The organism is Streptomyces fuscichromogenes (assembly GCF_014645815.1).
Classification (GTDB): domain Bacteria; phylum Actinomycetota; class Actinomycetes; order Streptomycetales; family Streptomycetaceae; genus Streptomyces; species Streptomyces fuscichromogenes.
On sequence record NZ_BMML01000009.1, the window covers coordinates 113,551 to 227,130 of the forward strand.

Annotated in this window: 101 protein-coding genes (2 of these 101 cut by a window edge); 50 read left to right on the forward strand and 51 right to left on the reverse strand. The window is 72.0% G+C overall.

Going from position 1 to position 113,580, the window contains the following annotated elements; all coding sequences use genetic code 11:
* Positions 1-95 carry the start of a thiolase C-terminal domain-containing protein gene (locus IEZ11_RS20965; protein WP_189264349.1) on the reverse strand. Its footprint begins 1,075 nt before the window's first position, so the window shows 95 of its 1,170 coding nt (coding positions 1-95); the start codon lies at positions 93-95; the stop codon falls past the left edge of the window.
* 98 nt (positions 96-193) lie between these two features.
* Between IEZ11_RS20965 and IEZ11_RS20970 the strand changes: the two genes are divergently transcribed.
* Positions 194-1,381 carry an acyl-CoA dehydrogenase family protein gene (locus tag IEZ11_RS20970; RefSeq protein ID WP_189264350.1) on the forward strand — a complete coding sequence of 396 codons (1,188 nt, stop codon included), beginning with the start codon at positions 194-196 and terminating at the stop codon, positions 1,379-1,381.
* A complete protein-coding gene (locus IEZ11_RS20975) occupies positions 1,378-1,842 on the forward strand; it encodes a nitroreductase family deazaflavin-dependent oxidoreductase (RefSeq protein ID WP_189264351.1) in 465 nt (154 codons plus the stop codon). Before IEZ11_RS20970 ends, IEZ11_RS20975 begins: the two co-directional genes overlap by 4 nt.
* A 155-nt stretch (positions 1,843-1,997) precedes the next feature.
* On the opposite strand, the gene IEZ11_RS20980 is transcribed toward IEZ11_RS20975, so the two are convergent.
* Positions 1,998-2,600 carry a LysE family translocator gene (locus IEZ11_RS20980; RefSeq protein WP_189264352.1) on the reverse strand — a complete coding sequence of 201 codons (603 nt, stop codon included), beginning with the start codon at positions 2,598-2,600 and terminating at the stop codon, positions 1,998-2,000.
* 82 nt (positions 2,601-2,682) lie between these two features.
* On the opposite strand from IEZ11_RS20980, the gene IEZ11_RS20985 reads away from it, so the two are divergent.
* Positions 2,683-3,135 carry an Lrp/AsnC family transcriptional regulator gene (locus IEZ11_RS20985; RefSeq protein ID WP_189264353.1) on the forward strand — a complete coding sequence of 151 codons (453 nt, stop codon included), beginning with the start codon at positions 2,683-2,685 and terminating at the stop codon, positions 3,133-3,135.
* Positions 3,136-3,199: 64 nt separating this feature from the next.
* Here the strand turns inward: IEZ11_RS20985 and IEZ11_RS20990 are convergent, their stop codons facing one another.
* Positions 3,200-3,835: a TetR/AcrR family transcriptional regulator gene (locus IEZ11_RS20990; RefSeq protein WP_189264585.1), complete on the reverse strand. Its 636-nt coding sequence runs from the start codon at positions 3,833-3,835 to the stop codon at positions 3,200-3,202.
* A gap of 180 nt (positions 3,836-4,015) precedes the next feature.
* On the opposite strand from IEZ11_RS20990, the gene kbpA reads away from it, so the two are divergent.
* Positions 4,016-4,738, forward strand: a complete 723-nt coding sequence (gene kbpA, locus IEZ11_RS20995; RefSeq protein ID WP_189264354.1) for an AfsK-binding protein KbpA — start codon at positions 4,016-4,018, stop codon at positions 4,736-4,738.
* 178 nt (positions 4,739-4,916) lie between these two features.
* Complete coding sequence (locus tag IEZ11_RS21000; protein ID WP_189264355.1) at positions 4,917-7,259, forward strand: serine/threonine-protein kinase; 2,343 nt, start codon at positions 4,917-4,919, stop codon at positions 7,257-7,259.
* A gap of 208 nt (positions 7,260-7,467) precedes the next feature.
* Here the strand turns inward: IEZ11_RS21000 and IEZ11_RS21005 are convergent, their stop codons facing one another.
* The 3 genes from IEZ11_RS21005 to IEZ11_RS21015 are packed head-to-tail and all read right to left on the reverse strand — an operon-like array spanning position 7,468 to position 9,816.
* Complete coding sequence (locus tag IEZ11_RS21005) at positions 7,468-8,241, reverse strand: enoyl-CoA hydratase/isomerase family protein (protein WP_189264356.1); 774 nt, start codon at positions 8,239-8,241, stop codon at positions 7,468-7,470.
* Positions 8,238-8,651, reverse strand: coding sequence for a Zn-ribbon domain-containing OB-fold protein (locus tag IEZ11_RS21010; RefSeq protein WP_189264357.1), 414 nt, complete (start codon positions 8,649-8,651; stop codon positions 8,238-8,240). Before IEZ11_RS21010 ends, IEZ11_RS21005 begins: the two co-directional genes overlap by 4 nt.
* A 1-nt stretch (position 8,652) precedes the next feature.
* Complete coding sequence (locus IEZ11_RS21015) at positions 8,653-9,816, reverse strand: lipid-transfer protein (RefSeq protein ID WP_189264358.1); 1,164 nt, start codon at positions 9,814-9,816, stop codon at positions 8,653-8,655.
* Between the two features lie 96 nt (positions 9,817-9,912).
* On the opposite strand from IEZ11_RS21015, the gene IEZ11_RS21020 reads away from it, so the two are divergent.
* Positions 9,913-11,505, forward strand: a complete 1,593-nt coding sequence (locus tag IEZ11_RS21020) for a FadD3 family acyl-CoA ligase (protein WP_229713239.1) — start codon at positions 9,913-9,915, stop codon at positions 11,503-11,505.
* Positions 11,506-11,590: 85 nt separating this feature from the next.
* Here IEZ11_RS21020 and IEZ11_RS21025 read toward each other — a convergent pair whose 3' ends face one another.
* The 3 genes from IEZ11_RS21025 to IEZ11_RS21035 all read right to left on the reverse strand — a co-directional run bounded on the left by IEZ11_RS21025 (position 11,591) and on the right by IEZ11_RS21035 (position 16,324).
* Positions 11,591-11,788, reverse strand: coding sequence for a hypothetical protein (locus IEZ11_RS21025; RefSeq protein ID WP_189264360.1), 198 nt, complete (start codon positions 11,786-11,788; stop codon positions 11,591-11,593).
* A gap of 226 nt (positions 11,789-12,014) precedes the next feature.
* Positions 12,015-14,966 carry an SARP-family global regulator AfsR gene (gene afsR, locus IEZ11_RS21030; RefSeq protein ID WP_189264361.1) on the reverse strand — a complete coding sequence of 984 codons (2,952 nt, stop codon included), beginning with the start codon at positions 14,964-14,966 and terminating at the stop codon, positions 12,015-12,017.
* A gap of 113 nt (positions 14,967-15,079) precedes the next feature.
* Positions 15,080-16,324, reverse strand: a complete 1,245-nt coding sequence (locus tag IEZ11_RS21035) for a wax ester/triacylglycerol synthase domain-containing protein (RefSeq protein WP_189264362.1) — start codon at positions 16,322-16,324, stop codon at positions 15,080-15,082.
* Positions 16,325-16,819: 495 nt separating this feature from the next.
* On the opposite strand from IEZ11_RS21035, the gene IEZ11_RS21040 reads away from it, so the two are divergent.
* From IEZ11_RS21040 to IEZ11_RS21085, 10 genes are all read left to right on the forward strand, one after another.
* On the forward strand, positions 16,820-18,034 hold the full coding sequence (locus IEZ11_RS21040; protein ID WP_229713240.1) for a macrolide family glycosyltransferase: 1,215 nt from the start codon (positions 16,820-16,822) through the stop codon (positions 18,032-18,034).
* Positions 18,031-18,531: an acyl-CoA thioesterase gene (locus IEZ11_RS21045; protein WP_189264364.1), complete on the forward strand. Its 501-nt coding sequence runs from the start codon at positions 18,031-18,033 to the stop codon at positions 18,529-18,531. Before IEZ11_RS21040 ends, IEZ11_RS21045 begins: the two co-directional genes overlap by 4 nt.
* Positions 18,532-18,586: 55 nt before the next feature.
* Positions 18,587-19,843 carry an amidohydrolase family protein gene (locus IEZ11_RS21050; protein ID WP_189264365.1) on the forward strand — a complete coding sequence of 419 codons (1,257 nt, stop codon included), beginning with the start codon at positions 18,587-18,589 and terminating at the stop codon, positions 19,841-19,843.
* Positions 19,844-19,974: 131 nt separating this feature from the next.
* On the forward strand, positions 19,975-21,444 hold the full coding sequence (locus tag IEZ11_RS21055) for an FG-GAP-like repeat-containing protein (protein WP_189264366.1): 1,470 nt from the start codon (positions 19,975-19,977) through the stop codon (positions 21,442-21,444).
* A 175-nt stretch (positions 21,445-21,619) separates the two neighbouring features.
* Complete coding sequence (locus IEZ11_RS21060) at positions 21,620-22,525, forward strand: LLM class F420-dependent oxidoreductase (protein WP_189264586.1); 906 nt, start codon at positions 21,620-21,622, stop codon at positions 22,523-22,525.
* Between the two features lie 8 nt (positions 22,526-22,533).
* A complete protein-coding gene (locus tag IEZ11_RS21065; protein ID WP_189264367.1) occupies positions 22,534-23,304 on the forward strand; it encodes an SDR family NAD(P)-dependent oxidoreductase in 771 nt (256 codons plus the stop codon).
* Positions 23,305-23,401: 97 nt separating this feature from the next.
* Positions 23,402-24,520: an LLM class flavin-dependent oxidoreductase gene (locus IEZ11_RS21070; protein WP_189264368.1), complete on the forward strand. Its 1,119-nt coding sequence runs from the start codon at positions 23,402-23,404 to the stop codon at positions 24,518-24,520.
* Between the two features lie 95 nt (positions 24,521-24,615).
* Entirely contained in the window at positions 24,616-26,346 is a 1,731-nt protein-coding gene (locus IEZ11_RS21075) for an N-acyl-D-amino-acid deacylase family protein (RefSeq protein WP_189264369.1), read from the forward strand.
* Entirely contained in the window at positions 26,343-27,803 is a 1,461-nt protein-coding gene (locus tag IEZ11_RS21080; protein ID WP_189264370.1) for an aldehyde dehydrogenase family protein, read from the forward strand. The genes IEZ11_RS21075 and IEZ11_RS21080 overlap by 4 nt, the downstream gene beginning before the upstream one ends.
* Before the next feature lie 199 nt (positions 27,804-28,002).
* On the forward strand, positions 28,003-28,548 hold the full coding sequence (locus IEZ11_RS21085) for a DUF3455 domain-containing protein (RefSeq protein WP_189264371.1): 546 nt from the start codon (positions 28,003-28,005) through the stop codon (positions 28,546-28,548).
* Positions 28,549-28,618: 70 nt separating this feature from the next.
* Here the strand turns inward: IEZ11_RS21085 and IEZ11_RS21090 are convergent, their stop codons facing one another.
* Positions 28,619-29,527: an SDR family oxidoreductase gene (locus tag IEZ11_RS21090; RefSeq protein ID WP_189264372.1), complete on the reverse strand. Its 909-nt coding sequence runs from the start codon at positions 29,525-29,527 to the stop codon at positions 28,619-28,621.
* Between the two features lie 130 nt (positions 29,528-29,657).
* On the opposite strand from IEZ11_RS21090, the gene IEZ11_RS21095 reads away from it, so the two are divergent.
* On the forward strand, positions 29,658-30,221 hold the full coding sequence (locus IEZ11_RS21095; RefSeq protein ID WP_189264373.1) for a TetR/AcrR family transcriptional regulator: 564 nt from the start codon (positions 29,658-29,660) through the stop codon (positions 30,219-30,221).
* On the opposite strand, the gene IEZ11_RS21100 is transcribed toward IEZ11_RS21095, so the two are convergent.
* Entirely contained in the window at positions 30,218-30,604 is a 387-nt protein-coding gene (locus IEZ11_RS21100; RefSeq protein ID WP_189264374.1) for a nitroreductase family deazaflavin-dependent oxidoreductase, read from the reverse strand. The genes IEZ11_RS21095 and IEZ11_RS21100 overlap by 4 nt on opposite strands.
* An 88-nt stretch (positions 30,605-30,692) precedes the next feature.
* Between IEZ11_RS21100 and IEZ11_RS21105 the strand changes: the two genes are divergently transcribed.
* The gene (locus IEZ11_RS21105) at positions 30,693-31,541 is read left to right on the forward strand and encodes an endonuclease/exonuclease/phosphatase family protein (RefSeq protein ID WP_229713241.1); all 849 of its coding nucleotides are present in this window, start codon (positions 30,693-30,695) and stop codon (positions 31,539-31,541) included.
* Here the strand turns inward: IEZ11_RS21105 and IEZ11_RS21110 are convergent.
* The gene (locus IEZ11_RS21110) at positions 31,524-31,706 is read right to left on the reverse strand and encodes a DUF397 domain-containing protein (RefSeq protein ID WP_189264376.1); all 183 of its coding nucleotides are present in this window, start codon (positions 31,704-31,706) and stop codon (positions 31,524-31,526) included. The two genes, IEZ11_RS21105 and IEZ11_RS21110, sit on opposite strands and share 18 nt — an antisense overlap.
* Before the next feature lie 10 nt (positions 31,707-31,716).
* Entirely contained in the window at positions 31,717-32,571 is an 855-nt protein-coding gene (locus tag IEZ11_RS21115; protein WP_189264377.1) for a Scr1 family TA system antitoxin-like transcriptional regulator, read from the reverse strand.
* A 201-nt stretch (positions 32,572-32,772) separates the two neighbouring features.
* Between IEZ11_RS21115 and IEZ11_RS21120 the strand changes: the two genes are divergently transcribed.
* Genes IEZ11_RS21120 through IEZ11_RS21135 form a run of 4 tightly spaced genes read left to right on the forward strand, consistent with a single transcriptional unit; the run spans position 32,773 to position 34,165 of the window.
* Positions 32,773-33,198 (forward strand): ATP-binding protein, encoded by a 426-nt coding sequence (locus IEZ11_RS21120; RefSeq protein WP_189264378.1) that lies wholly within the window; start codon positions 32,773-32,775, stop codon positions 33,196-33,198.
* A 50-nt stretch (positions 33,199-33,248) separates the two neighbouring features.
* Positions 33,249-33,524 (forward strand): hypothetical protein, encoded by a 276-nt coding sequence (locus IEZ11_RS21125; protein ID WP_189264379.1) that lies wholly within the window; start codon positions 33,249-33,251, stop codon positions 33,522-33,524.
* The gene (locus tag IEZ11_RS21130) at positions 33,521-33,802 is read left to right on the forward strand and encodes a hypothetical protein (protein ID WP_189264380.1); all 282 of its coding nucleotides are present in this window, start codon (positions 33,521-33,523) and stop codon (positions 33,800-33,802) included. Before IEZ11_RS21125 ends, IEZ11_RS21130 begins: the two co-directional genes overlap by 4 nt.
* 39 nt (positions 33,803-33,841) lie before the next feature.
* Positions 33,842-34,165 carry a hypothetical protein gene (locus tag IEZ11_RS21135; RefSeq protein ID WP_189264381.1) on the forward strand — a complete coding sequence of 108 codons (324 nt, stop codon included), beginning with the start codon at positions 33,842-33,844 and terminating at the stop codon, positions 34,163-34,165.
* An 18-nt stretch (positions 34,166-34,183) separates the two neighbouring features.
* Here IEZ11_RS21135 and IEZ11_RS21140 read toward each other — a convergent pair whose 3' ends face one another.
* Together IEZ11_RS21140 and IEZ11_RS21145 are read right to left on the reverse strand one after the other, a co-directional pair.
* Entirely contained in the window at positions 34,184-35,071 is an 888-nt protein-coding gene (locus tag IEZ11_RS21140) for an oxidoreductase (RefSeq protein WP_189264382.1), read from the reverse strand.
* A 185-nt stretch (positions 35,072-35,256) separates the two neighbouring features.
* On the reverse strand, positions 35,257-36,771 hold the full coding sequence (locus IEZ11_RS21145; RefSeq protein ID WP_189264383.1) for a CehA/McbA family metallohydrolase: 1,515 nt from the start codon (positions 36,769-36,771) through the stop codon (positions 35,257-35,259).
* Between the two features lie 161 nt (positions 36,772-36,932).
* Between IEZ11_RS21145 and IEZ11_RS21150 the strand changes: the two genes are divergently transcribed.
* The 3 genes from IEZ11_RS21150 (at position 36,933) to IEZ11_RS21160 (ending at position 41,238) form a co-directional block, all read left to right on the forward strand.
* Entirely contained in the window at positions 36,933-37,778 is an 846-nt protein-coding gene (locus tag IEZ11_RS21150) for an LLM class F420-dependent oxidoreductase (protein ID WP_189264384.1), read from the forward strand.
* A gap of 176 nt (positions 37,779-37,954) precedes the next feature.
* The gene (locus IEZ11_RS21155) at positions 37,955-40,567 is read left to right on the forward strand and encodes a bifunctional FO biosynthesis protein CofGH (RefSeq protein WP_189264385.1); all 2,613 of its coding nucleotides are present in this window, start codon (positions 37,955-37,957) and stop codon (positions 40,565-40,567) included.
* Positions 40,568-40,656: 89 nt separating this feature from the next.
* Positions 40,657-41,238, forward strand: a complete 582-nt coding sequence (locus tag IEZ11_RS21160; RefSeq protein WP_189264386.1) for a hypothetical protein — start codon at positions 40,657-40,659, stop codon at positions 41,236-41,238.
* On the opposite strand, the gene IEZ11_RS21165 is transcribed toward IEZ11_RS21160, so the two are convergent.
* Positions 41,231-42,259 (reverse strand): hypothetical protein, encoded by a 1,029-nt coding sequence (locus IEZ11_RS21165; RefSeq protein WP_189264387.1) that lies wholly within the window; start codon positions 42,257-42,259, stop codon positions 41,231-41,233. The genes IEZ11_RS21160 and IEZ11_RS21165 overlap by 8 nt on opposite strands.
* 122 nt (positions 42,260-42,381) lie before the next feature.
* Complete coding sequence (locus IEZ11_RS21170; protein ID WP_189264388.1) at positions 42,382-42,831, reverse strand: peptidase inhibitor family I36 protein; 450 nt, start codon at positions 42,829-42,831, stop codon at positions 42,382-42,384.
* 237 nt (positions 42,832-43,068) lie between these two features.
* On the opposite strand from IEZ11_RS21170, the gene IEZ11_RS21175 reads away from it, so the two are divergent.
* Positions 43,069-44,043, forward strand: coding sequence for an ArsR/SmtB family transcription factor (locus IEZ11_RS21175; protein WP_189264389.1), 975 nt, complete (start codon positions 43,069-43,071; stop codon positions 44,041-44,043).
* A 15-nt stretch (positions 44,044-44,058) separates the two neighbouring features.
* On the opposite strand, the gene IEZ11_RS21180 is transcribed toward IEZ11_RS21175, so the two are convergent.
* Positions 44,059-44,562: a DUF2165 domain-containing protein gene (locus tag IEZ11_RS21180; RefSeq protein ID WP_189264390.1), complete on the reverse strand. Its 504-nt coding sequence runs from the start codon at positions 44,560-44,562 to the stop codon at positions 44,059-44,061.
* Between the two features lie 188 nt (positions 44,563-44,750).
* Between IEZ11_RS21180 and IEZ11_RS21185 the strand changes: the two genes are divergently transcribed.
* Positions 44,751-47,105, forward strand: coding sequence for a tetratricopeptide repeat protein (locus tag IEZ11_RS21185; protein ID WP_229713243.1), 2,355 nt, complete (start codon positions 44,751-44,753; stop codon positions 47,103-47,105).
* Here IEZ11_RS21185 and IEZ11_RS21190 read toward each other — a convergent pair.
* Positions 47,092-47,283 (reverse strand): DUF397 domain-containing protein, encoded by a 192-nt coding sequence (locus tag IEZ11_RS21190; protein WP_189264392.1) that lies wholly within the window; start codon positions 47,281-47,283, stop codon positions 47,092-47,094. The genes IEZ11_RS21185 and IEZ11_RS21190 overlap by 14 nt on opposite strands.
* A complete protein-coding gene (locus tag IEZ11_RS21195) occupies positions 47,280-48,092 on the reverse strand; it encodes a helix-turn-helix domain-containing protein (RefSeq protein WP_189264393.1) in 813 nt (270 codons plus the stop codon). The genes IEZ11_RS21190 and IEZ11_RS21195 overlap by 4 nt, the downstream gene beginning before the upstream one ends.
* Before the next feature lie 113 nt (positions 48,093-48,205).
* On the opposite strand from IEZ11_RS21195, the gene IEZ11_RS21200 reads away from it, so the two are divergent.
* The 4 genes from IEZ11_RS21200 (at position 48,206) to IEZ11_RS21210 (ending at position 51,081) form a co-directional block, all read left to right on the forward strand.
* On the forward strand, positions 48,206-48,625 hold the full coding sequence (locus IEZ11_RS21200; RefSeq protein ID WP_189264394.1) for an ATP-binding protein: 420 nt from the start codon (positions 48,206-48,208) through the stop codon (positions 48,623-48,625).
* Between the two features lie 252 nt (positions 48,626-48,877).
* The gene (locus tag IEZ11_RS21205) at positions 48,878-49,654 is read left to right on the forward strand and encodes a helix-turn-helix domain-containing protein (protein WP_189264395.1); all 777 of its coding nucleotides are present in this window, start codon (positions 48,878-48,880) and stop codon (positions 49,652-49,654) included.
* Positions 49,655-49,681: 27 nt separating this feature from the next.
* Positions 49,682-49,810: a hypothetical protein gene (locus IEZ11_RS51985; protein ID WP_268239918.1), complete on the forward strand. Its 129-nt coding sequence runs from the start codon at positions 49,682-49,684 to the stop codon at positions 49,808-49,810.
* Between the two features lie 158 nt (positions 49,811-49,968).
* Complete coding sequence (locus IEZ11_RS21210) at positions 49,969-51,081, forward strand: ADP-ribosylglycohydrolase family protein (protein ID WP_189264396.1); 1,113 nt, start codon at positions 49,969-49,971, stop codon at positions 51,079-51,081.
* Between the two features lie 33 nt (positions 51,082-51,114).
* On the opposite strand, the gene IEZ11_RS21215 is transcribed toward IEZ11_RS21210, so the two are convergent.
* On the reverse strand, positions 51,115-51,504 hold the full coding sequence (locus IEZ11_RS21215) for a hypothetical protein (protein ID WP_189264397.1): 390 nt from the start codon (positions 51,502-51,504) through the stop codon (positions 51,115-51,117).
* 517 nt (positions 51,505-52,021) lie between these two features.
* Between IEZ11_RS21215 and IEZ11_RS21220 the strand changes: the two genes are divergently transcribed.
* On the forward strand, positions 52,022-52,855 hold the full coding sequence (locus tag IEZ11_RS21220) for a helix-turn-helix transcriptional regulator (protein ID WP_268239919.1): 834 nt from the start codon (positions 52,022-52,024) through the stop codon (positions 52,853-52,855).
* Between the two features lie 43 nt (positions 52,856-52,898).
* Here the strand turns inward: IEZ11_RS21220 and IEZ11_RS21225 are convergent, their stop codons facing one another.
* The 4 genes from IEZ11_RS21225 to IEZ11_RS21240 form a co-directional block, all read right to left on the reverse strand.
* A complete protein-coding gene (locus IEZ11_RS21225; RefSeq protein WP_189264399.1) occupies positions 52,899-54,026 on the reverse strand; it encodes an HTTM domain-containing protein in 1,128 nt (375 codons plus the stop codon).
* Positions 54,027-54,097: 71 nt separating this feature from the next.
* Positions 54,098-54,697, reverse strand: a complete 600-nt coding sequence (locus IEZ11_RS21230) for a DUF5819 family protein (RefSeq protein WP_189264400.1) — start codon at positions 54,695-54,697, stop codon at positions 54,098-54,100.
* 1,719 nt (positions 54,698-56,416) lie between these two features.
* The gene (locus IEZ11_RS21235; RefSeq protein WP_189264401.1) at positions 56,417-57,997 is read right to left on the reverse strand and encodes a sodium:solute symporter family protein; all 1,581 of its coding nucleotides are present in this window, start codon (positions 57,995-57,997) and stop codon (positions 56,417-56,419) included.
* A gap of 228 nt (positions 57,998-58,225) precedes the next feature.
* Complete coding sequence (locus tag IEZ11_RS21240) at positions 58,226-59,014, reverse strand: SDR family oxidoreductase (protein WP_189264402.1); 789 nt, start codon at positions 59,012-59,014, stop codon at positions 58,226-58,228.
* 323 nt (positions 59,015-59,337) lie between these two features.
* On the opposite strand from IEZ11_RS21240, the gene IEZ11_RS21245 reads away from it, so the two are divergent.
* On the forward strand, positions 59,338-62,025 hold the full coding sequence (locus tag IEZ11_RS21245) for an MGH1-like glycoside hydrolase domain-containing protein (protein WP_189264403.1): 2,688 nt from the start codon (positions 59,338-59,340) through the stop codon (positions 62,023-62,025).
* Positions 62,022-63,479 carry an alpha-amylase family protein gene (locus IEZ11_RS21250; protein WP_189264404.1) on the forward strand — a complete coding sequence of 486 codons (1,458 nt, stop codon included), beginning with the start codon at positions 62,022-62,024 and terminating at the stop codon, positions 63,477-63,479. The genes IEZ11_RS21245 and IEZ11_RS21250 overlap by 4 nt, the downstream gene beginning before the upstream one ends.
* Positions 63,480-63,481: 2 nt before the next feature.
* Here the strand turns inward: IEZ11_RS21250 and IEZ11_RS21255 are convergent, their stop codons facing one another.
* Positions 63,482-64,339: a hypothetical protein gene (locus tag IEZ11_RS21255; RefSeq protein WP_189264405.1), complete on the reverse strand. Its 858-nt coding sequence runs from the start codon at positions 64,337-64,339 to the stop codon at positions 63,482-63,484.
* 194 nt (positions 64,340-64,533) lie between these two features.
* On the opposite strand from IEZ11_RS21255, the gene IEZ11_RS21260 reads away from it, so the two are divergent.
* The 4 genes from IEZ11_RS21260 (at position 64,534) to IEZ11_RS21275 (ending at position 69,265) form a co-directional block, all read left to right on the forward strand.
* Positions 64,534-65,703 carry a low temperature requirement protein A gene (locus IEZ11_RS21260; RefSeq protein ID WP_189264406.1) on the forward strand — a complete coding sequence of 390 codons (1,170 nt, stop codon included), beginning with the start codon at positions 64,534-64,536 and terminating at the stop codon, positions 65,701-65,703.
* A gap of 150 nt (positions 65,704-65,853) precedes the next feature.
* Positions 65,854-67,059, forward strand: a complete 1,206-nt coding sequence (locus IEZ11_RS21265; RefSeq protein ID WP_229713244.1) for an MFS transporter — start codon at positions 65,854-65,856, stop codon at positions 67,057-67,059.
* A 106-nt stretch (positions 67,060-67,165) separates the two neighbouring features.
* Positions 67,166-67,540 (forward strand): nuclear transport factor 2 family protein, encoded by a 375-nt coding sequence (locus IEZ11_RS21270; RefSeq protein ID WP_189264407.1) that lies wholly within the window; start codon positions 67,166-67,168, stop codon positions 67,538-67,540.
* Between the two features lie 102 nt (positions 67,541-67,642).
* Positions 67,643-69,265 carry an FAD-binding oxidoreductase gene (locus IEZ11_RS21275; RefSeq protein ID WP_189264408.1) on the forward strand — a complete coding sequence of 541 codons (1,623 nt, stop codon included), beginning with the start codon at positions 67,643-67,645 and terminating at the stop codon, positions 69,263-69,265.
* Between the two features lie 73 nt (positions 69,266-69,338).
* Here the strand turns inward: IEZ11_RS21275 and IEZ11_RS21280 are convergent, their stop codons facing one another.
* From IEZ11_RS21280 to IEZ11_RS21305, 6 genes are read right to left on the reverse strand one after another with little or no spacing between them, the layout of a single operon-like run.
* Positions 69,339-70,172 (reverse strand): SDR family NAD(P)-dependent oxidoreductase, encoded by an 834-nt coding sequence (locus IEZ11_RS21280; protein WP_189264409.1) that lies wholly within the window; start codon positions 70,170-70,172, stop codon positions 69,339-69,341.
* A gap of 16 nt (positions 70,173-70,188) precedes the next feature.
* Entirely contained in the window at positions 70,189-70,638 is a 450-nt protein-coding gene (locus IEZ11_RS21285; protein WP_189264410.1) for a VOC family protein, read from the reverse strand.
* A 5-nt stretch (positions 70,639-70,643) separates the two neighbouring features.
* On the reverse strand, positions 70,644-71,015 hold the full coding sequence (locus IEZ11_RS21290; protein WP_189264411.1) for a nuclear transport factor 2 family protein: 372 nt from the start codon (positions 71,013-71,015) through the stop codon (positions 70,644-70,646).
* 34 nt (positions 71,016-71,049) lie between these two features.
* A complete protein-coding gene (locus IEZ11_RS21295; RefSeq protein WP_189264412.1) occupies positions 71,050-71,862 on the reverse strand; it encodes an ester cyclase in 813 nt (270 codons plus the stop codon).
* Positions 71,849-73,486, reverse strand: a complete 1,638-nt coding sequence (locus IEZ11_RS21300; protein WP_189264413.1) for a GMC family oxidoreductase — start codon at positions 73,484-73,486, stop codon at positions 71,849-71,851. Before IEZ11_RS21300 ends, IEZ11_RS21295 begins: the two co-directional genes overlap by 14 nt.
* A 24-nt stretch (positions 73,487-73,510) precedes the next feature.
* Positions 73,511-73,924 carry a hypothetical protein gene (locus IEZ11_RS21305; protein WP_189264414.1) on the reverse strand — a complete coding sequence of 138 codons (414 nt, stop codon included), beginning with the start codon at positions 73,922-73,924 and terminating at the stop codon, positions 73,511-73,513.
* A 332-nt stretch (positions 73,925-74,256) separates the two neighbouring features.
* On the opposite strand from IEZ11_RS21305, the gene IEZ11_RS21310 reads away from it, so the two are divergent.
* The 5 genes from IEZ11_RS21310 to IEZ11_RS21330 are packed head-to-tail and all read left to right on the forward strand — an operon-like array spanning position 74,257 to position 80,930.
* Entirely contained in the window at positions 74,257-75,093 is an 837-nt protein-coding gene (locus IEZ11_RS21310) for a type 1 glutamine amidotransferase domain-containing protein (RefSeq protein WP_189264415.1), read from the forward strand.
* A gap of 43 nt (positions 75,094-75,136) precedes the next feature.
* Positions 75,137-76,813, forward strand: coding sequence for a thiamine pyrophosphate-binding protein (locus IEZ11_RS21315; protein WP_189264416.1), 1,677 nt, complete (start codon positions 75,137-75,139; stop codon positions 76,811-76,813).
* A gap of 5 nt (positions 76,814-76,818) precedes the next feature.
* Positions 76,819-77,457: a DJ-1/PfpI family protein gene (locus tag IEZ11_RS21320; protein WP_189264588.1), complete on the forward strand. Its 639-nt coding sequence runs from the start codon at positions 76,819-76,821 to the stop codon at positions 77,455-77,457.
* Positions 77,458-77,487: 30 nt separating this feature from the next.
* Complete coding sequence (locus IEZ11_RS21325) at positions 77,488-79,485, forward strand: alpha-1,4-glucan--maltose-1-phosphate maltosyltransferase (protein ID WP_189264417.1); 1,998 nt, start codon at positions 77,488-77,490, stop codon at positions 79,483-79,485.
* On the forward strand, positions 79,482-80,930 hold the full coding sequence (locus IEZ11_RS21330; RefSeq protein WP_189264418.1) for a maltokinase N-terminal cap-like domain-containing protein: 1,449 nt from the start codon (positions 79,482-79,484) through the stop codon (positions 80,928-80,930). Before IEZ11_RS21325 ends, IEZ11_RS21330 begins: the two co-directional genes overlap by 4 nt.
* Before the next feature lie 135 nt (positions 80,931-81,065).
* Here IEZ11_RS21330 and IEZ11_RS21335 read toward each other — a convergent pair whose 3' ends face one another.
* From IEZ11_RS21335 to IEZ11_RS21355, 4 genes are all read right to left on the reverse strand, one after another.
* A complete protein-coding gene (locus tag IEZ11_RS21335) occupies positions 81,066-82,424 on the reverse strand; it encodes a helix-turn-helix domain-containing protein (protein ID WP_189264419.1) in 1,359 nt (452 codons plus the stop codon).
* A 485-nt stretch (positions 82,425-82,909) separates the two neighbouring features.
* Positions 82,910-85,504, reverse strand: coding sequence for a dipeptide ABC transporter ATP-binding protein (locus tag IEZ11_RS50975; RefSeq protein WP_229713246.1), 2,595 nt, complete (start codon positions 85,502-85,504; stop codon positions 82,910-82,912).
* A complete protein-coding gene (locus IEZ11_RS21350; RefSeq protein ID WP_189264420.1) occupies positions 85,504-86,394 on the reverse strand; it encodes an ABC transporter permease in 891 nt (296 codons plus the stop codon). The genes IEZ11_RS50975 and IEZ11_RS21350 overlap by 1 nt, the downstream gene beginning before the upstream one ends.
* A complete protein-coding gene (locus IEZ11_RS21355) occupies positions 86,391-87,374 on the reverse strand; it encodes an ABC transporter permease (protein WP_189264421.1) in 984 nt (327 codons plus the stop codon). Before IEZ11_RS21355 ends, IEZ11_RS21350 begins: the two co-directional genes overlap by 4 nt.
* Positions 87,375-87,549: 175 nt before the next feature.
* On the opposite strand from IEZ11_RS21355, the gene IEZ11_RS21360 reads away from it, so the two are divergent.
* Entirely contained in the window at positions 87,550-89,244 is a 1,695-nt protein-coding gene (locus tag IEZ11_RS21360) for an ABC transporter family substrate-binding protein (protein ID WP_229713248.1), read from the forward strand.
* 91 nt (positions 89,245-89,335) lie between these two features.
* On the opposite strand, the gene IEZ11_RS21365 is transcribed toward IEZ11_RS21360, so the two are convergent.
* The 7 genes from IEZ11_RS21365 to IEZ11_RS21395 all read right to left on the reverse strand — a co-directional run bounded on the left by IEZ11_RS21365 (position 89,336) and on the right by IEZ11_RS21395 (position 102,012).
* Positions 89,336-90,562 carry an IS701 family transposase gene (locus IEZ11_RS21365; RefSeq protein ID WP_229713252.1) on the reverse strand — a complete coding sequence of 409 codons (1,227 nt, stop codon included), beginning with the start codon at positions 90,560-90,562 and terminating at the stop codon, positions 89,336-89,338.
* A complete protein-coding gene (locus IEZ11_RS21370; protein ID WP_189264422.1) occupies positions 90,555-92,714 on the reverse strand; it encodes an AGE family epimerase/isomerase in 2,160 nt (719 codons plus the stop codon). Before IEZ11_RS21370 ends, IEZ11_RS21365 begins: the two co-directional genes overlap by 8 nt.
* Positions 92,711-94,927 carry a glycogen debranching protein GlgX gene (gene glgX / locus IEZ11_RS21375; RefSeq protein WP_229713255.1) on the reverse strand — a complete coding sequence of 739 codons (2,217 nt, stop codon included), beginning with the start codon at positions 94,925-94,927 and terminating at the stop codon, positions 92,711-92,713. Before glgX ends, IEZ11_RS21370 begins: the two co-directional genes overlap by 4 nt.
* Entirely contained in the window at positions 94,924-95,634 is a 711-nt protein-coding gene (locus IEZ11_RS21380; RefSeq protein WP_189264423.1) for an SDR family oxidoreductase, read from the reverse strand. Before IEZ11_RS21380 ends, glgX begins: the two co-directional genes overlap by 4 nt.
* A 168-nt stretch (positions 95,635-95,802) precedes the next feature.
* On the reverse strand, positions 95,803-97,137 hold the full coding sequence (locus IEZ11_RS21385; protein WP_189264424.1) for a nucleotidyltransferase family protein: 1,335 nt from the start codon (positions 97,135-97,137) through the stop codon (positions 95,803-95,805).
* Between the two features lie 238 nt (positions 97,138-97,375).
* Positions 97,376-99,220 carry a DUF8823 domain-containing protein gene (locus IEZ11_RS21390; protein ID WP_189264425.1) on the reverse strand — a complete coding sequence of 615 codons (1,845 nt, stop codon included), beginning with the start codon at positions 99,218-99,220 and terminating at the stop codon, positions 97,376-97,378.
* A 197-nt stretch (positions 99,221-99,417) separates the two neighbouring features.
* On the reverse strand, positions 99,418-102,012 hold the full coding sequence (locus tag IEZ11_RS21395; RefSeq protein WP_229713257.1) for a serine hydrolase: 2,595 nt from the start codon (positions 102,010-102,012) through the stop codon (positions 99,418-99,420).
* 177 nt (positions 102,013-102,189) lie between these two features.
* On the opposite strand from IEZ11_RS21395, the gene IEZ11_RS21400 reads away from it, so the two are divergent.
* From IEZ11_RS21400 to IEZ11_RS21410, 3 genes are all read left to right on the forward strand, one after another.
* Positions 102,190-102,948, forward strand: coding sequence for a GOLPH3/VPS74 family protein (locus IEZ11_RS21400; protein WP_189264427.1), 759 nt, complete (start codon positions 102,190-102,192; stop codon positions 102,946-102,948).
* 246 nt (positions 102,949-103,194) lie between these two features.
* On the forward strand, positions 103,195-104,052 hold the full coding sequence (locus IEZ11_RS21405) for a helix-turn-helix domain-containing protein (protein ID WP_189264428.1): 858 nt from the start codon (positions 103,195-103,197) through the stop codon (positions 104,050-104,052).
* Between the two features lie 203 nt (positions 104,053-104,255).
* Complete coding sequence (locus tag IEZ11_RS21410; protein WP_089102095.1) at positions 104,256-104,447, forward strand: DUF397 domain-containing protein; 192 nt, start codon at positions 104,256-104,258, stop codon at positions 104,445-104,447.
* Between the two features lie 267 nt (positions 104,448-104,714).
* Here the strand turns inward: IEZ11_RS21410 and IEZ11_RS21415 are convergent, their stop codons facing one another.
* Together IEZ11_RS21415 and IEZ11_RS21420 are read right to left on the reverse strand one after the other, a co-directional pair.
* Positions 104,715-105,221: a glutathione peroxidase gene (locus IEZ11_RS21415; RefSeq protein WP_189264429.1), complete on the reverse strand. Its 507-nt coding sequence runs from the start codon at positions 105,219-105,221 to the stop codon at positions 104,715-104,717.
* A gap of 9 nt (positions 105,222-105,230) precedes the next feature.
* Complete coding sequence (locus IEZ11_RS21420; protein WP_189264430.1) at positions 105,231-106,214, reverse strand: ArsR/SmtB family transcription factor; 984 nt, start codon at positions 106,212-106,214, stop codon at positions 105,231-105,233.
* A 137-nt stretch (positions 106,215-106,351) separates the two neighbouring features.
* Here IEZ11_RS21420 and IEZ11_RS21425 point away from each other — a divergent pair, with 137 nt between their 5' ends.
* A complete protein-coding gene (locus tag IEZ11_RS21425) occupies positions 106,352-107,542 on the forward strand; it encodes an MFS transporter (RefSeq protein ID WP_189264431.1) in 1,191 nt (396 codons plus the stop codon).
* On the opposite strand, the gene IEZ11_RS21430 is transcribed toward IEZ11_RS21425, so the two are convergent.
* Entirely contained in the window at positions 107,487-108,419 is a 933-nt protein-coding gene (locus tag IEZ11_RS21430) for a slipin family protein (RefSeq protein ID WP_189264432.1), read from the reverse strand. The two genes, IEZ11_RS21425 and IEZ11_RS21430, sit on opposite strands and share 56 nt — an antisense overlap.
* A 248-nt stretch (positions 108,420-108,667) precedes the next feature.
* Here IEZ11_RS21430 and IEZ11_RS21435 point away from each other — a divergent pair, with 248 nt between their 5' ends.
* Entirely contained in the window at positions 108,668-109,306 is a 639-nt protein-coding gene (locus tag IEZ11_RS21435) for a toll/interleukin-1 receptor domain-containing protein (protein WP_229713259.1), read from the forward strand.
* Between the two features lie 239 nt (positions 109,307-109,545).
* Here IEZ11_RS21435 and IEZ11_RS21440 read toward each other — a convergent pair whose 3' ends face one another.
* The 5 genes from IEZ11_RS21440 to IEZ11_RS21460 form a co-directional block, all read right to left on the reverse strand.
* The gene (locus IEZ11_RS21440; protein WP_189264434.1) at positions 109,546-109,764 is read right to left on the reverse strand and encodes a hypothetical protein; all 219 of its coding nucleotides are present in this window, start codon (positions 109,762-109,764) and stop codon (positions 109,546-109,548) included.
* 58 nt (positions 109,765-109,822) lie between these two features.
* Entirely contained in the window at positions 109,823-110,041 is a 219-nt protein-coding gene (locus tag IEZ11_RS21445; RefSeq protein ID WP_189264435.1) for a DUF8825 domain-containing protein, read from the reverse strand.
* A 158-nt stretch (positions 110,042-110,199) separates the two neighbouring features.
* Positions 110,200-111,399: an SPFH domain-containing protein gene (locus tag IEZ11_RS21450; protein ID WP_189264436.1), complete on the reverse strand. Its 1,200-nt coding sequence runs from the start codon at positions 111,397-111,399 to the stop codon at positions 110,200-110,202.
* Between the two features lie 12 nt (positions 111,400-111,411).
* A complete protein-coding gene (locus tag IEZ11_RS21455; protein WP_189264437.1) occupies positions 111,412-111,660 on the reverse strand; it encodes an NfeD C-terminal domain-containing protein in 249 nt (82 codons plus the stop codon).
* A 342-nt stretch (positions 111,661-112,002) separates the two neighbouring features.
* Positions 112,003-113,385, reverse strand: coding sequence for an AfsR/SARP family transcriptional regulator (locus IEZ11_RS21460; protein ID WP_189264438.1), 1,383 nt, complete (start codon positions 113,383-113,385; stop codon positions 112,003-112,005).
* 82 nt (positions 113,386-113,467) lie between these two features.
* On the opposite strand from IEZ11_RS21460, the gene IEZ11_RS21465 reads away from it, so the two are divergent.
* Positions 113,468-113,580, forward strand: partial view of a macro domain-containing protein gene (locus IEZ11_RS21465; protein WP_229713262.1) — the start only. 826 nt of this gene lie beyond the right edge of the window; 113 of the gene's 939 nt are visible here — the first part of the coding sequence; the start codon lies at positions 113,468-113,470; its stop codon lies beyond the right edge, outside the window.

The following is a 113,580-nucleotide window of genomic DNA, read 5'->3' on the forward strand; positions in this document are numbered from 1 at the left end:
GCCTGGGCGTGCAGGGCGTAGGGGGTGGCCTCGTCCACCCGGCCGCAGTCGGACAGGGCCACGCCGACCACGGCGACCTTGCGGGGTCCAGTCATGAATCTGACGGTACATCAGATCCGCTCACCTCCGCCCCTGTGCATCTGCATCCGGCGGCCCTAGCATGACGGGCCGTCAGATCGTCAGGAGGTCCGTCATGGACGCCCGCTTCACCGACGAGCAGGACGAGATCCGGCGCGCCCTGCGTGAACTGCTCCACAAGCGCTGCGGTACGGAGGACGTGCGGGCCGCCGTCGACAGGCCGCAGGGGTACGACCCCGGCCTGTGGACCGCCCTCGGCGAACAGCTCGGCCTGCCCGGCCTCGCCCTGCCCGAGGAGTACGGCGGTGCCGGCTGCACCCGCACCGAGGTCGCGCTGGCCGCCGAGGAGCTGGGGCGGGCCCTGGCCCCCACCCCGTTCCTGGCCACCGCCGTGCTCGCCGCCCCGCTGCTGCTCGCCCTCGGCACCGACGCCCAGCGCGCCGAGTTGCTCCCGAGGATCGCCGACGGCGGCCTCACCGCCGCCCTCGCCGTCCCCGGCGCCCGGCTCGGCACCGCCCTCGGGCTCACCGGACCGCCCGGCGCCGACTGGGCGGGCGGCGGCCGGGCCGGCGGCGTCCAGGCGCGGCACACCGCGGACCGGTGGCGGCTGTACGGGGAGGCCGACCAGGTGGTCGACGGGCACAGCGCCGGGCTGCTGCTGGTGCCCGCGCACACTGGCGGGTACGCCCGCTCGCGCGTCCTGCTCTTCCTGGTGGCCGGGGACGCCGCCGGGGTCGTACGGACCCGGCTGACCGGTCTCGACGCCACCCGTGGCCAGGGCCGTGTGCAGCTGCGCCATGTGCAGGCCGAGTTGCTCGGGTCCGACGAGGGCACCGACGTGCGGGCCGCGCTCGCCGGCCTCGGCGACTTCACGGCCGCCGTGCTCGCGGGCGAGGCCGTGGGAGCCGCCGACCGGGCGCTGGAGCGGACCGTGGAGTACGTGAAGCAGCGGGAGCAGTTCGGGCGCGCGATCGGCTCGTTCCAGGCGGTCAAGCACCGGCTGGCCGACGTGTACGTGGCGGTGCGGGCGGCGCGCTCGGCGGCCTACTACGCGGCCTGGGCGACCGCCCACGGGGAACCGGTGGGCGGCCTGGCGCTGGCGCAGGCGCTGGAGGCGCTGCGGACCGCCGCCGGGGAGTGCATCCAGCTGCACGGCGGGATCGGGTTCACCTGGGAGCACGAGGCGCACCTGGCCTTCAAACGGGCCGCCGGGGACGAGCTGCTGTTCGGGCCGGCGCACCGGCTGCGCGCGCACGCGGCCGAGGCGGCCGGGCTGTTCGCGGGGGAAGAGGTGGCGGTGTGATCGGCGAACGGCTGGTGCAGAGGGTGTCCGCCACCCGGGGGTTCGCCAAGGTGGCCCCGCACGTGATCCCGGCCCTGGACCGGGCCGTGCACCGGCTCAGCCGCGGCCGGGTGCTGCTCAGCGCCCAGATGCTGCCCGGGGTGATCCTCACCTCCACCGGCGCGCGCAGCGGGCAGCCCCGCCGTACGCCGCTGGCCTGCATGCCCGAGGGGGACGGCTGGCTCCTCGTCGGCTCCAACTTCGGCCGCACCGGCCATCCCGCCTGGACGTACAACCTCCTGCGCCGTCCCGCCGCCGAGATCAGCTGGAAGGGCCGGGACGTCCCGGTCACCGCCCGGCTGCTGGAGGGGGCCGAGCGGGCGGACGCCTGGCGGCGGCTGCTGGAGTTCTGGCCGCCGTACGCCGCCTACCAGGAGCGGATCGACCGGGAGATCCGGATCTTCCGGCTCACCAGGACCTGAGCGCTCCGCTGGAAGGGCCGCGGCATCTGCAAGTGCCGCGGTACGCCGTCTGTCGACTGCGGCGCCGTTGTGGCCGGCCGCGCCCACGCGGCGGCAGCCGCATGTTCAACACGGCCCCGCGTCCCTTTGGGGCGCTGCTCACCGGACCCGCGTGGTCACAGCGCGTGCTGGGCGAGCAGCAGGGCTCCGATGCCCAGCATCGCCGCCCCCGAGGTGCGGGTGACCGCGCGGGCCGCCGCCGGGCGGGCGGCGAGCAGGCGGCGGGCGAGGACGCCGACGGTCAGGTAGACGGCGGTGCAGCAGGCCATGTGGAGGGCGCCCAGTACGGCCGTCTGGAGGGGTATGGGCGCATGGCCGCCCTTCGCGACCAGGAACTGGGGGAGCACGGAGAGGTAGAGCAGCAGCGCCTTGGGGTTGAGGCCGCTGATCGCCGCGCCCCGCAGCAAGCCGTCCGGCCCGGCCGCCGCCTCCTGCGGCACCGCCGGGTGGCGCAGCACGCTCCAGCCCAGCCACAGCAGGTATCCGGCGCCGGCCGCGGTCAGGGCCGTGAGCAGCCCCGGAGAACTCGCCACCAGCACCGCGAGGCCCGCCACCGCCAGCGCGGTATGCAGCGCGTATCCCGCCATCAGCCCGGCCACCGCGCGTCCCACCGAGCGGCCGCGCACCCCGGCGGCGATCACGTACGCCCAGTCGGCGCCGGGCACGCAGACCAGCAGCAGGTCGACGGCGAGGAAGGAGAGCAGGTGTCCGGTGTCCATGGAGGGGACATTAAGTGTGATTGGCCCGAAAGTGTTGCCGAAATTTGCTCGGATGCGGCGGTTTCGGGGGAGAATCTTCCTCATGGACGACGTGGACCGGAAAATCCTTGCCGAGCTCCAGCAGGACGGGCGGCTGACCGTGACCGAGCTGGCCGGGCGGGTGCGGCTGAGCGTCTCGCCCTGCCACCGCCGGCTGCGCGAGCTGGAGCGGGCGGGGGCGATCAGCGGGTACCGGGCGGTGGTGGACCCGGCCGCCGTGGGGCTGACCTTCGAGGCGCTGGTCTTCGTGTCCATGCGGCAGGAGGACCGGGACACGGTCGCCGACTTCGAGCGGGCGCTCGCGGACATCCCCCATGTGCTGGACGCGCAGCGGCTGTTCGGCGAACCCGACTACCTGCTGCGGGTGGCCACCGCCGACCTCGCCGCCTTCCAGCGGCTCTACGACGAGCGGCTCGCGACCCTGCCGGGCGTGCAGCGCCTCACCTCGACGCTGGTGATGAAGCACGTGGTCCGGGGCCGGCCGCTGCCGGCGTAGCGGAACAGGCGGCGGCCCACCTCGGGGTGAACCACCGCCTGCCAGACAGGACCCAGGGCGCGGGTTACTTCGTGGGCTTCTTCCCGGTCACGCCCAGGTGCACCAACAGCGCCAGGTTCGGCTTGAGTTCGGCCTGCTTCACACCCCAGGTCTGGAAACCCTTCTGGTGCGCGGCGACGGCCGCGAGCATCGCGACCAGCGAACCGGCCACGGCCGCCGGGTTCACGTCCTTGTCGACCCGGCCCTTGGACTGCAACTCCGCGATGGAATCGGTCAGGGAGTTGTTCACCGAGTTGAGGATCTTCATACGGATCTTGTAGAACCGCTTGTCCCCCTCGGCCGCTCCCAGGTCGACCACGCGCAGGATCGCGTCGTTCCTGCGCCAGAACTCCAGGAAGCCGTCGACGAGTTCCTGCGCGGTCGTCCAGCCGGCCTTGCCGACCCAGGAGCGCCCGGCCAGCAGCTCGGTCAACTGACCGCCCTCGGTGGCCATTTGCTCGGCAATCTCCAGGACGGCGCCCTCGACGTCCGGGAAGTACTGGTAGAAGGTCGCGGGCGAAGTACCCGCTTTCCGGGCGACATCGATGACCTTGACGTCCCGGTAAGGGGAGGAGCTGAGCATCTCGCTGAGGCAGTCGAGCAGCTTCTGCCGGGTCGCCTGCCCACGCCGGCCGGCCACGCGGCCGTCGACGGTACGCACTTGTCCTGTCATGCCGTCAGCTTACCGAGGGGTGATCGGAGCGCGATTCGGCCGACTGCAAATGGGGTGCACGGGTGTGCGAGGCGGCCGCGCGAACCGTAATCGGGCAGGAAAGCGCCGGTCACTCCGGGCGGGTGCGGCTGGTCTGCGCGGTGCGGGCCGGGCGGTTACTTTGACGTCATGGCCGAAAACAGGGCATCCGGATACGCCGAGGGCGTCCCGTGCTGGGTGGACGTGCAGCTCCCCGACGTCGAGGCGGGCAAGCGGTTCTACGGCGGGCTCTTCGGGTGGACCTTCGAGGACGCCGGAGGGGCGGCCGTGTGGGCCCGGCTCGGCGGCGCGGCCGTCGCCAGGCTGGCGCGGAAGCGGGACGGCCGGATGCCCACCGTCTGGACGGTGTACTTCGCGACCCCGGACGCCCGCGGCCTCGCCCGCCGGGTCGTCGCCGCCGGCGGACAGATCGTCAACGACCCCGGGCCCGTCCGCGACCTCGGCGTCGCGGCCCTGGCCGCCGATCCCACGGGTGCCGTCTTCGGTCTCTGGCAGGCCGCGGGCCACCCGGGCTTCGGCGTCCGGCACGCCCCCGGCAGCTTCGCCTGGGCGCAGCTCTACACCAGCGACACCGACACGGCGAACACGTTCTACGGCCACCTCTTCACCGACGCCCTCTTCGGCGCCGACGCCGACCCGGACTTCGGCCGCGCCCCCGTGACCGAGGTGTTCGCGGCCGGGATGCCCTCCCAGTTCGTCGTCCACTTCCGGACCGGGGACGTGACGGCCGCGGTGGGGGCCGTGCAGCGGCTGGGCGGCCGGGTCCAGGCGCCGCCCTTCGAGACGTCGTACGGAAAAGTGGCCGTCGTGACCGACAATCAAGGGGCGTCCTTCGCGCTGCTGGAACGCTGAGGCCGATAAATGTCTCACTTTGTCATGAGACACCCCGATTGATCACCGAGTTCGCAACCTGTGCCCGGGCCAGGAAGAATCGGGGTGCGTGCCGCCACGGCGGTGCGGTGGTGAGACGCTGCACGGGGTCGCGTACATATGTGGGTGGACGAGGCCGGTACGGGGAGGTGGCAGGCAAGTGGTGGATCAGCTGACGCAGCACGATCCGCGGCGGATCGGGCCGTTCGAGGTGCTGGGACGGCTGGGGGCCGGCGGCATGGGGCTGGTCTATCTGGCGCGCTCGGCGTCCGGCCGGCGCGTGGCGATCAAGACGGTCCGGACCGAGCTCGCCGAGGACCAGCTGTTCCGGGTCCGCTTCACCCGTGAGGTGGAGGCGGCCCGCGCGGTCTCCGGCTTCTACACGGCCGCCGTCGTCGACGCCGATCCGCGCGCCGCCGTGCCGTGGCTCGCGACCGCGTACGTACCGGCGCCCTCCCTCGAAGAGATAGTGAACGACTGCGGGCCGCTCCCGGCCCAGGCGGTCCGCTGGCTCGCCGCGGGCGTCGCCGAGGCGCTCCAGTCGATCCACGGCGCCGGACTGGTCCACCGGGACCTCAAGCCCTCCAACGTCCTCGTCGTCGAGGACGGCCCCCGGGTCATCGACTTCGGCATCGCCTCCGGTGTCTCCAACACCCGCCTGACGATGACGAACGTCGCCGTCGGCACCCCCGCCTACATGTCGCCGGAGCAGGCGAAGGACTCCCGGTCCGTGACCGGCGCGAGCGACGTCTTCTCGCTCGGCTCCATGCTCGTCTTCGCCGCCACCGGCCACCCGCCCTTCCACGGCGCCAACCCGGTCGAGACCGTCTTCATGCTGCTGCGCGAGGGACCCGACCTCGAAGGCCTCCCGGACGAGCTGCGCCCCCTCATCGAGTCCTGTATGCAGATGGAGGCCACGGGCCGCCCCAACCCGGCCGACCTCCAGGCCCAGCTGGCCCCCCACCTCTTCGGCTCCGGCTCCGACGACAGCGGTACGGCGTCCGCGTGGCTGCCCGAGAAGGCCGTCGGCCTGATCGAGTCCCGCCGCGGCGGCCGCCCGGCCGTGAAACCCTCCGCCACCCCGTCCGGCGGCCGCAGCGCCGGCCGCCCGGTGCTGCCCCCGCCGCCCTCCTACGACCCCGTGGTCCCGGCCCCGGTCCCCGTCGGCGGCCCCGACACCGGCCCGGTCCGCCTCGCCGGCGCCAAGGTGCCGATCGGGCCCGGCCCGCGCGTCGCCGACGCCCGCGCCGCCGCCGTGAAGGCACCGCCGCCCGAGGCCGGCCTGGTCGCCAGCTGGTCCCGCCCGCACCCCGGCGTCAACGGCGCCGACCCCGCCGTACCGCCGGTGCCCGCGCTGCCCCCGGAGACCGCGTCCGGCTGGCGGCCCTGGCGGTTCCGGATGTCCAACGACGTCTGGGGCACCCCGTCGGTCGACGGCGACCTCGTCTACGTCACCTCCTTCGAGGTGCACGCCCTCGACGTGGCCACCGGCCGCCGCCGCTTCAAGACCCGTGACGTCGCCTGGTCCATGGCGGTCGCGGACGGCCGTGTCCACGCCTCCGACGGCCCCACCCTGTTCGCCCTGGAGGCCCGCGAGGGCGGCGACCTGTGGCGGTTGTCCACCGACGCCTGGGTGTACTCCCTCAAGGCCGACCGCGGCACCCTCGTCACCGGCACCCGGGGCGGCGGCGTCCAGGGCTGGGAGGCCGCCACCGGGCAGAAACTCTGGGAGCTGTCCGGCGCCCAGACCGACTTCGAGGCGCCGGAGTCCGGCCCCTGCCTCCACGACGGCACGGTCTACGTCTGGCAGGACGCGCGGCTGCGCGCGCTGGACGCCCGGACCGGCGACGAACGCTGGTCCTACCCCATCGGCGACGCGGCCTCCTGCGGCGGCGTCCCGGTCCGTCTCACGCACGCCGACGACGGCTTCGTGTACGCCTCCGCGGGCACCCGCGTGATCGCCCTCGACACCGCGACGGGCCGGGTCCGCTGGCACTTCGAGGCCCCGGCGGTCTTCCTCTCCCCGCCCGCCTTCGTGCCGGGGCCCGCGGTCACCGGCGGCGGCATCTACCTCGCGGACTACCTCGGCACCGTCTACGCCCTCGACGCCACCGACGGCCGTGACCGCTGGCGCATCGCGACGGAGGCCCGCGCCTCGATCGAACCGGTGCTCGTCGCCGCCGGCCACGTCCACGTCGGCAGCGGCAAGGGGCTCTACACCCTGGACGCGGTCACCGGTACGCCCAAGTGGCGCTTCCAGGCGGGCGGCGACGTGGTGGGCGCCCCGGCGGTGGCCGAGGGCCGCATCCACTTCGGCTCCACCGACCACCTCCTGTACACGCTGAAGGCCGACGACGGCCGGCTGCGCTGGAAGCTGGCCACGGGCGGCGAGATCACCGGGTCGCCGGTGGTGCGCGACGGCGTGGTGTACGCGTGCAGCAAGGACCGCTGCGTGTACGCCCTGGACGCGGAAAAGGGGACGGGGACGGCGCGCACGGCGTGAGCGCCGAAGGGGGTGCCGCGACCGGTCGACGGGCGGCTGCGGGTGCGTGGGGGTTGTTCGCGCAGTTCCCCGCGCCCCTGAAGGGGCGCACTGCAGCGCCCTTCTTCTAGGGGCGCGGGGAACTGTGCGACAAGCCACGGCGAGCCCGCAGCCGCCGTCGACCGGTCGCGGCACCCCCTTCGGCACTCCCGCGCCGCCACGCGGTGCGTCAGCGGGTGTGCGGGGTCGTCCGCGGGCGGTCGGTGAAGAGCTGCGCCTGCCGCTCATCCGGCAGGTTGCCCAGCGCGATCAGGTGCGGTGCCTGGGCGAACCCGCGGTCCCGTGCCGCCTCCTTCGCCGCCCACAGCGCCCGTACGCTCCCCTGCACCCCCTCCGTCGGATACCCGGCGATCACGGTCGCGCAGCGCACCGCCGCCTCCAGCGCCCGCCCGGCGCCGGTCACCTCCGACACCAGCCCCACCTCGTACGCCCTGCGCGCCCCCAACCGCTCCGCGTTGCCCATGAGCACCGTCCGGGCCACCTCCCCGTACGGCATCCGCTGCGCCAGCAGCACGGACTCGTAGGCGCTGACCATGCCGTAGGAGGTGTGCGGGTCGAAGAACGTGGCGGTCTCGTCGGCGATCACGAAGTCCGCCTCGCCGAGGAGATAGAAGGCACCCCCGCAGGCCATCCCGGCCACCGCGGCGATCACCGGCTTCCACAGGTCGTTCGTCTTGGGGCCGATCGCGATCAGCGGATCGTCCTGGCTGTACGGCGAGGACGGCTGCGGCACGACGGCGTCCCGGTCCAGCCCGGTGCTGAAGGCGCGCCCGCCGGCCCCGGTGAGGACGACGGCCCGTACCGCGTCGTCGAAGCGCAACGCCCGCCAGGTGGCGGAGAGTTCGGCGGCGAGGGCGAGGTCGACGGCGTTCAGCCGCTCGGGCCGGTCGAGGGTGACGACCGCGACCCCGGTCTCCTTGTCGGTGCTCAGGCGCAGGGTCACGGCCGCTCCAGGACCCACTGCGGGACACCGTCCGCGAACACCGCCTGCACCCGGGCGCCGATCCGGACCCGGTCCGGGGGCAGCGAGTCGAGGGGCGCCCCCGCCTCGCTCACCACGTTCCCCGCCATCCGCACCCGGGGCGCGTCGTCCAGCTCCACCACCACGACGTTGTACGGCGCCTGCGCCGCGTACTCGGGCAGCAGCGGCGGGTGCGGGACGACGTACGACCAGATGCGGCCGCGCCCGCTGGTCGGCCGCCACTCGCTCGCGAAGGACTGGCAGTGCGGGCAGCAGGGCCGGGGCGGGAAGCGGGGTTCGTGGCAGTCGGCGCAGGTCTGGACGCGGAGTTCGCCGCGGGCCGCGTACTCCCAGAAGGGGGCACCGTCGGTGTCGATGGCCGGTCGCAGCATCTCAGCTCCTGTTCGTGAGGAGGAGGGCGGAGGTCGGCACGCCCTCGCCGGCGGTGACCAGGCAGGTGGCGGCGCCGGGGACCTGGGCGGTGCTGGTGCCGCGCAGCTGCTTGACGCCCTCGGTGATGAGGTTGAAGCCGTGCACGTAGGCCTCGCTCAGCCCGCCGCCCGCGGTGTTCACGGGCAGCCGCCCGCCGATCTCCAGGGCGCCCCCCTCCGTGAACGCCCCGCCCTCCCCCCGTCCGCAGAAGCCGTAGCCCTCCAGGGAGAGCGGGATCAGCGCGGTGAAGGCGTCGTAGATCTGGGCGACGTCCACGTCCTCCGGGGTGAGGTCGGCGTGCTTCCACAGGTGCCGGGCGGCGGTCCAGGCGGGGCCGGTGAGGGGGTCGTCGTTCCAGTAGTTGACCATGCCGTGGTGCTGGGCGGGGAGGCCCTGGGCGGCGGAGTGGATGTGGACGGGCCGCCGCCGGCAGTCCCGGGCCCGCTCGCTGCTGACCACGACACACGCCAACGCGCCGTCCGTCTCCAGGCAGTTGTCGAAGAGGCAGAGGGGCTCGCTGATCCACCGGGAGGTCATGTACATCTCGCGGGTGAGGGGCCGGTCGTACATCACGGCGGCGGGATTCTGGTTGGCCCGGTTGCGGCAGGCGAGGGCGACGTTGAACAGGTGGTCCCTGGTGGCGCCGTACTCGTGCATGTAGCGACGCGTGAGCATGGCTATCTCGTCCGCGGGCCGGAGCAGGCCGAAGGGGCGGGTCCACTGGGCGGGGGTCGGGAGCTGGACGGTGGTGTTGGTCCAGGGGCGGGGGCCGCTGCCGCGCTTGCGGGACCGCCAGGCGACCCCGACCGTGGCCTGCCCGCTCGCTATCGCCGTGGCCAGGTGCGCGACCGTGGCACAGGAGCCGCCGCCCCCGTACCCCACCTTGCTGAAGAAGGTCAGGTCGCCGAAGCCGACCGCCTTCGCCAGCTCCACCTCGTCCGTCTCCTCCATGGTGAAGGAGGCCAGGGCGTCGACCTCGCCGGGCGCGATGCCGGCGTCGTCGAGGGCGGCGAGGACGGCCCGGCAGGCGAGGGTCCGCTCGTCCTCGTCCAGCCGTTTGGCGAAGGGGGTCTGCCCGATCCCGACGATGGCGGTGGCGTCCTTGATGCCCCTGAGACCGGCCATGTGCCCGTACCTCCACGGCTGTCGCTGATTGCTGACAGGTCGTCAGGCTACAGCTAATCTGACGGTCAGTCAGCTATGCGTCCGGGGAGGCCGGTTGTGCGCGGTGACAGGGAGTGGGGGACCGTTCCGGGACTGGTGCGGTCGGCGGCGGAGCGGTACCCGGACGTGGAGGCGGTGGTGGACGGCCGGACCCGGATCACGTACGCCGAACTGGGCGCCCGGGTGGAACGGGCGGCGGCCGCGTGCATCGCCTCCGGCGTCAGGACCGGCGACCGGGTGGGGATCTGGGCGCCGAACTCCCTGGAGTGGATCGTCGCAGCGCTGGGCGCGGTGTCGGCGGGCGGGGTGCTGGTCCCGCTGAACACCCGCTTCAAGGGGACCGAGGCGGCGGACGTGCTGCGCAGGAGCGGGGCCCGGCTGCTGTTCGTGACGGGGACGTTCCTGGGGACGTCGTACGTGGCGTCGCTGCGCAGGGCGGCGGGGGAGCGGCAGGGGGACGGGGACACCCCGGGCCCGCTGCCGGGACTGCCGGCCCTGCGGGACGTGGTGGTGCTGTCCGAGGACGCGCCGGTGGACTTCCGCACCTGGAAGGACTTCCTGGCGGGCGGTGAGGGGGTGGCGGCCGGCGAGGTCGCGGCCCGCTCGGACGAACTGGACGGCACCTGCCTCTCCGACATCATCTTCACGTCCGGTACCACGGGCCGTCCGAAGGGCGCGATGATCACCCATGCGCAGACCCTGCGGGCGTACGAGATCTGGGCGGACCTGGCGGGCCTGCGCACCGGCGACCGCTACCTGATCGTCAACCCGTTCTTCCACACCTTCGGCTACAAGGCCGGGGTGATCGCGTGCCTGATGCGCGGGGCGACGATGATCCCGCAGCCGGTGTTCAACGTGGCGACGGCTCTCGCGAACATCGCGTCGGAACGGGTGTCGGTGCTGCCCGGCCCCCCGACCCTGCACCAGTCCCTCCTCGACCATCCCGCCCGCGACACCCACGACCTCTCCGCGCTGCGCCTGGTGGTGACGGGCGCGGCGGTCGTCCCCCTGCTGCTGGTGGAACGCCTGCGCGGCGAACTCGGCGTCGAGACCGTCCTGACCGCCTACGGCCTCTCCGAGGCGAGCGGGATCGTGTCGATGTGCCGCCGGGGCGACGACCCGACGGTGATCGCGTCGACGTCGGGCCGGGCGATCCCCGGGACCGAGGTGAGAGTGGACGAGACCGGGGAGGTACTGGTCCGCGGCTTCAACGTGATGCGCGGCTACTACGAGGACCCGGCCGCGACCGCCGAGGCCCTGACCGCGGACGGCTGGCTGCGCACGGGTGACATCGGCGTCCTCGACCCGGCCGGCAACCTCCGCATCACCGACCGCCTCAAGGACATGTTCATCGTCGGCGGCTTCAACGCCTACCCGGCGGAGATAGAGCAACTGCTGGGCCTGCACCCCGACGTGGCCGACGTGGCGGTGATCGGGGTACCGGACGCCCGGCTGGGCGAGGTCGGCAAGGCGTTCGTGGTGCGCCGTGCGGGCTCGGTCCTGACCGGGGACGACCTCATCGCCTGGTCCCGCCGCGAGATGGCGAACTACAAGGTGCCCCGCGTGGTGGAGTTCGTGGCGGCACTGCCGCGGAACGCGAGCGGGAAGGTGGTGAAGGGGGAACTGCGGGCCGACGGGCCCAGGCCGTAGCCGCCCGGCCCGCCCCCGGACACGCCTCGGCCGCGACGGCTCCCCCTCCGCGCCGCCGCGGCCGATCCCCGTCTCCGTGGTCCTGTCAGGCGGTCTCGCCCGTGGCGTGGATGTTGTCGGTGTGGACGTCGCTCGTGGCGGCCGCCACCGTCGGCTCGTCCGCCTCGAACGGGTTCCCGGTCTCCAGCGGCTCGCTCGTCGCGTGGATGTTGTCCGTGCTGACGGTCGTCCCGTCCTCGGTGGCCGTAACGTGGACGTTGTCGGTGCTGTTGCTGTTGCTCATGTGCACTGCCTCCCCTGACAGTTCGGTGCCCTGAAATAGACCGCCCGTCCGGCGGCTCCCCCGAAGCCGCCGGACCGGCGTGGTGACCGCTCACCGTAGTCGAACGGCCCAGGTCGTCCCGTCTGCCCCCCGACGCGGCGGAACGACACCACGAGAGTGACGCACGGCGATAAACGAACGATGAACGTCCGGACGCCCCTTTCCGCCCGTCCGGACGGTCCCCGCACTACGCCATCGCGAGCGGCTGCAGGAGGGCACGGACCTGGTCGGCCTCCGGCGCGTCCAGCGCCTCGAACAGGTCCAGCGCCTCGCGCCAGCAGACCTGGGCCCGGCCGGACTGCGCGATGCCGTTCAGCGCCTGCCCGAGGACGACCAGCACGTTGGCCCGCCGCCAGTCACCGCCGATGCCGCGCAGCACGGTCAGCGCCGTCTCGGCGTTGGAGGCGGCCTGCCCCGGATGCCCGGCGGCGAGATCGACCTCGGCCAGCCGGAACAGGGACATGCCCTCCCACAGGCGCTGGCGGCTGTCCCGGAACACCTCCAGCGCCTCCCGCAGCCGGGCGGTCGCCTCGGCGAGCGCCTCGTGCTTGGTCAGGGCCAGGCCGAGGGCGTAGCGGCCGTTGGCGCCCTTGAGGGCGTGCCCCATGGCGTCGTACATCTCCGTGCCCTGCCGGGCCAGCGCCACCGCGCTCTCGGTCCGCCCGGTGGCCAGGTGGATGCGGGAGAGGTTGCACAGGGCGCTCGCCTCGCCGGGACGGTCGTCGCAGGCGCGGAAGTTCTCGATGGCCTGGTTGAGATGGGCCTCGCCGTCGTCGTTGCGGCTCTGGTAGAGCGCGATCACCCCGAGGATGTTGGACGACCAGCAGCTGGCCAGCGGGTCGACGGACGCGGTCGTCAGCTCACGGGCCCGGCCGGCTTCCTCGTTGGCCAGGTCGAACCGGCCGGTGACGCTGTGCGCGTAGGCCAGGGTGATCAGGGCCCGGGCCTCGGCACGCGGGTCCGCGGCCCGGCCCGCCGCCTCGCACAGGGTCGCGGCGACACCGGCGTACTCCTTGGAGTTGGTGCCGGACTCGGCCAGGTCCACGGCGGCCCACAGCACGTCGACGGCCCGCGCGAGGAGTCCCGAGCCCGCCGACTGCCGTACGCAGGCCAGCAGCGACACCGCCTCCGCGTACAGCCAGTCCTGGGCTCGGTGCCGGTCCGCGAAGACCAGCCCCGGCCGCTCGGAGGTGGCCAGGTGGTCGACCAGCCGGTCACCGGGCCGCTCCAGGGCGTAGCCCCCGGCGGCCGTCGCCAGATAGAAGTCCAGCAACCGCGAGAGCGCCGCCTCCCGTTCGCTGGGCGGCCACTCGTCCCGTTCCGCGCAGGCACGCGCGTAGAGCCGGACGAGGTCGTGGTAGCGGTAGCGGCCGGGAGCCGCGGACTCCAGGAGCGAGGTGTCGACGAGGGACTCCAGCAGGTCCTCCGTGTCCTCCGCCGGGAGGGCCAGCATCGCCGCGGCCGCCGCCAGCGAGATGTCCGGCCCGTCCGCCAGTCCCAGCAGCCGGAAGGCGCGCGCCTGGGCCGGGTCCAGGGCGCCGTAGCCCAGTTCGAAGGTGGCCTTCACCGCCAGGTCGCCGGCCTGGAGTTCGTCCAGGCGGCGGCGTTCGTCCGCGAGCTTGGCCGCGAGCACGGAGACCGTCCAGGTGCGGCGGGCGGCGAGACGGGACGCGGCGATCCGGATGGCGAGCGGGAGGAAGCCGCAGGCCGCGACCACGTCCAGGGCGGCCTCGCGCTCGGCGGCCACCCGCTCCGCGCCGACGATCTTCGTGAAGAGGGCGAGGGCCTCCTCGGGGGACATCACGTCCAGGTCCACCAGGTGGGCCCCGGCCAGGTCGACCATCCGGACCCGGGAGGTGACCAGCGCCGCGCAGCCCGCCGTGCCCGGCAGCAGCGGGCGCACCTGGGCCGCGTCCTTCGCGTTGTCGAGGAGGACGAGGACCCGACGGCCGTCGAGGACCGAGCGGTACAGCGCCGAGCGCTCCTCCAGGGAGTCGGGGATGGACGAGTCCGGCGTGCCCAGGGCGCGCAGGAAGGAGCCGAGGACCGTCTCCGGTTCCGCCGCCCGGGGGCCCGCGCCCTGGAGGTCCACGTACAACTGGCCGTCCGGGAAGGCCGACCGGGCCTCGTGCGCCACATGCACCGCGAGCGTCGTCTTGCCCACGCCGCCGATGCCCGCCAGCGCGGATACGGCCATCACCCGGCCCTCGGCCGAGGCCAGCACCTCGCTCAGCTCGCTGACGAAGGCGGAGCGTCCGGTGAAGTCGGGCACCGTGGCAGGGAGTTGGGCCGGGCGGACCGGGACGGCGGCGGGTTCCGCCGCCGGGGCCGAGGGCTCCGCCAGGGCCGGGTCGGCCTGGAGGATCCGCTGTTGCAGGTCCCGCAGGCCCGAGCGCGGGTCGACGCCGAGCTCCTCGGCGAGCAGCCGGCGGGTGTCCGCGTACACCGCGAGGGCCTCCGCCTGGCGGCCGCTGCGGTACAGGGCGAGCATGAGGAGTTCACGCAGGCGTTCCCGGAGCGGATGCGCCGCCGTCAGGGCCGTCAGCTCCGACACCGCCTCCGCGTGGCAGCCCTGCTCCAGGTCCATGTCCAGGCGGGACTCCAGGAGTTGCAGGCGCCACTCCTGGAGCCGGGTGCGCTGTGCGTCGGCGTACGGGCCCGGCACCCCGGCCAGCGGTTCGCCGTCCCACAGCGCGAGGGCCCGGTTCAGCGTGTCCCGGGCCTGCGACAGGTCCCCGGCGCCGCGCGCCTTCTCGGCCGCCGCCGCCAGGTCCTGTGCGGCCGCCAGGTCCAGGGCGCCCTCGCCGAGCCCGCGCACCGCGTACCCGCCGGACTCACTGACCAGGACCCCGGGGTCCAGGATCTTGCGCAGCCGGGACGCGTACGTGCGCACCGCCGCCAGCGCCTGCGACGGCGGCTCGGTACCCCACAGCGCGTCGATCAGCTCGGCCGCGGTCGCGGTCCGGCCCTCGCGCAGCAACAGCGCGGCGAGCAGCGCGCGTTGCTGCGGGGAGCCGGTGTTGAGCGGCTGTTCCTCGCGCCAGGCGCGCACCGGACCGAGCACACTGAAGCGCAGCGCCGCGGCCTCCGCCGAGGAGGGGGCGCGCCGCTGCTCCGGCACCCGTGGTCCACCGTCCATGCCGGTCCCCCTAGACATCCCGATTCACCCCGTCAGTCTGCCTTGTTCGGACGGGTTGCGTCAGCTGGGCGAGACACCGATCACAGGCCGACACACGGTGATCCACATAGTCTTCACACAGCCGCGGCCTCCGCGAGCAGGGCCAGTTCGTGGCGGAACGACTCCGCGAGCAGATCGGCGTCCTCGGCACCGGAGTTGGTGAACACGCTCAGGGTGTGGCCGCGGGCGCAGCCGCCCAGGGCGAAGGTGGCCGTGTCGTCCGGCGGGACCATGGGGACCAGGGTGACCCGGCGCAGCGGGCGGCCCGCCAGGGTGCGGCCGGCCTCGCGCAGGTGGACGTAGGTACAGGCGGCGGGGGCGTAGGCGGGGGCGAAGAGGCGGCCGCGGGCGAGCGCCTGGGCGGGGCCGGGGAGGGCGGTGACGGCCGACTCCAGGAGTTTCTCCGCTCTGCCGAGGGGACGGGTGACGGTCGTGAGCAGGCCGGCACAGGCCCGGAGCCGGGCGGTGGGGTCGGGCAGCGCGACGGGGGCGGGCAGCCGGACGTTGCAGAACGCGTTGCCGAGGAAGTCGCCCCGGTCGGCGGGGCGTTGGTCGACCGGGACGGACAGCCACACCGGACCGGCGGCCTCGGTGGGGCCGGCGGTCAGCAGGCAGGACCGCAGGACTCCGGAAACGGCGGCCAGGAAAACGGTGTTGGTGGTCGCCCCGGGGTGCCGCTGCGCGGCCCGTACGAGTTCCGGGGGCAGACGCAGGACCGCGTACGCCGTCCGCCGCTCGCCCTTGCCGGGGAGCGGCACCGCCAAGCCGGCGGTCAGCAGACCCGGTTGGCCGCCCGGTGCAGGTTTCCGGCGCAGCTCGCCCGGACCGGCCGCCGCGGCGTCGGGGTCCACCGGGGCGCAGCCGTCCAGGAGGGCACGCAGCAGGGTGGTCAGCGACCGGCCGTCGAGCAGGCTGTGGTGCATACGGAAGAGGAGCGTGAACTCGCCGTCCGAGGGACCGCGCAGGAGATGGAGGTTCCAGGGCGGCTCGCCGCCCGGGAACGGACGGTGGAACCAGTCCCGTACGGCGTCCTGGAGGGTCCCCGGGCCGGTGCCGAGCACCTGCCCGGCCGGGTCCTGGCCGGCGGCCGGAGCCGCCCAGCGGTGCCGGCGCGCCCACCCCGACAGCGGCCGCCGCTCGTCCCGCACCAACTGCCGGTCCAGCCGGGACAGCCCGGCCCACCGCTCCCGCACCAGCGTGCGCAGTTCGCCGAGTTGCGGAGGCGACCCCGCGAAGTCCAGCGCGACCCCGGCGTTGGGCGGCGCGAACGGCCAGCGGGCCATGCCCTCCTCCAGGAAGGGCAGATGCGGTGCGGGCATGAGGCGGCTCCTGTCGCGTCGAACGGCGATCCCTGCCCCGCCCAACGCCCGCCCCCGACCTCCGGTCACGTCCACCGCCGTCCACCGGCGTCCACCGGCGTCCACCGGCGTCCAACGGCGTCCAACGGCGTTCACCGACGCCCGGCAACAGCTCCCGCCCCCGGCCACGTCCACCGCCGCCCCCGGGTCACGTCCGCCGGCGGCCTGCGGTCCGACCTGCCGCGGGCCTGCGGCCCGACCCGCCGTCGGCCTGCGCCCCCACCCGCTCGCGGCTCGCGGCTCCCGGCTCGCTGCCCCCCCGGCCGACGCCCACCCACACCCCCCGCGTCAGTCAACCCCACGTCCCGTAAGTCACCACGAAGGGGTTGTCTTCCACCCGTTGCCAGTCGCGTGAGGCGGCCCGGTGTCGTTGTACCGATGCCCGTCTTCCCACACCCACGGTCCCCAAGAACCGACGGGCGCCCCGACGCCGCTCAGGAACAGGAAACGCTCATCGTGCCTGGCACCAGCCCCGCCGCCCCCGCCTCCGCGCCCCCGCACCGCCGTGCGGACCCGGCGCACATCGCCGTGGTGAACCTGCCGATGCAGGGGCATGTGAACCCGACCCTGGCAGTGGTGGAGGAGCTGGTGCGCCGGGGCCACCGGGTCACGTACGCCATCACCGAGGACTTCACGCACGTGGTGAAGGCGGCCGGCGCCGACCCCGTCGTCTACCCGGTGCACAGCGACGGCTCGGACGCGCCCGAGCGCCTCGCGGAGGGCTTCGCCCGCGCCGTCCACGCATCCCTCGGCTCGCTCCCCGCACTGACCAGGGCGTACCGGCACGACCGCCCCGACCTGGTGCTCTACGACGTCTACGGCTTCGCGGGCCTGCTGCTGGGTGCCCGGTGGGGCGTGCCCACGGTGCTGTGCTCGCCCACGCACCTGGCCTACGACGGCCTGTTCCCCGAGTTCTTCGACGGCGCCGCCGGTCTCGCCGAACTCCCCGGGTACGACGCTCTCGCCGCCGCCTTCACCGAGGCCGGCCTCGACCCCGCCCGCATCCACGAGGTCGAGCGGCCCGAGCGGGCGATCGCCTTTCTGCCCCGCGTCTTCCAGCGCCGGGCCGACACGGTCACGGCCGGCCGGGTCGCCTACGTCGGCCCGGCCCTCGGCGACCGCTCCTACCAGGGGTCCTGGCAGCCGCCCCGCCCCGACGTGCCGGTACTGCTCGTCTCCCTGGGCTCCCAGTTCACCCGGCGCCCGGAGTTCTACCGGGTGTGCGTCGAGGCCTTCGGCGACCTCCCGCTGCACGTCGTGATGGCCGTCGGCCCGGACGTCACCCCGGAGCTGCTCGGCCCGCTCCCGGCGCACTTCGAGGTGCACGCGCAGGTCCCGCAGCTGGCCGTGCTCGCCCACGCGTCCGTCTTCGTCACCCACGCCGGGATGGGCGGCACGATGGAGGCCGTCCAGCACGGGGTGCCGATGGTGGCGATCCCGCAGATGGCCGAGCAGCGGGTCAACGCCGGCCGGATCGAGGAGCTCGGACTGGGCGTGCACCTGCCGCGCGAGCAGGTCACCGCGGCGACGCTGCGGGAGGCCGTACTGCGGGTCGCCAAGGACCCGGCGGTGCGCGCCGGGGTCACCGCCCTGCGCACGGAGACCCGCCGGTCGGGCGGCGCGCCGGCCGCCGCGGACCTCGTCGAGGACGCGCTCGGAGCGGGCCGGTGAGCCACGCGACCCTGAGGGCCCTGACGGTCCCCGCACCGGCACTGCCGCACCACCACCGTCCGCACCTCTACAGCCGCCCGGTCCGGATGAGCGACCTGGACCCGATGAACCACGTGAACAACGTCCGCCTCCTGGAGATGATCCAGGACGCCCACGTGGACCTCTTCTACCTCCAGCGCGGCCATCCGGGACAGCCCGGTCAGCCCGCTGGCCAGGCCGTTCGGGTCCGGGTCATCTACGCCCGCCACGAACTCGACTACACCGAGGCCCTCGACCTGCGCCCGGAACCGGCCGTCATCAGCACCACCGTGAGCACGGTCCGCCGTTCCTCCTTCGAGCTGACCAGCCGGATCACCCGTGGCGACCAGGTGTTCTGCACCTGCGTGAGCACCTGCGTCGCCTACGACCCCGCCGCCCGCCGCACCCGCAGGCTGGAGGACGACGAGCTGGCCGTGCTGGCGCGGCACGCGACCTGCGACTGCCTCCCGTCCGCCTGACGAACCGTCATCCCGACAGCTGACGGTTCGTCAGATCGGCGCTACCGTGAGCGCCATGGACACCCAGGACGGCACGTTTCCGCTGATCATCTCCGTCGACGACCACACCGTGGAGCCGCCGGACGTCTGGCAGTCCCGCCTCCCGAAGAAGTACCTGGACACCGGGCCCCGCATCGTCCGGGCGCCGCTGAGGGAGATGAGCTTCCTCGGCGGCCGGTTCAAGCCGGTGATGGGGAAGCCGGGGGAGGACGGCCCCATAGGCGACTGGTGGATCTACGAGGACCTGCACCGCCCGCTGACCCGCCTCGACACCGCCGTGGGGTACTCCCGGGACGAGATCAAGCTGGAGGTGATCACGTACGAGCAGATGCGGGCCGGGTCGTACGACGTCCCGCAGCGGCTCGCCGACATGGACGTCAACCACGTCCAGTCCGCGCTCTGCTTCCCGACCTTCCCCCGCTTCTGCGGGCAGACCTTCACCGAGGCCAAGGACCGCGAACTGGCCCTGCTCTGCGTCCGGGCCTACAACGACTGGATGGTGGAGGAGTGGTGCGGCCCGCTGGCCGGGGGCCGTCAGATACCCCTCGCCCTCATCCCCCTGTGGGACGCCGCGCTGGCCGCCGCCGAGGTCCGCCGCAATGCGGCCCGCGGGGTCCGCGCCGTCGCGTTCTCCGAGATACCCCCGCACCTCGGGCTGCCGTCCGTGCACACCGACGACTGGGACCCCTTCCTCGCCGCCTGCGACGAGACCGGCACGGTCGTCGCCATGCACATCGGCTCCAGCAGCAGGATGCCCTCCACCTCCGCCGACGCCCCGCCCGCCGTCGGCTCCACCATCACCTTCGCCAACTGCTGCTTCTCGATGGTCGACTGGCTGATGAGCGGCAAGTTCGAGCGCTTCCCGAACCTCAAGGTGATGTACGCGGAGGGCCAGATCGGCTGGATCCCCTACATCCTGGAGCGCGCCGACGTGGTCTGGGAGGAGAACCGCGCCTGGGGCGGGGTCGCCGACAAGGTCACCCGCCCGCCCTCCGAACTCTTCGCCGGGCATGTCTACGGCTGCTTCTTCGACGACGCCTTCGGCCTGCGCAACCTCGACGCGATCGGCGTCGGCAACGTCCTCTACGAGACCGACTACCCGCACTCCGACTCCACCTGGCCGAAGTCCCGCGAGGTCGGCGAGGACCAGATGGGCCACCTGGCCCCCGACGTGGTGGAGCGGATCGTCCGCGGGAACGCGATCGACCTGCTGGGGCTGACGGCGGACGGCCGGTGGCCCGGAGCCGCCGCGGCGACCGGAGCCGCCGGTTGACGGGCGGGAAATTCCGGCCGGCTTCCAGAGCAACCCCCGTGCCGACGGGACGGTCGTACTGGAGGACGACGTGAGGATCTTGACTCCTTTCGTTGGTAAATGTCCTTTCATCAACGGGAGTTGAGTTCCGCATGAGCAAGCGCAGGCTTCGTCCCCGCCTCGGACTCGTGGCCGCCCTGGCGGTCGCAGGGGCCGTCGTCGGCCCCGTGAGCGCGCACGCGGCCGGTACGCAGTCAGCCGGCGCCCAGAGCGTACGCGCCGACTTCAACGGCGACGGCTACGCGGACCTCGCCGTCGCCGCCTCCTGGGGCAAGGTCGGCGGGCACGCCCGCGCCGGGTACGTGAGCGTCGTGTACGGCTCCCGGAAAGGGCTGGACACCTCGCACCGGCAGGTCATCAGCCAGAACACGGCGGGCATACCCGGCACTGCCGAGACCCAGGACTTCTTCGGCTCCGGCCTCGCCCTCGGCGACCTGGACGGCGACGGATACGCGGACCTGGTCGTCGGTGCGGGCGGTGAGGATGTCGGTGCCGTGCAGAACGCGGGCACGCTGACCGTCGTCTGGGGCGGGAAGAGCGGGCTGTCCGGCGGCAAGGTCGTGGCGACCGGTGTCGCGGGTGACCGGGTCGACCCTTCGCACCCCGCCGTGGGCGACTTCGACGGTGACGGTCACCTCGACGTGGCCATGACGACCCGCCTGCTGAAGGGTCCGTTCACCCGCACCACCGGTGCCGCGCACTCCGGTGGCCTCTCCTTCGACCTGGACTACGCCACCGACGACGTCGCCGCCGGAGACGTCGACCACGACGGCATCACCGACCTGGTCGGACTCGTCCACTACGACGGCGAGGACGGGGAGCCCGAGCTCTACAGCGTGTCCTACCTGCACGGCACCAAGCAGGGTTTCGACGCCCCGGTCATCCTGAAGAAGGCCGACGGCAGCCGGGTCCCCGGCGGCTCCAGCCTGGGCATCGGCGACGTGAACAAGGACGGCTACGCGGACCTCGTCATCGGGCGTCCCCTCGACGGCTCGGGGGAGACCCAGGCCGACCCGGATCGCATCGGTGGCCAGGTCGGCGTCCTGTACGGCTCGGCGGCCGGGCCCGACACCTCCCGTACGACGGTCATCGACCAGAACACGGCCGGTGTGCCCGGCACCTCCGAGTTCGGTGACGGCTTCGGCTGGGGCATCTCCGTAGCCGACGTCAACGGCGACGGCTACGCGGACGTCGCCGCCGGCTCCCCGAACGAGGGCATCGGCAAGGTCGCCTCGGCGGGCGCGGTGACCGTGCTGCGCGGTGGCAAGGGCGGGCTGACCGGCGCCGGTGCCGTCTCCTTCAACCAGAACACCGCAGGTGTCCCCGGTACCGCCGAGCAGAACGACTTCTTCGGCAGCCACACCGCGCTCGTCGACACCAACAACGACGGCCGCGCCGACCTGTACGTCGGCGCCCCCGGCGAGAACACCTTCGACGGCGCCGCCTGGGCCTTCCGTTCCACCGCCGTCGGCCCGACGGCCTCCGGCGCGGTCTCGTTCGGGCCCGTCGCCCTCGGCGCGCCCGTCGCCGACGCCAACTTCGGCGACGACTTCGCCCGCTGACACCCGGCGCGCGACCCCGGTGGCCCCGGCGGACAGGTTTCCGCCGGGGCCGCCCCTTGTCTGACGACACGTCAGCTACGACGATGTGTCCCAGCGGTCGTCATCTGACGCATCGTCAGTCATTGCTGAGGGGGTCATCGTGCCCGTCCCGCCCGGGGAAGGCCTCGCCTACGGGATGCAACTTCCCGTCCAGTCCCAGTCCACCATCTACGCGGAACCCTGGGAGGCCGCCGCCGGCCCGGCGGACCTGGTGGCGCTCGCCCGCGCCGTCGAGCGCGCAGGCTTCGCCTACCTCGCCGTCTGCGACCACGTGGCGATCCCGCGCCGGCTGGCCGAGGCCATGAGCACGGTCTGGTACGACCCGGTGGCCACCCTTGCCCACCTGGCCGCCGTGACCGAACGGGTGCGGCTGCTCAGCCATGTCGCCGTCGTCGGCCTGCGCCACCCCCTGCTGACCGCCAAGCAGTACGCGACCCTCGACCACCTCTCCGGCGGCCGTCTGGTCCTCGGCGTCGGCGCCGGGCACGTGCGGGAGGAGTTCGAGGTGCTGGGGGTGGACTTCGGGCAGCGCGGCGCGGTCCTCGACGAGGCGGTCGACGCGCTGCGGGCGGCGCTCGGCCCGGAGGAGTTCCCCTCCCACCACGGCAAGTTCTACGACTTCGAGGGGCTCGGGCAGCGGCCCCGGCCCGCGCAGGAGCGGGTGCCGGTCTGGGTCGGCGGGTCCTCGCCGGCCGCGGTGCGGCGGGCCGCGCTCAAGGGCGACGGCTGGCTGCCGCAGGGCGACCCGCGCGACCGGCTCCCGGCGCAGATCGCCCGGCTGAGGCGGCTGCGCGAGGAGGCGGGCGTCGAGGAGCCGATCACCGTCGGCGCGATCACCGAACCGCTGTACGTCGGCACCCCGGACTGGGCGGTGGGCCGCCGCACCCTCACCGGTGCCCCGGAGGTCATCGCCGAGTCGCTGCGGGCCTACGGCGACATGGGCGTGCACCAGATCCAGGTGCGGTTCCGCAGCCGGAGCCGGGCCGAACTCATCGACCAGATCGAGGCGTTCGGGGCGGATGTCGCGCCCCGGCTCACCTGAGGAGTGGCATGGGCAAGCTGGACGGGCGGGTCGTCATCGTCACCGGGGCGGCGCGCGGGCAGGGCGAGCAGGAGGCGCGGCTCTTCGTCGCGGAGGGTGCGCGCGTGGTCGTGGCGGATGTGCTGGACGACCTGGGCGAGGCGCTCGCCAAGGAGATCGGGGCGCGCTACGTCCACCTGGACGTGGGGGTGGAGGCGGAGTGGCAGGCCGCGGTCGCCGCCGCGAAGCAGGCGTACGGCCGCCTCGACGGGCTGGTGAACAACGCGGGCATCCTGCGCTTCAACGCGCTCGTGGACACACCCCTGGACGAGTTCATGCAGGTCGTCCAGGTCAACCAGGTGGGCTGCTTCCTGGGCATGAAGACGGTCGCGCCCGAGCTGGACGACGGCGGGACCATCGTCAACACGGCCTCCTACACCGCGCTGACCGGAATGGCGGCGGTCGGCACCTACGCCGCCACCAAGCACGCGGTGCTCGGGCTCACCCGGGTCGCCGCGCTGGAACTCGCCGCCCGGCGGATCCGCGTCAACGCGATCTGCCCCGGCGCCATCGACACCGCGATGTCCAACCCGGCCCGGCTGGACCCGGCCGCCGACCCCGCGGAGATGAGCCGCGCACTGGACGAGCTGTACCGCAAGCTCGTGCCGCTGGGCCGGATCGGGCGGGCGGAGGAGGTGGCGAAGCTGGCGCTCTTCCTGACCTCGGACGACTCGTCGTACATCACCGGGCAGCCGTTCGTGATCGACGGGGGCTGGCTGGCGGGGGTCAGTGTCATCTGACGGTCCGTCATCTATTGACGTTTCTGACGCAACGTCAGAAAGTCGTAGCACTCATAGCGACCACAGGGACCACCTGAACTTGGGACGGTGAACCGCCTTGGAATTCGGGCTCTTTGTACAGGGATATGTCGGCAAGCGAGCCGAGACCGACCCGCTGGCCGAGCACAAGGCACTGATGGAGGAGACCGAGTACGTCATCCAGGCGGACCAGTCCGGCTTCAAGTACGCCTGGGCCTCCGAGCACCACTTCCTCGACGAGTACTCCCACCTGTCGGCCAACGACGTGTACCTGGGCTACCTGGCCCACGCCACCGAACGGATCCACCTCGGCTCCGGGATCTTCAACCCGCTCGCCCAGGTCAACCACCCCGTGAAGGTGGCCGAGAAGGTCGCCATGCTCGACCATCTCACCGGCAACCGCTTCGAGTTCGGCAGCGGACGCGGCGCCGGCTCCCACGAGATCCTCGGGTTCATCCCTGGTGTGACCGACATGAACTACACCAAGGAGATCTGGGAGGAGACCATCGCCGAGTTCCCCAAGATGTGGCTCCAGGACGAGTACGTCGGCTTCCAGGGCAAGCACTGGCAGCTGCCGCCGCGCAAGGTGCTGCCCAAGCCGTACGGCAAGTCGCACCCCGCGATGTGGTACGCGGCCGGGTCGCCGCCGTCGTACGCCATGGCCGCGAAGAAGGGGCTCGGGGTGCTCGGGTTCAGCATCCAGAAGGTCTCCGACATGGAGTGGGTGCTGGAGCAGTACAAGACGGCGATCGTGAACGCCGAGCCGGTCGGGGACTTCGTCAACGACAACGTGATGGTGACGACGACGGCGATCTGCGCGCCGACGCACGACGAGGCGATCCGGATCGCGGCGAGCGGCGGGCTGCACTACCTGCCCTCCCTGGTGTTCCGGTACCACGACACGTTCCCGCGGCCCGAGGGCTTCCCGGAGTGGCCGGAGACGCTGCCGGAGTACACGCCCGAGTTCGTCGAACTCCTCGTCGAGGAGGAGCTGCTGATCTGCGGCGATCCGGACGAGGTGCTGCGGCAGTGCAAGCGGTGGGAGCAGGCGGGCGCCGACCAGCTGAGCTTCGGGCTGCCGGTGGGGGTGCCGAAGGAGGAGACACTGCAGACGATCCGGCTGATCGGGGAGCACGTGATTCCGAAGATCGACACGGATCCCGTCCACCGGACGACGCGGTTCCGGGAAGCCGCCTGAGGCCGTACGGCGGCTGCGGGCGCGTGGGGGCTGGTCGCGCAGTTCCCCGCGCCCCTTCAGGTGGGACGAGTCCCCTCAGCTGAAAAGGGAGCCCCATGCTTGATCACGTCATCAAGGCCGCGACCGTCGTGGACGGGACGGGCGCGCCCGCCTTCACCGCCGACGTCGGCATCCGTGACGGTCGTATCGCCGTCGTCGGTGCCGTCACCGAGGAGTCCCGGACCAGTGAGGACGCCACGGGGCTCGTCCTCGCTCCGGGGTTCGTCGATCCGCACACGCACTACGACGCCCAGCTCTTCTGGGACCCGTACGCGGTCCCTTCGTTGAACCACGGCGTCACGACCGTCGCCGCCGGGAACTGCGGGTTCACCCTCGCCCCGCTCAACCCGTCCCGTCCCGACGACGCCGACTACACCCGCCGCATGATGTCCAAGGTCGAGGGCATGTCCCTGGTCGCCCTGGAGGAGGGGGCGCCCTGGAGCTGGAACTCCTTCGGGGAGTACCTGGACGCGCTCGAAGGGCGGATCGCCGTCAACGCCGGGTTCATGGTGGGGCACTGTGCGCTGCGCCGGTACGTGATGGGACCGGACGCGATCGGCGGGCAGCCCACCGAGGAACAACTCGCCGAGATCGTGCGGTTGTTGCACGAGGCCATGGACGCGGGAGCCTGGGGCTTCTCCACCACCCAGTCCAGCACCCACTCCGACGGGGACGGGCAGCCGGTGGCGTCGCGGCACGCGCTCCCCGCCGAACTGCTGGCCCTCTCGAAGGCCGTCGGGGAGCACGAGGGGACACAGATCGAGGCGATCGTCGCCGGGTGCCTCGACCAGTTCAGCGACGCCGAGATCGAGCTGTTCGCCGAGATGAGCGCGGTGGCCGGGCGGCCGCTGAACTGGAACGTGCTGACCGTGGACGCCGCCGTGCCCGAGCGGGTGCCCCGGCAGCTCCAGGCCAGTGAACGGGCCCGGAAGGCGGGCGGCAGGGTCGTCGCGCTGACCATGCCGATCCTCACGCCCATGAACATGTCGCTGGGGACCTTCTGCGCGCTGAACCTGATCCCCGGGTGGGGGCCGATCCTCGGGCTGCCGGTTCCGGAGCGGATCGAGAAGCTGCGCGATCCCGGGGTACGCGCCGAGATGCTGGAGCGCGCCCACTCCAAGGAGGCCGGGGTCTTCCGGCGGCTGGCGAACTTCGGGCGGTATGTCATCGGGGACACGTACAGCGAGGCGAACGCCGGGCTGTCGGGCCGGGTGGTGCGTGACATAGCGCAGGAGCGCGGCCAGGACCCCTTCCACACCCTCGTCGAGATCTGCGCCGCCGACGGCCTCCGTACCGTCCTGTGGCCCATGCCCACCGACAACGACCCCGCCTCCTGGGCGCTGCGCGCCGAGACCTGGCAGCACGAGGACGTGCTGCTCGGCGGGTCCGACGCGGGGGCGCACCTGGACCGCATGTGCGGGGCGCCGTACACCACCCGCTTCATCGGTGACTGTCTGCGCGGCCGGAAGCTGCTCGGCCTCGAACAGGCCGTGAAGATGCTCACCGACGATCCCGCCCGGCTCTTCGGGCTGCGGGAGCGGGGGCGGATCGCGGAGGGCTGGCACGCGGACCTGGTGCTCTTCGATCCGGAGCGGATCGCCGCCGGCCAGGCCACCCTGGTGCACGACCTGCCGGGAGACAGTCCGCGCCTGGACGCGAAGGCGATCGGGGTGCGCGCGGTCTGGGTGAACGGCGTCGAGGCCATCCGGGACGACGTGGTCAGCGGTGCGGTACCGGGCAGGGTGCTGCGGTCCGGGCGGGACACCAGGACGGTGAGCACCCGGTGAGTGCGACGGCGGACGGGCAGCGGCTGTTCGTCGGGGGCCGGTGGACGGACCCCGACGGCGGGCACTACGAGGTCGTCGACCCGGCGACCGAGGAGACCGTGGGCTGGGCGCCGGAAGCGTCCCGGGAACAGGTCCGGGCGGCCTGTGCGGCCGCCCGGCAGGCCCTCGACGGCTGGTCGCGGACGCCGGCGGCGGAGCGGGCGGCGGTGCTCGGCCGGGCCGCCGACATCATCCGCGGGCAGCTGGGCGCGTACGCCGACCTCGCCCGTGCCGAGACCGGCGCGACCACCGGGACCGCCCGCGCGATGCAGGTGGGGGTGGCCGTGGCCCGGTTCCGCCGCTACGCCACCGTCGAGCCGGCGGAGTGGGCGATCCCGCCGCAGATCAACGAGGCCGGGCCGATGGGCAGGGCCGGTGTGATGGGCGCGCTGGCCGTGCGCCAGCCGGTCGGCGTGGTCGCCTGCATCACGTCGTACAACAACCCGTGGGCCAATCCGGCGGGCAAGGTCGCGCCGGCGCTGGCGATGGGCAACACGGTGGTCGTGAAGCCCGCCCCGCAGGACCCCCTCTCCGTCTACCGGATGGCGGCGGCGCTGGAGGCGGCCGGGGCCCCGGCCGGGGTCGTGAACGTCGTCTCCGGACAGGACGTGGGCGTCGGCGAGGCCGTCGTCGCCTCACCCGACGTCGACATGGTGAGCTTCACCGGGTCCACGGCCGTCGGGCAGCGCATCGCCGAGGTGTGCGGGCGGGACATGAAACGCCAGTTGATGGAGCTGGGCGGCAAGGGCGCGGCGGTCGTCTTCGAGGACGCGGACGTCGGCTCGGCGGTGGCCGGGATCGGCACGACCTTCTCCTTCTACAGCGGGCAGATCTGCACGGCGCCCACCCGGGTGCTGGTGCAGCGCGGGCTCTACGACCGCCTCGTCGAACAACTGGCGTCCTATGCGGGCCGGTTGAAGGTCGGCGACCCCGCGGACCCCGGCACGGTGGTCGGGCCGTTGATCACCGCGGAGCACCGGGCGCGCGTCGAGTCGTACGTCGAACTGGGCCGCAAGGAGGGCGCGACGGTGGTGACGGGCGGTGAACGCCCGGCGCTGGAGCGGGGGTTCTACGTCCCCCCGACTCTGCTCGCCGACTGCACCAACGACATGCGGGTGGCCCGCGAGGAGATCTTCGGCCCGGTCGTCTCCGTCGTCCCCTTCGACGACGAGGAGGAGGGCATCGCCCTCGCCAACGACTCCGACTTCGGCCTCATCGACTACGTCTGGTCCGGGGACGTGGCACGGGCGTTCCGGGTGGCCCGGCGGCTGCGGGCGGGCGGCGTCGGCATCAACACGGTCGGCCGGAACATGGAGGCACCGTTCGGCGGGTTCAAGAAGAGCGGGGTGGGGCGGGACGTCGGCTCGTACGCGCTGCACGCCTACAGCGAGGTGCAGGCGATCGTCTGGCCCGGGTGACCCTCCCAACTGCCCTGTTCCGTATGCCCATTGAGGCACACATGGGCAGACGCGGGGCAGATACGGAGCAGACCTGGGGCAACCGCCCCCATGGGCGGCGGTGCATCCGTAGCGTCGGGGTACAGGGCGTGCGGCCGGTTTTCCGATTCCCGGCCCGCCCTTCCCTGAACCTGTACGGAAAACGCCCGGAGAGCACCCGATGAAGCACACCAAGAGAATCCTGCTCACCACCGTCGCCCTCGCCGCCGCGGCCGCCGGCACCCTGCTGGCCGCCTCCGTCGGCAACGCCGCGGTCCCGGAGGCCGCGCCCCGCCTACCCGTCGTCAAGGCCCCCGCCGCGCTCGCGGTGCCCGACGGCAACACGCTGTCCGGGGTCTTCACCGGCCGGGGTACGCAGACCTACGCCTGTACCGACGGCGCCTGGAAGCTCCTGGAGCCCGCGGCCGTCCTCACCGACCGGAGGGACCGCCCGGTCGCCCTGCACTCCCGCGGCCCGGTGTGGGTGTCCACGGTGGACGGCAGCGCGGTCAACGCGTCCGCGGTCGCCACGTCCCCCAAGGACGGCACCATCCCCGAACTGCTCCTGAAGGCCACGGCCACCCGTGGCACCGGGGTGTTCGGGGACGTCACCTACATCCAGCGCCTCGGCACGACGGGCGGCGTGGCCCCGGCCGGCACCTGCACCGGCACCGACCAGGTGGGCGTGCGCTACACGGCGACGTACGCGTTCTACAAGGCGAGCTGACCCTGGTGTCCCGTCCTGATCGGCCGGTCGTCCCGCTGATCCGGACGGGACCGCCCGGTGGCCGACGGGCTCAGGCGCGGAAGTAGTGCCCCTTCTCCAGGTCCGCCAGGAGTCCCGGCCGCAGCGGGCGCCAGTCGAGGAGCTCGCGGGTGAGGGCGCTGGACGCGGGGAGGTCCTGGCCGATGAGGCCGGCCAGCCAGGTGAAGTGGGCCGGGGCGTCCTCGGGGGCGACCGGGGCCGCCGGGACGTCCAGGTGGCGGCCTATCACCTCCGCCACGGCGCGGATCTCGACGCCCTCGTCGGCGACGCCGTGCAGGACGGTTCCGGCCGGCGCCCGCTCCACCGCCAGCCGGAACAGCCGTGCCGCGTCGAGGCGGTGGACGGCGGGCCAGCGGTTGGTGCCGTCACCGAGGTAGCCGGAGACGCCCTTGGCACGGGCGAGGGCGACGAGGGCCGCCATGAACCCGGCGTCCCCGTCGCCGTGGCAGGTCGGCGACAGCCGTACCACCGACGAGCGCACGCCCCGCGCGGCCGCGTCCAGCAGCGCGGCGGCGGTGGCGGCGCGGTCGGACAAGGCCGATCCGTCGGTCGACGGCATGTCCCGCTCGGTCGTGGTGTGCCCCGGCCGGAAGCCCATGAACCCGCCGGCGACGACCAGCGGCCGCCCGCTGCCCGCGAGCGCGTCGACGAGGGTGTCGACGGCCAGGCGGTCGGCCCGCGCGGCGCCCGCGAAGTCGCCGGAGAAGGCGATGTCGTGCTTGAAGGCGAGATGGACCACGCCGTCCGACGCGGCGGCGGCCGTACCGAGGACGTCGAGGTCGTCGATCGTGCCCCGGACCACACCGGCTCCGGCGCCGGAGACCGCGGCCGCGCCGGCGTCGGAGCGGGCGAGGCCGGTGACCTCGTGCCCCGCTTCGAGGAGATCGGGGACGAGGGCGGAACCGAGCCAGCCGGAAGCGCCGGTGACGAAGATGCGCATGGGAGTACCTCAGACCACGAGTGAGCCGAATTCCCGGCGGATGCCGTCGGGCGACATCAAGTGATGTCAGTGACTGTCGTCATCGACGCTAGCACTGATGTCAGGGACTGTCATCGCGTAGGATCCGACCATGGGCAGATGGGAGCCGAACACCCGGGAGCGCCTGGCGCGGGCGGCGCTGGAACTGTTCGGCGAGCGCGGCTACGAACAGACCACGGTGGCGGAGATCGCGCGGCGGGCCGGGCTCACCGAGCGCACCTACTTCCGGCACTACGCCGACAAGCGCGAGGTGCTGTTCGGCGGTGCGGAGGCGCTGCGGGAGGCGTTCACGAGGGCGGTTGCCGAGGCGCCCGCGTCCGCCGCGCCGATCGACGTCATGGCGGCCGGGCTGGTGGCGATCGCGGCGGTGTTCCCGGAGCGCGGGACCGCCCGGCAGCGGCATTCCGTCGTCGGCTCGCATCCGGAACTCCTGGAACGCGAACTGATCAAACGCGCCACGCTCGCCGCGGCCGTGACGGAGGCCCTGCGGGCCCGGGGCGTCCCGGACCACGCCGCCGCCCTCGCCGCGGAGGCCGGGATGGCCGTCTTCAAGGTCGGCTACGAGCGCTGGATCGCCCCCGCCGAACAGCGCGAACTGCCCGACCTGCTCCGGGAGTCACTGAGCGAACTCAAGGCGGTCACGGCGGGCGGCTAGTCGTCGAGGTCGACCCGGATCGTCAGCAGCCGTGTGCCCAGTGCCTTGACCGCCGCGCTGTTTCCCCTGGGCAGGGTGCGCAGCCGGGCGGCCGGGTCGTCGTCGGGCAGCAGGTGGGCGGTGCCGTGGTGCCACCGCCCGCCGATCCGTACCCGGACCCGCGGATCGGCCTGGATGTTCCGTACGTACTGGGACTTCGTCCCGAACTCCGAGACCAGCCAGAAGCTGTCCCCGACCCGCCGCCCGCCCAGCGGGGTGCGCCGGGGCTCGCCGGAGACCCGGCCGGTGGTCTCCAGCAGGGTCTGGAAGGGCAGCAGCCGGGTCAAGGGGTTGGCGATGTGCCGCTGGAAGGCGGTGGTGGCACGGAATCTGCGGTCGGACATGTTTCCTCGGCTCTCTCTTCTGCCGTCCTTCGGCACCGGGGTCCACTTCAATGTCTCTCACACTTCCCCGACGAGAGACGGTGGGCCCGTGCGGATCGTGACCTGGAACCTGTGGTGGCGCTTCGGCCCCTGGGCCGAACGGCAGAAGGCGATCCTCGCGGTGCTGCGCGAGCTGCGGCCGGACGTGGCTGGCCTCCAGGAGGTGTGGGCCGCGGACGGCGAGAACCTCGCCGGGTGGCTCGCCGGCGAACTCGGCATGCACTGGGCCTGGACCCCCTCCCCGGCCTCCGAGCGCTGGCAACGCCGGATCGAGGAGCCGGGGGTCCAGGTCGGCAACGCGGTGCTCAGCCGGTGGCCGGTGGTGGAGAGCGAGGTGCTGCGCCTGCCGGCGCCCCGGGAACTGGACGACGGCCGCCTCGCCCTCTACACCCGCCTCGCCGCCCCCGCCCACCCCGTCCCCTTCTTCACCGTCCACCTGACCTCGCAGCTGCACCTGTCGGCCGTACGCGTCGAACAGGTCACCGCGCTGGCCGAGTTCGTAGCCGCCCACCGCGCGGGCACCGGCTTCCCGCCCGTCGTCACCGGTGACCTCAACGCCTGGCCGGACTCCGACGAGGTCCGCCGGTTCGCCGGGGTCCGCACCGCACCGGTCGTACCCGGCCAGGTCTTCCTCGACGCCTGGGAGTACGCCGACCCGGCCGCTCCCTCCGCCACCTGGGACAACACCAACCCGTACGTCCACCCAGGCCTCGGCCCCAGCGTCCGCGTCGACTACATCCACGTCGGAGCACCGGCCGGCCCCGGCGGCATCGGCACGGTACTGACCGCACGCCGGGCCGGTGCCGGTCCGGTCGACGGGGTCTGGCCCTCGGACCACGCGGCGGTCGTGGCGGACCTGAGCGACGGCGGCCCTGCGGGGTCACCGTCCGGCGGATGACTTCAGCAGGTCGAGAAGAGCGCCGAAGGCCGCGGGGCCGATGGTGAGGACGGTGCGGGGCGGGTCGGCGTCGGCGAGTCGTATGGCGGTCGGGGTGGTGGATATGTGGACGCAGGCCTCGCCTTCTTGGCAGTACGACGACGTCCGCCATTGGCGCGTGGACATACCGGCTCCTTCACAGGTTCTGGATGATGGCGTGGATCAGGTCCCGGGACTTCGCGGGGCTGAGGGCGATGACTTCGACGACGTCCAGGAGGCGTCGGTACTTCTCCAAGTGGGCCTCGGCGTCGAGCAGTACGGGACCGTGGAACTGGTCGAGTTGCACGGTGTCCAGCTCCGTCACGGTCCCGCACAGGTAGTTGATGGACTGGCCGGATCCCGGGAAGGCTCCGACGTCGAAGGGAAGCACCCGAAGGGTGATGTGGTCCCGCAGGCTCATGTCGATCAGGTGCCTGAGCTGGTGCCGGGCCACCTGCCGACCGCCGACGCGCATGTGCAAGGCTGCTTCGTGGATCACCGTGCTGTACGGATTCGGGTTCTCCCGGAACACCACGTCCTGGCGTTTGATGCGGTGTGAGACCCGGTGCTCGACTTCCGGCGGAGTGGGGGCCGGGATGGCCCGGCTGAAGATCTCCCGGGCGTGCTCACCGATCTGGAGCATGCCCGGAACGTGTGAGGTGAAGGCGGTGCGGATGGCCGTCGCGTGGTGCTCCAGTTCGGCGAGGGTGAGCAGCCCCGACGGAAGTACCTCGCGATAGGCGTCCCACCACCAGCCGCGCGTCTTCTCTGCGGCCATGTCCGCCAGGGCGTCGATGTAGGGCTGGTTCGTGCACGAGTAGATGTGTGCCATCGCCCGGACGCGGTCGGGGCTCACTCCGAACCTGGCCGACTCCACATTGCTGAGTTGACCCGAGCTGGTACCGAGCATCTGCGCGGCCTCGGTGGAGGTCAGGCCCGCCCGTTCGCGGAGTTTGCGCAGCTCGGTGGCGAGTCGGACGCGTCGGGCCGTCGGCGCGGGCCTTGGCGTCATGATTCTTCCTCCTGGCGGACGTACAGCGAGCTTGTCACTCACACGAGGGAGATGAGGCCGAGATCCTTCGAAAGCTCGCAAAGCTGCTTTGCGGGACCTCTATCGTCATTCCTGGGCGCCCCTCCTGGAAGCGCACCGTGGGACGCCACGGCACAGACACCAGGCACCTGTCGAACTCCCCTCAGTGACCGGAGACTTCCGATGGCCACCGTATCCCCGTCCTGGAACTACACCCTGCACCTTCCGCACGATCCACGCGCACCGGGTATCGCACGGGGCACCCTGAGACTGATTCTGGCCGCGCACGAGATGACCGAGCTCACGCCCACCGCGGAGCTCCTGGCCGCCGAACTGCTCGCCAACTCGCACTGTCACACGAAGGGGCCGTACGCCCTCCGCCTCCGCTCGGCCGAGCCCGGCCGGCTCCGGGTGGCCGTGTGGGACACCGACCCGCACGTCCCGCCCGGCTTCTCGAACGCACCCGCCCCGCCGCCCCCGCCCGACGCCGAGCACGGCCGGGGACTGCCCCTGGTGCGGGCCTGCGCGGACACCTGGGGCGCGTCGCGGCTCCATGAACTCGGCAAGCTGCTGTGGGCCGAGTGCGGAGGCGGGGCGGTGGCGTGGTGACCAGGGCCATACTGGGGAGTGGAGCGATGCCCCTTCATCAGGAGCCGATCATGAGCGCACAGTCCGAGCATGGCTGGGGAGCGATGCCGCTGCCGGAGATCCGGACCGTGGACGACCTGCGCAGCGCGCTCAGCCGCTACGGGTTCCCGGGCGATCGCGATCGCTTCGAGGAGGAGCTCGCGGCGGCCATAGGAGCTTCGTCCACCGACGACTTCGCCGGCGCCGCCGCCGTCGTCCGCGCCTACCGGCACCGGGTCCTGATCAGGAACTCGCCCGAGATCATGACGGCGCTGGAGGACGCGCGAGCCGGAGGCGGCGGTACGTGAAGGACATTCCGTTGGAGGAGGCCGAGCCCGCGAGGAAGGCCTTCGGAGATCTGACGGAGGGGGAGCGGGAAATGGTGCGGGATGCGCTGGGCGTGATCGCACGGGACCCGTCGGCCGGCCGCGAGATTCCCGGTTGGCGTCCGCCTTCTGTCGAGTACACGTACACGACACCTCTCGCCCGCGACTCGGCCGAGGCCATCACGGTCGTGTATACGCACACTCCGGGTTTCGGCGTGACCGTCGTCTACTACTTCCGTGATCCGCAGGTCGTGGACTGAACTGTTTCCGGGGAGCCCCGACGGTGCGATGATCGGCCGGTGGACACAGCCGTCACCATCATGCTTTTCGTCACCGGCTTCTTCTGTATCGCCGCCGGCATCACGGTCGCCAAGTGGTTCCGGGTCTTTCCGTGGCTGGCAGGCAAGGTGTCCAGGCCTCGGCTGTGGGGCACCGGGTACGCCTTGTTCGGCGCCGTCGTCCTGTACCACGCGGTGGTCGAACTGGTCCGTGTCGACCCGACGTTGGAACTGGTGATGACGGCAGTGACCACGGTCGTGGTCTTCGTCGCCCTCGGCATGATGTGGATCGCCCGGCCGGGAGGCCCCGAGACGCACTCGCCCGGCCCCGGCGCCACCGACTAGCGGGGTGCGAGCAGTTCCCTACCGGCCGAGGACGGCCAGCTCTTCCCCGGTCAGCCGCAGGGCACCGGCGGCGATGTTCTCCGCGAGGTGCGCCGGGTTCGCGGTGCCGGGAATGGCCAGCACGTGCGGACCGCGGTGGAGGGTCCAGGCGAGCCGCACCTGGGCCGGCGTCGCGTCGTGGGCGCGGGCGACGGCGCGGACGCGCGCGTCGTGCTCCTGGTCTGCGGGCGCCTCGCGCCGCAGACCGGAGACCGCGAAGAACGGGACGAAGGCGATGCCCTGCTCCCCGCACAGGTCCACCAGTCCGCTCTCGTCGGCGCGCCGCCAGTCCAGACCGTAGGAGTTCTGCACGCAGACCACGGGCGCGATCGCCTGGGCCTCGGCCACATGCTCGGGCAGGACGGCGGAGAGCCCGAGGTGCCGGACCAGCCCGGCCTCGCGCAGTTCGGCGAGGGCGCCGAAGTGCTCGGCGATCGAGGCCGTGCGGGGGCCACCGACGCGCAGGTTCACCACGTCCAGGCAGTCCCGGCCGAGCTGTCGCAGGTTCTCCTCGACCTGGCCGCGCAGCTGGTCGGGGCGGGCCCCGTAAACCCATTCCCCGGAGGGATCGCGCGCCGGGCCCACCTTGGTCACCACGACCACGTCCCCGCGCCAGGACGACAGGGCGCGGTTGAGGAGCTCGTTGGCGGACCGCAGCGGCGAGAAGTAGAAGGCGGCCGTGTCGATGTGGTTGACCCCCTGCTCGAACGCGCTGTGCAGCAGGCCGACGGCGACATCGCGGTCGATCGGCGGGCCGTCGGAGTTGCCCATCATGCCGTTGCCCGTCAGCCGCATCGTGCCGTAGCCGATGCGATTCACCTCCAGGTCCCCGAGCCGCCAGGCCCCTGCTGCAGCTGCCGCGTTCACCGTGCTCCTTCGCCTGCCGGTCCGTCAGGTCTTGGAGTATGGGCCGGTCGCGCCCTGTTACGACAGGTCCACGGACTGGGCAGAACGTCACACGTCGATCGGGAACCAACCGCCGACGCATGGCCGTTGAACCTGTCGGAAGAGAACGTCGGGCAGGGGAGAATTCCGAACCTCGCGACGCTGTCTCACCGCCCCAGGAAGATCGGGTTGGTCAGGGCCGCCAAGGCGCCGGGGAGTGGGCCCGCCGCTGTCTCGTGGCGGAGTTCCGCGCGGACGTAGGCCGCGTACGACGGGGTCGTCTGCCATTCGACCACCCCTGATCCGGACACCGGGAGCGGGTCGCTGGTGAGGAGGACGCCCTCGTCGGTGACGAGGCGGACCGTGCAGCGGGGTACGCCGGAGGCCTCCAGGCGGACGGTCACCGGGGTGTCGGGGGCGACGGCGAGGCGTTCGCCGATGCCGGCCTGTTCGCCGCGGCCGCCCGTCGCCGTGAAGGCCAGCGTCACGTTCCTCGACTCGGCGATGTAGGAGCGCCCCGCGCGCAGCCCCGCCTGGATCGCCTCGCGGGTCAGGTCGTCGGCGAGGACGACCGTCTGGGGCATGCCGACCGCGTCGGGATCCCGGTGCGCGTCGCTGTTGCCCATCGCCGGGAGCCACTCCCGGTTGTCGCGCACCGAGGCGACCAGGGCGGCGTCCCACGCGGACAGGGCCACCTCGTCGTCGGGGGTGTAGGGGCCGTTCCACACCTCGACCGCGTCCGCCTCGCCGAACCCGAACTTCCAGGCGCAGCCCACGCAGGTGGCGTGCGGATGCGCCGGTACGACCAGACCGCCGGCCTTGTGGATCTGCTGGGCGAAGCGGCCGAAGCGGTTGTCGCGGGCCCGGTAGCGCCAGTCGACGAAGGTGCCGGGCTCCGTGCCGAGGGCGACGACATGGCCGTTGCGGGTGGTGACCTCCTCGCCGAGCATGATCAGCAGGTCGTCGCCGGCCTGGTCCGCCCAGTGCGGGTGCGAGGAATGGGTGTTGTGGTCGGAGGAGTTGATGAAGTCCAGGCCGGCGGCACGGGCGAGGGCCGCGATCTCGGCCGGGGTGCGGCGGCCGTCGGAGTACCAGGAGTGCAGATGGCAGTCGCCGCGGTACCAGGCGCGACCGCGGCCCTTGGCCCGGGACGGCGGGTAGACCGGGCGGACGGGGGTGCCGGGTTCGCCGTGGGTGAGGGTGATCGTCAGCTCGTAGGCGAGGCCCTGCGGGGCGACCGTGTAGGGGCCGAGGGCGATGTACCAGGTGCCGGCGTCGACCGGGCCGGGGATGTAGCCGGGGGTCGCGTCGTCGGCCCGGACGAAGAACTCCGTGCGGGCGCCGCCCGACCAGCCCCGGAAGCCCCTGCCGCCGAGCCCGGTGCCGTGCTGGTCGAAGATGCCGATGTCGAGCGCGTTGCCCGTGGTGCCGGCCGGGACGCCCGGTCTGTCGTAGGTGTAGGAGACCCTGATCTCCCGTACGCCGGCCGGTACTTCGACCGGTGCGTACACGAAGTCGGGCGAGCCGGGCGGCAGGGTGCCGCTCACCGTCGCCGTCTTCTGGGTCCCCGGGTCCTGGCCGTCCGCCGCCGCCGCGAAGCTCACGGGTCCCAACGTAAGGGCTGCCGCGGCGCCCGTCACGAACAGCGCGCGTCTGCCGATGCCGTGCGTGTCCTCACACATGCCGCTCACTCTCCCTTCTCGACGTGAACTCCCCCGGAACCCGCGCGGACCGGGAATCCACCGGCGTCCGTATGTCATGTGCATAGCCGTGTGAGCGGCGCGACGTGTGATGCCGACCAGTCGGTATGGACAGATCGGGCCACCCCCGGTACAGATGGGGCATGCGCATATCCGTCACGATCTTCCTCACCGACGAGACCATCGCCCCCGTCCGGCTCGCCCGTGAGCTGGAGGCACGCGGGTTCGCCGGGCTGTACCTGCCGGAGCACACGCACATCCCCGTCGAGCGGATCACCCCGTACCCGGCGGGCGGCGACCTGCCCCGCGAGTACGGCCGCACCCTCGACCCCTTCGTCGCCCTCGGCCAGGCCGCCGCCGTCACCGAGGGACTCGGCCTCGGCACCGGCATCACCCTGGTCGCCCAGCACGACCCGATCGACCTCGCCAAGCAGATCGCCACCCTCGACCACCTGTCCGGCGGCCGCTTCACCCTCGGCGTCGGCTTCGGCTGGAACGTCGAGGAGGCCGCGGACCACGGGGTGCGGTGGCGGACCCGGCGCGAGCTGGGCCGGGACCGGATGGCCCTGATGCGGGCGCTGTGGGCGGAGGAACCGACCGCCTACGAGGGGGAGTTCGGGAGCGTGCGGGCGTCGTCCGCGTACCCCAAGCCGGTCCAGAAGCCGCGCGGGCCGGTCGCCGGGCCGCGCACGCTGGTCGGTGGGGCGGCGGGGCCGAAGCTGTTCGCGCACATCGCGGAGTACGCCGACGGGTGGCTGCCGATCGGGGGGCGCGGGCTGACCGAGTCGCTGCCGGTGCTGCGGGGTGTGTGGGCCGACGCGGGACGGGATCCGGCCGCGCTCCAGGTGGTGCCGTACGCGGTCTTCCCGAGCGCCGGCAAGCTCGCGCACTACGCCGAGTTGGGGATCGAGGAGGTCGTGGTGCAGTTGCCTCCGGCGGGGGAGGCCGAGGTACTGGGGGCGCTGGACGCTTACGGGGAGTTCCTCTGAGGGGGGTGCCGCCGAGCTTCCGGGTGCGGGCGCGTTGTGGCTGATCGCGCAGTTCCCCGCGCTCCTTACGGGGCTCAGGGGCGCGGGGAACTGCGCGAGCAACCCCCACGCGCCCGCACCCGGCAACGCACCGCCACCCCCACGGACCCCACCGAACCCGAACGTATGCTCAAAGAATGACGACTTCCGCGACTCCCGGAACCGGCCCCACCGACCGCCCCGGCGGTACCGGCCCCACCGAGAACTCCATGCGTCGCGCCCTGAAACGCGCCCGGGACGGCGTGGCCCTCGACGTTGCCGAGGCCGCCGTGCTGCTCCAGGCGCGCGGTGAGGCCCTGACCGACCTCGCCGCGTCCGCCGCCCGGGTGCGGGACGCGGGTCTCGCGCAGGCCGGCCGGCCCGGTGTCATCACGTACTCGAAGAGCGTCTTCATCCCCCTCACCCGGCTGTGCCGGGACAAGTGCCACTACTGCACGTTCGTCACCGTGCCCGGCAAGCTCCGCCGGGCCGGGCACGGGATGTTCATGTCCCCGGACGAGGTCCTCGGCGTCGCCCGCAAGGGTGCGGCCCTCGGCTGCAAGGAAGCCCTGATCACCCTGGGCGACAAGCCGGAGGACCGCTGGCCGGAGGCGCGGGAGTGGCTCGACGCGCACGGCTACGACGACACGATCGCCTATGTGCGGGCCATCTCCGTGCGGATCCTGGAGGAGACCGGTCTGCTGCCGCACCTCAACCCGGGTGTGATGTCCTGGACGGACTTCCAGCGGCTGAAGCCGGTCGCGCCGTCGATGGGGATGATGCTGGAGACGACCGCGACCCGGCTGTGGTCCGAGCCCGGCGGCCCGCACCACGGGTCCCCGGACAAGGAGCCCGCCGTCCGGCTGCGGGTCCTGGAGGACGCGGGCCGCTCCTCGGTCCCCTTCACTTCCGGGATCCTGATCGGTATCGGCGAGACGTACGAGGAGCGGGCCGAGTCGCTGTTCGCGCTGCGGCGCGTGGCCCGGTCCTATCACGGCGTCCAGGAGCTGATCATCCAGAACTTCCGTGCCAAGCCGGACACGGCGATGCGCGGTATGCCGGACGCCGAACTGGACGAGCTGGTCGCGGCGGTGGCGGTGGCGCGGCTGGTGATGGGGCCGGCGGGCAACATCCAGGCGCCGCCGAACCTCGTCGCCGGCGAGTACGAGCGGCTGATCGGCGCCGGTGTCGACGACTGGGGCGGCGTCTCCCCGCTCACCATCGACCACGTCAACCCCGAGCGGCCCTGGCCGCAGATCGAGGAACTCACCCAGCGGTCGGCGGCGGCCGGGTTCGAGCTGCGGGAACGGCTGTGTGTGTACCCGGAGTTCGTCCGCCGCGGCGAGCCGTGGCTGGACCCCCGGCTGCGCCCGCACGTGGCCGCGCTCGCCGACCCCGAGACGGGCCTCGCGGTCGCGGACGCGGTGGTCGAGGGGCGTCCGTGGCAGGAGCCTGAGGAGGCCTTCACCGCCTCCGGGCGCACCGATCTGCACACCGCCATCGACACCGAGGGCCGTAGCGGCGACCGGCGCGAGGACTTCGACGAGGTGTACGGCGACTGGGGCGCGCTGCGCGAGGCGGCCGCCCCCGGGATGGTGCCGGAGCGCATCGACACCGACGTCCGCCAGGCCCTGGCGAGGGCGGCCGACGACCCCACGAAGCTCACCGACGCCGAGGCCCTCGCCCTCTTCCACGCGGACGGCCCGGCGCTGGACGCGCTGACGGGGATCGCCGACGACGTACGGAAGTCCGCGGTCGGTGACGACGTCACCTACATCGTCACCCGGAACATCAACTTCACCAACGTCTGCTACACCGGCTGCCGCTTCTGCGCCTTCGCGCAGCGCCGCACCGACGCCGACGCCTACACCCTCTCCCTGGACCAGGTCGCCGACCGCGCCCAGCAGGCCTGGGACGTTGGCGCGGTCGAGGTCTGCATGCAGGGCGGCATCCACCCCGACCTGCCCGGCACCGCGTACTTCGACATCGCGAAGGCGGTCAAGGAACGCGTCCCCGGCATGCACGTGCACGCCTTCTCCCCGATGGAGGTCGTCAACGGCGCGACCCGCACCGGCCTGTCGATCAGGGAGTGGCTCACCGCGGCGAAGGAGGCGGGCCTGGACACCATCCCCGGGACGGCCGCGGAGATCCTCGACGACGAGGTCCGCTGGATCCTCACCAAGGGCAAGCTGCCCGCCGCCACCTGGATCGAGGTGATCACCACCGCCCACGAACTCGGCATCCGCTCCTCCTCCACCATGATGTACGGCCATGTCGACCAGCCCCGGCACTGGCTGGGCCACCTGCGCACGCTGGCAGGCATCCAGCAGCGCACCGGCGGCTTCACGGAGTTCGTGACGCTGCCCTTCATCCACACCAACGCGCCCGTCTATCTGGCGGGGATCTCCCGCCCCGGACCGACCATGCGCGACAACCGGGCCGTCACCGCGATGGCCCGGCTCCTCCTGCACCCCTACATCCCCAACATCCAGACGAGCTGGGTGAAACTCGGCGCCGAAGGCGCGGCCGAGATGCTCCGCTCCGGCGCCAACGACCTCGGCGGCACCCTGATGGAGGAGACGATCTCGCGGATGGCGGGGTCGTCGTACGGCTCGTACAAGTCGGTCCGGGACCTGATCGCCGTGGCGGAGGCCGCCGGGCGTCCGGCCAAGCCGCGCACGACGCTGTACGGCGAGGTGCCGGAGGAACGGCAGCGGGCGGCACAGGCCTCCGACGGGCACCTGCCGGAACTGCTCCCGGTGCTGGACTGAGCCGTCGGACGGGCGGGCCGCGCACAGTACGATGATCCGACCCCTGTGCGAATAGGCGGGGGGCCTCATAACGGAGGAGATGCGTACCCGTGGCTGCCCGACTGCTGCCCTCCTGGGTCTGGGTCACCGGTCTGACGGCCGGGGCGACGGTCGCCGTCGTCTTCCTCGCCCTCCAGGCCGACAAGGGGCCGCACCCCACGGCCGCGGCGGTCCGCCCGTCGGCGAGCGCGTCCGCGGGCGCGTCGGCGGGCGCCCACGCCTCCGCGTCACCGGCCCCGGTGAAGGCCCCCGCCGTACCGGCGGCCTCCGGCACCGGCCGCCGGATCGTCTACTCGCTCGGCGCCAAGCGGGTGTGGACGGTCGACGCGAGCGACAAGGCGACCCGCACGTTCACGGTGTGGCCGGGGACGGTCAGTCCCGACCCCGGCACCTACACGATCTCCAAGACCCTGGCGTCCACGACCGGCTCGGACGGCGTCCAGATCGAGCACATCCTCTACTTCGCGTCGAAGTCGGGGCTGTCGGTCGCCTTCTCCAACGCGGTCGACGGCGCCTCCCCGGCGCCCGCCGCCGGCAAGCAGACCAGCGGCATCCGGATGCCCAAGGCGGACGGCGCGGCCCTGTGGACCTTCGGCACGGAGCCGGACACCAAGGTGACGGTCGTCAAGTAGGCCGGACGACCCGCCGAGCGGTCGCCGTCGCGGTCCGCCAGTCCTTCGTCAGCTCGGCCATGGCGGTCTTCTGCCGTGCGGTGAGCAGGGTGTCGGCCAGGCGCTTCCTGATCGCCACGACCTCGGTCGGGATCCGCAGCCGCAGCGCGCAGGTGCCGTCCGCCACCGCGGTCGCGATCTCCCGCTTCCGCAGCGCGGGGGTGGCGCCGGACCGCGCGTACGACGCCCTGAGCCCGGCCTGGGCGTCGCCCGGCTGCGCGTAGTGGTAGCCCTTGGCCGCCATGCACGTGCTCCACTTCCGCATCAGGGCCAGGTAGGCGGCGTCGCGCTGGACCGGGCGGGTGAGCGTGGCGTTCAGGTTCTGGGGGACGACCGCCAGTTCGGCGTAGGTGGTCAGGCTGCCGTACAGACGCCTGCGGCTGTCCGCCTCGCAGCCCTTCACCGAGAACTCCAGGGAGCCCTCCGACATGCGGAACGTGCGCAGGTCGGAGGTGGAGCCGCGCAGGGCCGTCATGTAGGCGGCCGCCTCGGCGGTGGGCAGGCGCCGGACGTAGGCGTCGTTCGCCGAGGCCGCGTTCGCCGAGGCCGCGTTCGCCGAGGCCGCGTTCGGCGCGGCCGTGTTCGCGGTGCCGCCGGTCGAGGTCGGCTTTCCGCTGGTGGCCGCGTACTGCGCGTACAGCCCGTAGCCCTGGCTGCGTCGCCGCGGGAGGTCCACCTGGGCGCTCGGGCCGGTCGCGGACGCCGACGCCGGGTCGACGACCACGTAACGGAGTCCCTTGGCCGTCATGCAGGAGGCGATGAGCTGGGACTCCGCGCGGGTCAGTGACTTCTCGGCGGCCGGGTAGGTGCCGGAATAGGTCAGCAGGTCGAGACCGGCCGGTGCGATCGCGGGGGCCCGGGTGGCATGCGGCGCGGAGGCGGGTCCCGCGCAGCCCGTGAGGACGAGGGCGACCGCGGCGGCACAGGCGAGGAGGCCACCGGTTCCGGGCGTACGGACGGGGCGTGTGGAGGCCGTCGGCATCGTGGAGGATCTCCTGCGACTCGGGGCGGGCGGGCGGGGTCGGAACCCCGGCCGCCCGCCTGGTTGTTACGGGGACCGGAACCGGGGCTGGAACCGAGGCCGGGACCGGGGCCGGGGCGCGGTCAGGGCGCCACCCACGAGTTGGACGAGATGACGTCGTTCCAGGCGGCGCTCAGGTCGCCGCCCACGCCCCTGTCGATCACTCCCGAACTGCCCGAGTAGCCGGCGTCGGTGTACACCACGGCGTTGTCGTTCACGCCGTCGTTGTAGATCGACGAGGCGCAGTCGTTCCACGTCCCGGTCTGGCACGTCGAGTGGGAGAAGGCGGTCCAGTTGGTGTTCGACCCGGACAGCTTGCCCGGCCCGTCGCTGTAGCCGATGTTGACCCAGAAGCAGAGGTAACCGGCCGAGCAGCCGGAGGGGACAGCCGCGGGCGTGGCGACCTGGGCGGAGAGGGCCGACGACGTGGAGCCGGCGATGACGGAGCTTCCGGACGAGTCGGCGGCCGCGGTGCCGACCGCGGTTCCGAGCAGCAGGACGACGCCCGCCGCGACGGCTGACATTCTCTTCATTTTCTCGCTCCCTGAACGGTGACTGAGCAGGGTGAATGGCATGGACGGGATTCACGGTGTCAGAGGCGTCCACCGGTGGCCATGATGTGCGGCGTGGCCTTAAAGGCGCAGGTCAACAGGGAGGAATGAGTTACTCCACAAGTTTTTCGGGTTTCGTGGTGTTCAGCGGCGGACGGGTCTGGTCATCCTGGGACGAACAGGCCCCGGACCAGGGCCCGTGGGGGTGGGGGGACCGCCATGCTCCGCATTCGTTTCACGGACGCCGACCTTGCCCGGACCCGCGTGGTCCACGAGCCGGACCCGCTGTGGGAGGTCGGGCAGAGTCTGCACCGCTTCCAGACCCGGCAGGGCCGCTGGGCCTACGCGCACTGGTACCGGGGCACCTGCCAGCGCTTACGGGAGAGCGGCCAGCAGCGGGTCCTGCGGGAGATGCTGGTGCCGCTCTTCCGCCGCGGCCCCTACTACCCGGACTTCCTCAACCCGGCCGAGGCGTCCGAGGGCCTGGCGGCCGGACTGGAGGCCGTCCTGGCCACCCCGCCGCGCCGGGTACTGGCCGAGTTGCTGACCCTCGCCGGGGTCTCGGGCGCACCGCCCTGGGTGCCGGAGCTGGTCCGCCCGGACGGCCGCCGGGAGCTGGTCCGGGCGCTGCGGGACTACCACGCCACCGCGATCGCCCCCTACGGCGAGGAGATCCAGGCGCGCATCGACGCGGACCGGGTGATCCGGTGCCGGGCGCTGCTGGACGGCGGCGTCGAGGCCCTGCTCGACGGCCTGGGGCCGGACATCCACTGGCGGCGGCCGGTCCTCTACGTCGGCCATCCCACCGTCGACCGGGACATCCGGCTCGACGGGCGGGGCCTGAAGCTCGTACCGTCCTACTTCTGCTGGCAGACCCCGGTCCCGATCGCCGACCCCGCCATGGACCCGGTCCTCGTCTACCCGCTGCACCAGCAGCCGAGCCCCGTGCAGAGCGCCGGCGCCTCCCTGACCTCGCTGCTCGGCCGCACCCGGGCCATCGTGCTGCGCGCGGCCGCCGCCGGCGCGACCACCGGCGAACTCGCCCGGGTCGCCGGGGTCTCCGCGTCCTCGATCAGCCAGCACACCACCGTGCTGCGCGACGCGGGCCTGATCACCAGCCAGCGGCAGGCCGCGAGCGTCCTGCACACCCTGACCCCGCTCGGCGCGTCCATGCTCCGCGCGAACCTCGGCTGACGAGGCCCGGACCGCTCAGTCGTCCGCGGCCGACCGCTCCGACAGCTGTACGACGACGAGCGCGAGCCCGGTGAGCACCAGCACCCGGGTCGCCGCATCCAGTCCGTTCCAGGTCTTGGACTGCCACATGGAGAACCACTCACCGCCGATCCCGATGAACCCGGCGCCGAAGAGCAGTACGAGCATCAGCAGGCCGTAGGTGGAGACGCGCCGCGCGCGGACGTCGTCGCGGCGCGCCCACAGCCAGGTCCCGGCGATCAGCACGAGCGCGGCCACCGTCTCCCACACGATGACGGCGACATAGGCGGCGTTCTCAAGTCCCTTGTCGGTCACGGCCCGCCACATCAGGTCGTCGTCCTTGAACGTGGTATCCATGGCCAGCACATGCTGGACGAAGGCCTGGTTGGTACCGAAGTCGGTGATGTTCCCGAAGGCGACGAGGGTGATGTAGAGAGCGACCGTGCCGGTGAGAACGGCGGCGGCGAGCGGGAGCGCGCGAGGCGCATAGGGGGTGGACATGCCAACCTCCTTCCCCGGCCCGGCTGTTCACACCCTCTGTTCGGCAGCCGTCGGGCGACCCGACGCCGACCCGCTTCGCGTTCTTCGAGAGTTCGGAGAAGGCGACCGTGGGGGTGGGCACGGGCCTCTGCCAGACTTGGTGTGGACCGGCTGCGGGGGTGGTGCGGATGGGGTCGACAAGGCCGTCGATGCAGGAGCTGATCGGGCGTCGGCGCAGGGCCGGGTTCGTGGGGCGGGTCGACGAGCGGGCCGCGTTCCGGCGGAACCTGGAGCTGCCGCCGGAGGACGAGCGGCATCGGTTCCTCTTCCATGTGCACGGTGACGCGGGCGTCGGAAAGACCTGCCTGGTGAGGGAGTTGCAGCAGATCGCCCAGGAGGCGGGCGCGCTGACCGCGTACGTGGACGAGGGCACGGCGGGCAGCGTGCCCGAGGCGATGGACGCGATGGTCCGTCAGTTCGGTGACCGGGGGAGGCGGTTCAAGGAGCTGGAGCGGCTGCTGACCGCGCACCGGGAGCGGCGGCACGAGGCGGAGGCCGCCCTGGCGATGGGCGACCCGGAGGACCGGGAGGGGCCGTCGGCGGGGAGCCTGGCCGTGGCGCGGGCCGCGCAGGTGGGACTCGGGATGGTCCCGGTGGCCGGCGCCTTCGCCGCCGCCCTGGACACGGACCGGCTCGCCCAGGGCGCCGACCGGCTCCGGGCCCGCTTCCGCAGCCAGGAGGACGTCCAGCTGGTGCTCTCTCCCGAGCAGGTGCTGACCCCGGTGCTGCTGAGCGAGCTGGCCGGCGCGGCCGGCACGGTCCCCTGGATCGTCCTCCTCCTCGACACCTACGAGCGCACCGGCCCGTTCCTGGGCCCCTGGCTGCACGACATCATGACCACCGACCGCTACGGCACCCTCCCCGCCAACACCGTCGTGGTCACCTCCGGCCAGCACCCCTTCGACACCGCCCGCTGGGGTGGCTTCGCGGACTTCATGACCGACCTCCCGCTCGGCCCGTTCACCGAGTCGGAGGCGCGGGGACTGCTCGCCGACAAGGGGGTACGGGACGAACCGGTGGTCGCGGAGGTGCTCCGGCTCACCGGCGGCCTGCCGGTGCTCGTCACCGCCCTCGCCGAACAGCGCCCCACCGACCCGGACGACGTGGGCGACCCCAGCGCCACCGCCGTGGAACGCTTCCTGAAGTGGGAGCCCGATCCGGCCCGCCGGTCGGTGGCACTCGCCTGCGCCCTGCCCCGACGCCTCGACCTGGACGTCTTCCGGACCGCCGTGGACTGCCCGGACGAGGACGCCGACGCGCTCTTCGACTGGCTGCGCGGCCTGCCGTTCGTCACCGAGCGACCCGACCGGCTGACCTACCACGACCTGGTCCGGGACGCGATGCTCCGACTGCGCCGACGGCACTCGCCACGCGACTGGAGACGGGAGCACGAGAGACTGGCGGAGGCCTACGGCGGCTGGCGCGAGGAGGCGGCGCAGGGCCTGCTCCCCGGCACGGAATGGGACCACCGGGCGTGGCGCGAACTCCTGCTGGAGGAGACGTACCACCGGTTGTGCGCCCGGCCGCAGACCGCTGTGCCGGGAGCGCTGAACGCCTTCCTGCCGGCCTGCGCCGCGGATCCGGCGGTCGGCCGCCGCTGGGCGGCCATGATGACGGAGGCGGGCGTCACCGCCGACGCCCCGGCCGTACGGGACTGGGGCCGGCGCCTGAGCGAGGCCCTCGCCGACGGGGTGGCCGGGGCCATGGACCTGCTCCTCGCCCGGCCCGGCCTGGACAGCGGCAGCCGGGCCCTGGCACATGTCCTCCGGGGCCGGGAACTACGCACCACAGGAGACTTTCCCCGCTCCCTGGCCGAGTACGACCGGGCGATCGACCTGGATCCGGAGCGGCCGACGGCCTACTACGGCCGTGGTCTGTGCCACCGGGCGCTGGGCGCCTTCGACGGCGCCCTCGCCGATCTGGACCGCGCGGACGAACTCGCCCCCGACACCGCGCTGTACATCGCGGCCCGGGGCGAGACCCACCGGATGGCGGGCCGGTTCACCGAGGCGCTGGCCGACCTGGACCGGGCCGTCGTCCTGGAACCGGCCGACGCGAGCACCCTGGCCTCCCGGGCGGTGTGCCGACACGCGTTGGAGCAGTACGACGCGGCCCTCGCCGATTTCGACCGCGCGCTGAGCCTCAACCCCGGGCATCTGTGGGCGCGGGTGCGCAGGGCGCGGCTGCGCGGCGCCCGGGGTGAGTGGGCCGAGGCCTTCGCCGACCTCGACGAGACGGTCCGGCGTGCGCCCGACCGGGCCTGGCTCGCCTCCGAGCGCGGCGACGCGTACCGGCGAGCGGGCCGCTTCACGGACGCGGTCACCGAACTCACCCGGGCCGTCACCCTGCTGCCCGACTACCCTTCCGCCCTCGCCGGCCGAGGCGCGGCCCTCCATGAACTGGGCCGCACCGAGGAGGCCTTGACCGACCTCGACCACGCCATCGAGCTGGACCCCGACTTCACCTGGGCACGGGAGGTACGCGGCCGGCTCAGTGCCGGATGACTCCGACGAACGCCGACCATGCGCCGTCGGCGAAGGCGAGCGTGGCCCTGTCCTTGTCCTTGGAGTCGCGGACGTGGACGGTGGGGGTCGGGGTGGCGGGGGATATGGCGACCTCGACGCAATCGGGGCCGTCGTTGCCGCTGTAGCTGCTCTTGAACCAGTTCAGTGCGGAGTTCATTTCTCTTCTCCCAGAACCTTCTCGATGAACGCCAGGGACTCTCGTGGCGGTAGAGCCTGCGCCCGGATCATTCCATAGCGCATTTCCAGGATCTGGGCCTCTCGGGGATCGCTGATCACCCGGTCGTGCAACTGACCCTCGGAGTGCCCCAAGGTCTTGCCGTTCGGAAGTTTCAGGACGCGGAACGAGCCCATCACGCCTGCGTGGTCCTCACGGTCCATCGGCATCACCTGGATCTCCACGTGACGCAACGTGCCGATGTCCAGAAGCTGTTGGAGCTGGTGTCGCAGGACCATTCTCCCTCCGAGCGGGCGCCGTAGCGTCAGCTCTTCCAGTACGAAGGTGATCGCCGGTCGCGGTACGCGATCGAACACCGCCTTGCGTGCCATGCGTGCGGCGACGTGGCGGTCGACCTCCTCGTCCGTGTAGGCGGGTCGGCGCATGGCGTACAGGGCCTGTGTGTACTCCGGTGTTTGCAGCAGGCCGTGGATCTGAAGGCTTGCGTACGCGCCCAGCTCGACTGCTTCTGACTCCAGCTTCGCCAGATCCCGGACCTTCTTCGGATACCGAGCCCGCTCCACGTCCTCCTTCATGAACGCGAGCTTCCCGCCCGCGCCCAACACCTCATCGGCCTTCTCCAAGAAGTCCGGCCTGGGGATCCGCCGCCCCCGCTCCACGGCCGACACCATCTCCTCGCTGTAGCCGATGGCGGCCCCGAGTTCGCCCTGCCGCATCCCGGCGGCCTCCCGCCACACCTTGATCTGCCGTCCGACCGCCCTGAGTACGGCCTCGGCCTCCTCGTCCTCCACACCCGCTCCCTCCGACGTACGACCCGTACGGCTCCGACCGGCGCCCGGACAGTCACGCTCTGTGCCGGGTTCATCACTGTTCAGGGTAGGGAGCGGTGGCCACGCTGGGTGACATGACCCAGAAATCCCTCACGCACCACTTCACGGTCCAGCTGTCCGCGACCCGGAGAGGTGCCCGACTGGCGCGGTTGCTCACGGAACGCCAACTGGACGACTGGGGGCTGTCGCACGAGTCGGCGACGCAGGTCGTGGCCGAGCTGGCGGCCAACGCCGTACTGCACGGACGCGTCGCGGGACGGGACTTCAGGCTGGGGCTACTGCTGCACCCTGGCGGAGCCCTCCGTATCGAGGTGACCGACGCCCGGGGCGACCGCGTCCCGTACGTCCACGACCCGGCGGGTGCCGACGCGGAATCGGGGCGAGGCCTGTTGATCGTCGAGGCGTACGCCGACCGTTGGGGCGTGGACCCGGCCCCGGCCGGGTGCAAGGTCGTATGGGCGGAGCTGGGACCACCGGGTCGCGAGTACCCGTGACCCGGTCGTTCCCGACGCCAAAGACCAAAGAACCGGGGAAAGAACCGAACCCTCCCCTGCCGTCCCCGTCGATCACTCGCCGGAGTGAATATGCCGAACTCAGCTGGCGCGGAGGGTCAGTTGTGCGGCAGCGTCTGCCGCAACAGGTCCGGACATACTTCGGCCCTCGCCGGGACTGCCATCCCACTGCGAGGGCCTGACCATCGGGAAGCAGCCGCTTCCCGATGACTGAGAAGAGAGCAGCAGCTTCCGATGACTGAGAAGAACCCTAGCGCGCCCAAGTCCGCCAAGACCCGGCATTCCCACTCCGGTGTGATTCATGTGAACGAACCCCACACCGAGAACTTCACCGTGGTCGGCAATCACCTCCTCCAGCACCCCGAGTTGTCCCTGATGGCGATCGGACTCGCGGTGCACATCCAGTCGCTGCCCGCCGGGTCGCCGATCGGGATCAAGACGCTGGCGGCGAAGTTCCCCGAAGGGGAGATCCGGATCGCCGCCGCGCTGCGGGAGCTGGAGGAACACGGATACCTCACGCGTGCCAGGGAGCGTCTTCAATCGGGGCAAGTGACGACCCGGACGACCTCGTACAACCGGCCGCGGACCGCCCCGGCTCCGGCTGTCGAAGCGGCGGCTCCGCCGAAGGTGTCCGCCCCGAAGACCCCGGCCGCCGACCTCCTCGCCCGCCTGCGCACCTACGACTCCCGTCTGATGCTGTCCGAACGTGACGTACGGCGACTGGTCCCGGAGGTCTCCGCATGGCTGGAGCGGGGGGTCCCGGTCACGGCAGTGGAGCGAGCCCTGACGAGTGGCCTGCCACAGGACCCGATCAAGCACCCGGCGGCCTTCCTCGCCCACCGCCTCACCAGCCTCCTGCCCCCGCCCCTCCTCCTCCCGGCCCCCGCACCGCCTTCGCCCCCGGCGCTCCGCCCCGACCCCTGGCAGACCTGCGACGGCTGCGAACGCGCCTTCCGCGCCGCCGAGCCGGGGCGGTGCCGCGACTGCCGTTCGGTCGGCGCGGTGGCCTAGAGAACCGGGATGTCAGAGGTGGGTTTCGTGACAAGCGCCGCCAAGGCGCCGTGCCGCCGACTGCCCGGGTACCGTACGAGGACCGAGCCACCCGCACCGGAGGCCACCGTGAGTGCCCAGTGCGTCTACGGCTGCGACGTCACCTGGTACGGCTGACCCTCTTTCTCCCTGTCTGACCTGGCCGAAACCCGGTCACGGTGGAGCACACAACCCACACTTCGCATACCTAACTGCCCCCTGAACGGACCGTTCCCGGTCGATTACAGTGCTGTGCGCTCGTGTGTACGGACGGTGCCCGTGAGGAGGTCATGGTGGTGAGTGCGACGTTGGGTGCCGTCTGGGGCCGGGTCGAGCAGCAGGACTTCCGGAGCAGGGTGCGCGGGACCCTCCTCGGGTCCGCCGTGGGGGACGCGCTCGGCGGGCCGGTCGACGGGCTGACGCTGGAGGAGATCCAGGCGGCCTACGGCGCCGAGGGGCTCGTCGATCTCGGGTTCGGGCACGGGCGGCGCGGGACCGTCACCCATCACACGCAGCTCACCCTCTTCACCGTGGACGGGTTGATAAGAGCCCAGGTGAGGAGGGACACGGGGGCCTGGCATCCGCCCACCGACCTGCATCGGGCCTATCTGCGGTGGGCCGCCACCCAGCGGGACTGGGGGCCGGACGAGCGCCGGACGGAGGACGGGTGGCTGGCCCGGGAGGAGTGGCTGTACGCGCGGCGGGAGCCGACGCGTGCGCTGCTGCTCGGGCTCGGGGACGACAGGATGGGGACGCTGGAGTCGCCGAAGAACCCGGACGACCTGGGGCCGGAGGCCGTCGCGCGGTCCGCGCCGTTCGGACTGCTGGTGGGGTGGGAGCCGCAGCTCGTCGTGCAGCTGGCGGTGGAGTGCGCGGCGCAGACGCACGGGCATCCGACCTCCTGTCTGTCGGCGGGCGCCTACGCGGTGATCGTGCACGCCCTGGCCCGCGGCGACTCGCTGGACGGCGCGGTCCAGCGGGCGCTGGCCCTGCTCGCCGCCCGGCCGGGGCATCAGCCCGTGTCGGACGCGTTGCAGCACGCGCTCGGGGCCGTACGGCAGGGGCTGCCCACCCCGGCCCGGGTCGAGGAGCTGGCGGGTGACGGCGCGGCGGACGGGATGCTGGCCGCCGCCGTGTACTGCGCGCTGGTCGGGGAGGACGTACGGCACGGGCTGTGTCTCGCCGTCAACCAGGCCGGGCCCTCCGCCGTCGCCGGTGTCCTCACCGGCGGCCTCCTCGGCGCCCTGCACGGCGAGACGGCCCTCCCGCCGGCCTGGGTGGCCGAACTGGAGGGCCGTCCTACGATCCTGGAGCTGGCCGACGACTTCGCGATGGAGATGACCCAGGGACCGGCCCTGCACAACCCGGCGGGCGCGGCTCCGGGGTGGCTGGCGCGTTACCCGCGTTAGCGGCGCACGAACTCCTCGACGAACTCCGCCGGTTCAGGGAACCCCGAGGAAGCCGCTCGGCGGTGCGGGCGCCTCAGCCGCCTTGCTGTTGCTGTTGGCCTCCGCCGCCGCCTTGCTGTTGCTGCTGGCCTCCGCCGCCGCCCTGTTGTTGTTGGCCTCCGCCGCCGCCTTGCTGTTGCTGTTGGCCTCCTCCGCCACCTTGCTGTTGCTGTTGGCCTCCTCCGCCGCCCTGTTGTTGCTGTTGGCCTCCGCCGCCGCCTTGCTGTTGCTGCTGGCCGCCTCTGCCGCCTTGCTGTTGCTGTTGGCCTCCGCCGCCGCCTTGCTGTTGCTGTTGGCCTCCGCCCTGCTGCTGTTGCTGGCCCCCGCCTTGCTGTTGCTGTTGCTGTTGGCCCCCGCCGCCCCTGCACGGTCGCATCGGGACAAGGGTGTTGACCGTGGGCGCTTTCTGGTGGGCCGCCGCCACCGCAGCAGCCGGGGGTGTGGCGCTGGCCGACTCCCCGGCAAAAGCCGCTGGGAACGCCAGAGCAGCGATGAGCGCCGGCGTGAGCCGGATGAGGGATCGCTTGCCTCGCATGACCTCTCCCTTCGACCTACGGAAACGAAAGCCGGTCGTCCGTCCTTGGCCGGCGCCCCTTATGGGCACCTCGCAGCAGTCGAACGACGCTTCCGACAGCAGGATCACACGCGACACAACACCCAACAAGAAACCGAATATCGTAGGAGTAGAGGTCACCGGAAGCCACCCGCAACCGCCCAAAGGCGAATGGGAGTTGCGTATTTCATTTCACGCGGCCAGGGAATTATAAGTCCAGGCAACACGGTTCACCACTCCAGCTGATGCGTTGCGCACAGCGCACGCATCAGGAAACCGACTATCCTATAAGGAGGGGTCTCTGGTTAACAGCCGTCCGCACCAGCCGCCAAGCAGAGGGAACGACGGATGAATTACGACCTACGGCGAGCGGAGCTCGCAGACTTCCTCAGAACACGACGGATGGCCCTTCAGCCGGAAGAGGTCGGCCTTCCCACACGAACTTCCCGGAGAACTCCCGGGCTGCGCAGGGAAGACATCGCCGACCTGGCGGGCATCAGCTCATGCTGGTACTCGCAGCTCGAACAAGCCCGGAACATCAGGGTGTCCGGTCACGTCCTCACCTCACTGGCCAGGGCCCTTCGCCTCAACAGCGAAGAGCGCGACTACCTTCTGACCCTGGCGAGCGAGAACGCCCGTGCCGGCGCGAACATACCTGGGGACGGTGCGCGTCCGCGTCCGGCGCTCCAGCGCGTCCTGGACAGCCAGCTCCCTCATCCGGCCTGTGCCCTCAGTCCCCGATTCAACATCCTTGCCTGGAACCAGGCAAGGACCGATGTCTATGGCGATCTGGCCGAAGTAGCCCCTGCACACCGCCATTTGCTGTGGCTCTTCTTCAGCGATCACATGCGCGAACTGATTCAGAACTGGGAGCCGAGCGCCCGCTCGGTACTGGCCGAGTTCCGCGCGGTGACCGGAGCTTATGTCCACGAACCGTGGTTCACCGCGCTGGTCGGCGAACTGAGCGAAAACAGCCTGGACTTCCAAAAATGGTGGCTGCAGCATGAAATCGGAAGACATGGCGTCAGTACCCGGCAGGTGCGGCATCCTGCTGTCGGACGCATGACGCTGGAGGAGATCACGCTCGTTGTCGACGACCACTCAGGCCGGCGGGTCCTTCTGGAGATGCCGCAACCTGACACCGACACCGAGGAGAAACTGACGGCGCTCTCCCGGAGATGACCGTTTGGCTATCGGCTATCGGCTATCGGCTATCGGCTATCGGCTATCGGTCTATCTGCGGTATGGGCCTCAAGCTCTGCGTCCATCGCACCGCATGCCGCACCCGGTCGACGAGCCAGTGCAGCACGGCGGTCGGCAGGAAGAACACATCCGCCGTGATCATCGCCAGTGCGAAGAACGGCAGGCCGAGCAGAAGGCCGATACCCACGTGCATCGAGACCAGGATCGCGATCATCACGACTCGCAGACGGCTGCTGAAGAGCGTGAAGGGGAAAGCGACTTCGACGATCACCGTGCCGTAGGTCAGCAGGAGGACGATCAGGCTGCTGCTCGCGATGGCATGGGACAGAGCCGGCCACGGGGTGAGGTTGCCCAGGTGCAGCACATAGTAGAGCGCCGTGCCGTCCTGCCAACTGGCGCCCTGGATCTTGTACCAGCCGGAGGTCGCGTAGATCAGGCAGATCTGGATCGCCACCGTGAGCAGCGCGCCCGCGTGCACCACGTTGCCGACCATCTCCATCACGGTGCGGGGTTCTCCCGGGGCGTACCGCCGCACCGCCCACCACGCCAGCTGCGTGAGGGCGAAACCCCAGAGCAGCAACGCCCAGCCCGTGCTCAGTTCGCCCAGTCCGGTGACCAGGCCGAGCACGGCGGTGAAGAACGCCCACAGGGCGACCCCGACCACGTCCCGGCCGTCGTCGCGGTTGCCCGTGCGGCGTCGGGCGTCCAGGGACCAGACCTGGCCGCAGCGCGTGAACACCAGATAGATCGCCATGACGTGGATGACACTGTCGCCGCCGTTCCCCACGAAGGGGTTCCGGTTCTGGATCGCCAGCACACCGATCATGAACAGCAGCGAGGCGGTACGGGTCCGCCAGCCGACGAGCAGCATCACCGCCGCGGCGATCGCCGCCAGGTAGACGGTCTCGAACCACAGGCGGCCGTCGTGCCACGTGAGCACGGTGAAGGCGCCGTTCGTGGCGTTCCATTCGCGGGCCATGTTCCAGCTCCACGGACTGTCCGGTCCGTAGAGCTCGTCGTGGTGCACCCACTCTCGCAACAGCACCGCGAGCCAGGTGAGCGAGAAACCGATCCGGATGACGGCCGACTGATACGGAGCGACGGGACTACTGGTGATACGCGCGAAGCCCTGCCGGACGGCGCTTTCCAAGTGGCGCCACAGGCGGGTACGAACGGGCGGCGCGGGTTCCCGGCGGGGCCGCCCTGTCGACGAGTACGCAGTCACTGGAAATCCTCTGCCTTGACGGTCCACCACGGCTCGGTCAGGTAGCCGGATTCGGTGTCGATGTGCTCATTGCTCCACGGCGGCGCCGCGATGGGCGTACTGGCCGAGCGCAGCTGTATTGACTGCACGGCGCCACCGATGACGTACGGCCCGAAACTGTGGGCGGCGATGCGCAGCACGTACTGCTGCATCATTTCTCCGTACAAGCCGACCGGGTGCCCCTCGCTGTCTTGCGAGGAAACGAAATTCTGCCAGGCGGAACGGAGCTGGTTCTGTTGCGCTTGGCTCGGGAAAGGATGATGTCTGATCCACTCCTCGTCCATCGCGGTCAGGTCCACCCATTCGGTGACGGACGAGACCCCGTTGGATTTCATGACCTTCGCGCGCGCCTGCACATGAATATTCGCCGTTGTCGGGTCCGGGGCGAAGAACTTCCAGCTCTGCGTGAATTCTGGCTGGGTGTACTTTTCGATGGCGGCCGCATGCTGTAGAGAGAGTGAATTCGGAGGGGTTATATTCAGGAAGAGCACCGCGCAGTGCGTGGCGGCAGCGACCAGGACACCCACCACCGAGAGCACGACGACGGTCAGTGACACCGCTGAGAGACCTTTTGTCCCACTCGGCCCGCCGACCTGGTCCAGCGGCGGCCTGTCGGTCGGACCTGTACCTGCCCGAGTTTGTTCGGCCGGTGTGCACAAGTCCGGAGGCGGCTCGTTCGAGCCCCTCACGTCAGGCGGTTGCACGGCGTACTCGCTTCTTCATGATCGTCCTCGCAGGAAGTGTCGAGTGACCCCGCCGGCAGGCTCAAATCATCTACGGGCGATTTATCGATCGAATTGTTCGCCGATCAATCGGTGGTGTCGTGCCGGACCCGGTCGGGCGCCCCGGAGCCAAATCTACTTCGTTCTCGGCGATGTTCAAATCGACTGCCGGCCCCCTGCCGAGAACAAGGAAAGTCAGAGTAAGGCAGGCCATTGGTCATCGCAACCCCGGATGCATCGGTCGAGTGGCAGGGTTAGGGTGCTGTTATCTGGAGAAATGCGCTCCAGTCGCTGAGCCGAAATCCAGGCAGGGAGAGATTCATGCTAGGAAAAACAGCACTCGGTGCAGCCGTAATAGCCGCACTCGTCAGTGGAACTGTCACCGGTATGACGGAGGTGGCCTCCGCTGCCTCGAATCCGACATGCCGGGTCACCGGAGGGACCCTGACGGGCGATAGTTTCGCTCCCAACGGAACATTCACCGTCTCACCCGGGGGAAAGAGCGTTACTTCTTCTTCTGACGGCCGTATTGGACCGACAGCTGTCACAGGCACAGGAGCTGTCACCGTGGGTCCCGTGTCCTGCACGGGTTCCGCGGGACAGGCTTCCGCAGGAAGCGCAGCAGGGGCGTCCGCAGCCGTGGCGGCCGGGACCAGCGCGGCGCAAGCGGCTATCAACCGGGGCGCCTCCGAGCAGCAGGCGCGAGCGGCGGGCTCAGCAGCCGCACAAGCCAAGGCGACAAGCCTCGGCCTGTCGACGACGGTGATGAACCAGATCCAGGTCCAGACAACCAACAACGTCAACCAGATAATCGGTTCAACCATCAACGCACCGGTGAACCAGCAGGCCGGCACCACGGGTGGTACGACGACGGGTAATCCTCCGGCAGGGAATCCGCCTGCGGGTGGTACGACGACGGGTAATCCGCCGGCAGGTAACCCCCCGGCCGGTGGTACGACAACGGGTAACCCGCCGGCAGGTAATCCGCCTGCGGGTGGAACGACAACGGGTGGCACGTCGGCCGGCGGCACGTCGGGTGGCTCGTCCGCCGGAGGTACGTCGGGTAGCGCGTCCGCCGGTGGCTCGTCCGCCGGTGGTACGTCGGGTAGCGCGTCCGCCGGTGGCTCGTCGGCCGGTGGTACGTCGGGTAGCGCGTCCGCCGGTGGTACGTCGGGGAGCTCGTCGGCCGGTGGTACGACAACGGGTGGCTCGTCGGCCGGTGGCACGTCGGGTAGCTCGTCGGCCGGTGGTACCTCGTCGGCCGGCAATGCGCAGCCCGGCGGTACGCAGCCCAGCAACACCCAGCCGGGCATGTAGCCGGAGGTTCGGCGGGCTCACCGGAGCTCGTCCCCCGTAATGCGATCTCAGGGCCCGGTATGACTCCTGTCCCCTGTCGAACGGATGACCGGGGTTGGTGTCACCGGGCCCGGGAGGTGCCGTCGACGGCTCCCCGGCCGCGCGGCAGGATCGGTTTCCGGGACGGCGTTCCCGAAGCGCAAGGCGGGGGCTGCCGCACCTTGGCGTGGCGGGAGGACGCCGTCCCGGCGGAACCGGTCAGTCCTTGACCGGAGACTCCAGGGCATCGCCGCCGCCCGCCGCAGCCTGCGCCGGTACCGGGACCGTCGCGGCCGCGCTGTCCCCGTCCGTGTTGACGGTCTCGATGATGGCCAGGCGTTCCGGCGTGTCCTCCGGCTTCAGGAAGCCGATGAGGATGTAGAGGACCAGGGAGACGGCCAGCGGCACCGAGACCTGGTACTGGAGCGGGACGCCGCCGTCCACGTTCCAGTTGATCGGGTAGTTGACCAGCCAGAACGCCAGCAGGCCGGCCGCCCAGCTGGTGAGCGCCGCGGTGGGGCCGGAGCGGCGGAAGGGGCGCAGCAGGCCCAGCATCATCGGGATGGCGATCGGGCCCATCAGGCCGGCCACCCACTTGATGACCACGGTGATGATGTCCTTGAAGGTGGGGGAGTTGATCTGGGTGGCCACCGTCATGGACAGGCCCAGGAAGACGACCGTGGTGACGCGGGCCGCGATCAGGCCCGAGCGTTCGTTCCAGGCCCGTGCCTGCCGCGACACGACCGGGGCCACGTCACGGGTGAAGACGGCCGCGATCGCGTTGGCGTCCGAGGAGCACATCGCCATCGTGTGGGAGAAGAAGCCGACGATGACCAGGCCCAGCAGACCGTGCGGGAGGAGCTGTTCGGTCATCAGGCCGTAGGAGTCGGAGCCGTCCGGCTTCTGGGCGTGGACCAGGAGCGGTGACATCCACATGGGGAAGAAGAGGACGACCGGCCAGACCAGCCAGAGGGCGGCGGACAGGCGCGCGCCGCGCTCGGCCTCCCTCGGGCTGCCCGTCGCCATGTAGCGCTGGGCCTGGTTGAGCATGCCGCCGTTGTACTCGAAGAGCTTGATGAAGAGGAAGGCCAGCAGGAAGACCGTGCCGTAGGGGCCGACCAGCGGCTTGCCGTGGCCGTGCAGGGCCGGCTGGTTCCAGGCGTCGAAGAAGCCGATGCCCTTGTCGTTCAGCTTCAGGACGACGGCGACGAACATCGAGATGCCGGCCAGGAGCTGGATGGCGAACTGGCCGAGCTCGGTGAGCGCGTCCGCCCACAGGCCGCCGATCGTGCAGTAGACCGCCGTGATCGCGCCGGTGATGAGGATGCCCTGGTTGAGGGAGACCCCGGTGAACACCGACAGCAGGGTGGCGATCGCGGCCCACTTCGCGGCCACGTCCACGATCTTCAGCAGCATGCCGGACCAGGCCAGCGCCTGCTGGGTGGGGAGGTTGTAGCGGTTCTTCAGGTATTCCAGCGGGGACGCCACGTGCAGGCGCGAGCGCAGGCGGTTGATGCGCGGGGCGAAGAGCTTGGAGCCGATCGCGACGCCGAGCGCGATCGGGAAGGACCAGGTGACGAACGAGGTCACGCCGTAGGTGTAGGCGATGCCCGCGTACCCGGTGAACATCACCGCGCTGTAGCCCGACATGTGGTGCGAGATGCCGGACAGCCACCAGGGCATCTTGCCGCCCGCGGTGAAGAAGTCGCTGACGTTGTCCACGCGTTTGTGCGACCAGACGCCGATCGCGACCATCACACCGAAGTAGCCGATGAGCACGGCCCAGTCGAGCCCGTTCATGCGCCCCCCTTCCAGGGTCCGCCTACTGAACTCCGCTCAGCTGGCTGGCACTTCGCATAAGCGGAGCGGGGACGGGGAAGGCCGCGAAGTGCCCGCTCATCGTGGGTTCCGTGGCGAGGGCACGACAAGCTGGCGTAAGGTCAAGTGAGAGTAAAATCGTTCGTCTTGCTGACCTTGGTTCATGAGTATGAACGGCGCGGGATGGCTCGACGGGTGTGGGCCGGCCCCTCAGTGCATCAGCTCCCCTGCGTTGACCAGCAGTGACTGGCCCGTGATGGCCCGCGCCCGGTCCGATGCGAGGAACACCGCCGCGTCCGCCACGTCCCCGTCCGTCGCCAGCTTCGGCAGCGCCATCCGCTCGGTCAGCCGGCCCAGCACCTCGTCCTCCGGCACCCCTTCGGTGTGCGCGGTGAACTGGACGTACGCCTGCACCGGCGGCCCCCACATCCAGCCCGGCAGCACCGTGTTGACCCGGATCCCGTGCGGTCCCAGCTCCCGCGCCAGCGAGTACATGGTGCTGGTCAGCGCGCCCTTGGAGGCGGCGTACGCGGCCTGCCGCACCTGTGAGGGCGCGGCGATCGCGGACTGGGTGCCGATGAACACCACCGCTCCGCCGGCCGCCGCCTTCAGTGCCGGCAGGCATGCCCGGGTCATCCGCAGCGTCCCCAGCAGGTTCACGTCGATCACCGAGGCCCAGGTCGCGAAGTCGGCGTCCTCGACCCCGCCGAAGTAGGAGTCCCAGGCGGCCACGTGCACCACCGCGTCGATCCCGCCGAACCGCTCCCTCGCCAGGTCCGCCAGTGCCTCGCACTGGGCCTCGTCGGTGATGTCGGTGGCCCGGTAGGCGGTCCGGGTGCCCGCCGGATCGATCCCGGCCGCACTCTTGGCGAGGTTCGCCTCGGTCCGTGCGCCGAGCACGGCGTTCCCGCCGTCCCGTACGACGGTGGCCGCGACCTGGTGCCCGAGTCCGGCGCCGACTCCGGACACCACGACCGTCTTTCCTGTCAGCAACGACATCGCCAACCATCTCCCGGGTGTGGGCAAGTTTCTGACGGAGCGTCAGGGTATGGGCGGGCGCCGGAAAGGGGAACCGCACGGACGGGTGCGGGTGCGGGTGCGGGTGCGGGCGGGGCGTGGGCGTGGTGCGGGCGTGGGCGGGTTGCCGGTGCCGAGGGTGGGGCGTCCGGGGAGGCCTGTCGCGGCAGGACCGCGGCAGGACCGCGGCAGGACCGCGGCAGGGCCGCGGCCGGCTCCGGCGGTCGCCCGGTTCCCCCATGCCGTTGCGGCCGGGTCCGGGACGCCGGAGTCTGGGTGCAGGTACTGCGCGGGGAGGACGGGTCATGACGGAGAGCGGTGACAGGGCGGACGCGGAGCGGCTGCGGCTGGCGGACGCCGACGCGGGCCGGGCGGCGTGGCGGCGCTGGGGGCCGTACCTGAGCGAGCGGCAGTGGGGCACGGTCCGCGAGGACTACAGCCCCGGCGGCGACGCCTGGTCCTACTTCACCCATGACCAGGCCCGGTCCCGGGCCTACCGCTGGGGCGAGGACGGCATCGCGGGCTTCAGCGACGACAAGCAGCGGCTGTGCTTCGCGCTCGCGCTGTGGAACGGCCGCGACCCGATCCTCAAGGAGCGGATGTTCGGCCTGACCAACGCCGAGGGCAACCACGGCGAGGACGTCAAGGAGTACTACTTCCACCTCGACTCGACGCCCACCCACTCGTACATGAGGTACCTCTACAAGTACCCGCAGGGGGCCTTTCCGTACGACGACCTCGTCACCGTCAACCGGGACCGGGGGCGCCACGACCCCGAGTACGAGCTCCTCGACACCGGAGTCTTCGACGAGGAACGCTACTTCGACGTGTTCGTCGAGTACGCCAAGGCCGGCCCCGAGGACCTGCTGATCGAGATCACCGCGTACAACCGGGGCCCCGACGAGGCCACGCTGCACCTGCTGCCGACGCTCTGGTTCCGGCACACCTGGTCCTGGGCGGGCGGCACGGCCGTACCCGCTCTGCGGCAGCCGGCGGACGGCGTGATCCGCGCCGACCACGACGAACTCGGCCCGCGCTGGCTGTACTTCGAGGGTGGGCCGCAGACCCTGTTCACCGAGAACGACACGAACAACGAGCGGATCTTCGGCAGCCCGAACACCACCCCGTACGTCAAGGACGGCATCGGCCGGTACGTCGTCCACGGCGAGACCGGCGCCGTCAACCCGGCGCGGACCGGCACCAAGGCCGCCGTCCACCACGTGCGCACCGTGCCCGGCGGCGGCAGCACCACCGTACGGCTGCGCCTGACCGCCGCCGAACTCACCGACCCCTGGGGCGAGTTCCAGCAGGTGTTCGACGCCCGGCGGACCGAGGCGGACGTGTTCTTCGAGGGCGTCGTCCCCGACGGCCTCGGCGAGGACGAACGGCGCACGGTGCGGCAGGCCCTGGCCGGAATGCTGTGGAGCAAGCAGTACTACTACCTCGACGTCGAGCGCTGGCTCACCGAGCACGGCGCCGATCCGCTCGCCGCCGACCCGCGCATCCGCAACAGCGCCTGGTATCACATGGTCAACGACGCGGTCATCTCGATGCCGGACACCTGGGAGTACCCCTGGTTCGCGGCCTGGGACCTCGCCTTCCACACCATCGCCCTGGCCATGGTCGACATCGGCTTCGCCAAGGCGCAGCTGGACCTGCTGCTGCGCCGCCTCTACCTGCACCCCAACGGCCAGATCCCGGCCTACGAATGGAACTTCGGCGACGTCAACCCGCCCGTGCACGCCTGGGCCGTGCTGTTCGTCTACGAACTGGAGAAGCACCGCACGGGCAGCGGCGACCGCGACTTCCTGGAGAACGCCTTCCAGAAGCTGACGAAGAACCTCACCTGGTGGCTCAACCGCAAGGACATCGACGGCAACAACGTCTTCCAGGGCGGCTTCCTCGGCCTCGACAACATCGGCGTCTTCGACCGCAGCGCCCCGCTGCCCACCGGCGGCCACCTCGACCAGGCCGACGGCACCGCCTGGATGGCGCTCTACTGCCAGAACCTCCTGGAGATCGCCATCGAACTGGCCGACGGCAACCGGGTCTACGTCGAGCACGCGCAGACCCTGTTCGAGCACTTCGCCTGGATCGCCGTGGCCATGAACCGCATCGGCGACGACAACCAGAGCCTGTGGGACGAGGAGGACGGCTTCTACTACGACGTCCTGCGACTGCCCGACGGCGGTGCGACCCGGCTGAAGGTCCGCTCCCTGGTCGGGCTGATCCCGCTGGCCGCGACCAGCGTGATCGGCGGCTGGACGGACCAGCGGTTCCCCGAACTGGTCGAGGGCGCGGCGGAGTTCGTCCGCAGCCACCCGGCCGTCGAGGCCCTGGTCGCCCCTCACATCCTCGGCGCGGGTGCGGCGGGGCGGCACCTGTTCGCGCTCTTCGACGCGGACCGGTTGCGCCGGATCCTGTCCCGGATGCTCGACGAGGAGGAGTTCCTCGGACCGCACGGCATCCGCTCGCTCTCCCGGTACCACGCCGACCACCCGTACACCTTCGATGTGCACGGCGAGACCTACGGGGTCGGCTACCTGCCCGGCGAGTCCGACACCGGGATGTTCGGCGGCAACTCCAACTGGCGCGGCCCGGTGTGGTTCCCGGTCAACGTCCTGCTCGTGCGGGCCCTGCTGAACCTGCACGCCTACCACGGCGACGACTTCACCGTGGAGTGCCCGACCGGCTCCGGCCGGCGGATGAACCTCTACGAGGTCGCGCGCGAGATCTCCGGCCGGCTCACCGCCACCTTCCTGAGCGACGCGGACGGTCACCGCCCGGTGCACGGCGCCCAGGCCAGGTTCGCCAAGGACCCGCACTGGAAGGACCTGATCCTGTTCTACGAGTACTTCCACGGCGACACCGGCGCGGGCCTCGGCGCCTCCCACCAAACCGGCTGGACCGGCCTGGCCGCGGTCACCGCCACCCTGTTCCATGTCGTCGGCGCCGGAGACTGGGGCGCCCTGCGCGAGGAGCCGCTGTCATGACGGTGATCTACGAGATCAACACCCTCGTGTGGCTACGGGAGTTGAGCGTCCGGTTCGGGCGCCGGGTGACCCTCGGGGACGTACCCGGCGAGGTCTGGGACCAGGTCGCACGGCCGGGCGTCGACACCGTCTGGCTGATGGGCGTGTGGGAGCGCAGCCCGGCCGGACTGGGGATCGCCCTGCGCGACGAGGGCCTGCTCGCCTCCTTCCGCGCCGCCCTGCCCGACCTGACCCCGGCGGACATCGCCGGGTCCCCGTACTGCGTACGGAACTACGTCGTCGACGAGGGGCTCGGCGGTCCGCAGGGGCTGGCCGCGGCCCGCGCCGGACTCGCCGCCCGGGGCGTGCGCCTGATCCTGGACTACGTCCCCAACCACGTGGCCCCCGACCACCCCTGGCTGACCGAGCGCCCGGACTGTCTGGTGCAGGGCACGCCGGACGACCTGGCCCGCTCGCCGGAGGCCTTCCTGGCGGCCGGCGGACGGGTGTTCGCCCGGGGCCGCGACCCGTACTTCCCGCCCTGGCCGGACGTCGTCCAGCTGAACGCCTTCAGCGAGCGGCTCCGCACCGCGGCGACCGACACACTGGTGTCCATCGGCGACCAGGCGGACGGCGTGCGCTGCGACATGGCGATGCTGCTGATGAACGACGTGTTCGCCAAGACCTGGGGCGACCGGGCGGGGCAGGTGCCCGCCGAGGACTTCTGGCCGTACGTCATCCCCCGCGTGCGCGAGCGCCATCCCGGCCTGCTCTTCGTCGCCGAGGCCTACTGGGACCTCGAATGGGACCTCCAGCAACAGGGCTTCGACCACTGCTACGACAAGCGGCTCTACGACCGGCTGGTCCACGAGGACGCCGACTCCGTCCGGGCCCACCTCGGCGCCGGCCTCGGCTACCAGCACCGGCTCGTCCGCTTCCTGGAGAACCACGACGAACCCCGGGCCGCCGCCACCCTGCCGGGCGCCAGGGAACGGGCGGCGGCCGTGGCCGTGGCCACCCTGCCCGGCGCGACCCTCTGGCACGAAGGCCAGTTCGAGGGCCGCCGGGTACGCCTGCCGGTGTTCCTCTCGCGCCGCCCCGAGGAACCGGCCGACGCGTCCCTGCGCGACTTCCACGACCGCCTGGTGGCGGCCGTGGCGCCGGTCCGCGAGGGCGACTGGCAGCTGCTGACCTGCACCGGCTGGCCGGACAACGACACCCACCACAACCTGCTCGCCTGGTCCTGGAGCACCGCCCGGGAGCGTTTCCTGGTCGTCCTCAACTACTCCGGACAGCCCGCCCAGGGACGGGTGTCGCTGCCCTGGGACGAACTGCGCGGGCACTCCTGCCGGCTGACCGGGCTGCTCGACGGCAGCACCTACGACCGGGACGGCGACGAACTGGCCGACGCGGGCCTGTTCGTGGCCCTCGACGCCTGGAGCTGGCACCTGCTCTCGCTCGGACCGTCCCGGTGATCTCAGCGCAGTTCGTCCACGTACCGGTCGGTGCCCGGGACGGTGGGGACGAACGGGGCGACGAACTGCACGTCCCCGAGGCCGGAGGCGGCCACCGCCGTGTCCAGGTCCGCGAAGTGGTCCCGCCAGTTCTCGCGGGGATCGGCCTGGAGGAACCACAGCAGCGTCAGCCGGGTCCCGACCCCCTCGACCTGCTTGACGTAGGTCATCCGGTCCAGGGGCAGCGGGGTCGGCGCGAAGACGGTCACCATGGCCGCCGGGGAGCCGGCCAGCCGTTTCGGCAGGTGGTCCTCGCGCAGCCATGCGAGCAACTCCCCGAGCTCGCCGGGGGACTTCGCGTCGACGACCTGGACGACGAGCCCGGCGTAGGGGTGGTCGAGGGCGTGGATGTCGCGCGGGCCGTGGTCGCCGTCGCGATAGACGGTCGCCACATGGTCCTGGAAGGCGGTGAAGACGTGCGTGCGGTCCTGGAAGACCCGGTGGTCGCGGTTGAGGCGCTTGTTGATGCCGACGGTCCAGCGCATGTGGTCGGCATAGCGGCCGGCGGTCATCCAGTAGACGGAGATGTAGCACCCCGCCGTCACCGGCCGCGCGACGGCGGAGTTCTCGGGGTAGCGCAGCAGCTGGAGGTCCCGGGTGGCCACCCAGCGGCGGCCCGCGTACATCCACGGCATGGCCATCGCACCGGCGATGAAGTGATCGTCCTCGTACCACCGGTTGTACGCGCGCTCGTGGCCGGGATGCGGCTCGACCATGGTGATGAGGGCATGCCCGAGATCGGCTCCGTAGGGGCCGACGGCGGCCAGTTCCGCGTACAGGTCGCTGCGGGTGTCGACTGCGTGCGTCGCGTCGTCTGTCATACCGTCAGGTTTAGCTGACGGAGCATCAGTTCGCGAGAGGGGCAACCCGGTTTGCTCCGAAGGGCGACGGCCGGACCCGCCGGGTACCGGACGCGGTGGCCGATCTGGGACATCCCGGGCCGGGACTTCGCGCAGTGCGGGCCGTTTTTCCACGCCGGGGTGGCGTCGGGCGGCGGTCGTGTCCCGATACAGGGATGACCGACGCAACCGCAGCGACGACCCTTCCTGCCGTCTCGGCGCGCGACCGCACCACCTGGGCGGAACTCTTCTTCGACCTGGTCCTCGCGTTCGGCGTGAGCCAGGTCGCCCACCCGGTGGCCGCGCACCCGAGCTGGGCGGTGCTGGGGAAGTGCCTGCTCGTACTGGTCCCGCTCTGGTGGGCCTGGGTGGACGTGGTCATGGCGATGAACGCCGTGCACGAGACCAACCTCCAGCGCGTGTTCCTGCTGCTCACCGCGCTCGCCGTCTACGGCATGGCGGTGGCCGCCCCGCTCGCCCTGGCCGACCGGGAGGCGGCCCTGCTGTACTCCGGAAGCTATCTCGCCCTGCGCCTGCTGATCGGGGAGGCGATCCGCAAGGAGTGCGCCCTCTACACCATCCATCCCTACCGGGCCGGACTCGCCTTCGCCCTGGTCCTGTTCGCCTTCGCCTCCGTACCGGCGCCCTGGCGCGAGGTCTGCTGGGCCTGCGCCGTCGTCGCCGAGATCGCGGCGCCCGTCGTCCTCAGCGGCCATCTGCGCCAACTGGCCTTCGGCGTCAACCACCTGCCCGAACGCTTCGGCCTGTTCGTCATGATCGCCCTCGGCGAGAACGTCTTCGCCGTTGGCGCCGGAGCCACCCACGGCCCGCTCGCCCCGGCCGAACTGACCGCCCTCGTCCTCGCCTTCCTGGTCGGCTGCGCCCTGTGGTGGCTCTACTTCCACCTGGTGGCCTCGGCCGTCGCGCACGCCCTGCGCACCCATCCGACCCCGTCCGTCGTCGTCCGCGACGTGCTCAGCTACGGCCATCTGGTGCTGGTCGTCGGCCTGTTGCTGGTCTCCGTCGGCGCCACCCGCACCGTGCGTTCCCCGCTGCACACCCCGGACGGGCTGAGCGCCGCCCTGCTGCCGTCCGGCGCCGCCCTCTTCATGCTGGCGTTCTGCTACACCCGGCGCCGCATGTTCGGCGCCGCGTCCGCCACCCGGTTCTACGGCGGCATCGCCCTGCTGGCCCTCGCCCTGTCGGCCTGGCGGCTGCCCGGCGTGGCCACCCTCGCCGGTACGACCGTACTGCTCCTGCTGGTCAACGCCGCGGAGCACTGGCTGATCAGCTCCGGACGGCAGGTACCGCTGATCCTGCGCAACCGGGCGTTCGGGACGGTCTGACGACGACCTGACGTAGTAGGCCGACGGATCTGGGGCAGTGCCGGACACCCTCCCGGGGCGGCCACGGCGGGACGCGGAGCGTTCCTAGGTTCGCCGTATGGAACTTTCCGGCTCCCGCCTTTCCGGCACCGACGAGGAAGTGGAGGTGGCATGATGCCGTCGCGCGGCGCCCTACCGGGCCTGCTCTCCCTGTCGCTGGGCTACTTCAGCCTGGGGACGATCTCGCTGGCGGTCGTCGGCCTGAACGGTCCGATCGGCGACGACCTGCATGTCCAGCCGGCCACGGTGGGCATCCTGGTCACCGTCTTCGCGCTGACCTTCGCGGTCTGCGCGCCCACCGCCCCCATCCTGCTGCGCCGGTGGAACCGCAAGCGGGTGCTGCTCGTGGGCATCGGCCTGCTCACCGTCGGCGCGGCCCTCGGCGCCGTCGCGCCGAACTACGGCTTCCTCACCGTCACCCGGGTGCTCGGCGCGATGGGCGCCGCCGTCTTCGGTCCCGGCGCCTCGGCGGCCGGAGCGCTGATCGTGCCGGCCGAGCGCCGGCAGCGGGCGCTGGCCACGGTGTTCGGCGGCATGACGGCCGCCGCGGTGCTCGGCGTACCGCTCGCCTCGTTCCTCGGCGGCACACTGGGCTGGCGGCCGGCCCTGCTCGGGGTGGCCGCGCTGTCGGCGCTCGCCTTCGTCGCGGTGCTGCTGTTCGTCCCCGAGATCCCGTCCGGCGAACCGCCGACCGCCCGCGCCTACCGCGAGGCGATGCGCACGCCGGCCACCGCCGCCACGGTCACCACGACCCTGCTGTTCATGGCCGCCCAGTTCACCGTCTACGGCATCGCGGGCGCCTATCTGAAGGACCGCTTCGGCGCGTCCTCCGGGCTGATCTCGCTGACGCTGCTCGCCTTCGGCGTCATCGGGGTGGCGGGCAACGCCTGCGCGCCGCGGATCGCCGAGCGGCTGGGCGGCGGGCGCACGGTGAGCGTCGCGGTGCTCGGGCTCGCGCTGGGCTTCGCGCTGCTGCTGGTGGCTCCGCACTCCACGGCCGGGGTCGCCTTCTTCGCGTTCTGGGCGTTCTTCAGCCAGATGTACCAGGCGCCGCAGCAGGCCCGGCTGGTGGAGCTGGTGCCGCTGCAGCCGGGGCTGATCCTCGCGCTGAACGCCGCGGCGCTGTACCTGGGGATGAGCCTCGGCAGCTTCATCGGCAGCAGCCTGCTGCCGGACCTGGGCGCCGGGCCGATTCCGTGGGCGGCCCTGGGGGTGCTCGTGCTGGCGGGGCTTGCCCATCTGTCCTCGGTCCGGCAGGTCGCCTCGGCGGCGGCCGGTGCGGATCGGTCGGCGACCACTCCCGTGCGTACCGGTTAGGCGGCCGGTCGGTCGGTCGTCGTCTGCGGCGCCGTCGTGGCTGGTCGCGCAGTTCCCCGCGCCCCTTTCAGGGGCGCCATCCCTCAAGTCAGTTCAAGGAGAACCCATGAGCAGCCACCAGGTGAACTTCGTCCGGGAGTACATCGAGACCGTCTGGAACCAGGGGCGGACCGAGCTGGCCGACAAGTACCTGGCCGAGGACCTCATCCAGCACAACCCGAACCTGCCCGACGGGCGGGCCCCGCTGGTCGAGTTCGTGGACGGCTTCCACAAGCAGTTCCCGCGGGCCCGGTTCGAGATCCGGCGCGCGGCCGGTTCGGGAGACCTGGTCTTCCTGCACACCCGCTTCCGCGGCGACCCGGACGACCGCGGCATGGTCGTCGTGGAGGTCTTCCGGATCGACGAGGGACTGATCGTCGAGCACTGGGACGTCCGCGACGAGATCCCGGAGACCACCGTCAGCGGACACGAGGTCGTCTGACCGCCCCGTCCGCCGGCTCCCCTCTGCCGTCCGGGAGGCTCCGCGCCTCCCGGGCGGCAGTCGTTTTCCCAGCCCGAGATTCCCAGGATCCAGGAGACACCTGTGACACGACAGCAGCCAGACCGGCGGCCGGCCGCCGGGCTCACCCGGCGCGGACTCCTCGGCTCGGCGGCCGCCGCCGGGGCCGGCGCGGCCCTTCTCCCCACCCCCGCCGGTGCCGCGGAGAGAGCGGCCGGTGCCCCCGCCGCGGTCACCGTCGACGCGTCCGACGCCCGCTATCTCGATCTCACCTCGCGCGGCTACAACGCGAGATTCACCGCCGCCCCCGACTCCGTGCGGCTCGTGCACAGCACCGAACAGGTGGTGGCCGTCGTCCAGGAGGCCGTGCGCGACGGCAGACGCATCGGGGTGCGCGGCGGCGGGCACTGCCTCGACGGGCTCGTCGACGACCCGGACGTACGGATACTCGTCGACATGTCCGAGATGGACGCGGTCCGCCACGACCCCGCCCGCCGGGCCTTCCTCGTCGAGGGCGGCGCCACCCTCGGCCATGTCTACCGGACCCTCTACCTGGAGTGGGGGGTGGCGCTGCCGGGCGGCACCTGCCCGACCGTCGGCGTCGGCGGGCATGTCACCGGCGGCGGGTACGGCGCCATGTGCCGGCAGCACGGCGCGGTCGTGGACCACCTGTACGCCGTCGAGGTGGTGACCGTGGACGCGTCCGGCACCGCCCGCGCGGTGGTCGCCACCCGGGAGCCGGACGACCCGCACCGCGAGCTGTGGTGGGCGCACACCGGCGGGGGCGGCGGCACCTACGGCATCGTCACCCGCTACTGGTTCCGCTCCCCGGACGCCACCGGCACCGACCCGGCCGCCCTGCTGCCCCGGCCCCCGAAGACGCTCCTGAAGTCCACGGTCAGCATCAAGTGGAGCGACCTCACGGAAGCCGCCTTCACCGCCCTCGTCGCGGACCACGGCGCCTGGCACGCCCGCAACAGCGTGGCCGGCTCCGCCTACGACAGCCTGCACAGCGTGCTCATCCTCTACAACCGGGTGCAGGGCGCCGTGGTGCTCAACACCCAGATCGACGGGACCCTGCCGGACGCCGCCGCGCTCCTCGACGGGTACGTCACGGCGGTGGCCGGCGGCATCGGGGCGCCGTACACCGAGGTCCGCTCTTCCTGGCCCTGGATGAAGACCACCCTCAAGGACCCCTACGACACCGGCCTGTACAACCGCACCAAGTCCAAGGGCGCCTACCTGCGCAGGGGCTGGTCCGCCGGGCAGGCCGCGACGCTGTACGGGTACCTCTCCGACGCCGGTTACGACGGACACGCCGGGATCCTGCTCTACTCCTACGGCGGCAAGGTCAACACCGTCCCGTCCGCGACCACCGCGCTGGCCCAGCGGGACTCGGTCCTGAAGGCCAACTTCACCACGTACTGGCCGGACGCCGCCTCCGACGACCGGCACGTCACCTGGATGCGGAACCTCTACCGGGACCTGTACACCGCCACCGGCGGGGTGCCCGCGCCCGACGACACCAACGACGGTTCGTACATCAACTACCCGGACACCGACCTCGCCGACCCGGCCTGGAACACCTCGGGGGTGTCCTGGCAGAGCCTCTACTTCAAGGGCAACCTCCCGCGGTTGCAGGCCGTGAAAGCCAACTGGGACCCGCACAACGTCTTCCACCACCGGCTGTCCGTCACAGCGGACTGAGAGCTCGGTCGCACCGTGGCATGAACGAGCCCCCGCCTCGCTACGGTGAGGCGGGGGCTCGTCCGGTTCGGGATCAGCCGAAGCTGGCCGGGAAGGCCACCCCGGTCAGCGACTCGCTGAGTTCGCGCAGCCGGGCGCGGGACGCGTCGTCGTACGCCTGGGCGCCCGCGCGGGCCCGCGTCGAGCGGTTGAAGTAGACGCCCGTGACGTCGTCCAGCTTCGGGTCGGTGATCATCCGCAGCGTGTTGCGCATGCCGTCCGCGACCGTGCTCTGCGGGGTGAACAGGTTCACCACCATCTTGGTCGGCATGTACGACGCCGGGTGCAGCGCGTTGGCCGTCACCCCGGTGCCCGCCAGCCGTTCGGCCAGGTCGAAGGTGAGCGAGATCTGGGCGAGCTTGGCCTGGCAGTAGGCCTGCACCCCGTCCCAGTTGCGCTCCAGCATCACGTCCCGGAAGTTGATCGGGGCCTGGCCCGCGGAGCTGACGTTGATGATCCGGGCCGGTGCCGAGGCCACCAGCAGCGGGGCGAGCCGGCAGCTGAGGATGTAGGCCGCCAGGTAGTCGACCTGGAAGGTGAGCTCCAGCCCGTCCTGGCTCTCCTGGCGGGCCAGTTCGACCCCGATGCCCGCGTTGTTCACCAGCACGTCCAGCCGGTCGTGCGTGGTGAGGATCCGCTCGGCGAGTTTGCCGATGTCCTCCAGGGAGGAGAAGTCGGCCAGTTCGTAGCTGAGCCGGCCGGTGGCGCCGGCCGCGCGCAGCTCGGCCAGCAGGTCCGCGCCCTTGGCCGCGCTGCGGCCGTGCAGGATCAGCGACGCGCCCTGCGCGGCGAGTTCACGGGCGACCGCGCGGCCGAGACCGTCGGTGGCGCCGGTGATGAGGATGGTCTGCTCGGGAACGGCCTTCATGTGGGGAACTCTCCTGTCAGGCGTACGTTGCCAGTTCTTCGGTGGACTGGTCGGTGTATCCCTGGCTGACCTCCACCACGATGCCGTCCGGGTCGGACACCCACACCGTCTTCCAGCCGGGGATGAACTCGTCGAAGGCCAGCGGTCCGAGCGTCGGCTCCAGTTCGCCCCCGGCGGCGGCGAGGAACGCGTCCACGTCGTCGACCTGGAAGGCGAGGTGCCGGGCGGTGCCGGGGCTGGCCGGGCCGTCCTTCGCGGCCGGGAAGAGCGGGTCCGCGTCGGTCGCGAACAGCTCCAGGTACACGGGGCCGTTGCGCAGGAACACCACGCGGGCGCCGTCGGCCTCCACCACCCGGGCCCGGCGGAAGCCGAAGTGCCGGCTGTAGAAGTCCTCGGTGGCCTTCTGGTCACGGCAGTTGAGGCCCACGTGCGCCCAGCGCAGGCCGTTCGGGGCGGCGGTCGTCATGGCCGTCACTTCCCGGTGACCGGGGCGAACGGCACGGTGTCGTGCACGTTCGTCATGTACGTGATCAGCCCGCCCCGGACCCGGAAGTAGTTGCACACCACGGCCTCGACCGTGATGCCGTCCGGGGTGCGGGCGGTGATGTCGGAGACCACCGCGGCCTGCTCGCCGTCCACCACGACCAGGCGCGGGACGTTGGCGAAGGAGGCGTACATCTGAGGGAAGCCCTTCATCATCTCGCGGAGCGTCTCGCGTCCCTCGACATGCCCGGCCAGCTGCTCGTCCATGGTCTGGTCGATCGCGAACAGGTCGCACCAGGCGTCCCAGTCGCCCTCGTTGGCCAGCCGGTAGTACGTGTCGACCACTTCTCGGGTGCTCATGCGCCCGTCCTTTCCTGCATGCCTGTGATGGGGGTCAGGGGAGGGGCACGCCCAGCTGGCGCATCAGGCCCGTGGTGTCGGCCTGCACCCAGCGCTCGACGACCTTGCCGTCCTCCAGGCGGTAGACCTCCAGGCTGGTCCAGGACACCTCCCTGCCGGTCGGCTCCTGGCCGAAGAACGGCGCGATGTGCCGGCCGTGGAACGTGATGTGCATGATCACCCGGTCGGGGGCGGCCGGGTACAGGGCGTCGAGGTGCACCTTCATGTCCAGCGCGTCGTGCGCGCCCTTGATGATCACCTTGAGCTCGTCGAGGCTCTCGACGCTCCAGGCCGGGTTGTTGTCCTTGAAGGTGGGCCCGAACAGCTCGTCGAGGTCGTCGTAGCGGCGCTCGTTGACCGCGTCGCTGACCTGCCGGACCACGGTGTAGTTCAGGTCGTCCGAGGAGAGCTGGGCGCGCAGGCCGAACAGGTCGTCCTGGGCCCAGCGCTCGGCGAACAGGCCGTTCTCGGCCCGCCAGATCTCGGTCGTGGACCACTCGACCTTACGGCCGGTGGCCGGGAAGCCGAGCACGTCGCCGAGGTGGGTGCCGGTGAGCTTCACCCGGGTGACGATCCGGTCCTCGCCGAGCGGCACCCCCTCCTCCAGCTCGCCCTTGAGGTCGAGCGACTCGTGGGCGCCGCGCACCGCCTCCAGGTAGGAGTCGATGCCGGTGATGTCGAAGCCGGGGTGGTGGTCGGTGAAGTCCGGGCTGAGCACGGCGCGGACCCCCTGGAGGTCGCCGGCGTTCAGCGCGTCCAGGAAGCGCCCGTAGAGCTTCTGGATCTCCTGCTGGTCACGGGTGGACATGGTGCATCCCCTCGGTCGGTCGGGCGGCGGACGGAAGCGGCTGGGAGCTGCCGAGGGCGAACGCCGCCGCGCGCTCGCCGATCATCACGCTGGGTGCGTGGGTGTTGCCGGCCACGATGGACGGCATGACGGAGGCGTCGGCGACCCTGAGGCCCTGGATGCCGTGGACGCGCAGCTCGGGGTCGGTGACCGCGTCCGGGCCCGTGCCCATCCGGCAGGTGCCGGCCGGGTGCCACAGGGTGGTGGCGTTGGCGGCGACGTAGTCGCGCAGCTCGGCGGGGCCCGACACGTCCTTGCCGGGGCCCAGTTCGTCGCCGCGGAAGGCGTCGAGGGCGCGGGTGGCGGCGAGTTCGCGGGCCAGTTCGACCCCGTACACCAGCACGTCCAGGTCGGCGGCCGAGGTGAGGTAGCCGGCGCTGATCACCGCGTTGGACTCGGGGTCGGCGTCGCGCAGCCGGACCCGGCCCCGGCTGTGCGGGAGCACGGCGATCGGCGCGAAGGTGAGGCCGGGTCCCTCCCACTGCCCGTCCGGCGCGCCGGCGGGCAGGAACTTGACCGGGCCGAAGGTGAACTGCAGGTCGGGCGGGCCGTCCGGGTCGGCGGCCGGGGTGTGGGTGAACAGCCCGGCCTCGGAGAGCAGCGCGCCGGGCGGGTGCTCCTGGAGGGACTGGTAGCAGACCGGGGTGAAGAGGTGGTCCTGGAGCCCGGCGCCCACGCCCGGCAGGTCGCGCACGCAGTGGATGCCGTGCGCCCTGAGGTGGTCGGCCGGGCCGATCCCGGACAGCATCAGGAGCTTCGGCGTCTCGAACGCGCCCGCGGAGACGATGACTTCGCGGTCGGCGCGGATGCGGGCGGGGGCGCCGCCCTGGACGTACTCGACGCCGGTGACCCGGTCCCCGTCGAGCAGCAGCCGGGTGGTCCGGGCGCCGGTCAGCACGGTCAGGTTGGGGCGGTCCAGGGCCGGGCGCAGATAGGCGTCGGCGGCGCTGCACCGCCCGCCCGCGTCGTCGCGGTTGGTCTGGTAGAGGAAACCGAACCCGTCCTGCCGGGCGCCGTTGTAGTCGCCGTCGCTCGCCGCGTCGTGGCCGAGTTCACCGGCCGCCGCCACGAAGGCGGACGCCAGCGGGGACGGGTGGTCCAACTGCCGTACCCGGACCGGGCCGTCGGCACCGCGCAGCTCGGAGCCGCCGCCGGAGTAGCTCTCGGCGCGCCGGAAGTAGGGCAGGACCTCGTCGTACGACCAGCCGCTCGCGCCCTCGGTGACCCAGCGGTCGTAGTCGTGGCGGCTGCCGCGCACCCACATCAGGGCGTTGACGGAACTGCACCCGCCGAGGACCTTGCCGCGGGCCACCGGGATCCGGCGGCCGGCCATGCCGGCCTCGGGTTCGGTCTCGTAGCCCCAGTCGATCTCGCCGCGCCAGTCGGCGGTGAGCAGGGAGAGGACCGAGGCGGCGTCGGCGTGGTGGATCTCGGGACGTTCGTCCGGGCCGCCGGCCTCCAGCAGGATCACGGTCACGGACGGGTCCGCGCTGAGCCGGGCGGCGACGGCGCAGCCGGCGGAACCCGCGCCGACCACCACGTAGTCGGCGCCCTGTGGCACCGGGGAAGTCGGATTCGACGGCATGTCAGCCTCCAAACGGTGACGGGGTCAGAGGGCGGCCGGCTCGCCGACCTGGTAGTCGACGATCACCGGGGCGGCGCCCGGCGCGGGGCGTTCGAGCCGCCACTGCTGGTTGATCCGGAACGAGGACACGGAGCCGTCGGCGGTCGACTTGGCCGTCCACACGACGGTCAGGTCGATACCGGTCCGGGTGCCGTCCTCCTGGTGGACGAGCTTCTCCACGGTGTGGTCCTGCTCGCTGTAGGCCTCGCCGACGGCCGCGTACCAGTCGACGAAGTCCGCGTGGCTGTGCAGGGTGCGCTCCGGGAAGGCCATCTCCAGGCCCTCGTCGGCGACGAGGGGCAACAGCTCCGCGACCGGGGCGTGCACGTTGAGCAGGCCGAACCAGCGCTGCACGAACTCCTCGATCTCCCGGTCGGAGCCGGTCTGTTCGGTGGACATGGGTGTCTCCGCTCATCGGGGTCCCGCCCCCGGGAACCGGGAGCGATACGCGTCCGATGACCCCACACCCCGGCCGCCCCGCGCGTCCCCGCGCCCGAACCCCGGGCGCACTGTGCGAAGTCGCTGTTCAGGCTCGGGCAACTCGCCCGCCGGGACGGCCGTACCGTCCGGTAGCGATGCTCCCGCAGGCCTTGGCCACAACATGCCGTAGTGCATTCGGCCACTTGGGCATGTGCCGTGAGCACGGGCGGCGGCGATGGTCCGGACGAAGTGCCCCGCCGTAGACAGGAATCCGCCACTTGGCACCGTCCCGCCGATCCGGGAGGAATCCCATGAGCAGGCGCATCCTCGTCGTCCTGTCCGAACACGGTTACTGGGGCGAGGAGTTGATAGGCCCCCTGGAGACCTTCGACCAGGCCGGCTACCACGTCACCTTCGCCACCCCCACCGGCAAGCGGCCCAACGCGCTGCCGCCGAGCATGGACCCGGAGTACGTCGACCCGCCGCTCGGCCGGTCCGTCACCACGCCCGAGATGGCGGCCAAGGTGCGGGCCGTCGAGGAGTCGGACCGGCTCGACAACCCCCTCGACCTGGCGTCCTGGCTGCCCGACCGGCCCTACCGCTCCCGGCCGTACTTCCTGCGCGACTGGGAGGCCTACCACAGCCGCCTGGAGCAGATCCGCCGGCAGATCGCCGACCGCTACGACGCCCTGCTGATCGTCGGCGGCAGCGGACCCATCGTCGACCTCGCCAACAACTGGCGGGTGCACGACCTGATCCTGGCCTTCCGCGCCCTGGACCGGCCGATCGCCGCCGAGTGCTACGGCGTCGCCTGCCTGGCCTTCGCCCGCGAGCAGGAGACCCGCGAGTCCATCATCCGCGGCAAGCACGTCACCGGGCACTGCATCGAGTACGACTACAAGGACGGCACCGGCTTCCTCGGCACCGACTTCGTGATGGGCCCGCCGCCGTACCCGCTGGAGTACATCCTGCGCGACGCCACCGCGCCCGGCGGCGCCTACCACGGCAACTTCGGCAAGGAGACCTCGGTCATCGTCGACTACCCGTTCATCACGGGCCGTTCGACCCCGGACTCCTACCTGACCGGCCAGAAGACCGTCGAGGTCCTCGAACAGGGCCTGCGCCAGTGGGGGTTCAGGACCTCCTGACGTCCTGACATCCGTCCCGCGAAAGGTCCGAGAGGTGACCAGCATGGACAGCAGGCCCGCGCGCGTCGCGCTCCTGGAGCAACTGGAGGCCGAAGGCGTCCGGTACATGTTCGGCAACCCCGGCACGGTCGAGCAGGGGTTCCTCGACGAACTGCGCTCCTTCCCCTCGATCCAGTACATCCTGGCCCTGCAGGAGGCCACGGCCGTCGGCATGGCGGACGGCCACGCCCGCGCCACCCGCACCCCGGCGGTCCTGCAACTCCACTCCGGGGTAGGCCTCGGCAACGGCATCGGCATGCTCTACCAGGCCATGCGCGGCCATGCCCCGATCGTCACCCTGGTCGGCGAGGCCGGGCTGCGGTACGCCGGACTCGACGCCCAGATGGCGGCCGACCTGGTCGGCATGGCGCGGCCGGTCACCAAGTGGGCGACCCGGGTGCTCGACCCCGACTCCACGCTGCGGGTGCTGCGCCGCGCCTTCAAGGTGGCCGGGACCCCGCCGTACGGGCCGGTCCTGGTGGTGCTGCCGGCCGACGTGATGGACGCCGGCACCCGGGAGCCCGTCGTCCCGGTCTGCTACCCGGACACCCGCAGCCGGCCCGCCCCGGACACCGTCGCGCGGGCCGCCGCCCTGCTCGCCGGGGCCCGCCGCCCGCTGATCGTGGCCGGCGACGGCGTGCACTTCGCGGGTGCCCAGCCCGAACTGGCGCGGCTCGCCGAGGTGTGGGGCGCCGACGTGTACGGCGCCGACTGGGCGGAGGTCAACCTCTCCGTGCAACACCCGGCCTACGCGGGCCAGTTGGGGCACATGTTCGGCGAGCAGAGCCGCCGTATCACCGGCGCGGCCGACGGTGTCCTGATCGTCGGCACCTATGCGCTGCCCGAGGTGTTCCCGGCCCTGTACGACGTCTTCGCCGAGGGCACCCCGGTGGTCCACGTGGACCTGGACACCGACGCCATCGCCAAGAACTTCCCCGTGGACCTCGGCATCGTGGCCGACCCGAAGGCCACCCTCGGGCTGCTCGCCGACGCGCTGCGCGGGGAGCTGGGCGAGGAGCGGCGCACCGAGGCGGCCGAGCGGCTGCGGGTACGGGCCGCCGAGCGGGCCGACGCCCTGGCCGGCGCCCGGGAGCGGGACCTGGCCGGGAGCGAGGCACAGGCCCTGCCCACCACCGCCTTCGCCAGGGAACTCGCACGACAGCTCCCCTCCGACGCCCTGCTGTTCGACGAGGCGCTGACCGCGTCCCCGGAGCTCTTCCGCCACCTGCCGCCCACCGTGCCCGGCCAGTGGATGCAGACCCGGGGCGGCTCCCTGGGCGTCGGCATCCCCGGCGCGCTCGGCGCCCAGCTCGCCCACCCCGACCGCACGGTGGTCGCCTTCACCGGCGACGGCGGCTCCATGTACACCTTCCAGGCCCTGTGGACGGCCGTCCGCCACGGCCTGTCCACCAAGTTCGTGATCTGCAACAACGGCAGCTACCGGCTGCTGGAGGACAACATCGAGGAGTACTGGCGGGAGACGGGCATACCGGCTCACGAACAGCCCGGCATGTTCGACCTGTCCCACCCGCCCATCGACTTCACGGGCCTCGCCCGCTCCCTCGGGGTGGCCGCCGTGCGCGTGGAGAAGCCCGGTCAGGCCGAGGACGCGGTGACGCAGGCCCTCGCCCACCACGGGCCGTTCCTCGTCGACCTGGTGACGGCAAAGGGAAAGGGGTGACCGCCGTGCGACTGTCCGGCCACAAGATCGCCGTCCTGATGGAGAGCGACTTCTACGAGCCCGAGATCCTCTACTACCGCTACCGCTTCCCCGAGGAGGGCGCCGAGGTCCACTTCCTGACCCGGCTCTGGGGCAACGAGGCCATGACCTTCCAGGGGCACGAGCACCGCATGCCCTTCGACGTCAACGAGTCCTTCGAGGACCTCGACGAGTTCGCGCTGAAGGAGTACTCGGCGGTGATCGTCCCCTCCGGGATGGTCTCCGACCGCCTGCGCTACACCGACGACCCCCAGGAGCTGCCGCCCGCCGCGCGGTTCCTGCGCCGCGCGTTCGCCGACCCGGCGATCGTCAAGGGCATCATCTGCCACGGCATGTGGCTCGCCGCGCCGATTCCGGGCCTGATGCGCGGACGGCGCGCGGTGGTGCACAACAACCTGCTGGGCGACCTGCGCAACATGGGCGGCGAGTACGTCGACCAGGACGTCGTCGTCCACGACGACCTGGTCACCGGCCGCACCGGCAATCACTGCCACGTGTTCGCCCGCACCATCATCGACCTGCTCGCCGACCGTCAGCCCGCCCAGCCCGCCCAGGCCGCCCAGCCCGACCAGCCCGCCCAGGCCGTTCCGGCCGGGCAGGGCTGACGGGACGCGAACGGGGAGAGGAGCGATCCCATGACACCGGTGACCGGGCGCATCCCCGTCCTGGACGTCCGCCCCCGGGTGCGGGACGGGGAACTGCCCGCCAAGGCCGTGACCGGCGAGCACCTCGACATCACCGCCACCGTCTTCCGCGAGGGCCACGGCGTGGTCGCCGCGGACGTGGTCCTGCGCGGCCCCGAGGGCGCCCCCGCACAGCGGGTGCCGATGACCCTCGTCGATCCGGACGCCGACCGCTGGAGCGCCACCGTGATCCCCGGCACCGAGGGCCTGTGGACCTTCCGGGTGGAGGCCTGGGCCGACCCGCTGGCCACCTGGAGACAGGACGCCGCTCTGAAGATAGAGGCCGGCGTCGACACCGAGCTCACCCTGCGCGAGGGCGCGCTGCTGCACGAACGGGCGGCGCACGGCGAGAACGACATCACCGACCGGTACCGGCGCGAGGACGTCCGGGCCGCGACGGCCGCGCTCCGCGACCCGCTGAGCCCGCCCTCGGCCCGGCTGGCGGCCGTCACCAACCCCCGGGTGACGGCCGCCCTGGGCCGCTACGCGCTGCGCGAACTGGTCACCTCCTCCCGGCCGCTGGCGCTGCGCGTGGAACGGCGGCGCGCCCTGGTCGGCTCCTGGTACGAGCTGTTCCCGCGCTCGGAGGGGGCCGTCGTGGAGTCGGGCGCGCCGCCGGTGGGCGGCACCCTGCGGACCGCCGCCGGACGGCTGCCCGCGGTGGCGGCGATGGGCTTCGACGTGGTGTACCTGCCGCCCGTCCACCCCATCGGCGCCACCCACCGCAAGGGCCCCGACAACGCTCTCGTCGCGGGCCCGGACGATGTCGGCTCGCCGTGGGCGATCGGCTCCTGGCAGGGCGGCCACGACACCGTGCACCCCGGCCTCGGCACCCTGGACGACTTCCGGTACTTCGTCGGCACCGCCCGCGGCCTCGGCCTGGAGGTGGCGATCGACTTCGCCCTGCAGTGCTCCCCGGACCACCCCTGGGTGACCGGGCACCCCGAGTGGTTCCACCACCGGGTGGACGGCACGGTCGCCTACGCCGAGAACCCGCCGAAGACCTACGAGGACATCCACCCCCTCGACTTCGACACGGACTTCGAGGGCCTGTACGCCGAGGCGCTGCGCGTCCTGCGGCACTGGATGGCGCAGGGCGTGCGGATCTTCCGCGTCGACAACCCGCACACCAAGCCCGTGCACTTCTGGGAGCGGCTGATCTCCGAGGTCAACGCCACCGACCCGGACGTGGTGTTCCTCGCCGAGGCGTTCACCCGGCGGGCCATGGTGCACGCCCTGGCCCAGGCCGGCTTCCAGCAGTCGTACACCTACTTCACCTGGAAGAACACCAAGCGGGAGCTGACCGAGTACCTGCCCGAACTCACCCGGGACAGCGCCGACTTCCTGCGGCCCAACCTGTTCGTGAACACCCCGGACATCCTGCACGCCTACCTCCAGCACGGTGGCCGGCCCGCCTTCGAGGTCAGGGCCGTGCTGGCGGCGACCGCCGCGCCCAGCTGGGGGGTGTACGCCGGGTACGAGCTGTGCGAGAACACCCCGCTGACCGAGGGCACCGAGGACTACCTCGACTCCGAGAAGTACCAGCTGCGGCCCCGGGACTGGGCCCGCGCCGAGGCCGAGGGGCGGACCATCGCCCCGCTGATCACCCTGCTCAACCGGCTCCGCCGGACCCGTCCGGCCCTCCAGGAACTGCGCAACCTGCGGCTCCAGCACACCGACAACGACCAGGTCCTCGCCTACTCCAAACACCTGGAGCTGCCCCAGGGCGGCACCGACGTGGTGCTGGTCGTCGTCAACCTCGATCCGCACCGGGCCCAGGAGGCCACCGTGACCTGCGACCTGGCGGCCCTCGGGCTGCCCGGCGACGGCACGCTCAAGCTCCGCGACGAACTCACCGGAGCCGCCTACGCCTGGGGCGAGTCCACCTATGTGCGCCTCGACCCGGCCCACCAGGTCGCGCACGTACTGACGACCGAGGAGGCGTCATGAGGACGGAGACAGGGACGGAGACAGGGACAGGGACAAGGACGGAGACGAGGACGGCGCTTCTGCGGCCGCTGCTGCCCGCGCTCGGGCCGTGGCTGACCGGCCGGCGCTGGTTCGACACGCGCTACGCCGGGGCCCCGCTCACCGCCGAGGCGGCGTCGGTGGTCGGCGACGAACCCCCGCTGCTGCTGCACGCCGTGGTCGCCGCGGACGGCGCCGCCGGACCGCTGCGCTGCCAGCTCCTGCTGGGCCTGCGCCCGGAGCTGCCGGCCCGACTGGCACCCGCCGCGATCGCCACCGTGCCGGCCGGCCCCTGGCAGGGCTGGCGGGTCTACGACGCGCTCGCCGACGGCACCCTGCTCGCCCTGCTGCTGCGCACCCTGGCGGGCGGCGGTGCCGAGCACGGACCGCGCCTCGAACGCAGCTCCCGCTATCCGCTGCCCGTCGGCCTGGTGCCCCGGCCGCTCCAGGTGGAGCAGAGCAACACCTCCGTGGCCTACGGCGACCGGATCCTGCTGAAGATCTTCCGCCGCCCGGAGCCGGGACCGCACACCGAGGTCGAGGCGCTGCGGGCGCTCACCGGCCAGGACTGCACCCGCACACCGCACCTCTACGGGGCGGTGCACAGCGACGCCCCCGGCGCGGAGGGCCTGGTGCTCGGCCTCGTCGAGGAGTTCCTGCCGGACGCGCGGGACGGCTGGGAGGAGGCGCTGCGGCAGGCGACCGACTCCGTGGCCGGCCGCGGCTTCGCCGGCGGGGGCTTCACCGGGGACGCGTTCAGCCTGGGCGAGGCCGTCGCCGACGTGCACGGCGCGCTGGGCGAGGCGTTCGGGCGGACCCGGCTGACCGTGGCGGACGTGGCCGAGGAGGCGGCACGGATGACCATGCGGCTCAAGGAGGCCGCCGAGGAGGTGCCGGCCCTGGCCCGGTACACCGCACGGCTCGGCGCCCTCTTCGACGACTGCGCCCGGGTGGCCGGCCGCGGCTGCCCGCTGTTCGTCCAGCGCACCCACGGCGACCTGCACCTGGGCCAGGCGCTGCGCGCCCACGACGGCTGGCGGATCGTGGACTTCGAGGGCGAGCCGGCCCGGTCGGCCGCCGAACGCGCCCGTCCGCAGCCGGTGCTGCGCGACGTGGCCGGCATGCTGCGCTCCTTCGACTACGCGGCCCGCACGGGGCTCGCCACCGTCGGGACGGCCGAGGCCTCACCGGCGGTCCGGCTGCGCGAACGCCGGCGCGCGTCCGCGTGGGCGGCCCGCAACCGGCGGGCGTTCATCGCCGGGTACGCGGCCGCCGGCCACGAGGACCCGGACTGCCACCCCGTGCTGCTCCGCGCCTTCGAGGCGGACAAGGCCGTCTACGAGGCCGTCTACGAATCCCGTCTACGCCCCGATCACCTACCGATCCCCCTCACCGCAATCCACCGTCTGGCCGCACCGGCCCATTGACGGCGACGGCCCGACAACTGGGCGACGGGGCCGGGAAATCCTTGTTCTGCGGAGTTTCTTTTCTCTTTGTCGTGCGGTTGTCGCGGTGGTTCCGGGAGGGGAATTCGGGTGGGCCGGGGAACGGGGCGGACCGGGTCAGGGGCGGCCCTGCTCGGTGAAGGTCGAGCTCGGGTCGCGGTTCGGGGCCAGGCCGGCCGACGACAGCGCATGGTCGTACGCCTGGAGCGCCGCGGTGCTGTTGCCCTGGCGGCGCCACAGGTCGCCGAGGTAACGCCAGTTGAGCGCGGTCTGGTGGGACGGCGGGAACTGGCGCAGCTGCCGGGTGGCGGCCTGGAGGCACTGGGCCGCCTGCTCGTGGTCGCCGCGCAGCAGATGGATCTCGGCGAGCGTGGCGCGCGCGCCGACCGCCTGGATGCGGGACTCCGGCCCGGTGAGGCCGAGGGCCCGCTCCGCGTGGGCGGCGGCCTCGTCCCAGTTGCCGAGCATCGCGTCCGCGTCGGCCAGCCCGATCTCGCACTGGGCGAGCTCCGGCGCGTTGCCCACCTCGGCCAGCAACTGCTGGGCCTCCTCCAGCAGTTGCTTGGCACGCGCCGGTTCGGGCTGGTCGACCTGGAGGAGCAGCGAACCGCAGTTCATCTTGAGCATGGCGAGATGGCGGATGTTGTCGTCCTCGGACATCAGCGCCAGTGCCCGCTCCACCAGCGCCAGTGCCTCGTTCAGCTGGCCGCGGGAGCGGGCCACCAGCCCGGCGTTCCAGAAGACGGCCCCCCGCGCGGCTCGTGCCCCCTGCCGCTCGGCGGAGTCGAGGAGCCGGACGCCGAGCAGCTGGGCCCGGGTGAGGTCGCCCCTCATGTGGTACGACGCCATGAGCGTGGCGCCGAGCTGGACGTGGTCGGCCGTGACGTCCAGGCCGAGGGCGTCCAGCCGGGACATGGCCCGCTCGGCGATCTCGATGCTCGTCGTGATGTCGCCGGCGTTGCGGTAGCAGCGGCTCAGGGCGACCGACACCGTGCACCAGTCGGCGGAACCGGGAGGCAGGTCGGGGTCGCGCTGGAGGTCTTCGAGGATGGCGATGGCGGCCTCGATCCGGTCCAGCTTCTCCAGGGCGGAAGCCTGCGCGATGCGCGCGCGCCGGGTCATCGACGGGTCCAGCAGGGACGGCCGCGCCAGCAGGTCGCTCAGCGTCTGGAGCGCCTCGCCGTTGCTGCCGTTGCGCAGGGCCATCTCGCCGAAGGCCAGCCGCAGCCGGGTCTCCTCCAGCTCGTGGTCGTCGCGTCCGGTGCGCAGGTACTCCGCGGAACACCCCAGGCGCTCGGCGAGCGAGGCGAGCACCGAGTCCGACGGCGCGCCGCGCTTACCCGACTCGATCAAGGAGATGTAGCTCGCCGAAATATCATCGGACGCGAGATCCTGCTGCTTGAGTCCACGTTTGCCGCGCAACACCCTGATGCGCTCGCCCAGTCCTGCGGCCGTCGCGTTGCCGAGTGGATCCATGCGAACTCCTCGGTGCAGTACTTGACTATCGGGATGACAGATCGATGTTACCAGTAAGTTGATGTCTACCCAATGGGCCTCCGGTGATCTTTTAGCGGCCTTCTACCGCATTCTGCAGCCGATTTCCCTGATCAAATTGAGGGAAGCCTTATGTGGTGTGCGATATTCCGTTTGTTTATGACTAATTTTGCAAGAACCTGCTTGACTGCATTAGTCATTCAGAGTTGACTGTAATCGTCAAGGCGCACACTTATATTGTTCAGGGGAGGGGATTTTCGTGAGCAATAAAATAATCGCGCTCTTTGCAATCGTCGTCCTGATCAGTGGTCTGGTGTCGGGGGGACTGTGGCTGAGCGATTCCGGTCCGGGTGACCTCCGGCAGCACGAAAGCCTGCCCGCGGGCGTCGGCGGGACCGGTGGTTGCTGCTGATCACACACGCGCGTCGCACGGGACCGGGTCCGGTCCGACGGTCGCCCTTCGGCCGTCAGTCCGGACCCGGTCCCTCGTCGTGCGGAAAGGCGGAGCCGGGCGGGAAATGGCAGGAGACGGTGTGGTCGATGCCCGGCCCGGCCGCCCGCCCCCGCGGTACCTCCGCCGCGCAGCGCCGCCGCTGCGCGGCCGAGAGCAGGGCCTGGACGGGACAGCGGGCCCGGAACCCGCACCCGGCCCCGGAGCCCGCGCGCGGGTCCGGCCCGGGGTCGGCGGGCAGCACGGTCCGGCGCCGGGCCCGCTCCGCGACCGGGTCCGGCAGCGGCACGGCCGAGAGCAGGGCCCGGGTGTAGGGGTGGCGCGGCCGCCCGTACACCTCGGCCACGCCGCCCGTCTCCACCGTCCGGCCCGCGTACATGACCGCCACCCGGTCGGCGAGCTGCCGGACCACCGCGAGGTCGTGCGAGACCAGCAGGTACGCCGGGCCCAGCTCCCGCTTCAGCCGCAGCAGCAGGTCCAGGATCCCGGCCTGCACCGACACGTCCAGCGCGGACACCGGCTCGTCGAGCAGCAGCAGCGCGGGGCCGACCGCCAGGGCGCGGGCGATGGCGACGCGCTGCCGCTGCCCGCCGGAGAACTGGTGCGGATAGCCGTCCGCGTCCGCCGGACGCAGCCCCACCTGGGACAGCAGCCGCGGCACCCGCGCCGCCACGACGGCCGGCGGCACCCGGGCGGCGTGCAGCGGCTCGGCGACGATGTCACCCACCGGCATCCGCGGATCGAGGCTGGACGCCGGGTCCTGCGGCACCAGCTGCACCGCCGTGCGCAGCTCGCGCGCCGCCCGGCGGGACAGCAGCGCGGTGTCCTGCCCGAGGATCTCCACCCGCCCGGCCTGCGGAGCCGTCAGCGCGGCGATCTCCCGCAGCGTCGTGCTCTTCCCGGCCCCCGACTCCCCGACGAGCGCCAGCGTCTGCCCGCGCCGCACCTCCAGATCGACACCCTCGACGGCCCGCACGACGGGGGCACGGCGACGCCGGAACCCCGCGACCGAGTACGACCGGCCGAGCCCGGAGACCGACAGCACGATGTCGCAGGCTGCGACTGCGGGGGTGGCGGGGGTGCCCGGGGTGCTGGGGGTGTTGGGGGTGGCGGGGGTTCTGGGGGTGCCCGGGGTGCTGGGGGCGTCGGGGATGCTGGGGGCGGCGGGAGTTCTGGGGGTGCCGGGGGTGCCGGGGGCGGCGCTTCGGGGTGCGCCGGGGGCTCCGGCTCGGGGTGTGTCCCCGGCCATGTCCCCGGCCATGTCCCCGGCCATGTCCCCGGCCATGTCCCCGGCCGTGTCCCCGGCCGTGTGCTCGGCCGTGTTCGGGGACGGTTCGGCCGGGCGGTCGGCGTGCGCCGGGGTGTCGATGGCCCGGTGCCACGGTCCAGGCGCGGCGGCCGGGGCGGCCGGAGCCGCCGGGGCGGGTTCGGCGGCGCTCGCGCTCGTGCTCGTGCCGTCCGGTGCGGGCGTCGGGCGGGCGTGCGTGCCGCCGACCGGGTGGGCAGTCGGACCGGCGGCCGTGGCCGTCCGGTCCGGGGTACCCGGCGGTGCCCCGAACAGCTCGGCCGCGGTCCGGTGTCGGGCCTCCCGGATCCGCCGGCAGGCCGCCTCGTGGACGTCGGTCGCGGTGGGGGCGGCCCGGGACGGGCTGTCCACTTCCGTGAGCGGGGGCTCGGCCGTACCGCACTCCGGCTCCGCCAGCGGGCAGCGCGGGGCGAAGGGGCAGCCGGGGCCGGTGCCGCCCGGGGCGGGGGCGGTGCCCGGGACCGGTGTGGGCGGGAACCGGGCGTCGAGGCGGGGCACGGCGCCGACCAGGCCGAGGGTGTACGGCATCCGGGGCCGGCACAGCACCGCCTCCACCGGACCCGTCTCCACCACCCGCCCGGCGTACAGCACCGCGACCCGGTCCGCGGCGCCCGCGACCACGCCGAGGTCGTGGGTGACGAGGAGCAGCGCCGCTCCCGTCTCCCGCCGGGCGGCCCCGAGCGCCGCCAGCACCTGCGCCTGTACGGTCACGTCGAGCGCGCTGGTCGGCTCGTCCGCGACCAGGACCGAGGGCCGGTTCGCCACCGCCATCGCGATCATGGCCCGCTGGAGCATTCCGCCGGACAGCTGGTGGGGCAGGGCGCGCGCCGCTCGTGACGGCTGCGGCACCCCGACGAGGTCCAGCAGCTCCACGGCCCGCCGCAGCGCCGTCCCCCGGCGCGGGCGCGGGCGTTCGTGGATGCGCAGGGCCTCCGCGATCTGGTCGCCGACGCGCAGCACCGGGGTGAAGGCGTGCAGCGGATCCTGGAAGACCATGGCGATCCGGCGCCCGCGGAGGCCGGCCAGCTCCCGCTCCGGCCGCCCCAGCAGCTCCTCGCCCAGCAGCCGCACCGAACCGCCCACCCGGGCACCGGGCGGTGCCAGCCCGAGCAGGGACAGCGCGGTCAGCGACTTGCCCGCACCGGACTCGCCGACCAGGCCCAGTACCTCGCCGGGGCGCAGTACGAGGTCCACGCCGCGCACCACGGGCACCGGCGGCCGCCGCCCGCCCCCGAAGGCGACCGTCAGCCCGCGCACCTCCAGGGCCGGGGCCGCCGATTCGCCCGCCGCCAGGTCCGCGCTCATCAGGCGAGCCCCGAGACGACACCGCGGGGCGGACCGGCGGGCCGTACCGTCGTGGGGTCCAGGGCGTCGCGCAGGGCGTTGCCGAGAAGGCTGACGGCCAGCACGAACGCGGTCAGCAGACCCGCCGGGAAGAAGAACATCCACGGGTACACCAGGGCCACGTCCGACCCGTCCGCGATCAGCGTGCCCAGGGAGACGTCGGGCGGCTGCACGCCGAAGCCGAAGTAGGACAGACCCGCCTCGCTGACCACCGCCCCGGCCACCGTGACCGTGGCGTCGGTGATCAGGAACGAGGCCAGGTGCGGCAGCACGTGCCGCCAGATGATCCGCACCGGCCCGACCCCCATCAGCTGTGCCATCACCACGAACTGACGCTCCTTCAGCGACCGGGTCATGCCGCGCACCGCCCGCGCGGTGACCATCCAGCCCAGCAGGGCGAGCGGTCCGGCCAGCGCGAGCCAGCCCCACCGCCGCAGCCGCGGGGCGAGCACCACCAGGACCAGGAAGCCGGGAAGGACCAGCAGCAGGTCCGCGACGAACATCAGCAACCGGTCCGTCCAGCCGCCGAAGTACCCGGCGCAGGCGCCCACCGCCGCCGCGAGACCGGTGGCGACCGCGGCCACCAGCACCCCGATCAGCAGCGACTTCCGCAGCCCGTGCGCGACCTGGGCGAACACGTCCTGCCCGATCCGGTCGGTGCCCATCCAGTGGCGCGCGTCCGGCGGCTGCCGCAGCGCGGTGTAGTCGACGTCGGTGTAGGACCACCGGCACACGTACGGCCCGGCGACCGCGAGCACCACGAGGGCCAGCAGGATCGCCAGTCCACACAGCGCCCCCGGGTGCCGGGCCAGCCGGCGCAGGACGGCCCGCCCGCGCCGCCCCGGTCTCACGGCCGCCGCACCCGGGGATCGAGCAGCGCGTGCAGGACGTCCGCGACCAGCCCCGCCAGCAGGACGACGGCCGCGGCGAAGCCGTTCACCGCCACGACCGAGTTCACGTCGCCCTTCTCCACCGAGTCGATCAGCCAGCTGCCCATGCCCGGCCAGCCGAAGACCCGTTCGGTGAACACCGCCCCGGTGACCAGGGTGAGGACGCCGAAGGAGAAGAAGACCGTCATCGGTACCAGCGAGATCCGCAGCCCGTGCCGCAGCAGCGCGCGGCCCGGGGTGAGCCCCTTGGCGCGGGCGGTGCGCAGATGGTCCGCGGCGAGCACGTCCAGGGTGGCGGCCCGCTGGTAGCGGCTGTACAGGGCGATCGCCGCGAGCGCCACACAGAGCGCCGGGAGCACCAGGTGGGCCGCGGTGTCCCGCAGGTGGACGCTCCAGTCGCCCTGGAGGCCGGGAGTGTGCTCCCCGGTGTACTTGACGACGTTGCCGCCCGCGGCCCGGTTGACCGCGAGGGCGCCGGTCTTCAGCAGCAGCGCCAGCACGAAGGTGGGCACGCACAGCACCGCGAAGGAGAACCCGGCCAGGGCGCGGTCGCCGAGCCCGCCGCGCCGGACCGCCGCCCACATCCCGGCCAGCGTGCCGACGGCCGTACCGGCGACCGTGCCCACCAGCAGCAGCCGTACCGACACGCCGATACGGCGGCCGAATTCCGCGCTCACGGACTGGTCGTCGATGGTGCGGCCCAGGTCGCCGTGGACGGCCCGGTCCGCCCAGTGCGCGAAGCGCTCCGGCAGCGGTGCCCGGTCGTCCATGCCGAGCCGGGCCAGCTCCCGGTCGACGACCCGCGCCGACGGCGCCGGCCTGCGGTCCTCGAAGTAGGCGCGGGGATCGAGCGCGGTCGAGGCGAGCGCGTAGGACAGGACCAGGGAGACGAGGAACAGGACCATGCAGCGGACCAGGCGCCTGGCGATCAGGAAGACCATGGAACTCCTGACGGGCACGGAGAGTGACGACCCGGGCGGTGCGCGGGCGTCCGCCGGGGGATGGAGTCTGCCTTCTCTTCATTTGAGGGAAACATCGTGATGTTAAGCTCCGACGCCGCAATTCGCAGAAAAGTCAAGGCAGTTGGCGGTTCCGCGACGCCGGAGGGGCTGGCAGGTGGAGCGATTACGGGGATGGCCCGGGTGGCTGGCCGTCTGGGCGCTCATCGTCCTCACGGCCACCGGATGCTCCGCGTCCGACGGGCACGACGATTCCCGGCGCCAGGCACTGCCGACGTACGGCACCTACGACATCAACGCCCTGCCGTCCGAGGACCTCCGCTCCGGAGGGACCCTGACGCTGCCGATCACGCAGATGATCACGCAGTTCAACTTCAACCACGTCGACGGCGCCCTGGACGACGTGTGGACGATCGACACGATGACGGAGCCGCGGCTCTTCACCCGGGACGCCGAGGGTGTTCCCCACATCGTGCGGGACTACCTGACCTCCGCCACCGTCTCCACCGCGGGCTCCCGGCAGGTCGTCACCTACCGGCTGAACCCGAAGGCCCGCTGGTCCGACGGCCGGGCCCTCGGCTGGCGGGACTTCGCCGCGCAGTGGCACGCGGTGGGCGGCGGCGACGACCGGTACCTGGTCGCCGACCCGAGCGGCTACGACCGCATCGCCGACGTCCGCCGGGGCGCCGACGCGCACGAGGTCCGGGTCACCTTCAAGAAGCCGTACGCCGACTGGCGCAGGCTCTTCACCCCGCTCTTCCCGGCCGTCGCCTACGACAGCCCGCTCCACTTCGACTCCGACTGGCAGGGCCGGCTCCCGGTCACCGCGGGCCCCTTCCGGCTCGCCTCCGTCGACCGTACGGCGCAGACCCTCACCCTGGTCCGGGACGCGGCCTGGTGGGGCACCCGGCCCCGGCTCGCCCGGATCGTCTTCCGCGTCCTCGACCCCGACGCCGCCCTCCAGGCCTTCCTCAACGGCGAGGTCGACGTCGTCAACGCGGCCACCAGCGAGGCCTACGCACAGCTGGCGAAGGCGCCGGACACCGCCATCCGGATCGGCTCCGCCTGGGACGAGGTGCACATCACGCTGAACGGCGCCGACGGGCCGCTGGCCGACCGGGCGGTGCGCAACGCCCTCCAGCAGGCCGTGGACCGCCCGGCGCTGGCCGAGGTCGCGGCGGCGGGCCTGCCGGTGAAGGTGCCGCTGCTCGGCAACCACTTCTACATGACCAACCAGCCCGGCTACGCCGACGACTCCGGCCCGTACGGCCGCTTCGACCTCAAGGCCGCCGAGAGCGCCCTCGACCGCGCCGGCTGGCGCACCCAGGGCGCCGGGAAGCCGAGGACCAAGGACGGCCGCAGCCTCACCCTCCGCCTGGTGCTGAGCGAGGGCACCAACCGGCTCGGCGAGGACCTCGCCCAGCTCGTCCAGCAGATGCTCGGCCGAGCCGGCGTCCGTGTCGACATCGAGAAGGTGCCCGCCACCGCCTACGGCCCGCAGTACCTGGACAAGGGCAACTTCGACCTCGCGATCTTCCGCTTCACCGGGCTGACCTACCCGAGTTCCGCCTACGCCGTCTACCGCCGCCCGGCCGGCGGCCAGGTCTTCGAGAACTACGGCCGGGTCGGCTCGGCGAAGGTGGACCGGCTCCTCGACAGGGCCGCGGGCACCCTCGACCCCCGAGCCGCCCAGCGCCTCTACAACGAGGCGGACACCGAGATCTGGCGCCTCGGCCACGACATCGAGCTCTACCAACGCCCCCAGGTCCTCGCCACCCGCAGGACCCTCGCCAACTACGGCGTCCCGGGCCTCGGCGACATCGACTACACGAAGGTCGGCTGGACGAAGTGAGGGAGGGGCGGCAGGAGGCGGAAGCGAGCGCGCGGCGACCCCGTGCGGACGGGTCCGCACGGGGTCGCCGTGGCCGTTCCGGCGGTGCCGGTCAGGCATGCGGGGTGCTCAGGGCTCTCTCGGCCGCCTGCTGGCGGACCATGTCGAAGCCGAGGGCGGCCGAGGCCAGGGTGACGTGGTGGTGCCAGCCCCGGAAGGAGCGGCCCTCGAAGTCGCCGAGGCCGAACTCGTCGTGCATCCGGCCCAGCGCCTCCCCGGCGAACCTGCGCAGCCGTGCCAGCAGCACGAGCTCCGCGAGCCGGCGGACCGGCAGGTTGGTCAGCCAGTAGGCCCGCGGCTGGGGCCGGCCGTAGGGCCAGTCCGCAAGGAGCATCCGGGCCCGCGGCGCCGCGCTGGGGCAGCCCTCGGGCGAGCGCTCGGCCCGCAGCAGCACGGGCACGGTGAGGAACTCCGAGTGCCACATGCGCTCGGTCACCGGGTCGTGCCAGGTCACCGACGTCCGCTCGGTCTGCCGGACCGCGTGCGCGGCCAGGTCGGCCAGGGTGCCGCCGGTGCCCCGGGCGGCGGCCCGGCCGCGGGGGAGGAGCACCGGCGTGTGCGGGGAGGCCTGGACGACGTAGCCGAGACCGCGGGCCTCCAGCCCCCGCAACAGGGGGTCCGGGTCCCCGTCGCCCCGCCAGTCGGCCAGCACCGGCAGCGGTTGCAGGGACCACTCGTCGAGCATCTCGTCGAGCGCCTCCAGCACGTAGCTCCACCGCGGGCGGCAGCGCTCCTGTTCGGGCAGATGCGCCTGGCCGCGCAGGTCGTCGTCCCGGTCCCACCGGGCCGGCAGCGTCAGCCGCCAGTTCACCGGGACCCCGCCGGCCTGCCCCACCAGTGAAGTCGCCAGTGCCAGCTGGCAGTTGACGGTGCGTTCCTGGGAGGTCGCGTACTGGCGGGCCACGCCGACCGAGCGGTCGCCGTTCTTGGCGAAGACGACCTCGTCCACCGACCAGGCCTCGGCCCGGAAGGCCCGGACCATCTGCCCGGCCAGCCGGCCGCGCACCGGCGCGGACGCCCAGGGGCTCTGGTTCACGAACTGCTGGATCTGCTGCACCGCCCGCCGCCCCAGCACCTGTTCGGTGATCCGGGCGGGCGTCTTGCGGCCGGGCACCGCCAGCAGCCCGCGCAGGTACACCTCGCCCCAGCGCCGCTGGTCGGCCCGGGTGAACTCGCCGAACAGCTCGCCGCAGTAGGCGGGCAGGTCGCAGGCACCGGGCGGGGCACCCGGGGTACGCACGGACGGTAACGGGAGGGTGATGGTCGCGAGATCACTCATGGTTGCAGTCGTCACCACCCTCCAACAGGAAGGCGTCCGTGGAGAGCAGCGCGTCGGCGACCTCCGGCAGGGCGCAGCCCACGATCACGAAGTCGACGTCGAGCCCCGCCTTGGTCCGCTGGAACAGCAGCTCGTTGATGGCGGACCGGCACATCTCGCTGGTCTCGCAGAGGTGGAACTCCACCCGCGCGGGGGTGGCCGCCATGACCTCGCCCAGGATCCTGCGGAACTTGCCCAGTTCGGCGGCGTCGATCACGCCGCGGCAGCTGATGTGCGCGGTGCCGCCGTCGAACTCGCTGCGCATCCGCAGCCGCATCTGGGCCGGCTCCAGCTCCACCCGCACCCGCACCGGCTCGGAGCCCTCGGGCAGCCGCACGGTCAGGTCCTTGCCGTCGAAGTTCTGGTACGGCTGCCCGTCCACCCACACCCGGGTCAGCTCCGCCGAGCCGGCCGGCAGCAGGTCCGGCGCCACCCGCAGCAGCCGCTCCGGAAGGTCGTCCGGGCGCGGCCGGAAGTGCAGGGTCACCGGGTCGTTGCCGAGCAGCAGACCGGTGTAGGTCGCCGACAGGTAGCACAGCTCCAGCGCGTGGTAGCCCGCCATCGCGTGGCTGCCCTTGAGCCGCTCGGTGCCCAGCAGGTAGGGGATGCCGTTGGCCAGGACGTTGAAGTAGACGCCGCCGTCCTCGTAGTCGAGGAAGTACGCGTTGTAGAACGACGCCGCCTCCCGGGCGAGGCGCAGGTGCTCGGGGTCGTCGGTGGTGCCGGCCAGGATGAGGTAGGCGAGGATCGCCTGCTCCTGCTGCCACCAGGCCTTGCGGTCGTGCCAGACCATGCGGTGGATGCCGCTGTCCGGGTCGGGCTGCCGCTCCACCACGTCGTACCAGCCGCTGCGCAGGCCGTCGCTGCCCACCGCGGGCATCAGCTCGGCGATCCGCTCCGCGGTGGTGCCGTACTCGGGCTTGTCGTGCAGGGCCTTGATGCGGGTCAGGTTCCAGGTGATCTTGAGGTTGTGGCCGACCACCGCGCGGTCCTGCTGCCAGCCCCAGGTGCGGTCCGGGCTCCAGTCGGCGTGGAACCGTTCCTGCACGAACGGGGAGTTGGGCTCGTCCGGGAACCGCTTGACGATCGTGTCCGCGGTTTCCTCGAGCAGCGCGGCGAAGTCCGGGCGGCCGGTCGCCAGATAGGCGTTGATCAGGTAGGCCGGGGCGTGGTCACCGACCGAGTTCCAGTTCTTGCGGGACCGGTTGCGGCCCAGCGAGTCGGCGCCCGGGTCCAGGGCGATCGGGTCCAGGTGCGAGAAGAACCCGCCCTCGACCGGGTCGCGGAAGTACTTCTGGAACAGGGCGACCGTGCGGTCGATGTCGTTCAGGATCCTCGGGTCGCCGGTGATCCGGAAGGTCTGGGTGGGGCCGGCCAGCGCGTAGATCTGCTCGTACATCGGGATCGCGTCGTAGTCGTCCCCGAACTCCGAGGCGAAGACCGGCCGGTGGCCGTTCGGTGTGATGTCGATGCCGTGGTACCAGTAGGTGATCCCGTCCGCCTGGTCGTCCACCCGCATGTGCTCGCGCAGGTACTCGGTGCCGGACTGGGCCGCCTCCAGGAAGCGGTCCTCGCCGGTCAGCAGGTAGGCCGTGGCCAGCCCGTACACCAGCCGGGAGATGGTGTCGGTCTCCTGACGGACGTCCTGGCCGTGGAAGTCCGGCAGGTGGGTGCCGCTCAGGGTCAGGTGGGTGCGGAAGTCGCGCCAGTCGTAGTTCCCGTCCGGGAACTGGCCCCGCAGGTAGAAGTCGGCGATGGCGGCGGCCTGCTGCACCCACCAGTTCGGGTGCTCGAAGACGTACTGGCCGCGGCTCTCCTCCGGGAAGGTGATCTCCTTCGCGTCGAAGCGGGCGCCGCCCTCCCACTCGTAGAGGATCCCGTACGCGAACAGGAACCGGCCCTCGGCCAGCATGTCGACGGTGTCGGCCGTGGTGTCGCGGTAGGAGTCGCCGAGGTTGCGGACGATGCGGGAGACGGCGTTGTGGGTCAGGTGGACCGTGAACTCCCGCCCGTCCGGGCTGCGCAGCCCGAACATCCGCCTGGTGGGGCTGTAGTGGGTCACGTATCCCGCGAGGGTGTCGGAGGTGATACGTCGTTGCGAGAGTGCGCTCATCGTCGTGTGCCCTTCTCGTCGGGCAGAGCCGCCAGCAGCACGACGCTGCGGCCCTGGGCGTGATAGATGGGACCGTCGACCGGTTCCTCCGCGCCGGGCGGGAGGATCTCGTGCGAGGCCGGCCGGGCCGTGTCCAGGACGCGGTGCCAGCGGTGGCCGGGGACGACGGGCAGCTCGAAGTCGAGGCCCAGGTGGTACATGTTCAGGACCAGGTGCAGGTCCGGGTCACCGTCGAAACCGCCGTAGGTGCAGGCCAGCACATGGGCGTCGGCGTTCTCCCAGCCCGGCTGGTGCAGTCGCGTGCCGTGCCAGGTGATGTCCGGCAGGAAGCGGGGGTTGAGCCGCTCGGAGAAGAACTGCGGCTCCCGGAAGGTGCGGTAGCGCTTGCGCAGCCCGATCACGTCCCGGGTGAACCCGAGCGTCTCCCGCTCGGTCCCCACCTGCTCCCAGTCGAGCCAGGAGAGCGGGCCGTCCTGGCAGTAGCCGTTGTTGTTGCCGGCCTGGCTGTTGCGGAACTCGTCCCCGGCCAGCAGCATCGGGACACCGCGGCTGAGCATCAGGATCGACAGCAGGTTCTTGACCTGCCGCACCCGCAGTCCCTCGACCTCGGGATCGTCCGAGGGCCCCTCGCAGCCGCAGTTCCAGCTGTAGTTCTCGCCCGCCCCGTCGGCGTTGGCCTCACCGTTGGCGTGGTTGTGCTTGGTGTCGTAGCTGACCAGGTCGTTGAGGGTGAAGCCGTCGTGGCAGGTCACGAAGTTGATGCTGTTGGTGGGCAGTTCCTCCTGCGGGGCGAACAGGTCGGCCGAGCCGCCGAGCCGGGAGGCGACCTCCCCGGAGATGCCCGCGTCACCGCGCACGAACCGCCGTACGTCGTCCCGGAAGGGGCCGTTCCACTGCGCCCAGCGCTTTCCGGGGAACCGGCCCACCTGGTAGAGCCCGCCGCCGTCCCAGGGCTCCGCGATGATCTTCGTCTCGGCCAGGATCTGGGACAGCTCGATCGCCCACAGCGCGGGCGGCACCGCCATCTCGTAGCCCATCGGACCGCGCGACAGCTCCGAGGCCAGGTCGAAGCGGAAGCCGTCGACGTGGTGCTCGGACACCCAGTACTCCAGGGCCTCCACGATGAACTTGGTGACGATGGGATGGTTGGCGTTGACCGCGTTGCCGCACCCGGTGAAGTCCATGTAGTGCGAGCGGTCCTGCGGCCACAGGTGGTAGTAGGCCTCGTTCGCGGCACCCCGGAAACTGATCGTCGGCCCGAACTCGTTGCCCTCGCTGGTGTGGTTGAAGACCACGTCCAGGATGACCTCGATGCCCGCCTTGTGGAACGCCTTCACCATGTCGCGGAACTCGGTGATGTGGGTGGCCAGATGGGGGCTGGAGCAGTAGCCGGTGTGCGGGGCGAAGAACCCGTACGGGTCGTAGCCCCAGTAGTTGCGCAGCGCCGTCCCGTCCGGTCCGGTACGCAGCACCTGGGTCTCGTCGAAGTCGAAGACCGGCAGCAACTCCACCGCGGTGACGCCGAGTTCCTTCAGGTGCGGGATCTTGTCGATGACGGCCGAGAAGGTGCCCGGGTGGGCCGCCCCGGAGGTCGGCGAGGCGGTGAAGCCGCGCACGTGCATCTCGTAGACGACGGTCTCGGCCATCGGGGTGCGCAGCGGGGTGTCGCCCTCCCAGTCGTAGTCGTCCAGGTCGACCACCAGGCTGCGCATGGAGTGCTCGACGTTGTCCCCGGGGCCGATCGCGCGGGTCCGCTCCCAGCGGCTGTTGACGTTGGCGCGGGCGTAGGGGTCGAGCAGCACCTTGCGCTGGTCGAAGCGGCTGCCCCCGGAGACGGGGTCCCGCGGACCGTCCATGCGGTAGGCGTAGACCTGGCCGGCGCCCAGGCCCCGCACATGGCAGTGCCAGAAGTGGAAGCTGCGATGCCGTTCCGGGTGCAGCCGGATGGTCCGGTAGGGCTGCGGGCTGTCGCACTGCTCGAACAGCAGCAGGTCCACGCGGGTGGCGTGCTCGGAGAAGACCGAGAAGTTGACCCCGTCGGCGTCGACGGTGCTGCCCAGCGGCTGCGGGTGGCCCGGGGTGACACCGGGCTGCGGGACGTCGAGACTGCCGGGCCCGGTGGCGTGGTCGGCGGGCAGGGTCATGTGCGTGTTCGTGGCATCCGTCGTCGTGGTGGTGGCCGGCTGGTCCTGGGCCTCGGTCGAGACGCTCATACGAACACCGCCCTGGTCCCGGTCGGGGCGTCGGCGCGCAGCCCGGCGAAGAGCTCGCCCCAGGGCACGGGCCCGGAGGCCGGCCCGGCCTCGCTGCGCATCTCGAACGTCACGCCGTGTGCCGCGGGCGAGCCGATCGCCCGGACACAGGCCTCGGCGACGTGCGCACGGGACACGTAACCGTCGCCCACGTCGCCCTGCTCCAGGTGCAGCACGCCGTGTCCGGGCTCGTCGGTCAGCCAGCCCGGCCGGATCACCGTGTAGGACAGGCCCGAGGAGCGGACCGCGTCCTCGCCGGCCAGCCGCCAGTCCAGCATCCGGCCGTAGGCGTTCATCGGGTGGTCGCGGCGGGTGACGTGCCGCTGGCTGACGAGCACGAAGTGCCGGCCGGCCGCGGCAGCGCCCAGGACGTCCAGGACGTGCCGGACACCGCCGTACAGGGTCGACTCCGGGCTGTCCGGGCCGGCGGCGTCGGTGCCCGGCTCCACGGCGTAGACGACGGCGGCGCACCCGTGCAGGGGGGTGCGGAGCGTGCCGGGGTCGCGTACGTCGGCGGTGAAGTGCTGCGCCTGCGCGGGCATGTGCCGCCGGGCGCGCTGGGTGCTGCGGCCGATGACCCGGACGGTCTCGCCCAGGGCCAGCAACTGCCGGGTGACGAGCCGGCCGACCCGGCCGGTCCCTCCTATGACTGCGATCGGGCTGTCCATCGAGAAAACTCCCCAGGGCGGTAGCCGAGCCGGACGAACGGGGTGCGGGAAGGAACGGGTGGACGGGGGCACGGGTGGGTGTGGGTTGGGTGGGTGCGCGGTTGCGCGGGTGCGGGTGGGCGCGGGTGGGTGTGGGTGGATGGGCGCGCGGCTGTGTGCCGGGCGCGGTCAGATCCAGCGCAGGATGTCGTCGGAGCTGGTCAGATGGGTGCCGGTGGGCAGACCGGTGACGGCCGGGACCCGCAGCCGCGGGTAGACGCTCACCCCCGACAGCCGGGTGCCGGGCCGCAGGTCGGCGGCCTCGCCGATCGCCGAGTGGACGAGCCGGACGGGGTTGTCGCGCGCGGAGTGCACCTGCGCCATGGGCCCCACGTACGAGTCGGTGACCCGGGCGTACGGCCCGACGACGGCGCCGTCGCCGATCGCCGCCCGGCTGAGCCGGGCCCCTTCGTCGATGTCGACGTCGTCGCCGACGTCCGTGTACCGCAGCTTCACACCGGGGCCGATCTCGGCGTTGCGCCCGATGCGCACGGCGGGTCCGAGGACCACGCTGCCCTCGGCGATCTTCTGGGCCAGGGTGGTGCCGGTCGCGCTGTCCTTGGTGCGCAGGCTCGACTCGTGGATCCAGTACGGCGGGTCGGTGCTCACCGGCGCGCCCATGGCCCGGCTCATCCAGGGGTAGCGGCCGCGCAGCACGTCGCCGAGGGTGGCCAGGTAGTCCGGGATGCTGCCGAGGTCGCCGAGCCGGTCGATGGGCGCGGCCGCGACCGGCTGCCCCCGCCGGACCAGCCAGGGCAGCAGGTCGCCGCCCCAGTCGAGGCGCTGCTGGGCGAGCCGGATCATCTCGGGGGTACGGGCCGCCAGCCGCAGGCGTCCGCAGTCGACGAGGTACATGCCCGCGTTGGTGGGCAGGGTGAAGCCGGTGCCTGGCAACGATGTCTCGGGGAAGAGGCGGTGGACGCGGTCGAGGTCGGGTTTCTCCAGGAAGCCCGAGACGGTGCCGTCCGCGGCGGTCTGCATCACGCCGTACTTGCCGGCGATCTCCTCGGCCGTGCGGCCGACCGAGGCCACGGTCACCACGGCACCGGTGGCGTCGTGCGCGTCGGCCAGCCGGGGGAGCGAGAACTCGAAGACGGAGTCGACCGGCAGGACCAGGGCGCGGCCGGTCAGGTCCCACCGTTCGAGGTTGTGCAGGGTGGCGGCGCCGGAGCCGACGTTGTAACGGTCGAGCCGGGCCCGGGAGTAGTGGATCTCGACGCCGAACCGCTCGCCGTGGCCGAGCACGAGCTTGATCTGGCTGTGGTTCTCGGCGCCCTGGGCGACCACGTAGAAGCGGCGGACGCCCTGGTCCCGGCAGTTCTCCACGAGCCATTCGATGACGGGCCGGCCGGCGAACGGGATGAGCGCCTTGCTGCGGATGTAGTCCGAGGAGGCGAGGGTGAGCGGCTTGGCGCGTTCGCCCCGGCCTCCCGCCAGGATGATCCCTAACGTCTCGTCCCCCATGACTGCGCTGCCTCCTCGGCCGACGAATCAATGCCATTCAGTCAACTGAGGCTGTCATTGGGAGTCAAGTAAAATGTAAAGAAAATGGGTGAACAGGGGCCGTCCAGCACCCCAACGGGCCCCTGGATCACCACTCTGAGCTGGGAATGTATAGACCGGATCTCGATTGACTCACACAGTCAATCGAGTGCTCATCCAGTCAGTCATGTCGGTCAGTCATGTCGGCTGGGCGAGCCGGTCACTTCAGCTCGTCGGGGCAGGGCGTGCCCCGCGGCAGCTGGTACGGCGCCGCCAGCCGGTACGTCCCGGCCCGCGGGGCCAGCAGCATCGTCCACCGGTCGCCCTTCGTGTCCTCCGCGGTCTCGGTCAGGCAGCCGCTGACGTTGGTGTACGTCTTCGGACTGCCGTCGGCCCGGTGCTTGGAGGCCTCGGTCTCCTGGGGCGGCTTCAGGCTCTTGCCGTTCGCGTCGACGATGCTCAGCCAGGGCGAGTACGGGATCCGGATCAGGATGCGGCCGGCCTTGCGGACCTCGATGGTCAGCTCGCCCTGCTCGGCGCTGTCCACCACCGCGTTGGGCTCGGCGAGCGGCACCGGATCGGTCACCCGGAACAGCTGCCAGTTGGCGTCGCCCCAGATCTGCTTCAGATACGGCATCCCGCGCTGCACCAGCGCCCGCTCCCGCTCCCCGCCGTCGCCGTCGGGCTCGTCCTTCGGCAGCACGACGTAGTGCACGGCCCAGCGCTGCAGCCACTCGTGGTAGTTCGCGGAGTTCAGGGTGTCGTCGTAGAAGAGCGGGTTGCGCTCCATGTCGGCCTGGCGGTTCCAGCCGCGGGCCAGGTTGACGTACGGCGCGAGCGCGGAGGCCTCGCGGTGCGAGCGGGCCGGGACCACCTCGACGCGGCCCTTCTCGGCGCCGACCTGCTGGAGCTGGTGCACGAGCGGGGCGAGCTCGCGGGCCCAGGACGCGGCCGGGGTCGTGTGCACGATGTCGTCGACCGCCTTGAAGCCGATCCAGCCGACGAAGCCGAGGAAGGCGAGGACCGTGACGTAGTACTTGCGCGAGCGCGGGACCGTGTACGGAAGGGCCGCGATCAGCGTCGCGCCCGCGAACAGCATCGGCAGCCGCGAGATGTTGGAGCCGATCTGCGAGCTGACCAGCCACACCAGCACCACGGCGAGGCTGTACACGGCCGCCGTCAGCCGGACCGTCCGCCACTCCTTCGGGACGAGGAAGAGACAGAGCAGGCCGTACGACAGCGGCAGGATCACCGAGCCGAAACCCATCGGCTGGGTGCCGGAGAACGGGAACAGCCAGGCGGAGACCGCCACCACGGCCGCGGGCGCCAGGCCCAGCGCCCAGGCGCCCGGCCGCCGCTTCTGCAGGAACAGCGCGACCGCGACGAAGCCGACGAAGAGCCCCGCCACCGGGGACGACATCGTGGCGAGGGCCGCGAACGGGGCCGCGACCAGTGCCTTCGCCCACCGTTTCAGGCGCCAGCGGTGCGGCCAGCAGAACACCGCGCCGACCGAGGCCAGCGCGAACACCGTGCCGAGGCCGAAGGTGACCCGCCCGGAGATGGCGTTGCACAGCAGCGCGAACACCCCGGCGAGCGCGGCCCACAGGGGGTTCCGCACCGCGCGGCTGCGGATCAGCAGCAGGGTCAGCAGGCCGGCCGAGGCGGTGCCGGCGATCATCATCGTGGTACGGACGCCGAGCACCGACATCAGGTACGGCGACACCACGCTGTACGACACCGGGTGCATCCCGCCGTACCAGGCGAGGTTGTACGCCGAGTCCGGGTGCCGGCCGACGAACTCGGCCCAGGCGTCCTGTGCCGCGAGATCGCCGCCGCTGTTCGCGAACGTGAAGAACCAGAGGATGTGCAGCAGGCCGGCGAGGACCGTGACGGAGAGCACCGGATGACGCAGCAGGCGCTGGCGCAGCGGCTCGGCGGCCCGCAGCAGCCTGCCGGCGGCCCTACGCTCCGTATCGTCCGCGTCTGCCCGCGGCAGGGCTATTCGCGGGCCGGCTACCGGGCCCGGATCGGCGTTGTCGGCGCGTGTCGGCTCCGCTGTGGCCACCTGAAGGCACTCCCCGTGTCCCGTCTTCTGTTCTCGGCCGTGTTCCACGGTGTTACCGGCCGCTTCCCGTCCAGTTCGCGGCCGTGTCCCGGCGACCGGCGACCTGCCCCGATTCGCGACGCTAGCACGCACCCCGCCGCGGGGCCCTGGGGTGGGCCGCCATCGGCGGGGTGCGGTGACGGAATGCCGGTTATGGGTCAGCCGAGGCGGGTCAGCTTGGCCGCGAACCCGGGCTCGGTGAGCTCCTTCTCCAGGGCGACCGGAACCTGGACGGCGGAGCCGGAACCGTCACCCACGGTGAGGGTGCCGACCTTGGTGCCGGCCTTCGCGGTGTGCGGCACGTCGTCCGCCTGGAACGACAGCCTCACCTTCAGCCCGGCCCAGCCGACCGCCGTGACGTCCTCGGTCGCCACCACCGGGGTACGGCCGCCGAGCCCGTCGTCCACGTACCCGACGACATCGCCCTTCTTGTAGATCGTCGCCGACTCCAGCGCGCCCTGGGCCGCCCGGATCAGCTTGTCGCCGCCGTTCAGGGCCGCGGTGAGGATGCTGTTGTCCGAGGCGGCGCTGGCCGGCTGCCGCAGCACCGCGCCGATGATCGTGCGGGTCTCGCCGCCGACCGTCTTCTTCGCGGCGAAGACCAGGTTGCCGAGGGCGGAGGTGGTGGTGCCGGTCTTGATGCCGACGACGTCGTTGTGACCGACCAGCTGGTTCCAGTTGCCGTGGTTGACGCCCTTGTAGTCGTCGTACGACATCATCGCGGCGACCTCGCGGAAGGACGGCTCGCTCGCCATGGCGGCCTTCGCCAGCTTCACCTGGTCCACGGCGGTGGACACGGTCGAGTTCGTGAGCCCCGAGGGATCGGTGTACGTCGTGTCCGTCATGCCGAGCTTCTTCGCGGTGGCGTTCATCTTCGCCACGAACGCCTTCTCGGAGCCGGCGTCCCAGCGCGCCAGCAGCCGGGCCACGTTGTTGGCGGAGGCGATGAGGATGCTCTCCAGGGCCTCGCGCTGGGTGATCGAGTCGCCGGCCGTCACGTCGACGGTCGACTCCTGGCCGGCGTTCGCCTGGTCCTGGGCGGCCTGGTCGATCTTGATCTTCGGTCCGGCGGCACCGCTCTTCAGGGGGTGGTCGCGCAGGACGATGTACGCGGTCATCACCTTGGCGACGCTCGCGATCGGCACCGGCTTCTGCTCGCCGGAGGAGCCGAACGTGCCGATGCCCTGGACGTCGAGGGCCGCCTGGCCGTCGGCCGGCCAGGGGATGTCCGCCTTGCTGCCGTCGAAGGTGTACGTGTCCTTCGCGGTGAGGTCGAGGGTGGGCTGGGGCAGCGGGCGCAGAGTCTGCGCGACCGCAAAGACGATCAGCGCGACGATGACCAGGGGCGTCCAGATCTTGACCCGGCGGAAGAGGGTCCGGACCGGGGTCTCCGGCGGCGGGGGCGTGTTGGTCAGCTCGGCGAGCAGGTCCAGCGGGGGCTTCGGGGGAAGCGGCTGCTGGGTGGTGCGCTCGGGGCCGATCTGGGGGAGGACGGTGGTGCGGGTGGTGGAGGCGGCCTCGGGCTTCGGGGCCTTCCCTGTGTCCGGCCCTATGTCCGACTTGAGAGCGACGAATCTGCTGGTGCGCTCGGCGTCGCCCTCGGGCTTGGTGGCACCGCCCAGCTTGAGCATGGTGGTGGGCTGGTCGACCTGCGGGGGGCGGGGGGCCTTGAGCATGGCGGTGGGCTGATCGACGGCGGGCGCGGTGCCGCCTTCGGCTCCCCGGCCGGCCTCGGCTTCGCCTTCGGCGCCGCCGGTCTTCCCACCCGCACCACCCGTGCGGCCATCGTCGTCGGCCGCGGGTGGCCCCTGCGGTCCGTCCCCGCCGTCGGCGTCCGCGGGCGCGTCCTCCGCCTTCGGCGCATCACCGGCCGCGGCCGCGGACCCGTCGGCCCCACGGGACCCGGGCTTGGCGTCCTCGGGCTCGGCGGTGGTCGCCGACTCACCCTGGGGCTTGGCGTCCTCGGGTTCGGTGGTGGTGGCCGACCGGTCCTCGGGCTTGGCGTCCTCGGGTTCGGCAGTCGTGGCCGACTCGCCCTGGGGAGCGGCGTCTTGAGGCTCGGCGTCCGCCTTCGGCGCGGCATCCTGCGGCTCGGCCGCTGCGGTGGGCTTGTCCTCGGGCTCGGCGGTGGCCGTCGGCCGTTCCTCGGGCTTCGCGTCCTCGGGGTCGGCGGTGGTGGCCGACTCGTCCTGGGGCGTGGCGTCTTGGGGATCGGGAGTCGGCTTCGGCTCGGTCGCTGCCGTGGGGTTGTCCTCGGGGGCGGTGCCCCGGGGGTCTGTGGTGGTCGTCGACTCGGTGCCCTGGGGCTCTGCGGTCTCGGTGGGGTTCTCCGGGGGTTCCGGGGTGTCCTGGTGCTCCTCGGGCGCCTCAGGGCCGTCCTCGGGCTCCCTGGCCGCCTCCGGGGGCTCCTGGGTGCCGTCCGCCGCGGAGTCCTCGGCGGGGTCCTCGGTGGGGTCCTCGGCGTCCTGCGCCGTGTCCTGTGTCGGGTCGCCCGTGCGTACCCACGCCGCCACCGCTTCGCGGAGCTTCGCGTCGTCCTTGCCGGCCCCGTCGGCCGACGCCTTCCGGTCCCGTACCGAGAAGATCCGGGTCGCGGTGTCCACGCCGCCGGCGGTCTCCTTCTCGGCGGCCACCGCCAGTCGCGGGTCGCGTGCTTCGGGAACCGCTCCCGCATTCCCCGACGTCGGTTCTTCCGACGACTCGCGCTGCTTCGACCTGTCGGGGGACTCGCCCGCCACCGATGCCTCCTCCACGCTTCGCACGTTGCCGTGCGCTGTCCGAACCATGTACCAGTGTCCTGTGTGCGGGCTTAGCCCCTGCGGTAGACGAGAACGACATACCTACCGGTTCCCTTACGAACCGGTCACGCACCCTCGACAGACCAATGTGAGAGGGGTCACCCTGTCATTCATCCACGCGGGGAGGCATGGATGGGCAGGAGCCGCAGAACACTTCCGGAGGAGCTTCTGCTGCTGGCACTGGACCCGGCCACGGGTACCACTGCACAGCCGCAGTCGCTCGACCTCGGTCTGGCCGGAGCACAGCTAGTAGAGCTGGCGCTGGCCGGACGGATAGCCCCAGACGGGGATCGTATCGCCGTGGTGCAGCCACGGCCGACTGGAGATCCGACTTTGGACTGTGCGTTGGAGTTGCTGCGACGGCGTGGCGCTCCCGTACGGGCTGTTCACTGGATCGGCGGGCCCCGTCTCGGCCTTCGCCAGATCTATCTCGCGCATCTCGAACGGTGCGGCATGGTCGCCGCCGTGGCGGGGCAGATGTGCGGGGTGCTGCCGACCACTCGGTACCAGGCGACGGACAACGCCGTCACCCGGGAGATCCGTGGCCGGCTGGACTCGGCGATCCGCACCGGCGTACCGCCGGACCCGCGGACCGCCGCGCTCGCCGCCCTGGCCCACGCGGTCGGTCTCGGCAAGCACCTGTATCCGGGCAACGAGGGACGGTCCTCTCGTTCCAGGCTGCGGGACCTGATCCGGCACGACCCGATGGGCGGGCTCGTCGCCCACGCCGTCATGGACGTGCAGAACGGCGCGGCCGCACAGCCACGCCGCAACCCGGCCCCGGCAGGCCGACCGGCAGGACCAGGCGCCAGGCCCGGTGCGCCGGAACCCGCCCGTGGGGTTCCGATGCAGCCGCGGCGAGGCGCGATGGCCCGCGCCGTGGTGCACTGAGCCGCAGTTCCACGGCAGTAACACAGCACCCCTGAGACCCGGTTCCGGGAGCCGCTGGTCCGAGCGGGGCGGTGAGGCGTACCGAGCGGTACGCGCCTCGCCGTCCCGCTCGGCCGTGTCCGAACTGACGCGTACGCGCTGCATATCCACTGTTTCCCAGCGGTAGTAAGCACCTTGGTGGCAGTCTGCTCAACAGCAGATACGCAAAGTGGTAGTTACAGGCAGGCAGCCGGAGGTGCACGTCCCGTGGCGTCCAATGTCAATCCCACCGTCAGGCGACGCCGGCTGGGCCAGGAGCTGCGCAGGCTCCGCGAGCTCAAGGGCATGACGGCGGAGGAGGTGGCGGAGCGGCTGCTCGTCTCCCAGTCGAAGATCAGCCGGCTGGAGAACGGGCGCCGGAGCATCAGCCAGCGCGACGTCCGTGACCTGTGCGGGGTGTACGAGGTCGAGGACCAGCGCGTCGTCGAGTCCCTGATGGAGATGGCCAGGGATTCGCGGCAGCAAGGATGGTGGCACGCGTTCGGGGACATCCCGTACAGCGTCTACATCGGTCTGGAGACGGACGCCGAGTCGCTGCGGGTCTACGAACCCCAGCTGGTCACAGGGCTGTTGCAGACCCGGGCGTACGCCGAGGCCCTGGTGCAGGGGGCGTTGCCGGAGACCTCCGCCGCGGACATCGAGAAGCGGGTCCAGGTCCGGATGCGGCGACAGGAACGTATCACCGCCGAACACACCCCCCTCCGGCTGTGGGTGGTGCTCGACGAGGCCGCGCTGCGCCGGCTGGTCGGCAGCAGGCTCGTGATGCGCGAGCAGCTGGAGTACCTGCTGGAGATGTCCCAGCAGCCGCACATCACCGTCCAGGTGCTGCCCTTCGAGTGCGGCGCGCATCCCGGCCTCAACGGGCAGTACGCGATCCTGGAGTTCGCCGACGCGGCCGACTCCAGCGTCGTCTACCTGGAGGGCGTGACCAGTGACCTCTACCTGGAGAAGGCCCACGACGTGCAGAAGTACGCCGTCATGTACGAGCACCTGCGCGCCCAGTCGCTGAACGTCGAGCAGTCCCGGCAGTTCATCGCCGACGCGGCCAAGGAGTACGCCCGTTGAGCCTTCCTGGACGGGCGGCGCCGGATCCTACATCAGCGTAACGCTCCCATGGAAGTCTCCTCTGGAATATGCCATCCGGACGAGTGAACGGGTACTCCAGGCGGGGAAGTTGGCTAGTAGCGTCGATCACGCCAACCGGTCAGCAAGGTTGGCGTGAATCGCACTACTGCAAGCACCACAGCAATCTCGCAACAGGAGTGGACATGGCACTGCTTCAGGGCGCCACGGAGACGTGGACGAAGTCCTCCTATTCCGCAGGGAACGGGGCGTGCGTCGAGGTCAAGTCGCCGACGACCGCAGGACTCGCCGTACGTGACTCCAAGGTCGAGGAGGGCCCGGTCCTCGCATTCCCGGCCGGCGCGTGGAACGCCTTCGTGACCTCGGTCAAGGCGTAGGGAGGCATTCGCTGACCCACCGCCCACGCTCCCGACTACGACAACTGCACAAGCGTCACCCAGAGCCCTCTCGACCAGCCCGCCGTCCTTGCCGAGGGGGCTCGGCTTGTGCCCGGCGTCGGCCGGTCGGTCACCGTACCGGGAAGGCCGCGTCGCACACCGGGTCCTGCACGGCCACATCCTCCGTCACCGGGCGGATCCGTTCCGCCCGGTGACCCGGAGGCTGGTCCCTGCCCCAGGGGCAAGGTCAACCCGGACTACCCGGACTCAGGCGAGGGCGGCCTCCACCGCCGCCACGACCTCCGCCGACTCCGGCTCGGCCTGCGGCGCGAACCGGGCGACGACCCGCCCGTCCCGGCCGATCAGGAACTTCTCGAAGTTCCAGCGGATGTCCCCGGTGTGCCCCTCGCCGTCCGCGAACCCGACCAGGCGGTCGTAGAGCGGGTGCCGGCCCTCGCCGTTCACCTCGACCTTCTCGGTCATCGGGAAGGTCACCCCGTACGTCGCCGAGCAGAACTCGGCGATCTCCTCGGCGCTGCCGGGCTCCTGGCCCAGGAACTGGTTGCAGGGCACCCCGAGCACGGTGAAGCCCTGCGCCGCGTACCGCTCCTGGAGCTTCTCCAGGCCGTTGTACTGCGGGGTCAGACCGCACTTGGAGGCCACGTTGACAATGAGCACGGCCTTGCCGCCGTAACCCGCCAGGTCGGCCGAGCCGCCCCGCAGCGCACCGATCTCCACGTCGAGCACGGACCCGTTGTTCTCAGAAGTCGTCATACGCGGATGCTAACTCCGCTCGGTGGCGGACCGGCTTCCGGCCTCGACCAGTACGTCCCCGGCCGCCGTCCGCGCGTACAGCACCGACCGCCCGGCCCGCCGCCGCTCCACCAGCCCGGCGTCGAGCAGGATCCTGAGGTGACGGCCGACGGAGCCGAGCCCCTGGTCGGTCACCGCCGTCAGGTGGGTGGTGCTCATGGGGGCGTGCAGCAGCACCAGCACTCCGGCGCGCGCGCTGCCCAGCAGTGCGGCGAGACCGGCCGGCACCGTCCGCCCGGCGGGGTCGGCGAGTGCGCCCGCACATGGGTAGACCAGGGCGTAACGGTCCGGCTCCTCCCAGGAGACCCAGCCGCTCTTCGGCGTGACCGGGACGAGGAGGAGGTCGGCGCCGGAGATCTCGCGGGGCGGGTACTCGTGCAGATTGACCTGGAGCCGGTTGTCCCCGAGCCAGCGGGTCCGCCCCGGCCGCACCGAGTCCAGCACCTGTGCCCAGCCGCCCCGGCTCACCTGCGTGGTACGGGCCACGACGTCCGCCTCCAGGATCCGCCGCCGGCGCGCCCAGTCCGGCCGTACGGTCTCCTCCCACACGTACGTCAGCAGATCCGCCGCCCGCTCGGGCAGGTCGTCGCGGTCCAGGGCGGCGGGGAGCGGACCGTCCAGGGCCACCCGCAGCTGCGCCCGCGCCGGGGCGGGCGGCGCCGACCGCACCCGCGCGATGCCGTCCTCGGCGCTCTCGCCGTCCCGGGGCGTGGGGGTGAGGAAGTCCGCGGTCCAGACCCGGCCGAGCCCGGCGCGCACGAGCAGCGCGGTGACGGGGTCGGCGGCGAGGCGGGCGCGGTAGCCGGGGAGACGGCCGTCCAGCCAGCGCCGCTCACCGGGGTGGGCGGCGGTACCGGAGTGCAGCAGCCGCAGACTCGCGAAGGTCTCGGCGAAGGGGGAGACCACGAACCGGCTACGGGCCAACGTGTCGGCGTTGAGCTGCCACCAGCCCAAGGGGGTCTCCCTGCTGTCAGAGGCTCGCGCGCCGGCCGGGGCCTCTCGCGGCCGCGACAGCCGCCCGCGTCGCGAGGATCTTTCGCGTACCCGGGAAACAATAACGCCGGCCGTCCCGCCCCCCGAGACTCCCGACCATGCCCAGCTACCGATCCCTCTTCCGCACCCCGGAGTTCACCCCGCTCTTCCTCGGCTCGGCCGCCCAGAACGCGGCCGGTACCGTCGGCGGGCTCGCCCTCGGCACGCTCGTCTACCGCACCACCGGCTCCCCCCTGCTGTCCGCGCTGAGCATGTTCGGCCCCTCGCTCGCCCAGGTGCTGGGCGCGACCTTCCTGCTCTCCGGTGCCGACCGGCTGCCCCCGCGCACCACCCTCGCCGCGATCTCCCTCGTCTTCGCCGTCGGCACGGCCGGCCTGGCGCTGCCGGGGCTCCCGCCGGGTGCGCTGCTCACCGTCGTCCTCCTGCTCGGCCTGGTCTCCGCGCTCGGCGGCGGGGTCCGCTGGGGTCTGCTGACCGAGATCCTCACCAAGGACGGCTATCTGGCGGGGCGTTCGCTGTTCAACATGATGAGCGGGCTGGTCCAGATCGCCGGTTACGCCACCGGCGGCGCCCTGCTGGCCGCCGTCTCCCCGCGCATCTGTCTGCTGCTCGCCGCGGCCCTCTACCTGGCATCCGCGCTGGCCCTCCGCCTCGGTCTGAGCGCCCGCCCGCCCCGTACCGCGGGCCGCCCCTCCGTCGCCGCGACCTGGCGCACCAACGCCCTGCTGTGGTCGTCCCGCCCGCGCCGCCTCACCTACCTCGGCCTGTGGCTGCCCAACGGCCTGGTCGTCGGCTGCGAGTCGCTGTACGTGTCGTACGCCCCGAACGCGGCCGGCACCCTCTTCGCCTGCGGTGCCCTCGGCATGCTGGCCGGTGACGTGACGGTCGGCCGGCTGCTCCCGCCCGCCGTCCGCACCCGTATGGCCACGCCCCTTCTGCTGCTCCTGGCCACCCCCTACCTGCTGTTCGCCGCGCACCCGCCGCTCGCCCTGGCCGCCGGCTGTGCCGCCGTCGCCTCGGTCGGTTTCGGCGCGAGCCTGGTCCAGCAGGAGCGGCTGATGACCCTGACTCCCGACGAACTCAGCGGCCACGCACTCGGGTTGCACTCCGCCGGCATGCTGACCATGCAGGGCGTGGGCGCCGCGCTGGCGGGCTCGGTGGCTCAACTCACCTCGCCCGCCGACGCGATGACCCTGGTCGCGGGTGCGTCGCTCGTGGTGACGCTGTCGCTGGCTACGGCCGCTCGGCGGCAGCGGGAGGTTCCGGCGCCGGCTCCGGTGCGGCCGTGATCTCCGCGGCCGGCCCGAACTTGTCGGCGACGGCGGCGATCTGCTCGATCCCGGCCTTCAGACCCGCACCGAGCTCGTCCGCCGTCTCCCGCTCGTTCTTCTCGACCTCCTGGTCGAGCCGCTTGGTCGCCCGCTCGAAGTAGCGCAGCAGCTCCACCGGGAAGGGCATGACGAGCGTGGAGTTCTTCTCGGCGGCGACCTCGACGACGGTCTGCAGGAGGCGCAGCTGCATCGCCTCCGGGGTCTCCGCCATGATCCGGGAGGCGTTGGCGAGCTGCTGCGCGGCCTGGAACTCGCCGTCCGCGGTGATGACCCGGGCCCGCCGCTCCCGTTCGGCCTCGGCCTGCCGGGACATGGACCGCTTCAGCGACTCCGGGAGCTGTACGTCCTTGATCTCGACGCGGTCGATGTGGATGCCCCACTCCGCGGCCGGGCTGTCGATCATCAGGGCGAGCCCCTCGTGCAGCCGCTCCCGGTCGGTCAGCAGGTCGTCCAGGTCGCTCTTGCCGATGATGGAGCGGAGCGAGGACTGGGCGACCTGCCCGACGGCGAACATGTAGTCCTGCACCTCGATGGCGGCGCGGACCGGGTCGGTGACCCGGAAGTAGACGACGGCGTCCACCTTCACCGACACGTTGTCCTTGGTGATGCCCTCCTGCGTGGGCACCGGCATGGTGACCACCTGCACGTTCACCTTGCGCATCCGGTCGGCGAAGGGGATGAGGAAGGTGATCCCCGGCCGCCGGAAGTCCGGCAGCGCCTTGCCCAGACGGAACACCACCCCACGCTCGACCTGGTTGACCACCCGCATCCCGCTGCGCAGCACGAGCAGGGCCGCCACGACCACCAGCACGACCCCTACGACGGCGCCGTCCATGGGCACACACTCCGTTCTCGACGTGATCCGGACAGGAATCCGGACAGGAATCCGGACAAGGATGAGGACACTTACCGTCCTTACCGGGATGCGGACGCCGGCGTCAGGAATGCGTAAAGAAACCGGCGCACCGCGCATCCGGGACTCCCGGACACTCGCCCTCACCCCGGCCGGTTTCCGGGGGACTTGGGGAACCATGGGGGTGATGGGACGACGACGGGACGACGGCAGGGGAGGCAGGGGTGGGCGTGGCGGACGGGTCGGTATTCGTCAGTTACGCCGGACCGGACCGGGTCTGGGCGGAGTGGGTGGCCTGGCATCTGCGCGATGCCGGGCGTGCGGTCGTGCTGGACGTGTGGGACTGGTCGGCCGGTGACAACTTCGTGGCCCGTATGGACGAGGCGCTGAACGGCGCCGACGCGGTGGTGGCGCTGTTCTCCCGGCACTACTTCGACGCCTCGCGGTGGACCCGGCAGGAGTGGGCGTCGGTCGTGGCACGGCGCGAGCGTCTCGTGCCGCTGGTGATCGAGCCGCTCGACGACACCGAGGTCCCCGCCCTGCTGGCCCCGCTGATCCGCAGGAACCTGCACGGCCTGGACGAGCAGCAGGCCCGCGCCGCCCTGCTCGACGCCGTCGCGGGCGCCAGGGGGCCGCGTACCAGGCCTGCCTTCCCGGGCGATCCCGCCGCGCCGCCGCCCGGCGTCCCGGACCGGCGCCCGCCGCTGCCCGTCCCCGGCCCCCGCACCGGCGCCGCTTCCAGTACCGGCCAGGGCCTGCCGGGTCCGGACACCTGGCGGCCCCCCGAGCCACCCCTGTTCTCCTCCCCCGAGGAGAGGGCCCGGGCCCGCGACGTGGCGAGGGCACCCCGCCGCCCCGACATCCCCTAGAACGCGGTCGGTCGGGTCGTCGTCCGGTGCGGGGATGTCCACCCGGATGGGCTATGATCAATACAGAGCTGGCCGACCCGATCAGGGCCGCCCGGTACTGCGTTGGTGGTCCAAGGAAAGACGCTCCGCTTCCTGCGGGGAAATGCAGGTGCAAGGCCTGCCCGGCGCTCCGTTCCGAGCCCCGTCCACATGGTGGACGGGGCTCGCGTGTTGTCCGGGTGTTCCGGTGCCGGGGCCCGTCACCGCTCCGGCCCCCACTGCTCCGGCCCTCCGCCCCGCCAGTCGATCCACGGTGCCGCCGCGACGTCCGCCGGGTCGATCTCCAGCCCGGCACGGCGAAGGAACTCGGCGACGTCGGCCACGTTGTGCGCGAGGCCGAGGATCTCGCCGTCCACCCGCACCCGCCGGCCGCCGGTCGGCGACGGCGGATGCACGATCACCCGTATCGGTCCGGACATGCCTTCAGGATCATCCGGGACGTACGGTCCCGCACTCCAGCCCGTCATCCGAGGCCTCTCAGTTCCCTGCCCGGTCCGACCGCGCGAGGGCGCGCAGCTCCCACCATGCGGCGGGGCTCGGACGCCGTTGCTGCCAGTAGGGATGGAAGAACACCTCGGCCGACAGCCGGTGCAGCCGCCGGCGCAGCTCGGTGCGTCCGGGCCGCGCGGCGAGCTGCCGGTAGGCGGCGCTCCATTCCTGCTGCGCCCGGGTCAGGTCCGCGGGAAACGATCGCATGCCCAAATTCAAGCACGTGTTCGATTTTCGAGTCCATCGGCGCCCTGAAGGGGCGCTGGGGGTCCCCCCGGCCGAAGGCTGGGGGAGGAACTGCGCGACCAGCCACGACGGCGCCGCAGCCGACAGGACGGCATGGCGCGGCACATCCAGCGGAGCGCCTAGTCGACGTCCACCGGGCCGTCGTCGGACTTCCGCCCCTTGCTGGTGGGCAGCTGGAGCAGGCCGCTGCTCTCGCCCTCCCCGGAGCGGCGGCCCTCGGAGCGCTGTCCGTCGGAGTCCTGGCCGCCCAGGTTCTGCCGGACCGAGTCGAGGATCGTCAGCCCCTGGGAGACCAGGCCCGCCGCGATCTCACCGAGGCCGTCCGCGCCGTTGAGGACGTTGACGTTGGCGCCCGCGAGGCCGCCGGCGGCCTCCTTGACGATCTGCGGGAGCTGGTCGATCAGCATCCGGTCGAGCGCGACCCGGTCGTACGAGGCCGCCGCCTCCGCCTGGATCTTCATCCGCTGCGCCTCGGCGGCCGCGAGGATCCTGACCCGCTCGGCCTCCGCCTCGGCGGGCCGCACGACCTCGGCGACCAGCTGCTCCTGGCGCAGCTTGGCCTGGCGCTGGGCCAGCTCCGTCTGGGCGGCGAGCACCTCCTGCTGGGCGTGTGCCTGCGCCAGCGGTCCGGCCTGCGCGGCCTGCGCCTGGGCGCGGTCCACCTCGGCCGAGTACTCCGCCTTGACGATGGCGGTCTGCCGGGCGTACTCGGCCTGGTTGCGGGCCGCCACCTGCTCCGCCTCCACCGAGGCCTGGGTGGCCTGCGCCTGGGCGATCTGGGCCTGTCGCTGGATGGCCGCCTTGTGCGGGGCGGACATCGCGTCGATGTAGCCGGTGTCGCCGTCGTCGATCGACTGGATCTGGAGCGAGTCGACGATCAGGCCGATCTTCGCCATCTCCAGCTTCGAGGTGTCCAGCACCTCCGCGGCGAGCTTCTGCCGCTCGGTGACGATCTCCTCGACCGTCATCGAGCCGATGATGGCCCGCAGGTGACCGGCGAAGATCCGGCCGGTGAGCACCGACATCTGCTCCTGGTCGGAGAGGAAGCGCTGGCCGGCGTTGATGATGCTCTCGTGGTCGTTGCCGACCTTGAAGGCGATGACCGCGCGGACGTGCAACGCGATGCCCTGCTTGGTCACACAGGTCTCGGTGACCTCGGACTCGCACATGGAAAGAGTGAGGAACCGGACCTTCCGGAAGACCGGCAGCACGAACTTCCCGTGCCCCGTGACCACTCGGAACGGCGCGCCCCCCAGTCCCCGCCTGCCCCCCGAGATCAGCATCGCCTCGTCGGGAGCGGGTACGCGGTATCCGAACATTCCTGTTACTCCTCAGCCGGCCTCGGCGCTGTCGCCGAGCGCGTCCAATGGATCCACCCACTCGATGACGCCGACCTCGCGGCATCCCCGTGATTCGATCACGAGTACCGTCGCGCCGACCGGCAGGGGCTCCTCCGACCAGGCGAGGAACGTCTCCGAGCCGCCTCTGACCCGTACCAGGACCTCGCCGGGGCCCATGGCGCCGCGGGTTCCTATGAGCACCGTCCCCGTGCAGCCGATCACGGCCTCGTCCTGCGGCATCACCGGCCGTCCTCCTCGTCCTGGCCTCATGATTCCGACGATAGACCCGTTCCGCGCGGGACCCAACGGTCGGGAGCGGCCGTCCTGTACGCGGGGCTCGGAGCCCTGGCCGTGCTCCGGCGGCGCGTGCCGCTGCCGGGAACGCCTCGGAACCGGATCGGAAGCGGTTGGTGGGTACCGGCGGAAGTGGCCGGGGTGGTGTCGTGGGCGGTGGTGGGGCCGGGTGGTGTGGCGCGAGGCGCGGCCGGTGGGACGGCGCCGCGAAGGGGGAGCCGAGAGATGCGGAGCAGCCCGCCGGCCCGGGGGACACGTCCGAGTCGCCGCCCGGTCCCGCCTTCGTCGTCAGTCCGCCGCGGGCAGCCCGAGCACCAGGTCCTCGAAGCGTTTCTCCACCGGGGTCAGATCGGTCCGGGCCAGCTCCTGGGGCAGGATGACGATGCGGAGTTCGGGCGTCAGGGCGGGGTGGCGGCGGCAGGCGTCGATGAACGAGTCCACGATCAGGGCGGCCAGTTGGCCCCGGTCCAGGTCGGTGACACGGGCCAGCCCGGAGCCGATCAGCGGCACGGCGACCGGCTTGAACAGGCCGTACACCGCCACCGAGGCCCACAGGTTGTCCAGGCTCAGCCGCAGGTCGGCGTGGTTGGACCGGGCCACCAGATCGTTGCCGAGGCGCGAGTAGGCCGTGGCGAACACCCGCCGGCCGTCGACCGGTACGACCACGGTCGTGCCCACCGGGTAACGGACCCGTCGGCCCAGCGGCTTGGCCCGTACGCTCTCGGTGCCCGCCGCCTTCACCGCGCGCAGCCCCGCCCGCAGCCGGTCGTCCAGCACGCGCCGCCGCCCGGCGAACAGCCGGTCGACGAGCTGGCTCTGCAGGCTCTCGCGGCTGATCACCAGATCCTCGGCGGTCTCCGTGTCGAAGGTGTCGGAGAACCCGATCACCAGGTTGCAGTCCGCCTGCTCGAACAGGTCGCCGCGGACCAGCACCACGTCCGCCCGCTGGCCCGGCAACGGCACCCGGTGCCGCAGCAGTTCGGCGCCGTGCCGGGCGCGCAGCTCCGCGCGCAGCGCCTCCAGGACCCGGGCGGCCTCGGCGTCGTCGGGATGCTCGTGGACGATCAGTTCGGCGACCGGCAGTGCGAGTTCGGGCCGGCCCAGGTCGGTCTGCACACGGACCAGTTCGCGGCGCGCGGAGTCCTGGAGGGTGGTCAGGCGGCGTACGAAGGGCACCGCGAACCCCTCGCCGTTGACCTCGGCCAGCGGCCGGCCGCGCACCAGGGACAGCGCCTCGGCCAGCCGGTGCGCGGCGGTGGCCGGCGGTGCGAGCAGGGCGCCGCTGGCGATCGCGGTGAACCGCGCGCTGTCCAACTCCTCGGGCCGCAGCACCAGGCGGTAGGCGGTCTCCGGGCCCTGCACGGTGACCTGCTGCTCGGTGCGCAGGACCTGGGTGCCCACGCTGTCCTGGCCGGGGGCCAGCGCCCGCCGCAGCTCCAGGACCCGTTTCTGGACCTCGTTGCGGTTGCGCTGGTCCAGGTGGCGCGGCTCGTCGGCGAGCCCCCACACGTCGCGGCGCAGCTGCCGCACCGGGACCGCCTCGCCCTCGGCCGCCACCAGCCGGACCAGCAGCCGTACCGTCAGCGGCGTCAGCCGGACCGGAACCCCGTCGACCTCCAGCTGTACCGGCCCCAGCACCTTCACCCGGATACGTGCTCTCGCACCGGCCATCCGCATCGCCCCCCGGCGGTTCTGCGTCACTCTGCGTCAGCCATAAGTGACTGAAAGATTATCATGATGCCTTGGGGAATCCATGAGTTCGGGTGATTCCGGTCGGCTGGACCCGATACGGCCCCCGGACGTCTTCCGGCCACGCCCCCGCCCGCGTCCGCGCCTGCCGCTCGGCACCCGGCGGGCCCGGCAGGT

Coding starts and splice junctions, on each gene's coding strand:
- IEZ11_RS21385 (WP_189264424.1), bottom strand. CDS start 97,137: ATGGGGGACGAGACGTTAGGGATCATCCTGGCGGGAGGCCGGGGCGAA.
- kbpA (WP_189264354.1), top strand. CDS start 4,016: ATGGCCGAAAACAGGGCATCCGGATACGCCGAGGGCGTCCCGTGCTGG.
- IEZ11_RS21060 (WP_189264586.1), top strand. CDS start 21,620: ATGCAACTTCCCGTCCAGTCCCAGTCCACCATCTACGCGGAACCCTGG.
- IEZ11_RS21110 (WP_189264376.1), bottom strand. CDS start 31,706: ATGTCCACGCGCCAATGGCGGACGTCGTCGTACTGCCAAGAAGGCGAG.
- IEZ11_RS21325 (WP_189264417.1), top strand. CDS start 77,488: ATGACACCGGTGACCGGGCGCATCCCCGTCCTGGACGTCCGCCCCCGG.
- IEZ11_RS21265 (WP_229713244.1), top strand. CDS start 65,854: ATGATGCCGTCGCGCGGCGCCCTACCGGGCCTGCTCTCCCTGTCGCTG.
- IEZ11_RS21255 (WP_189264405.1), bottom strand. CDS start 64,339: ATGACAGACGACGCGACGCACGCAGTCGACACCCGCAGCGACCTGTAC.
- IEZ11_RS21440 (WP_189264434.1), bottom strand. CDS start 109,764: ATGTCCGGACCGATACGGGTGATCGTGCATCCGCCGTCGCCGACCGGC.
- IEZ11_RS21315 (WP_189264416.1), top strand. CDS start 75,137: ATGGACAGCAGGCCCGCGCGCGTCGCGCTCCTGGAGCAACTGGAGGCC.
- IEZ11_RS21270 (WP_189264407.1), top strand. CDS start 67,166: ATGAGCAGCCACCAGGTGAACTTCGTCCGGGAGTACATCGAGACCGTC.
- IEZ11_RS21015 (WP_189264358.1), bottom strand. CDS start 9,816: ATGGCCGGTCTCAGGGGCATCAAGGACGCCACCGCCATCGTCGGGATC.
- IEZ11_RS21180 (WP_189264390.1), bottom strand. CDS start 44,562: ATGTCCACCCCCTATGCGCCTCGCGCGCTCCCGCTCGCCGCCGCCGTT.
- IEZ11_RS21250 (WP_189264404.1), top strand. CDS start 62,022: ATGACGGTGATCTACGAGATCAACACCCTCGTGTGGCTACGGGAGTTG.
- IEZ11_RS21260 (WP_189264406.1), top strand. CDS start 64,534: ATGACCGACGCAACCGCAGCGACGACCCTTCCTGCCGTCTCGGCGCGC.
- IEZ11_RS21455 (WP_189264437.1), bottom strand. CDS start 111,660: ATGCCGCAGGACGAGGCCGTGATCGGCTGCACGGGGACGGTGCTCATA.
- IEZ11_RS21280 (WP_189264409.1), bottom strand. CDS start 70,172: ATGAAGGCCGTTCCCGAGCAGACCATCCTCATCACCGGCGCCACCGAC.
- IEZ11_RS21400 (WP_189264427.1), top strand. CDS start 102,190: ATGGGCAGGAGCCGCAGAACACTTCCGGAGGAGCTTCTGCTGCTGGCA.
- IEZ11_RS21300 (WP_189264413.1), bottom strand. CDS start 73,486: ATGCCGTCGAATCCGACTTCCCCGGTGCCACAGGGCGCCGACTACGTG.
- IEZ11_RS21010 (WP_189264357.1), bottom strand. CDS start 8,651: ATGCTGCGACCGGCCATCGACACCGACGGTGCCCCCTTCTGGGAGTAC.
- IEZ11_RS21165 (WP_189264387.1), bottom strand. CDS start 42,259: ATGCCGACGGCCTCCACACGCCCCGTCCGTACGCCCGGAACCGGTGGC.
- IEZ11_RS20985 (WP_189264353.1), top strand. CDS start 2,683: ATGGACGACGTGGACCGGAAAATCCTTGCCGAGCTCCAGCAGGACGGG.
- glgX (WP_229713255.1), bottom strand. CDS start 94,927: ATGAGCGTCTCGACCGAGGCCCAGGACCAGCCGGCCACCACCACGACG.
- IEZ11_RS21150 (WP_189264384.1), top strand. CDS start 36,933: ATGCGCATATCCGTCACGATCTTCCTCACCGACGAGACCATCGCCCCC.
- IEZ11_RS21290 (WP_189264411.1), bottom strand. CDS start 71,015: ATGAGCACCCGAGAAGTGGTCGACACGTACTACCGGCTGGCCAACGAG.
- IEZ11_RS21240 (WP_189264402.1), bottom strand. CDS start 59,014: ATGTCGTTGCTGACAGGAAAGACGGTCGTGGTGTCCGGAGTCGGCGCC.
- IEZ11_RS21310 (WP_189264415.1), top strand. CDS start 74,257: ATGAGCAGGCGCATCCTCGTCGTCCTGTCCGAACACGGTTACTGGGGC.
- IEZ11_RS21220 (WP_268239919.1), top strand. CDS start 52,022: ATGAATTACGACCTACGGCGAGCGGAGCTCGCAGACTTCCTCAGAACA.
- IEZ11_RS21035 (WP_189264362.1), bottom strand. CDS start 16,324: ATGCCCGCACCGCATCTGCCCTTCCTGGAGGAGGGCATGGCCCGCTGG.
- IEZ11_RS21090 (WP_189264372.1), bottom strand. CDS start 29,527: ATGCGCATCTTCGTCACCGGCGCTTCCGGCTGGCTCGGTTCCGCCCTC.
- IEZ11_RS21075 (WP_189264369.1), top strand. CDS start 24,616: ATGCTTGATCACGTCATCAAGGCCGCGACCGTCGTGGACGGGACGGGC.
- IEZ11_RS21430 (WP_189264432.1), bottom strand. CDS start 108,419: ATGGACGGCGCCGTCGTAGGGGTCGTGCTGGTGGTCGTGGCGGCCCTG.
- IEZ11_RS21460 (WP_189264438.1), bottom strand. CDS start 113,385: ATGGCCGGTGCGAGAGCACGTATCCGGGTGAAGGTGCTGGGGCCGGTA.
- IEZ11_RS21025 (WP_189264360.1), bottom strand. CDS start 11,788: ATGAGCAACAGCAACAGCACCGACAACGTCCACGTTACGGCCACCGAG.
- IEZ11_RS50975 (WP_229713246.1), bottom strand. CDS start 85,504: ATGAGCGCGGACCTGGCGGCGGGCGAATCGGCGGCCCCGGCCCTGGAG.
- IEZ11_RS21175 (WP_189264389.1), top strand. CDS start 43,069: ATGCTCCGCATTCGTTTCACGGACGCCGACCTTGCCCGGACCCGCGTG.
- IEZ11_RS21050 (WP_189264365.1), top strand. CDS start 18,587: ATGGACACCCAGGACGGCACGTTTCCGCTGATCATCTCCGTCGACGAC.
- IEZ11_RS21125 (WP_189264379.1), top strand. CDS start 33,249: ATGAGCGCACAGTCCGAGCATGGCTGGGGAGCGATGCCGCTGCCGGAG.
- IEZ11_RS21170 (WP_189264388.1), bottom strand. CDS start 42,831: ATGAAGAGAATGTCAGCCGTCGCGGCGGGCGTCGTCCTGCTGCTCGGA.
- IEZ11_RS21200 (WP_189264394.1), top strand. CDS start 48,206: ATGACCCAGAAATCCCTCACGCACCACTTCACGGTCCAGCTGTCCGCG.
- IEZ11_RS21370 (WP_189264422.1), bottom strand. CDS start 92,714: ATGAGCGCACTCTCGCAACGACGTATCACCTCCGACACCCTCGCGGGA.
- IEZ11_RS21295 (WP_189264412.1), bottom strand. CDS start 71,862: ATGTCCACCCGTGACCAGCAGGAGATCCAGAAGCTCTACGGGCGCTTC.
- IEZ11_RS21205 (WP_189264395.1), top strand. CDS start 48,878: ATGACTGAGAAGAACCCTAGCGCGCCCAAGTCCGCCAAGACCCGGCAT.
- IEZ11_RS21245 (WP_189264403.1), top strand. CDS start 59,338: ATGACGGAGAGCGGTGACAGGGCGGACGCGGAGCGGCTGCGGCTGGCG.
- IEZ11_RS21355 (WP_189264421.1), bottom strand. CDS start 87,374: ATGGTCTTCCTGATCGCCAGGCGCCTGGTCCGCTGCATGGTCCTGTTC.
- IEZ11_RS21055 (WP_189264366.1), top strand. CDS start 19,975: ATGAGCAAGCGCAGGCTTCGTCCCCGCCTCGGACTCGTGGCCGCCCTG.
- IEZ11_RS21285 (WP_189264410.1), bottom strand. CDS start 70,638: ATGACGACCGCCGCCCCGAACGGCCTGCGCTGGGCGCACGTGGGCCTC.
- IEZ11_RS21235 (WP_189264401.1), bottom strand. CDS start 57,997: ATGAACGGGCTCGACTGGGCCGTGCTCATCGGCTACTTCGGTGTGATG.
- IEZ11_RS21185 (WP_229713243.1), top strand. CDS start 44,751: ATGCAGGAGCTGATCGGGCGTCGGCGCAGGGCCGGGTTCGTGGGGCGG.
- IEZ11_RS21330 (WP_189264418.1), top strand. CDS start 79,482: ATGAGGACGGAGACAGGGACGGAGACAGGGACAGGGACAAGGACGGAG.
- IEZ11_RS21365 (WP_229713252.1), bottom strand. CDS start 90,562: ATGAGTGATCTCGCGACCATCACCCTCCCGTTACCGTCCGTGCGTACC.
- IEZ11_RS21305 (WP_189264414.1), bottom strand. CDS start 73,924: ATGTCCACCGAACAGACCGGCTCCGACCGGGAGATCGAGGAGTTCGTG.
- IEZ11_RS21415 (WP_189264429.1), bottom strand. CDS start 105,221: ATGACGACTTCTGAGAACAACGGGTCCGTGCTCGACGTGGAGATCGGT.
- IEZ11_RS21410 (WP_089102095.1), top strand. CDS start 104,256: ATGGCACTGCTTCAGGGCGCCACGGAGACGTGGACGAAGTCCTCCTAT.
- IEZ11_RS20970 (WP_189264350.1), top strand. CDS start 194: ATGGACGCCCGCTTCACCGACGAGCAGGACGAGATCCGGCGCGCCCTG.
- afsR (WP_189264361.1), bottom strand. CDS start 14,966: ATGGACGGTGGACCACGGGTGCCGGAGCAGCGGCGCGCCCCCTCCTCG.
- IEZ11_RS21190 (WP_189264392.1), bottom strand. CDS start 47,283: ATGAACTCCGCACTGAACTGGTTCAAGAGCAGCTACAGCGGCAACGAC.
- IEZ11_RS21095 (WP_189264373.1), top strand. CDS start 29,658: ATGGGCAGATGGGAGCCGAACACCCGGGAGCGCCTGGCGCGGGCGGCG.
- IEZ11_RS21115 (WP_189264377.1), bottom strand. CDS start 32,571: ATGACGCCAAGGCCCGCGCCGACGGCCCGACGCGTCCGACTCGCCACC.
- IEZ11_RS21445 (WP_189264435.1), bottom strand. CDS start 110,041: ATGCGATCGTTTCCCGCGGACCTGACCCGGGCGCAGCAGGAATGGAGC.
- IEZ11_RS21100 (WP_189264374.1), bottom strand. CDS start 30,604: ATGTCCGACCGCAGATTCCGTGCCACCACCGCCTTCCAGCGGCACATC.
- IEZ11_RS21065 (WP_189264367.1), top strand. CDS start 22,534: ATGGGCAAGCTGGACGGGCGGGTCGTCATCGTCACCGGGGCGGCGCGC.
- IEZ11_RS21085 (WP_189264371.1), top strand. CDS start 28,003: ATGAAGCACACCAAGAGAATCCTGCTCACCACCGTCGCCCTCGCCGCC.
- IEZ11_RS21335 (WP_189264419.1), bottom strand. CDS start 82,424: ATGGATCCACTCGGCAACGCGACGGCCGCAGGACTGGGCGAGCGCATC.
- IEZ11_RS21380 (WP_189264423.1), bottom strand. CDS start 95,634: ATGGACAGCCCGATCGCAGTCATAGGAGGGACCGGCCGGGTCGGCCGG.
- IEZ11_RS21145 (WP_189264383.1), bottom strand. CDS start 36,771: ATGTGTGAGGACACGCACGGCATCGGCAGACGCGCGCTGTTCGTGACG.
- IEZ11_RS21450 (WP_189264436.1), bottom strand. CDS start 111,399: ATGTTCGGATACCGCGTACCCGCTCCCGACGAGGCGATGCTGATCTCG.
- IEZ11_RS21155 (WP_189264385.1), top strand. CDS start 37,955: ATGACGACTTCCGCGACTCCCGGAACCGGCCCCACCGACCGCCCCGGC.
- IEZ11_RS21120 (WP_189264378.1), top strand. CDS start 32,773: ATGGCCACCGTATCCCCGTCCTGGAACTACACCCTGCACCTTCCGCAC.
- IEZ11_RS20980 (WP_189264352.1), bottom strand. CDS start 2,600: ATGGACACCGGACACCTGCTCTCCTTCCTCGCCGTCGACCTGCTGCTG.
- IEZ11_RS21425 (WP_189264431.1), top strand. CDS start 106,352: ATGCCCAGCTACCGATCCCTCTTCCGCACCCCGGAGTTCACCCCGCTC.